General features: G+C 71.4%; 108 protein-coding genes, 2 tRNA genes and 1 riboswitch (1 of these 111 running past the window's edge). Of the genes, 42 read left to right on the top strand and 68 right to left on the bottom strand.

All coding sequences use genetic code 11. The annotated features are described in order from the left end of the window. Together ACWDY5_RS25300 and ACWDY5_RS25295 are read left to right on the top strand one after the other, a co-directional pair. Positions 1 to 625, top strand: partial view of a nucleotidyltransferase domain-containing protein gene (locus ACWDY5_RS25300; protein ID WP_449724642.1) — the 3' portion only. 143 nt of this gene lie to the left of the window's left edge; the window shows 625 of its 768 coding nt (coding positions 144-768); its start codon lies beyond the left edge, outside the window; its stop codon occupies positions 623 to 625. 35 nt (positions 626 to 660) lie between these two features. Then, positions 661 to 870 carry a DUF4287 domain-containing protein gene (locus ACWDY5_RS25295; protein ID WP_449724641.1) on the top strand — a complete coding sequence of 70 codons (210 nt, stop codon included), beginning with the start codon at positions 661 to 663 and terminating at the stop codon, positions 868 to 870. A 22-nt stretch (positions 871 to 892) separates the two neighbouring features. On the opposite strand, the gene ACWDY5_RS25290 is transcribed toward ACWDY5_RS25295, so the two are convergent. Then, positions 893 to 1,249, bottom strand: coding sequence for a hypothetical protein (locus ACWDY5_RS25290; RefSeq protein WP_449724640.1), 357 nt, complete (start codon positions 1,247 to 1,249; stop codon positions 893 to 895). Continuing rightward, positions 1,246 to 2,127 (bottom strand): mycothiol conjugate amidase Mca, encoded by an 882-nt coding sequence (mca, locus tag ACWDY5_RS25285; protein ID WP_449724639.1) that lies wholly within the window; start codon positions 2,125 to 2,127, stop codon positions 1,246 to 1,248. Before mca ends, ACWDY5_RS25290 begins: the two co-directional genes overlap by 4 nt. 127 nt (positions 2,128 to 2,254) lie before the next feature. On the opposite strand from mca, the gene ACWDY5_RS25280 reads away from it, so the two are divergent. Together ACWDY5_RS25280 and greA are read left to right on the top strand one after the other, a co-directional pair. Next, a complete protein-coding gene (locus ACWDY5_RS25280; protein ID WP_449724638.1) occupies positions 2,255 to 2,692 on the top strand; it encodes a DUF4307 domain-containing protein in 438 nt (145 codons plus the stop codon). 178 nt (positions 2,693 to 2,870) lie between these two features. Further along, complete coding sequence (gene greA, locus ACWDY5_RS25275; protein ID WP_374213078.1) at positions 2,871 to 3,356, top strand: transcription elongation factor GreA; 486 nt, start codon at positions 2,871 to 2,873, stop codon at positions 3,354 to 3,356. A 48-nt stretch (positions 3,357 to 3,404) separates the two neighbouring features. Here the strand turns inward: greA and ACWDY5_RS25270 are convergent, their stop codons facing one another. Genes ACWDY5_RS25270 through ACWDY5_RS25260 form a run of 3 tightly spaced genes read right to left on the bottom strand, consistent with a single transcriptional unit; the run spans position 3,405 to position 5,149 of the window. Further along, the gene (locus ACWDY5_RS25270) at positions 3,405 to 4,238 is read right to left on the bottom strand and encodes a CPBP family intramembrane glutamic endopeptidase (protein WP_449724637.1); all 834 of its coding nucleotides are present in this window, start codon (positions 4,236 to 4,238) and stop codon (positions 3,405 to 3,407) included. After that, positions 4,238 to 4,585, bottom strand: a complete 348-nt coding sequence (locus ACWDY5_RS25265; RefSeq protein ID WP_449724636.1) for a hypothetical protein — start codon at positions 4,583 to 4,585, stop codon at positions 4,238 to 4,240. The genes ACWDY5_RS25270 and ACWDY5_RS25265 overlap by 1 nt, the downstream gene beginning before the upstream one ends. 15 nt (positions 4,586 to 4,600) lie before the next feature. Beyond that, positions 4,601 to 5,149, bottom strand: coding sequence for an Lrp/AsnC family transcriptional regulator (locus ACWDY5_RS25260; protein WP_449724635.1), 549 nt, complete (start codon positions 5,147 to 5,149; stop codon positions 4,601 to 4,603). A gap of 136 nt (positions 5,150 to 5,285) precedes the next feature. Here ACWDY5_RS25260 and hppD point away from each other — a divergent pair, with 136 nt between their 5' ends. Both hppD and ACWDY5_RS25250 read left to right on the top strand, forming a co-directional pair. After that, entirely contained in the window at positions 5,286 to 6,446 is a 1,161-nt protein-coding gene (gene hppD, locus ACWDY5_RS25255; protein ID WP_449724647.1) for a 4-hydroxyphenylpyruvate dioxygenase, read from the top strand. A gap of 113 nt (positions 6,447 to 6,559) precedes the next feature. Beyond that, on the top strand, positions 6,560 to 6,802 hold the full coding sequence (locus ACWDY5_RS25250) for a hypothetical protein (protein ID WP_449724634.1): 243 nt from the start codon (positions 6,560 to 6,562) through the stop codon (positions 6,800 to 6,802). Here ACWDY5_RS25250 and ACWDY5_RS25245 read toward each other — a convergent pair whose 3' ends face one another. The 4 genes from ACWDY5_RS25245 to ACWDY5_RS25230 all read right to left on the bottom strand — a co-directional run bounded on the left by ACWDY5_RS25245 (position 6,803) and on the right by ACWDY5_RS25230 (position 12,013). Then, positions 6,803 to 8,110 (bottom strand): erythromycin esterase family protein, encoded by a 1,308-nt coding sequence (locus ACWDY5_RS25245; protein WP_449724633.1) that lies wholly within the window; start codon positions 8,108 to 8,110, stop codon positions 6,803 to 6,805. It lies immediately after the preceding gene. A gap of 103 nt (positions 8,111 to 8,213) precedes the next feature. Continuing rightward, positions 8,214 to 9,353 carry a cystathionine gamma-synthase gene (locus ACWDY5_RS25240; protein ID WP_449724632.1) on the bottom strand — a complete coding sequence of 380 codons (1,140 nt, stop codon included), beginning with the start codon at positions 9,351 to 9,353 and terminating at the stop codon, positions 8,214 to 8,216. Between the two features lie 76 nt (positions 9,354 to 9,429). After that, on the bottom strand, positions 9,430 to 10,551 hold the full coding sequence (locus tag ACWDY5_RS25235) for a hypothetical protein (protein WP_449724631.1): 1,122 nt from the start codon (positions 10,549 to 10,551) through the stop codon (positions 9,430 to 9,432). Positions 10,552 to 10,642: 91 nt separating this feature from the next. Beyond that, on the bottom strand, positions 10,643 to 12,013 hold the full coding sequence (locus ACWDY5_RS25230) for a cystathionine beta-synthase (protein WP_449724630.1): 1,371 nt from the start codon (positions 12,011 to 12,013) through the stop codon (positions 10,643 to 10,645). A 171-nt stretch (positions 12,014 to 12,184) separates the two neighbouring features. Here ACWDY5_RS25230 and ACWDY5_RS25225 point away from each other — a divergent pair, with 171 nt between their 5' ends. The 3 genes from ACWDY5_RS25225 (at position 12,185) to ACWDY5_RS25215 (ending at position 15,001) form a co-directional block, all read left to right on the top strand. Beyond that, positions 12,185 to 12,613 carry a hypothetical protein gene (locus ACWDY5_RS25225; protein WP_449724629.1) on the top strand — a complete coding sequence of 143 codons (429 nt, stop codon included), beginning with the start codon at positions 12,185 to 12,187 and terminating at the stop codon, positions 12,611 to 12,613. Positions 12,614 to 12,793: 180 nt separating this feature from the next. Next, complete coding sequence (locus ACWDY5_RS25220) at positions 12,794 to 13,747, top strand: SGNH/GDSL hydrolase family protein (protein ID WP_449724628.1); 954 nt, start codon at positions 12,794 to 12,796, stop codon at positions 13,745 to 13,747. Positions 13,748 to 13,780: 33 nt separating this feature from the next. Next, positions 13,781 to 15,001, top strand: a complete 1,221-nt coding sequence (locus tag ACWDY5_RS25215; RefSeq protein WP_449724627.1) for an acetyl-CoA C-acetyltransferase — start codon at positions 13,781 to 13,783, stop codon at positions 14,999 to 15,001. Between the two features lie 75 nt (positions 15,002 to 15,076). Here ACWDY5_RS25215 and ACWDY5_RS25210 read toward each other — a convergent pair whose 3' ends face one another. Beyond that, positions 15,077 to 15,868 carry a Bax inhibitor-1/YccA family protein gene (locus ACWDY5_RS25210; RefSeq protein WP_449724626.1) on the bottom strand — a complete coding sequence of 264 codons (792 nt, stop codon included), beginning with the start codon at positions 15,866 to 15,868 and terminating at the stop codon, positions 15,077 to 15,079. Between the two features lie 323 nt (positions 15,869 to 16,191). Here ACWDY5_RS25210 and ACWDY5_RS25205 point away from each other — a divergent pair, with 323 nt between their 5' ends. After that, the gene (locus ACWDY5_RS25205) at positions 16,192 to 17,616 is read left to right on the top strand and encodes an MSCRAMM family protein (protein WP_449724625.1); all 1,425 of its coding nucleotides are present in this window, start codon (positions 16,192 to 16,194) and stop codon (positions 17,614 to 17,616) included. 3 nt (positions 17,617 to 17,619) lie between these two features. Further along, complete coding sequence (locus ACWDY5_RS25200; protein ID WP_449724624.1) at positions 17,620 to 18,381, top strand: class F sortase; 762 nt, start codon at positions 17,620 to 17,622, stop codon at positions 18,379 to 18,381. 6 nt (positions 18,382 to 18,387) lie between these two features. Here the strand turns inward: ACWDY5_RS25200 and ACWDY5_RS25195 are convergent, their stop codons facing one another. Further along, the gene (locus tag ACWDY5_RS25195) at positions 18,388 to 19,593 is read right to left on the bottom strand and encodes a pentapeptide repeat-containing protein (protein ID WP_449724623.1); all 1,206 of its coding nucleotides are present in this window, start codon (positions 19,591 to 19,593) and stop codon (positions 18,388 to 18,390) included. Between the two features lie 66 nt (positions 19,594 to 19,659). Next, on the bottom strand, positions 19,660 to 20,652 hold the full coding sequence (locus ACWDY5_RS25190; protein WP_449724622.1) for a PQQ-dependent sugar dehydrogenase: 993 nt from the start codon (positions 20,650 to 20,652) through the stop codon (positions 19,660 to 19,662). A gap of 272 nt (positions 20,653 to 20,924) precedes the next feature. Between ACWDY5_RS25190 and pqqA the strand changes: the two genes are divergently transcribed. The 5 genes from pqqA to pqqB all read left to right on the top strand — a co-directional run bounded on the left by pqqA (position 20,925) and on the right by pqqB (position 24,093). Next, complete coding sequence (gene pqqA / locus ACWDY5_RS25185; RefSeq protein WP_185000163.1) at positions 20,925 to 21,014, top strand: pyrroloquinoline quinone precursor peptide PqqA; 90 nt, start codon at positions 20,925 to 20,927, stop codon at positions 21,012 to 21,014. A gap of 93 nt (positions 21,015 to 21,107) precedes the next feature. Beyond that, positions 21,108 to 21,809 (top strand): pyrroloquinoline-quinone synthase PqqC, encoded by a 702-nt coding sequence (gene pqqC / locus ACWDY5_RS25180; protein ID WP_449724621.1) that lies wholly within the window; start codon positions 21,108 to 21,110, stop codon positions 21,807 to 21,809. A 4-nt stretch (positions 21,810 to 21,813) separates the two neighbouring features. Beyond that, on the top strand, positions 21,814 to 22,098 hold the full coding sequence (gene pqqD, locus ACWDY5_RS25175) for a pyrroloquinoline quinone biosynthesis peptide chaperone PqqD (RefSeq protein WP_449724620.1): 285 nt from the start codon (positions 21,814 to 21,816) through the stop codon (positions 22,096 to 22,098). Further along, positions 22,091 to 23,200, top strand: a complete 1,110-nt coding sequence (pqqE, locus tag ACWDY5_RS25170; RefSeq protein ID WP_449724619.1) for a pyrroloquinoline quinone biosynthesis protein PqqE — start codon at positions 22,091 to 22,093, stop codon at positions 23,198 to 23,200. Before pqqD ends, pqqE begins: the two co-directional genes overlap by 8 nt. Beyond that, positions 23,197 to 24,093 carry a pyrroloquinoline quinone biosynthesis protein PqqB gene (pqqB, locus tag ACWDY5_RS25165; RefSeq protein WP_449724618.1) on the top strand — a complete coding sequence of 299 codons (897 nt, stop codon included), beginning with the start codon at positions 23,197 to 23,199 and terminating at the stop codon, positions 24,091 to 24,093. The genes pqqE and pqqB overlap by 4 nt, the downstream gene beginning before the upstream one ends. Here pqqB and ACWDY5_RS25160 read toward each other — a convergent pair. After that, positions 24,090 to 25,058, bottom strand: a complete 969-nt coding sequence (locus ACWDY5_RS25160) for a DUF5937 family protein (protein ID WP_449724646.1) — start codon at positions 25,056 to 25,058, stop codon at positions 24,090 to 24,092. The two genes, pqqB and ACWDY5_RS25160, sit on opposite strands and share 4 nt — an antisense overlap. Before the next feature lie 161 nt (positions 25,059 to 25,219). Between ACWDY5_RS25160 and ACWDY5_RS25155 the strand changes: the two genes are divergently transcribed. From ACWDY5_RS25155 to ACWDY5_RS25140, 4 genes are all read left to right on the top strand, one after another. Next, positions 25,220 to 26,179 (top strand): endonuclease/exonuclease/phosphatase family protein, encoded by a 960-nt coding sequence (locus ACWDY5_RS25155; protein ID WP_449724617.1) that lies wholly within the window; start codon positions 25,220 to 25,222, stop codon positions 26,177 to 26,179. 238 nt (positions 26,180 to 26,417) lie between these two features. Beyond that, positions 26,418 to 26,546, top strand: coding sequence for a hypothetical protein (locus ACWDY5_RS25150; protein ID WP_449724616.1), 129 nt, complete (start codon positions 26,418 to 26,420; stop codon positions 26,544 to 26,546). Positions 26,547 to 26,820: 274 nt separating this feature from the next. Continuing rightward, positions 26,821 to 28,020, top strand: coding sequence for a sensor histidine kinase (locus ACWDY5_RS25145; protein ID WP_449724615.1), 1,200 nt, complete (start codon positions 26,821 to 26,823; stop codon positions 28,018 to 28,020). A gap of 5 nt (positions 28,021 to 28,025) precedes the next feature. Next, positions 28,026 to 28,709: a response regulator gene (locus tag ACWDY5_RS25140; protein WP_449724614.1), complete on the top strand. Its 684-nt coding sequence runs from the start codon at positions 28,026 to 28,028 to the stop codon at positions 28,707 to 28,709. A gap of 3 nt (positions 28,710 to 28,712) precedes the next feature. Here ACWDY5_RS25140 and ACWDY5_RS25135 read toward each other — a convergent pair whose 3' ends face one another. The 10 genes from ACWDY5_RS25135 to ACWDY5_RS25090 form a co-directional block, all read right to left on the bottom strand. Next, the gene (locus tag ACWDY5_RS25135; RefSeq protein ID WP_449724613.1) at positions 28,713 to 29,363 is read right to left on the bottom strand and encodes a hypothetical protein; all 651 of its coding nucleotides are present in this window, start codon (positions 29,361 to 29,363) and stop codon (positions 28,713 to 28,715) included. A gap of 40 nt (positions 29,364 to 29,403) precedes the next feature. Further along, the gene (locus tag ACWDY5_RS25130; RefSeq protein WP_449724612.1) at positions 29,404 to 30,240 is read right to left on the bottom strand and encodes an oxygenase MpaB family protein; all 837 of its coding nucleotides are present in this window, start codon (positions 30,238 to 30,240) and stop codon (positions 29,404 to 29,406) included. Positions 30,241 to 30,296: 56 nt separating this feature from the next. Then, positions 30,297 to 31,307: a sensor histidine kinase gene (locus tag ACWDY5_RS25125; RefSeq protein ID WP_449724611.1), complete on the bottom strand. Its 1,011-nt coding sequence runs from the start codon at positions 31,305 to 31,307 to the stop codon at positions 30,297 to 30,299. Next, positions 31,304 to 32,023 (bottom strand): response regulator transcription factor, encoded by a 720-nt coding sequence (locus ACWDY5_RS25120; protein ID WP_449724610.1) that lies wholly within the window; start codon positions 32,021 to 32,023, stop codon positions 31,304 to 31,306. Before ACWDY5_RS25120 ends, ACWDY5_RS25125 begins: the two co-directional genes overlap by 4 nt. A 195-nt stretch (positions 32,024 to 32,218) precedes the next feature. Further along, positions 32,219 to 32,295: transfer RNA gene (locus tag ACWDY5_RS25115), tRNA-Leu, on the bottom strand. Between the two features lie 122 nt (positions 32,296 to 32,417). Then, a complete protein-coding gene (locus ACWDY5_RS25110; protein WP_449724609.1) occupies positions 32,418 to 33,611 on the bottom strand; it encodes an ATP-grasp domain-containing protein in 1,194 nt (397 codons plus the stop codon). Positions 33,612 to 33,916: 305 nt separating this feature from the next. After that, a complete protein-coding gene (locus ACWDY5_RS25105; protein WP_449724608.1) occupies positions 33,917 to 35,242 on the bottom strand; it encodes an NAD(P)/FAD-dependent oxidoreductase in 1,326 nt (441 codons plus the stop codon). A 97-nt stretch (positions 35,243 to 35,339) separates the two neighbouring features. Next, entirely contained in the window at positions 35,340 to 35,516 is a 177-nt protein-coding gene (locus tag ACWDY5_RS25100; RefSeq protein WP_449724607.1) for a hypothetical protein, read from the bottom strand. Positions 35,517 to 35,611: 95 nt separating this feature from the next. Continuing rightward, the gene (locus ACWDY5_RS25095) at positions 35,612 to 36,556 is read right to left on the bottom strand and encodes a hypothetical protein (protein ID WP_449724606.1); all 945 of its coding nucleotides are present in this window, start codon (positions 36,554 to 36,556) and stop codon (positions 35,612 to 35,614) included. 25 nt (positions 36,557 to 36,581) lie between these two features. Beyond that, a complete protein-coding gene (locus ACWDY5_RS25090) occupies positions 36,582 to 36,782 on the bottom strand; it encodes a hypothetical protein (RefSeq protein WP_449724605.1) in 201 nt (66 codons plus the stop codon). Positions 36,783 to 37,085: 303 nt separating this feature from the next. Here ACWDY5_RS25090 and ACWDY5_RS25085 point away from each other — a divergent pair, with 303 nt between their 5' ends. After that, positions 37,086 to 37,262 carry a hypothetical protein gene (locus ACWDY5_RS25085; RefSeq protein WP_449724604.1) on the top strand — a complete coding sequence of 59 codons (177 nt, stop codon included), beginning with the start codon at positions 37,086 to 37,088 and terminating at the stop codon, positions 37,260 to 37,262. Here ACWDY5_RS25085 and ACWDY5_RS25080 read toward each other — a convergent pair whose 3' ends face one another. Further along, entirely contained in the window at positions 37,263 to 37,964 is a 702-nt protein-coding gene (locus ACWDY5_RS25080; protein ID WP_449724603.1) for a uracil-DNA glycosylase, read from the bottom strand. 48 nt (positions 37,965 to 38,012) lie between these two features. Between ACWDY5_RS25080 and ACWDY5_RS25075 the strand changes: the two genes are divergently transcribed. Further along, positions 38,013 to 39,488: a S10 family peptidase gene (locus ACWDY5_RS25075; RefSeq protein ID WP_449724602.1), complete on the top strand. Its 1,476-nt coding sequence runs from the start codon at positions 38,013 to 38,015 to the stop codon at positions 39,486 to 39,488. A 57-nt stretch (positions 39,489 to 39,545) separates the two neighbouring features. Here the strand turns inward: ACWDY5_RS25075 and ACWDY5_RS25070 are convergent, their stop codons facing one another. The 11 genes from ACWDY5_RS25070 to eno all read right to left on the bottom strand — a co-directional run bounded on the left by ACWDY5_RS25070 (position 39,546) and on the right by eno (position 51,032). Further along, positions 39,546 to 40,565 carry an ABC transporter ATP-binding protein gene (locus tag ACWDY5_RS25070; protein ID WP_449724601.1) on the bottom strand — a complete coding sequence of 340 codons (1,020 nt, stop codon included), beginning with the start codon at positions 40,563 to 40,565 and terminating at the stop codon, positions 39,546 to 39,548. Next, positions 40,558 to 41,592: an ABC transporter ATP-binding protein gene (locus ACWDY5_RS25065; protein WP_449724600.1), complete on the bottom strand. Its 1,035-nt coding sequence runs from the start codon at positions 41,590 to 41,592 to the stop codon at positions 40,558 to 40,560. The genes ACWDY5_RS25070 and ACWDY5_RS25065 overlap by 8 nt, the downstream gene beginning before the upstream one ends. Before the next feature lie 13 nt (positions 41,593 to 41,605). Beyond that, a complete protein-coding gene (locus ACWDY5_RS25060) occupies positions 41,606 to 42,562 on the bottom strand; it encodes an ABC transporter permease (RefSeq protein ID WP_449724599.1) in 957 nt (318 codons plus the stop codon). After that, positions 42,555 to 43,481: an ABC transporter permease gene (locus tag ACWDY5_RS25055; protein ID WP_252481233.1), complete on the bottom strand. Its 927-nt coding sequence runs from the start codon at positions 43,479 to 43,481 to the stop codon at positions 42,555 to 42,557. Before ACWDY5_RS25055 ends, ACWDY5_RS25060 begins: the two co-directional genes overlap by 8 nt. 71 nt (positions 43,482 to 43,552) lie before the next feature. Beyond that, positions 43,553 to 45,184, bottom strand: a complete 1,632-nt coding sequence (locus tag ACWDY5_RS25050; protein ID WP_449724598.1) for a peptide ABC transporter substrate-binding protein — start codon at positions 45,182 to 45,184, stop codon at positions 43,553 to 43,555. Between the two features lie 246 nt (positions 45,185 to 45,430). After that, positions 45,431 to 46,384, bottom strand: coding sequence for a Ppx/GppA phosphatase family protein (locus ACWDY5_RS25045; RefSeq protein ID WP_449724597.1), 954 nt, complete (start codon positions 46,382 to 46,384; stop codon positions 45,431 to 45,433). A 36-nt stretch (positions 46,385 to 46,420) separates the two neighbouring features. Next, a complete protein-coding gene (locus tag ACWDY5_RS25040) occupies positions 46,421 to 47,668 on the bottom strand; it encodes a lytic transglycosylase domain-containing protein (protein WP_449724596.1) in 1,248 nt (415 codons plus the stop codon). 216 nt (positions 47,669 to 47,884) lie between these two features. Next, the gene (locus tag ACWDY5_RS25035; RefSeq protein WP_449724595.1) at positions 47,885 to 48,409 is read right to left on the bottom strand and encodes a Uma2 family endonuclease; all 525 of its coding nucleotides are present in this window, start codon (positions 48,407 to 48,409) and stop codon (positions 47,885 to 47,887) included. A gap of 180 nt (positions 48,410 to 48,589) precedes the next feature. Further along, entirely contained in the window at positions 48,590 to 49,114 is a 525-nt protein-coding gene (locus tag ACWDY5_RS25030; RefSeq protein WP_449724594.1) for a DUF501 domain-containing protein, read from the bottom strand. Continuing rightward, positions 49,111 to 49,734 carry an FtsB family cell division protein gene (locus ACWDY5_RS25025; RefSeq protein ID WP_449724593.1) on the bottom strand — a complete coding sequence of 208 codons (624 nt, stop codon included), beginning with the start codon at positions 49,732 to 49,734 and terminating at the stop codon, positions 49,111 to 49,113. The genes ACWDY5_RS25030 and ACWDY5_RS25025 overlap by 4 nt, the downstream gene beginning before the upstream one ends. Positions 49,735 to 49,739: 5 nt before the next feature. Then, entirely contained in the window at positions 49,740 to 51,032 is a 1,293-nt protein-coding gene (gene eno / locus ACWDY5_RS25020; RefSeq protein WP_449724592.1) for a phosphopyruvate hydratase, read from the bottom strand. Between the two features lie 179 nt (positions 51,033 to 51,211). Between eno and ACWDY5_RS25015 the strand changes: the two genes are divergently transcribed. Next, positions 51,212 to 51,598, top strand: coding sequence for a tetratricopeptide repeat protein (locus tag ACWDY5_RS25015; RefSeq protein ID WP_252481241.1), 387 nt, complete (start codon positions 51,212 to 51,214; stop codon positions 51,596 to 51,598). A 1-nt stretch (position 51,599) separates the two neighbouring features. Here the strand turns inward: ACWDY5_RS25015 and ACWDY5_RS25010 are convergent, their stop codons facing one another. The 7 genes from ACWDY5_RS25010 to ACWDY5_RS24980 all read right to left on the bottom strand — a co-directional run bounded on the left by ACWDY5_RS25010 (position 51,600) and on the right by ACWDY5_RS24980 (position 60,262). After that, positions 51,600 to 52,445 (bottom strand): lytic transglycosylase domain-containing protein, encoded by an 846-nt coding sequence (locus ACWDY5_RS25010; RefSeq protein ID WP_449724591.1) that lies wholly within the window; start codon positions 52,443 to 52,445, stop codon positions 51,600 to 51,602. Between the two features lie 69 nt (positions 52,446 to 52,514). After that, positions 52,515 to 53,315 carry a lytic murein transglycosylase gene (locus ACWDY5_RS25005; RefSeq protein WP_449724590.1) on the bottom strand — a complete coding sequence of 267 codons (801 nt, stop codon included), beginning with the start codon at positions 53,313 to 53,315 and terminating at the stop codon, positions 52,515 to 52,517. 106 nt (positions 53,316 to 53,421) lie between these two features. Then, complete coding sequence (locus ACWDY5_RS25000; RefSeq protein WP_449724589.1) at positions 53,422 to 54,429, bottom strand: MazG family protein; 1,008 nt, start codon at positions 54,427 to 54,429, stop codon at positions 53,422 to 53,424. Next, entirely contained in the window at positions 54,426 to 55,421 is a 996-nt protein-coding gene (locus tag ACWDY5_RS24995; RefSeq protein WP_449724588.1) for a hypothetical protein, read from the bottom strand. Before ACWDY5_RS24995 ends, ACWDY5_RS25000 begins: the two co-directional genes overlap by 4 nt. A 65-nt stretch (positions 55,422 to 55,486) precedes the next feature. Further along, on the bottom strand, positions 55,487 to 59,101 hold the full coding sequence (mfd, locus tag ACWDY5_RS24990; RefSeq protein WP_449724587.1) for a transcription-repair coupling factor: 3,615 nt from the start codon (positions 59,099 to 59,101) through the stop codon (positions 55,487 to 55,489). Positions 59,102 to 59,183: 82 nt separating this feature from the next. Continuing rightward, entirely contained in the window at positions 59,184 to 59,417 is a 234-nt protein-coding gene (locus ACWDY5_RS24985; RefSeq protein WP_449724586.1) for a hypothetical protein, read from the bottom strand. Next, the gene (locus tag ACWDY5_RS24980) at positions 59,414 to 60,262 is read right to left on the bottom strand and encodes an alpha/beta hydrolase (protein ID WP_449724585.1); all 849 of its coding nucleotides are present in this window, start codon (positions 60,260 to 60,262) and stop codon (positions 59,414 to 59,416) included. The genes ACWDY5_RS24985 and ACWDY5_RS24980 overlap by 4 nt, the downstream gene beginning before the upstream one ends. Before the next feature lie 111 nt (positions 60,263 to 60,373). Here ACWDY5_RS24980 and ACWDY5_RS24975 point away from each other — a divergent pair, with 111 nt between their 5' ends. Both ACWDY5_RS24975 and ACWDY5_RS24970 read left to right on the top strand, forming a co-directional pair. Then, entirely contained in the window at positions 60,374 to 61,342 is a 969-nt protein-coding gene (locus ACWDY5_RS24975) for a hypothetical protein (RefSeq protein ID WP_449724584.1), read from the top strand. A 52-nt stretch (positions 61,343 to 61,394) separates the two neighbouring features. Further along, positions 61,395 to 62,570, top strand: a complete 1,176-nt coding sequence (locus ACWDY5_RS24970; protein ID WP_449724583.1) for a PQQ-dependent sugar dehydrogenase — start codon at positions 61,395 to 61,397, stop codon at positions 62,568 to 62,570. Here ACWDY5_RS24970 and ACWDY5_RS24965 read toward each other — a convergent pair. The 3 genes from ACWDY5_RS24965 to ACWDY5_RS24955 all read right to left on the bottom strand — a co-directional run bounded on the left by ACWDY5_RS24965 (position 62,557) and on the right by ACWDY5_RS24955 (position 65,660). Continuing rightward, positions 62,557 to 63,774, bottom strand: coding sequence for an MFS transporter (locus tag ACWDY5_RS24965; protein ID WP_449724582.1), 1,218 nt, complete (start codon positions 63,772 to 63,774; stop codon positions 62,557 to 62,559). The two genes, ACWDY5_RS24970 and ACWDY5_RS24965, sit on opposite strands and share 14 nt — an antisense overlap. A gap of 9 nt (positions 63,775 to 63,783) precedes the next feature. Continuing rightward, complete coding sequence (locus tag ACWDY5_RS24960; protein ID WP_252481303.1) at positions 63,784 to 64,383, bottom strand: TetR/AcrR family transcriptional regulator; 600 nt, start codon at positions 64,381 to 64,383, stop codon at positions 63,784 to 63,786. Between the two features lie 317 nt (positions 64,384 to 64,700). Then, the gene (locus ACWDY5_RS24955; RefSeq protein WP_449724581.1) at positions 64,701 to 65,660 is read right to left on the bottom strand and encodes an acyl-CoA desaturase; all 960 of its coding nucleotides are present in this window, start codon (positions 65,658 to 65,660) and stop codon (positions 64,701 to 64,703) included. 219 nt (positions 65,661 to 65,879) lie between these two features. Here ACWDY5_RS24955 and ACWDY5_RS24950 point away from each other — a divergent pair, with 219 nt between their 5' ends. The 7 genes from ACWDY5_RS24950 to pth all read left to right on the top strand — a co-directional run bounded on the left by ACWDY5_RS24950 (position 65,880) and on the right by pth (position 73,216). After that, complete coding sequence (locus ACWDY5_RS24950; protein WP_449724580.1) at positions 65,880 to 67,073, top strand: alpha/beta hydrolase family protein; 1,194 nt, start codon at positions 65,880 to 65,882, stop codon at positions 67,071 to 67,073. Positions 67,074 to 67,212: 139 nt separating this feature from the next. Continuing rightward, positions 67,213 to 67,283 (top strand) — tRNA-Gln (locus tag ACWDY5_RS24945). 154 nt (positions 67,284 to 67,437) lie between these two features. Beyond that, a complete protein-coding gene (locus ACWDY5_RS24940; RefSeq protein ID WP_449724579.1) occupies positions 67,438 to 69,084 on the top strand; it encodes a diguanylate cyclase in 1,647 nt (548 codons plus the stop codon). 80 nt (positions 69,085 to 69,164) lie between these two features. Then, on the top strand, positions 69,165 to 70,652 hold the full coding sequence (gene glmU, locus ACWDY5_RS24935) for a bifunctional UDP-N-acetylglucosamine diphosphorylase/glucosamine-1-phosphate N-acetyltransferase GlmU (RefSeq protein WP_449724578.1): 1,488 nt from the start codon (positions 69,165 to 69,167) through the stop codon (positions 70,650 to 70,652). 16 nt (positions 70,653 to 70,668) lie between these two features. Beyond that, positions 70,669 to 71,640: a ribose-phosphate diphosphokinase gene (locus ACWDY5_RS24930; protein WP_252481256.1), complete on the top strand. Its 972-nt coding sequence runs from the start codon at positions 70,669 to 70,671 to the stop codon at positions 71,638 to 71,640. Between the two features lie 306 nt (positions 71,641 to 71,946). After that, entirely contained in the window at positions 71,947 to 72,555 is a 609-nt protein-coding gene (locus ACWDY5_RS24925; protein WP_449724577.1) for a 50S ribosomal protein L25/general stress protein Ctc, read from the top strand. Positions 72,556 to 72,637: 82 nt separating this feature from the next. Further along, the gene (pth, locus tag ACWDY5_RS24920) at positions 72,638 to 73,216 is read left to right on the top strand and encodes an aminoacyl-tRNA hydrolase (protein WP_252481258.1); all 579 of its coding nucleotides are present in this window, start codon (positions 72,638 to 72,640) and stop codon (positions 73,214 to 73,216) included. A 4-nt stretch (positions 73,217 to 73,220) separates the two neighbouring features. Here pth and ACWDY5_RS24915 read toward each other — a convergent pair whose 3' ends face one another. After that, positions 73,221 to 74,804 (bottom strand): fatty acyl-AMP ligase, encoded by a 1,584-nt coding sequence (locus ACWDY5_RS24915; RefSeq protein ID WP_449724576.1) that lies wholly within the window; start codon positions 74,802 to 74,804, stop codon positions 73,221 to 73,223. 33 nt (positions 74,805 to 74,837) lie between these two features. On the opposite strand from ACWDY5_RS24915, the gene ACWDY5_RS24910 reads away from it, so the two are divergent. Then, a complete protein-coding gene (locus tag ACWDY5_RS24910; RefSeq protein WP_449724575.1) occupies positions 74,838 to 75,254 on the top strand; it encodes a hypothetical protein in 417 nt (138 codons plus the stop codon). On the opposite strand, the gene ACWDY5_RS24905 is transcribed toward ACWDY5_RS24910, so the two are convergent. From ACWDY5_RS24905 to ACWDY5_RS24865, 9 genes are all read right to left on the bottom strand, one after another. Continuing rightward, on the bottom strand, positions 75,220 to 75,672 hold the full coding sequence (locus ACWDY5_RS24905) for a hypothetical protein (RefSeq protein ID WP_449724574.1): 453 nt from the start codon (positions 75,670 to 75,672) through the stop codon (positions 75,220 to 75,222). The genes ACWDY5_RS24910 and ACWDY5_RS24905 overlap by 35 nt on opposite strands. Before the next feature lie 190 nt (positions 75,673 to 75,862). After that, complete coding sequence (locus tag ACWDY5_RS24900) at positions 75,863 to 77,656, bottom strand: ABC-F family ATP-binding cassette domain-containing protein (protein WP_449724573.1); 1,794 nt, start codon at positions 77,654 to 77,656, stop codon at positions 75,863 to 75,865. 47 nt (positions 77,657 to 77,703) lie between these two features. Beyond that, positions 77,704 to 78,669: a 4-(cytidine 5'-diphospho)-2-C-methyl-D-erythritol kinase gene (locus ACWDY5_RS24895; RefSeq protein ID WP_449724572.1), complete on the bottom strand. Its 966-nt coding sequence runs from the start codon at positions 78,667 to 78,669 to the stop codon at positions 77,704 to 77,706. A gap of 80 nt (positions 78,670 to 78,749) precedes the next feature. After that, the gene (locus ACWDY5_RS24890; protein ID WP_449724571.1) at positions 78,750 to 79,562 is read right to left on the bottom strand and encodes a MetQ/NlpA family ABC transporter substrate-binding protein; all 813 of its coding nucleotides are present in this window, start codon (positions 79,560 to 79,562) and stop codon (positions 78,750 to 78,752) included. 14 nt (positions 79,563 to 79,576) lie between these two features. Next, positions 79,577 to 80,260 carry a methionine ABC transporter permease gene (locus ACWDY5_RS24885; RefSeq protein WP_252481267.1) on the bottom strand — a complete coding sequence of 228 codons (684 nt, stop codon included), beginning with the start codon at positions 80,258 to 80,260 and terminating at the stop codon, positions 79,577 to 79,579. After that, positions 80,257 to 81,279 (bottom strand): methionine ABC transporter ATP-binding protein, encoded by a 1,023-nt coding sequence (locus tag ACWDY5_RS24880; RefSeq protein WP_252481268.1) that lies wholly within the window; start codon positions 81,277 to 81,279, stop codon positions 80,257 to 80,259. The genes ACWDY5_RS24885 and ACWDY5_RS24880 overlap by 4 nt, the downstream gene beginning before the upstream one ends. A 207-nt stretch (positions 81,280 to 81,486) precedes the next feature. Next, positions 81,487 to 81,577: riboswitch (SAM riboswitch) on the bottom strand. A 144-nt stretch (positions 81,578 to 81,721) separates the two neighbouring features. Further along, complete coding sequence (gene rsmA / locus ACWDY5_RS24875) at positions 81,722 to 82,612, bottom strand: 16S rRNA (adenine(1518)-N(6)/adenine(1519)-N(6))-dimethyltransferase RsmA (RefSeq protein ID WP_449724570.1); 891 nt, start codon at positions 82,610 to 82,612, stop codon at positions 81,722 to 81,724. A 10-nt stretch (positions 82,613 to 82,622) separates the two neighbouring features. Continuing rightward, entirely contained in the window at positions 82,623 to 83,939 is a 1,317-nt protein-coding gene (locus tag ACWDY5_RS24870; protein WP_449724645.1) for a transglycosylase family protein, read from the bottom strand. A gap of 381 nt (positions 83,940 to 84,320) precedes the next feature. After that, complete coding sequence (locus ACWDY5_RS24865; RefSeq protein WP_449724569.1) at positions 84,321 to 85,166, bottom strand: TatD family hydrolase; 846 nt, start codon at positions 85,164 to 85,166, stop codon at positions 84,321 to 84,323. A gap of 91 nt (positions 85,167 to 85,257) precedes the next feature. Here ACWDY5_RS24865 and ACWDY5_RS24860 point away from each other — a divergent pair, with 91 nt between their 5' ends. Further along, the gene (locus ACWDY5_RS24860; RefSeq protein ID WP_449724568.1) at positions 85,258 to 86,589 is read left to right on the top strand and encodes an aminodeoxychorismate synthase component I; all 1,332 of its coding nucleotides are present in this window, start codon (positions 85,258 to 85,260) and stop codon (positions 86,587 to 86,589) included. Here ACWDY5_RS24860 and ACWDY5_RS24855 read toward each other — a convergent pair. After that, positions 86,570 to 87,418, bottom strand: a complete 849-nt coding sequence (locus ACWDY5_RS24855; RefSeq protein ID WP_449724567.1) for an inositol monophosphatase family protein — start codon at positions 87,416 to 87,418, stop codon at positions 86,570 to 86,572. The genes ACWDY5_RS24860 and ACWDY5_RS24855 overlap by 20 nt on opposite strands. A 119-nt stretch (positions 87,419 to 87,537) precedes the next feature. Between ACWDY5_RS24855 and ACWDY5_RS24850 the strand changes: the two genes are divergently transcribed. Both ACWDY5_RS24850 and ACWDY5_RS24845 read left to right on the top strand, forming a co-directional pair. Beyond that, on the top strand, positions 87,538 to 88,116 hold the full coding sequence (locus tag ACWDY5_RS24850; protein ID WP_449724566.1) for a TetR/AcrR family transcriptional regulator: 579 nt from the start codon (positions 87,538 to 87,540) through the stop codon (positions 88,114 to 88,116). After that, positions 88,113 to 88,922 (top strand): alpha/beta fold hydrolase, encoded by an 810-nt coding sequence (locus ACWDY5_RS24845; RefSeq protein ID WP_449724565.1) that lies wholly within the window; start codon positions 88,113 to 88,115, stop codon positions 88,920 to 88,922. The genes ACWDY5_RS24850 and ACWDY5_RS24845 overlap by 4 nt, the downstream gene beginning before the upstream one ends. Positions 88,923 to 88,932: 10 nt before the next feature. Here ACWDY5_RS24845 and mdh read toward each other — a convergent pair whose 3' ends face one another. The 10 genes from mdh to ACWDY5_RS24795 form a co-directional block, all read right to left on the bottom strand. Further along, the gene (gene mdh, locus ACWDY5_RS24840; RefSeq protein ID WP_449724564.1) at positions 88,933 to 89,889 is read right to left on the bottom strand and encodes a malate dehydrogenase; all 957 of its coding nucleotides are present in this window, start codon (positions 89,887 to 89,889) and stop codon (positions 88,933 to 88,935) included. A gap of 168 nt (positions 89,890 to 90,057) precedes the next feature. Beyond that, positions 90,058 to 90,369, bottom strand: a complete 312-nt coding sequence (locus ACWDY5_RS24835; RefSeq protein WP_449724563.1) for a DUF3017 domain-containing protein — start codon at positions 90,367 to 90,369, stop codon at positions 90,058 to 90,060. Further along, complete coding sequence (locus ACWDY5_RS24830) at positions 90,366 to 91,217, bottom strand: bifunctional methylenetetrahydrofolate dehydrogenase/methenyltetrahydrofolate cyclohydrolase (RefSeq protein WP_252481277.1); 852 nt, start codon at positions 91,215 to 91,217, stop codon at positions 90,366 to 90,368. Before ACWDY5_RS24830 ends, ACWDY5_RS24835 begins: the two co-directional genes overlap by 4 nt. 168 nt (positions 91,218 to 91,385) lie before the next feature. Beyond that, positions 91,386 to 92,381, bottom strand: a complete 996-nt coding sequence (locus tag ACWDY5_RS24825) for a hypothetical protein (RefSeq protein ID WP_449724562.1) — start codon at positions 92,379 to 92,381, stop codon at positions 91,386 to 91,388. 58 nt (positions 92,382 to 92,439) lie between these two features. Continuing rightward, positions 92,440 to 93,414 carry a DMT family transporter gene (locus ACWDY5_RS24820; RefSeq protein ID WP_449724561.1) on the bottom strand — a complete coding sequence of 325 codons (975 nt, stop codon included), beginning with the start codon at positions 93,412 to 93,414 and terminating at the stop codon, positions 92,440 to 92,442. Positions 93,415 to 93,472: 58 nt separating this feature from the next. Next, positions 93,473 to 94,717 (bottom strand): MFS transporter, encoded by a 1,245-nt coding sequence (locus tag ACWDY5_RS24815; protein WP_449724560.1) that lies wholly within the window; start codon positions 94,715 to 94,717, stop codon positions 93,473 to 93,475. A 46-nt stretch (positions 94,718 to 94,763) separates the two neighbouring features. Continuing rightward, on the bottom strand, positions 94,764 to 95,951 hold the full coding sequence (locus tag ACWDY5_RS24810) for an MFS transporter (protein WP_449724559.1): 1,188 nt from the start codon (positions 95,949 to 95,951) through the stop codon (positions 94,764 to 94,766). A 2-nt stretch (positions 95,952 to 95,953) separates the two neighbouring features. After that, entirely contained in the window at positions 95,954 to 96,547 is a 594-nt protein-coding gene (locus ACWDY5_RS24805) for a pentapeptide repeat-containing protein (protein ID WP_449724558.1), read from the bottom strand. Further along, positions 96,544 to 97,773: a reverse transcriptase family protein gene (locus tag ACWDY5_RS24800; protein WP_449724557.1), complete on the bottom strand. Its 1,230-nt coding sequence runs from the start codon at positions 97,771 to 97,773 to the stop codon at positions 96,544 to 96,546. The genes ACWDY5_RS24805 and ACWDY5_RS24800 overlap by 4 nt, the downstream gene beginning before the upstream one ends. Positions 97,774 to 98,043: 270 nt before the next feature. After that, positions 98,044 to 99,078 (bottom strand): LacI family DNA-binding transcriptional regulator, encoded by a 1,035-nt coding sequence (locus tag ACWDY5_RS24795; protein ID WP_449724556.1) that lies wholly within the window; start codon positions 99,076 to 99,078, stop codon positions 98,044 to 98,046. 234 nt (positions 99,079 to 99,312) lie between these two features. Between ACWDY5_RS24795 and ACWDY5_RS24790 the strand changes: the two genes are divergently transcribed. The 6 genes from ACWDY5_RS24790 to ACWDY5_RS24765 are packed head-to-tail and all read left to right on the top strand — an operon-like array spanning position 99,313 to position 107,480. Next, complete coding sequence (locus ACWDY5_RS24790; protein WP_449724555.1) at positions 99,313 to 100,587, top strand: ABC transporter substrate-binding protein; 1,275 nt, start codon at positions 99,313 to 99,315, stop codon at positions 100,585 to 100,587. Continuing rightward, the gene (locus tag ACWDY5_RS24785) at positions 100,580 to 101,479 is read left to right on the top strand and encodes a carbohydrate ABC transporter permease (RefSeq protein ID WP_449724554.1); all 900 of its coding nucleotides are present in this window, start codon (positions 100,580 to 100,582) and stop codon (positions 101,477 to 101,479) included. Before ACWDY5_RS24790 ends, ACWDY5_RS24785 begins: the two co-directional genes overlap by 8 nt. Beyond that, positions 101,476 to 102,288 carry a carbohydrate ABC transporter permease gene (locus tag ACWDY5_RS24780; protein ID WP_449724553.1) on the top strand — a complete coding sequence of 271 codons (813 nt, stop codon included), beginning with the start codon at positions 101,476 to 101,478 and terminating at the stop codon, positions 102,286 to 102,288. The genes ACWDY5_RS24785 and ACWDY5_RS24780 overlap by 4 nt, the downstream gene beginning before the upstream one ends. Positions 102,289 to 102,290: 2 nt before the next feature. Further along, complete coding sequence (locus tag ACWDY5_RS24775) at positions 102,291 to 103,532, top strand: glycoside hydrolase 5 family protein (RefSeq protein WP_449724644.1); 1,242 nt, start codon at positions 102,291 to 102,293, stop codon at positions 103,530 to 103,532. Further along, entirely contained in the window at positions 103,525 to 106,575 is a 3,051-nt protein-coding gene (locus tag ACWDY5_RS24770) for an alpha-mannosidase (RefSeq protein WP_449724552.1), read from the top strand. Before ACWDY5_RS24775 ends, ACWDY5_RS24770 begins: the two co-directional genes overlap by 8 nt. Continuing rightward, positions 106,575 to 107,480 (top strand): glycosyl hydrolase family 18 protein, encoded by a 906-nt coding sequence (locus tag ACWDY5_RS24765; RefSeq protein WP_449724551.1) that lies wholly within the window; start codon positions 106,575 to 106,577, stop codon positions 107,478 to 107,480. Before ACWDY5_RS24770 ends, ACWDY5_RS24765 begins: the two co-directional genes overlap by 1 nt. Before the next feature lie 19 nt (positions 107,481 to 107,499). On the opposite strand, the gene ACWDY5_RS24760 is transcribed toward ACWDY5_RS24765, so the two are convergent. Together ACWDY5_RS24760 and ACWDY5_RS24755 are read right to left on the bottom strand one after the other, a co-directional pair. After that, complete coding sequence (locus ACWDY5_RS24760) at positions 107,500 to 110,793, bottom strand: error-prone DNA polymerase (RefSeq protein WP_449724550.1); 3,294 nt, start codon at positions 110,791 to 110,793, stop codon at positions 107,500 to 107,502. Continuing rightward, positions 110,793 to 112,259, bottom strand: coding sequence for a DNA polymerase Y family protein (locus tag ACWDY5_RS24755; RefSeq protein ID WP_449724549.1), 1,467 nt, complete (start codon positions 112,257 to 112,259; stop codon positions 110,793 to 110,795). Before ACWDY5_RS24755 ends, ACWDY5_RS24760 begins: the two co-directional genes overlap by 1 nt. Positions 112,260 to 112,373: the final 114 nt, after the last annotated feature.

Below are 112,373 nucleotides of genomic sequence, written 5' to 3'. Positions count from 1 at the left end.
CCTGCTGGCCACCAGCGAGCTGGCCGGGCTGCGCTACGGGCCGGAGACGGTGGAGCGGATGTGGCAGCACGAGGGGACCGAGCTGGACCTGGTCACCCACGACATCGCCAAGTTCGCCCGGTTGCTGCTGCGCCCCAACGGCTACGTGGCCGAGCAGCTGCTCTCGCCGCTGGTGGTGCACACCACGCAGGCGCACCAGGAGCTGATCGCGCTCGCGCCGGGCTTCCTGACCAGCAGGCACGCCCACCACTACCGCGGCTTCGCCAAGACCCAGTGGCGGCTGTTCGAGCGCAACGGCGAGCTGAAACCGCTGCTCTACACCTTCCGCGCGCTGCTGACCGGGGTGCACCTGCTGCGCACCGGGTCGGTGCTGGCCCACCTGCCCACGCTGATCGAGGAGCAGGGCGGCCCGGCCTACCTGAAGGAGCTGATCGCGGCCAAGGTCGAGGGCGAGCACCGGCCGCTGGACTCGGTGCCGGGCTCGCCGGACGCGGAGACGCTGGCCGCGGACCTGCTCAGCTGGCTGGAGTGGCTGGACGTGGCGGAGAACGGCTCGGCGCTGCCGCAGGAACCCTCGGTGCACGAGGAGATGCACCAGCTGGTGCTGCGGCTGCGGCCGAACTAGCTTCTCAGAACCGCACGCACCAGGTAGGAGACGTCATGACCGCAGCCAAGGGCCCGGCCAGCTACTTCCCCTCGATCGAGGCCAAGTACGGCCGTCCGATCAGCGAGTGGCAGGAGCTCATCCGGGCCGCCGAGCCGGCCAAGCACGGCGAGCTCGTCAGCTGGCTCAAGCAGGAGCACGGCCTCGGGCACGGGCATGCCAACGCCCTGGTCGCGCACACCCTGGCCGAGGACCGCGGCAAGTGAGCCGCCAGGCCCCGGACACACCCTAGGCCTCCGGCTGGGCCGCCTTGGCCACCGGCTTGCCGACAGGCCCAGCCGCCGCCTTCGCCTCTGGACCGGCCTCCGCCTTGTCTTCGGGCTCGGCGGCGGGCTTGTCCCCGGCCGCCGCCGTGCCCTCGGCCGGAGCGTCCTTGTCGAAGCTCTGCGGCAGCTTGCGCAGGTGCTTGTTCATCGAGCGCACCAGGAAGCCCACCGCGATGAAGAACAGGATCAGCAGGACCAGCCCCACCGGGCTGGACTTGCCGAAGTCCTCGCCGCGGCCGCCGGGCTCTTCCGGCTTCTTCGGCTGGGCCACCACGAGAGCGGTCGTCTCGTGGTGGCCAACCGTGTCGAGCAAAGTCATGTACGCACCTGGGTCAGGACGCCGGCGAACAGGTCGTCCTCCGGCAACGTGGTGTCGACCAGCGAGCGGGCCAACTCGTACTCCTCGGTGGGCCACACCTCCCGCTGAAGGTCCAGCGGAACCGCGAACCACCTGCTGGTCGGGTCGATCTGGGTGGCGTGCGCCTTCAGCGCCTCGTCCCGGACCTCAAAGTACTCCCCGCACTCCACCTGGGTCGTCACCCGCTCCATCACATCGGGCTTGTCGTTGTCCCAGTGCTTGAGCCACTCCTCGTACGGCGACTCCAGCCCGCGCGCGAGCAGGGTGTCGTGGAAGGTCAGCAGCTTCTTCCTGGAGAAGCCGTGCGAGTAGTACAGCTTCAGCGGCTGCCAGGGCTCACCGGCCTCCGGGAAGCGGTCCGGGTCGCCCGCGGCCTCGAACGCGGCCACCGAGACCTCGTGGCAGCGGATGTGGTCCGGGTGCGGGTAGCCGCCGTTCTCGTCGTAGGTGATCATCACGTGCGGCCGGAACTCGCGCACGATCTTGACCAGCTCCGCGGTGGACTCCTCCAGCGGCACCAGGGCGAAGCAGCCCTCGGGCAGCGGCGGCAGCGGGTCGCCCTCCGGCAGGCCGGAGTCGACGTAGGGCAGCCAGCGGTGCTGCACCTTGAGGATCTCCGCGGCCCGCGCCATCTCCTCGCGGCGCACCGCGGCGAGGTTGTTCACCACTTCCGGCCGGTCCATCGCCGGGTTCAGGATGCTGCCACGTTCGCCCCCGGTGCAGGTCACGACCATGACCTCATGCCCGTCGGCCACCAGTTTCGCGGTGGTGGCGGCACCCTTGCTCGACTCGTCGTCGGGGTGGGCGTGCACCGTCATCAGGCGCAGCTTCTCTGCCATGGATGTTCCTGGTCCTCTCGTCAGCCCGGCGCGACCCCCAGTCGGCGCGGTCATGGATACTCAACGCGGGCGTTGCCGCCCATTGTTCCCTGCGAGTACGACAAAGACGGCCGGGAGGTCCGCGTCGATGGGTGAGCGTCCGCTGCCGGAGGGCCGCTACGGCCGGTCCTCCGATCGAAGGACACCCCAACGGGTGCGGATCGCACTGCTGGTGGCCGGCGTGCTGGTGGGCGGGGTACTGGCTTTTGTCGGATACCGCAACCTCGGCACGACGCCGATCGAGGGCAAGCAGACCGCCTATGAGATCCTCGGCGAGGACGCGGTGAAGATCAGCTTCGAGGTGGCCCGCGACCAGCCGGAACGGCCCGCGGTGTGCATCGTGCGGGCCCGGTCCAAGGACGGCGACGAGGTCGGCAGGCGGGAGGTGCTGATCCCACCCAGTGAGAGCACGGTGATCGAGTCCGCCGTGATCAAGACCTCACGTCCGGCGATCACCGGAGTCGTGTTCGGGTGCTCCTACCAGGTGCCGGAGTACTTGTCGAGCACCACGCGGCCAAGCGGGTGAACTGCACCTGCCAGCGGTCCTCGCCAGCCGTAATTTCCACCCGTTGAACACGTAACCGTGTTACCCTCGCCTGACAGCACGGCCCCGGTGTGGGCCGTGTTTTTCCGTTTCCCGGTGCAGGCTGCCAGGAGCGACCAGCCCACAGCCGTGGGCCTGGAGGAGACGAGGAGTGGTGACCGTGGCCGAGACCGTGACCTGGCTGACCCAGGATGCTTTCGACCGGCTCAAGCACGAGTTGGACGATCTCATTGCCAACCGCCCGGTCATCGCCGCGGAGATCAACGCCCGCCGTGAGGAGGGCGACCTCCGGGAGAACGGTGGCTACCACGCCGCCCGCGAGGAACAGGGCAAGCAGGAGGGGCGGATCCGTCAGCTCCAGGAGCTGCTGCGCCAGGCCAAGGTGGGTGAGGCGCCCACTGAGTCGGGCATCGCCCAGCCGGGCATGGTGGTCACCATCCGCTACGACGGCGATGACGAGAAGGAGACCTTCCTGCTCGCCACCCGCGAGGAGGGCTCGCACGGGGACCTCGAGGTCTACTCGCCGAGTTCCCCGCTGGGCGCGGCGCTGCTGGAGGCCAAGGTCGGCGAGACCCGCGAGTACGCCACGCCCAACGGCCGCACCATGAAGGTCACCCTGCTGGACGCGGTGCCGTACCAGAGCTGAGCGCACGCGGAACGGGCCCGGGGCTGGTCCCGGGCCCGTTCCGCTGTGTCAGAGCAGCCACAGCAGGCTGAGGTGGTTCATCCCGGCGTGCAGCGCGATGACCGCCCACAGGTTCCGGAACCGGCTCCACAGGTAGCCCGCGACCAGCCCGAACGCCCCCTGGATGGCGATCACCGCGGCCAGCGCGTAGCCGGGGTCGCCGAGCACCGGCAGCCGGGTGGGCAGGTGCATCAGCGCGAACAGCAGCGCACTGGCCAGGATCGCGGGCCAGCGGCCGAGCAGCAGCTCCAGCCGGGTCTGCAGCAGCCAGCGGTAGAAGACCTCCTCGCCGATGCTCGCGGTGAGGAAGACCAGCAGGACCCCGATCACCAGCCGCAGCGGGTCGCCGCGCTCCAGCGAGTCCTCAGGCACCCCGAACGTGCCGTGGTAGAGCAGCAGGAAGCCGGCCATCGCGGGCAGCGGCCCCAGCCAGCGCCACCGCGCGGGCGGCCGGGGCACCGGGACCCGGATGCCGCCGGTGAGCGCCAGCGCGGTCAGCGGCAGCGCGAAGAACAGCACCAGCTTGGCCATCCAGCCGAGGCTCTGCGCCTGGCCCATCGCGACCAGCACGGCGAAAACCGCCGGAGTGATCAGCGACACACCCAGCAGCAGCCAGCTCTGGCGCGTCAGCCGGGCCCGATCGGGCGGATCGACGCGCTCCAGCGGGATCGGCGAGACCCGGCGGGCCACGATCATCGCCACCGCGGCGGTCAGCGCGGTGCCCAGCACGGACACCCCGATCGCGCCCTCGGCGGCCACCGGCACCACGGCGTGCCCACTCAGGATCAGCCACAGGGCGCAGCCGGCGAAGACCGCCCAGCCCGCCACCACCACGAGGCGCATCAGTCGACCGGGCACAGCCAACTGACCGGCACGGTCACCGACTCCATGGTCGGCCTGCTCACCAGCGCCCCGGTCGCCGCGTCCACCAGCACTCCCTGGACCAGGTACTCCACTCCCGGCGGCAGGCCCATCCGCTGGGCCTGCTCCGGCGGCAGCGGCAGGCTGACGTTGTGCCGGTCGGCCACCCGCACGCCGGTCACCGCGGCCTGTTCACCGAGCACCGCGCCCGTGCCGGTGACGGTCAGCTCGAACTCCTCCGGGCCGCTGAACAGCCAAGCCAGCGTGCCGTGGTTGTGGCGGGGCTGAACGCGGTAGGTCGCCCCGACCTCGACCTCGTGCGCATGCATGGATCAAGGATCCCATTACTCCGTGCCGACCAGCCGTTCCAGCAATGGGCGCACCCTGGGCGGCACCGGGGTGGACAGCGCGATCGAGGTGGAGGTGCGCTGCACGCCCTCCACGTCGACCACCTCGTCGATCACCCGCTGGAGGTCGTCGTTGTCCCTGGCCACCATGCGCACCAGCAGGTCGCCCTGGCCGGTGGTGGCGTGCACCTCGCACACCTCGTCGATCGCGGCCAGGTGCGCGGTCACCTCGCCGCGGTGGCCCTGGGCGATCTCCAGCACGGCGAAGGCGGTCAGGCCGTAGCCCATCGCGGCCAGGTCCAGCGCGGGCGGGAAGCCACCGAGCACACCCCGGCGCACCAGCCGGTCCAGCCGGGCCTGCACGGTGCCGCGGGCCACGCCCAGCCGCCGCGAGCACTCCAGCACGCCCAGCCTCGGCTCGTCGGTGAGCAACAGCAGCAGCTTGGCATCCAGCGCGTCCAGCGCCTCGTCGTCGGTGGGAAGCAGGTCACACCTCCTGGTCAGTCTGCTCAACCTGATCGAGGAATCGGCAGTGGTACTGAGCATTTTGCCCAGTGGATTTCCTGAGTGTTGCACATCTTGTCGCGCGACCTCATGCTGCGGTCACCGAATTGACCTGCGGGGCACTGGAGGAAACGTGACCGAGACGATCAGCCACGGCCCGGACAAGACCATCGACGACGTGAGCTTCGACCAGCTCCGCCAGCTCGTCGGCCTGGTCGACTACGACGAGAGCCGCGACCCGTTCCCGGTGAAGTCGATGGACGCGGTGGTCTTCGTGGTCGGCAACGCGACCCAGACCGCGCTGTTCTACCAGTGGGCGTTCGGCATGGAGCAGATCGCCTACTCCGGCCCGGAGACCGGCAACCGGGACCACAAGTCCTACGTGCTCAAGTCCGGCTCGGCCCGCTTCGTGATCACCGGCGGGGTCCGCCCGGACAGCCCGCTGCTGGACCACCACCGCGCGCACGGCGACGGGGTCACCGACCTCGCGCTGGAGGTCGCCGACGTGGACAAGTGCATCGAGTGGGCGCGGCAGCAGGGCGCGACCGTGCTGACCGAGCCGCACGACGTCTCCGACGAGCACGGCACCGTGCGGATGGCCGCGATCGCCGCCTACGGCCAGACCCGGCACACCCTGATCGACCGCACCCGCTACAACGGCGTCTACCTGCCCGGCTACCAGCCGAAGAAGGGCGCCTACGTCAAGCCCGAGGGCGCGCCCAAGCGGGTCTTCCAGGCGGTGGACCACTGCGTGGGCAACGTCGAGCTGGGCCGGATGGACTACTGGGTCGAGTTCTACAACCGGGTCATGGGCTTCGTGAACATGGCCGAGTTCATCGGCGACGACATCGCCACCGACTACTCCGCGCTGATGAGCAAGGTGGTGGCCAACGGCAACCACCGGGTCAAGTTCCCGCTCAACGAGCCGGCGGTGGCCGCGCGCAAGTCCCAGATCGACGAGTACCTGGAGTTCTACGGCGGCCCCGGCGTGCAGCACATCGCGCTGGCCACCAACGACATCCTGGCCACCGTCGACCACATGCGGGCCGCGGGCGTGGAGTTCCTGGAGACCCCGGACTCCTACTACGACGACCCCGAGCTGCGGGCCAGGATCGGCAACGTGCGGGTGCCGATCGAGGAGCTGAAGAGGCGCAAGATCCTGGTCGACCGGGACGAGGACGGCTACCTGCTGCAGATCTTCACCAAGCCGACCGGCGACCGGCCCACGGTGTTCTTCGAGATGATCGAGCGGCACGGCTCGCTCGGCTTCGGCAAGGGCAACTTCAAGGCGCTGTTCGAGGCCATCGAGCGCGAGCAGGAGCGCCGCGGCAACCTGTGACGGGCTGAACCAACGCGCCGGGCGGGCCGTTCACCGGGTAGTGATCCGGGGAACGGCCCGCCGGTTTCGCGGGGTTCGGTAGGCTGGCAGCAGTCTTGGCCTGGAGGTGGCGGATGGCACGTGTGCGCAGCAGTGGCGCGTTGCCGCTGGCGGTCGCGCTGAGCACCGCCGCGCTGCTGACCGGGGCCGCGGTGTTCACCGTGGTGCGGGTCAGCTGCCACGACCCCGGCCAGTACGTCCAGCACAACGGCATCGTCGAGCTGATCGGCGGCTGTGTGGAGCAGGACGACCTGCCGGTGGGCCCGAAGCAGCCCGAACCGGCCAAGCCGGAGCAGCAGGCCCCTCCGGGCGTCTGATCACTTCCTCGGTTCGGCTGCTCGCACCTGGTGCAGGTGGATGAGCACGTCGTAGGAGCGCGCGAGCGCGACCGTGTGGTTCTCCTGGGGGAAGACGGTGCCGATGCCGCGGGTGGGCCGGGAGTCAGCGAGCCAGGCACGGGCGGCGGGCGGCGCGGTCCGCAGGTCCAGGTAGAAGTCCCGGTGCCGGACCCGGTCCAGGGTGTGCTCGTTCATGCCGGGCTCAGCCGCGCCCACGCTGAACTTCCGCCACGCGTCGCCGAGGGCGCCGTCGGTGGACAGGAACGAGCCCCGGTCGAAGGTGAAGCCGACCGGCAGGTAACCCGAGCCCAGCTCATCGCGCAGGAAGGCCCCCTGCGACTTGGGGTAGGCGGCCGGGTTGTCGGCGACGTAGGCGATGTGGCTGTTGTGCGCCGAGACCAGCACCTTGTGCCCGGTCTGCCGCTGCCACCAGAGCACGTTGCGCGCCATCACCTCGTCCCGGAAGCGCTGGTACTGGGCCATCCCTGCCGGGTCGCCGAGGTCAAGGGTGAGGAAGTGGGCGGTCTCGGCGATGGAGCGGGCGTTCTGCACCGCCAGCTCGAACTCCGGGCCACGGCGGGGCAGCCCGCTGATCCGGTCCAGCGCCTGCCGGGCCCGCTCGGCCTGCCGCTCGCGCTCCTCGACCGGCTTGCGCAGGTAGGCGAAGACGTCGTCCAGCGGACGCAGGCCGCTGTAGTACTCGCCGAGCTCCGGCAGGTACCCGGTCACCCGGTCGAAGAACTCGTCACCGACCCTGGGCGCGTTCAGGTCGTCGCCGACGAAGTGCACGGTGCGGCCGGGGTTGCGGCGGTTGTGCTCGCGCATCCACTCGATGAGGCTGACGAACTCCTCGCGGTCCCACGGTGACCCGCTCAGCGTCTGCTTGACGATGGCTCTGGCCTCGCCCTTGCCGGTCTGCAGGAACTCGTTGATCTTCAGCCCGGCCGACCAGCTCAGTTCCAGCGCGAAAGCCCGGAAGCCCTTCTCCCGCACCAGGTAGCGGAAGACCCGCTCCTTCATGGCGAAGAACTCGTGCGAGCCGTGGGTGGCCTCGCCGAGACCGACCACGGAGGCCTCGCCGATCATCCGGCCCAGCGCGCGCAGGTCGGCGGCGCCGCCACCCGGTTCGGTGGCGCGCAACGGGTGCGCGGCCTGTTCCAGCGCCCGGACCGGGTCCCGCTGGGGCAGGCTCGCCTGGGCCGCGACGGGAGCGAGCAGGGCTCCCGTCGCGACCACGGCGGTGGCGAGCAGGGCCCGCCTGGTGAGGTGCGTTCGCTGACTTGCCATGGCTGTAGATCCTCATCAGCGCGGTGCCGCCGCACACTGGTGCGCGCTGCCGGGATCATCCGGGGGCAGGCCCCACCCCCGGCGGGTCAGCCCAGTCCCTTGGTCAGCCCAGGGCTTGCAGCAGGTCGGCGACCAGGTCCGCGCCGTCCTCGATGCCCACCGACACCCGCACCAGGTCCGAGGGGACCTGCAGCAGCGAGCCCGCGGTGCTGGCGTGCGTCATCTTGCCGGGGTGCTCGATCAGCGACTCCACCCCGCCGAGGGACTCGGCCAGGGTGAACAGCCTGGTCTTGGCGCACACGTCCAGCGCGGCCTGCTCGCCACCGGTGACGGTGAAGGAGACCATGCCGCCGAAGCGGCGCATCTGCTTGGCCGCCACGTGGTGGCCGGGGTGGTCGCTCAGGCCCGGGTAGAGCACCGCGCCGACCTTGGGGTGGTCGAGCAGGGCCTGGGTGACCAGCTCGGCGTTGTCGCTGTGCTTCTCCATCCGGACCGCGAGGGTCTTCAGCCCGCGCAGGGTCAGCCAGGCGTCGAACGGGCCGGGCACCGCGCCCGCGCCGTTCTGGATGAAGGCGAACTTCTCGGCCAGCTCGTCGTCGTCGGTGACCAGCGCGCCGCCGACCACGTCGGAGTGGCCGCCGATGTACTTGGTGGTGGAGTGCAGCACCACGTCCGCGCCGAACTCCAGCGGGTTCTGCAGGTACGGCGAGGCGAAGGTGTTGTCCACCACCAGCTTCGCGCCCGCGGTCTGCGCGAGGCCGGCCAGCGCGGCGATGTCGGCGATGTTGAGCAGCGGGTTGGTGGGCGTCTCCACCCAGATCACCTTGGTGTTGGGCCGGATCGCCGCCCGCACCGCGTCCACATCGGACAGCGGGACGGGGGTGTGCTCGATGCCCCACTGGGAGAGCACCTTGTCCACCAGGCGGAAGGTGCCGCCGTAGGCGTCGTCCGGGATGACCAGGTGGTCGCCGGGGCGCAGCACCGAGCGGAGCACCGCGTCGGTGGCGGACATGCCGGAGGCGAACGCCCGCGCGTGCCTGCCGCCCTCCAGCGAGGCCAGGCAGGTCTCCAGCGCGGTCCGGGTGGGGTTCCCGGTGCGGGAGTACTCATAGCCGCCGCGCAGCCCGCCGACGCCGTCCTGGGCGTAGGTGGAGGTGGCGTGGATCGGCACGATGACCGACCCGGTGGTGGGGTCGGGTTCCTGGCCGGCGTGAATGGCCCTGGTCGCGAAGCCGTCGTTCATGGGGCCGAGCCTACGTGCTCGGTAAACGATCAGCCCCCGGCCTTGTCGGGCCGGGGGCTGAAGTTTCGCTTACCGCTCAGTAGCCGGGGTAGCCGCCGCCACCCTGGCCGTAGGGCTGCTGCGGGTAGCCGCCCTGCTGCGGGCGCTGCGCCTGCTTGAGCTTCATGCCCGCGGTGGTGGACGGCAGCCACCAGAGCACCAGGATGGTGGCCCAGAACAGCAGCGGCAGGATGCCCAGGATCCCGACGATGCCGATGCTGCCGAGCGAGGCGAGACCACCGAGCAAGCCGATACCGGCCAGCACGGTGATGGTGATCCGGGCCCAGTTGGCGCCCTGCGAACCGGCGAGGAAGCCCAGCACACCGACACCGGCGGCAATCAGCATGCCGATGATGACGGGCACGTAGAGCCCGGCGGTGGCGTAGCGCGAGGGGATGTTCGCCAGGTTGATCAGGCTGATGATGTTCAGGATCAGCACCAGACCGGTGATGCCGATCGTGACCCACATGGCCATCGGCAACGTGTTGCTGCCGCTGCCGGACTGGCCGTAGGGCTGCGCGCCGTAGCCCTGCTGCTGGCCACCCCAGCCCTGCTGCTGGCCGTAGCCCTGCTGTGGCTGCTGGCCCCACTGCTGCTGACCGGGCTGCTGCTGGGCCTGCTGGCCCCACTGCTGCTGCGGCTGCGGGCCGGTGCCCGGCTGCTGACCCCACTGCTGCTGGGGCTGGCCGCCGGTCTGCGGGTAACCGGGCTGGGCCTGCGGCTGCTGACCCCACTGCTGCTGGCCCGGCTGCGGCTGCTGGGGCTGCTGGCCCCACTGCTGCTGCGGCTGCGCCTGCGGCCCAGTGGGCTGCTGGCCGCCCTGCTGGGCGAAGGACGGCGGGGCGTACTGCGGTGTCACCGGCGGCTGCTGGCCGGGCGGCACCACCTGGGTGGCATCCGGCGCCGGTGCGGCCGGGGTGGCACCCGGCTGGACCACCTGGGTGGCCTCCGGGTTGGCGGGCGCCGCGGGCTGCTGCCCCGCAGAAGAGCCCAGCGCCGAGGAGATCACCTGGGTGGTGTCGGCGTGCGGCGTGTGCGTGGTCGTCGGCAGACCCTGCGCCGGAGATGGCGTCGGGTCGGCCGCGCCACTCTGCGGATCAGCCTGCGGCTGCCCACCCTGGCCCTGGTACGGCTGCTGGGGCGGCTGCGGAGCGCTCATCGGGTTCCTTACCCCCTTCGGGGTGGCTGGCCGTCGTGTGGTTGCGGCAACGCTATCGGATGCTCCGAACGGGCGTAGTCCCAATGCGGCATTATCTGCCGGCGAGGAAGCCCAACACGTCCTGTCGGGTGACAACACCGGCCGGTTTGCCGTCGATGAGCACCATCGCGCCGTCGGCGTCGGTGAGCGCCTTCATCGCGGTGCTGATCGTCTCGCCGGCGCCGATGGTGGGCAGCGGCGGGGACATGTGCGTCTCCACCCGGTCGGCCAGCGCGGCCTTGCCCGCGAACAGCGCGTCCAGCAGGTCCTTCTCGTTGACCGCGCCCGCGACCTCGGCGGCCATCAGCGGCGGCTCGGCGTTGACCACCGGCATCTGGGACACGCCGAACTCGCGCAGCACCGAGATGGCGTCCGCGACGGTCTCGTTCGGGTGCACGTGCACCAACTCGGGCAGGGTGCCGTCCTTGCGCCGCAGCACATCCCCCACCGAGGCGCTGCTGTGGTCGGCGGTGAGGAAGCCGTAGGAGGCCATCCAGGAGTCGTTGAAGACCTTGGACAGGTAGCCGCGGCCGCTGTCCGGCAGCAGCACGACCACCACGTCGTCCTCGGTCAGGCCCTCGGCGATCTTGAGCGCGGCCGCCGCGGCCATCCCGCAGGAACCGCCGACCAGCAGGCCCTCCTCGCGGGCCAGGCGGCGGGTGATGTCGAAGGAGTCCGCGTCGGAGACCTCGACGATCTCATCGCACACGGTGCGGTCGTAGGTGGTCGGCCAGAAGTCCTCGCCGACGCCCTCGACCAGGTACGGCCGCCCGGTGCCGCCGGAGTACACCGAACCGTGCGGGTCGGCGCCGATGACCTTGACCTTGCCGTCGGAGACGTCCTTGAGGTACCGGCCGGTGCCGGAGATGGTGCCGCCGGTGCCCACGCCCGCCACGAAGTGGGTGATCCGGCCGTCGGTCTGGCGCCACAGCTCGGGGCCGGTGGAGTGGTAGTGCGAGAGCGGGTTGTTCGGGTTGGCGTACTGGTTGGGCTTCCAGGCGCCGGGGATCTCGCTGACCAGGCGGTCGGAGACGTTGTAGTAGGAGTCCGGGTGCTCCGGCGCGACCGCGGTCGGGCAGACCACGACCTCGGCGCCGTAGGCCTTGAGCACGTTGCGCTTGTCCTCGCTGACCTTGTCCGGGCAGACGAACACGCAGCGGTAGCCCTTGCGCTGGGCGACCAGCGCCAGGCCGACGCCGGTGTTGCCCGAGGTCGGCTCCACGATGGTGCCGCCGGGCTTGAGCTCACCGGAGGCCTCAGCCGCCTCGATCATGCGCAGCGCGATGCGGTCCTTCACGCTGCCGCCGGGGTTCAGGTACTCGATCTTGGCCAGGACCAGCGGCTTCAGGCCGTCGGTCAGGGAGTTCAGCCTGACCAGCGGGGTGTTGCCGACCAGGTCCATCACGTGCTCGGCGTACTCCACCGCGCGGTCCTCCCAGTAGTTGAGACGTCCGGGTCAGCGTAGCTCCCCCGCCGTCACCCGATCGCTGTTACTCCGTGGCGCGTGCCACTCTTGGCGGCGGTCGGCCACCGCCCGGTCACGTATTCTTGGCCGGTCGGAAAGATCCGTTCCGGGCTCGCGTCGGGGGTAACCATGAAACTCACGGTGCACCTGTTCACCACCGACGCCCTCGCTTTCGGGGACGTGCTCGCGCTGCCCGGCCAGGACCAGGCCGCCGTGGTCTGCCTGCTCCCCCTCGCTGAGCTGGACTTCTCCTGTGTGCTCGCCGCGCGCGCCGAGCCGGGCGAGCCCGGTCCGGAGGAGCTGGCCGAGCACTTCGCGCTCTCCGGTATCGGGGCCGCCGACTCCGCCCTGCTGGCCGAGGTGGACGGCCGCCTGTTCGCGCTGACCTTCGGGCGCGGCGCCGACCTGCTGGAGTCCGCGCTGCTGGATACGGCGTTCGAGGGCAAGGCCATCCCGTTCCCGCTCACCGGGCTGGGCCACCAGCTCTCCGCGCTGCTCGGGCACTACGACGACCCGCTGCACCGGGCCGAGCTGCCCTTCCCCGCCGACCGCGCCTGAGGCGCGAATCACCCCTCGCGTAGTCCCGCTGGCCCAGGCGCTAAATCGTCGCCTCATCCGAAAGTGGGAAGTAAAAATGTCTGCCTGGCGTTAACCCGTTCGGCCTTACTTACGGAACACTGGGTTAACAGCTGGTGGTGGGGCCATAGGGGGACCACCAGAGCGGAGGGGAGCCGGGCCATGTTCGGATTGCGCGTTCTCCGCGCCGCGGTCTTCACCGCGGGTGCGATCGGCGGGCTCTCCGGCGCCGCGTACGGGTTGCTGACCGAGCAGTCCAAGCGAGCCCGGAAGATCATCGGGGTGCCGGCCGCGCCGCTGCGCGCCGACGGCGTCTACCTGCCGGAGGGCGTCGGGCCGCTGGACCCGGCCGATCCCCGGATCACCGGCGACCCGCTCGTCTTCGCCGTGCTCGGCGACTCCTCCGCGGCCGGAGTCGGCTGCGACACCGACGAGGAGCTGCCCGGAGTGCTGCTGGCCAGGGGGCTGGCCGAGGAGTCCGAGCGGCCGGTGCGGCTGCTCACCCACGCGATCAGCGGGGCCACCAGCCGGGAGCTGGCCGGGCAGACCGACGCCGCACTGCTCACCCCGCCGGACGTGGCCCTGGTGATCATCGGCGGCAACGACGTGACCGCGCGGCTGAGCCCTGGCGCCTGCGCGCTGCTGCTGGGCGCCGCGGTGCGCAGGCTGACCGAGACCGGCACCGCCGTGGTCGTGGGCACCTGCCCCGACCTGGGCGCGATCCGGCCGATCGCGCAGCCGCTGCGCTCGCTGGTGCGGTCCTGGAGCCTCACCCTGGCCAGGGCCCAGCGCAAAGCGGTGCTGATGGCAGGCGGGCAGCCGGTGGCGCTGGCCGACCTGCTCTCGCCGGAGTTCCTGACCAGGCCGGCCGAGCTGTTCAGCAAGGACATGTTCCACCCGTCCGCGGCCGGGTACGCCGCGGCGACCCAGGTGCTGCTGCCCGAGCTGTGCGCGGCCGCGGGCGTGTGGGACGGCGGCCCGCTGCCCACCCAGCCCACCCGTTCGGCCGCGGCCGAGGCGCGGCGGCCCACCGCGAAGCTGGTGGCCAAGCTGAACCAGCGGCTCAAGCAGGTGCCCCCGGCAACGTCACACTCCGCCGCCGTTACCGGACAGTAGGCTGCGCTTCAGGCGAACAAAGGAGTTCTCGACATGCCTGAAGCCGTGATCGTGGCGACGGCCCGCTCCCCCATCGGCCGCGCCAACAAGGGCTCCCTGAAGGACGTCCGCGCCGACGACCTGACCGCGATGATGGTCAAGGCGGCGCTGGCGAAGGTCCCGGAGCTGGACCCGCGCGAGATCGACGACCTGATGCTCGGCTGCGGCCTGCCCGGCGGTGAGCAGGGCTTCAACATGGGCCGCGCGGTCGCCGTGCTGGCCGGGTTCGACCACCTGCCCGGCACCACCATCACCCGCTACTGCGCCTCCAGCCTGCAGACCACCCGGATGGCGCTGCACGCGATCAAGGCAGGCGAGGGTGACGTGTTCATCAGCGCCGGGGTGGAGATGGTCTCCAGCTACGCGCGGGGCAACTCCGACGGCTGGCCGGACACCCAGAACCCGCGCTTCGCCGACGCGCAGGCGCGCACCCAGCACGCCGCCGAGCACGGCGCTGGCGAGTGGGTGGACCCGCGCGAGTCCGGGCTGCTGCCCGACGTCTACATCCCGATGGGCCAGACCGCGGAGAACCTGGCCCTGGCCAAGGGCGTGACCCGCGAGGACATGGACCACTTCGGCGTCCGCTCGCAGAACCTGGCCGAGAAGGCGATCGCGAACGGCTTCTGGGCCCGCGAGATCACCCCGGTCGAACTGCCCGACGGCACCGTGGTCAGCGCCGACGACGGTCCTCGCGCCGGAACCACGTATGAGAAGGTCTCCACGCTGGACCCGGTGTTCCGGCCGGACGGGCGGGTCACCGCGGGCAACTGCTGTCCGCTCAACGACGGCGCGGCGGCCCTGGTGATCATGAGTGACACCAAGGCCAAGCAGCTCGGCATCACCCCGCTGGCGCGGGTGATCTCCACCGGCGTGTCCGCGCTGTCCCCGGAGATCATGGGCCTCGGCCCGGTGCAGGCCTCCCAGCAGGCGCTCAAGCGAGCGGGCATGAGCGTGGACGACGTGGACCTGGTGGAGATCAACGAGGCCTTCGCGGCCCAGGTGATCCCGTCCTACCGCGACCTGGGCGTGCCGCTGGAGAAGGTCAACGTCAACGGCGGGGCGATCGCGGTCGGGCACCCGTTCGGGATGACCGGGGCGCGGATCACCACCACGCTGCTGAACTCGCTGTCCTGGCACGACAAGACCATCGGGCTGGAGACGATGTGCGTTGGCGGCGGGCAGGGCATGGCGATGGTCCTGGAACGCCTGAGCTGAGCTGTCTGGCGGCATAGAAACGAGGAAGGCCCCCGGGAGCACCGGGGGCCTTCTCGTTTGTCGTGCGGTGGAGGGTCAGTCCTGCCGGAAGTAGCTGAGCAGGCGCAGGATCTCCAGGTACAGCATCACGATGGTGGCGGTCAGGCCGAAGGCCGCGTACCAGGCCCACTTCGCGTCCATGCCGGAGCGGATCATCTCGTCGGCCTGGTCGAAGTCGAGCAGCAGCGCGAAGGCCGCCACACCGATGATGACGATGCTGAAGATGATCGCGATGGCGCCACCGTCGCGGAGGCCGAGGCCGCCGGGGACGAAGAAGCCGGCCACGATGTTGGCCAGGATCAGCACCAGCACGCCGACCAGCGCGCCGATCACCCAGCGGGTGAGCTTCGGGGTGACCCGGATCGCACCCGTCTTGTAGACGACCAGCATGCCGGCGAACACACCGGCGGTGCCGATCAGCGCCTGCACCACGATGCCGGGGAAGCGCAGGTCCATCAGGGCGCTGATCGCGCCCAGCGCGACACCCTGGGCCACCGCGTAGGTCAGTGTCAGCGGCGCGGACGGCCGCGGACGGAAGGACAGGAACAGGCCGACCCCGAACCCGACCAGCACGGCCGGCAGGGCCAGGTAGTAGGCCTGGAAGAAGGCGGTCAGGAAGCCGGCGACCAGAGTGACACCGAAAGACGTCGCGGTCTTGAGCACCACGTCGTCCACGGTCATCGGACGCTCGGAAACCCCTGGCCGCGAGTCGTACGGCTGCTGGTAGCCAGCCTGGTGACCGGCGGGCTGGCCGCCGGTGTTGAACGTCGCGTAACCGGAGCCCTGGGTGGGCAAGTTACGGAACGCCGGGTTACTGCTAGTGCGCACCTGGTCCTCCTGGAGCGTGCTCGCGCCGTCACCCGGTACAACGTCCAAAGGCGCGGACCGGTTCCATGACAGGTAAAGCTGACTTTACTCGCATCATCATCGTCTCACGCGCCCCCTGGTCTTCGCTCTGGGTTATGAGGACGAGTCCGTTAGGGATCAAAACGTAGTCCGACAAGATCAGCAGCTTGCGCCGAATGGTCTATACGGCAAGGTGAGGGACACCACAGCGTCACCTGCTTGCGTAGTTCTAAAGGCCGATTGCGGCTCGCCCGGCGACCCCGACAGCATGCGTGGCGACAGGCCGTAGCTAACAAGGAGCTTTCATGCCTGGCCTTAGAAATCTGCTGGTCGGGGCGCTGAGTGTGACACTCGCCGCCGGCGGCCTCGGGCTGGCGATCCCCGGTTCGGCGCTGGCCGCCGGGGAACGCATCGGCGAGCACACGAAACCGCAGGAGTACCAGGGCCGCCCCAAGGGAGACGACTGGATCGGCTCCTACACCTGGCGCGGCAGGCAGGTCTGGTGCGTGCGGTTCGCCCTCGACGAGCCCGGCGACGGGATCGAGTACACCCCCAGCAAGGACGGGCTGACCACCAAGTGGAACACCCCGCTGACCGCCGAGACCAAGGCCAAGATCTCCTACCTGCTGCTGCGCTACCAGGACACCGCCTCGAAACCGGAGGCCGCCGCGCTGGCGCACCTGCTGCACAGCTGGACCTCGGGCACCAAGGACCCGAAGCTGCTGGCCAAGACGAACAACTCCGCCCGCATCGGCTACGACGTCGACTTCCACTTCAACGGCCTCTCGCCGGAGGCCCGGCAGGCGGTCGGCAGGCTGCAGGCCGACGCGGACGCGCACTACGGCCCGTGGACGCTGACCGTGACCGCGCCCAAGGAAGGGCAGCTGATCGGCAAGCCGGGCAACTGGACCGTGGTGGTCAACTCGGCCAAGGGCCAGCCGGTCGCCGGGGTGCCGGTGAAGCTGAAGGCGGTGGACGCCGAACTGGCCGGGGAAGCCGGTGACGGCAACGTCAAGACCCCGGCCAACGGCAAGCCGCTGGTGGTCGCGGTGACCGCGAAGGGCCCCAACCCCAAGCTGGTGGCCACCGTGGAGAGCCCGAACGCCGACCCGGTGCTGCTGCTGCCGAACAAGCCCACCGCCCAGCGCGCGCTGACCACCGGCGGGCAGTCCCCGGTCTCGGCCGAGGCCACCGTGCCCGCGGTGACCCAGCCGGGCATCGTCAAGATCGGCAAGGTGGACGCGGCCAGTGGCGCGGCCATCCCCGGCGTGACGATGCGGATCACCGCCGCGGACAAGGAAGCGCCTGCGGAGAAGCAGGACGGGTCGCCGTTGACCGGGGTGGACGGCAAGCCGCTGGTGGTCAAGACCGGCGACGACGGCCAGGTCTCGGTGGCCGACCTGCGCACCCCGCAGGAGATCTGCCTGATCGAGCTGATCCCGGCCAAGGGCTACGAGGAGGGCTTCGACCCGAAGAAGCCGCCGACGGTCTGCGGCACGGTGGCGCCGGGCAACACCCTGGCGCTGTCGCTGACCAACAAGGCCAACGTGCCGAAGAAACCGGTGGTGCCCAGGGTGATCCCGGCCGGTGACCAGCCGGATCGCCCGGTGGCCCAGGCCGCCACGGTGACCCAGGTGGAACCGGCGGGACTGGTCGGATTCGCCATTTTCACCCTGGTCATGGCTACGCTGGGCGTCATGGCTCTGCGTCGACGCCCGCAGCAGCGGTGACCCATGGGGAGATCGCTGTATCCCGGTGAGACCAAACGCGACAACCGCGCGCGGGTGGCCGGCCTCGGCCTGCTCGGCGTGGCTCTCGCGTGCCTGGCTGCCGGGCTCAGCGCCTCCCAGCTGACCACCACGGTCGTCGGCGAGCCGGTGGCGGTGGAGAACCCTCCGCCGTCACCGCTGCGGGCCCGCCCGCTGACCGACCTGGGCGACGCGCCGTTGATCCGCTGGGGCCAGCCCGGCGGCGGCAACCCCGCGCAGCCCACCACCACGACCACCACCCCGCCCAAACCCGGCCAGCCCAACCAGATCACCCAACCGGCCGGTGGCCAGCGCCCCGGCACCGTCCGCCTGCCCGAGGGCGGCACCGCCACCCTGGTCCGCCGCGAGGTGGCCCCCGACGGCGTGCTCCCGGTCCCCGACGGCGTCCGCGACGCCACCTGGTGGGGCGCGGGCCTGGACGCGGCCAAGGGCGCGACCGTGCTGGCCGGGCACGTGAACTGGAAGGGCGCCACCGGCCCCTTCGCCGAGCTGTGGCGCAGTGACAAGGGCCAGAAGGTCACCGTCAAGGACGCCACCGGCAAGACCTACAACTACCGGATCACCGAGGTGCACACCGTGCACAAGGACCAGCTGCCGCAACGCGCGGAGTCGCTGTTCGCCCAGACCGGCAACCACCGCCTGGTGCTGGTGACCTGTGGCGGGGAGTGGGTCGGCGGGCAGCTGGGCTACGACGACAACCGGATCGTGGTGGCCGAGCGGGCCTGAGCCGGCTCACCGCGGTTCCGGCAGCCGCGCGCCGGTGAACAGGGCGGCCGCGGCGAAGTGCGCCTCGGCGAACCCGGCCGCGCCGTCGAAGCGGGTGCCGGTGAACGCGGCCGTGCCCTCGAACCTGGCCTGGTGGAACGAGACATCGCCGTGGAAGTGGACCTGCCGGATCCACGCGGCACCGGCGAAGCGCACCTCGGCGAACCGGCTGTCACCGTGGAAACGCGCCCCGGTCAGCCGGGCGCACCGGTCGAACCGGGCGCTGGTGAACCAGGCGTCACCGCGGAAGTCAGTGTTGGTGAACCAGGCGTCCTGCTCGAACCGGGCACCGCGGAAACCCGTGTCGCCGTGGAACTTCGCGTTGCGGAAGGACGCCTCACCGGCGAACCGCGCCATCCGGAACACCGCCTTGTCCGCGAAGTCGGCCCTGGCGAACCGCGCGTTGCCGTTGAACACGGCGTGGGTGAACAGGGCGCGGCCGGTGAAGCGGGTCGCACTGAACCGGGCGTCGCCCTCGAAGGTGGTGCCGACGAACACGGCCGCGCCCAGCTCACCGCCGGAGAGGTTGAACTCGACCAGCGTGGCCCCGGACAGGTCGAGCGCGATGCCGGGCCAGAAGTTGTCGTTGGCGATCTGGCCGTCGGCGTCCCGGTCCGGGCGCAGGTGCGCGGCCAGGATGTGCTGCGCGGTCAGCCGGACCTGGCGTTCCTGCCCGGGATCGGGGTCCGCGACCGGCATCCGCAGGTAGGCGCACAGCACGTTGACGATGGTCTGGCGGTGCTCAGGGGCGCCCTGGGCCAGGCGTTCCAGCGCGTGCAGCCCGGCCAGCCGGACCGGCGCCTTGTCCGAGCCGAGTTGTTCGGCCGCCTTGGTGTACAGCTCGGTGACCCGGCGTTCGGTGGCGTCGTGCCGGGTGTCGGTGGCGGCGAGGTCCTGCAGGTCCAGGGCCACCTCGGTGGTGCGCTGGCGGCGCACCGCGAGCAACAGCGCCAGCGCGGCCGCGGTCCCGCCCGCCGAGGTCAGCGCGGTGCGGATCGCTTCCATCGCGGCCCGCTCCCGTTCGGCGTCGGTCAGGCTGGTCGCGCGCGGCCACAACGCGAAGCCGGTGGCGACACCGAGTCCGAGCACCAGTAGGACCGCGCCGCCGATCCACCACCAGCGCAGGGGACGCAGGCGCACGGCATCCCGTGCGGACCGCCGCGTGTTCGGCATGGCTCGATCATGGCCGGAGGGGCCCGGGTCCGGAAGACCACGGGCCCCGATCGCGGTGACGGGCCGTCAGTTGCCGTCGGAGGTGTAGATGCCGCCCGGTGTGACGATCCACAGCGAACCGTCCGGCGCGGCCTGCGCGGCGCGAGTGCGGCCCAGGTTGGTGTAGATCTTGCCGCCGGAGCCGCTCAGGTTGGTCTTGTACGTGCCGCCCTTGAGCGAGGCGATGTAGAGGCTGCCCTTGTAGTGGGCCAGGCCGCTGGGCGTCGCCTGCGAGGTCGACCAGGTCTTGACCGGGTTGGTCATGCCGGGGTTGCTACAGGGGCCCTCACAGGTCTGCCAGCCGTAGTTCTTGCCTGCGTCGATCTTGTTCAGCTCGTCGACCTTGTTCGCGCCGATGTCGGTGGCGTAGAGCTGGGAGCCGACCCAGGTCAGGCCTTGGACGTTGCGGTGCCCGTAGGAGTAGACCCGGCTGTTGAACGGGTTGCCCGGCGCGGCCGCGCCGTCCTTGGTGACCCGGAGGATCTTGCCGCCAAGGGAGTTCTTGTTCTGGCCGTTGGCGCCGTTCTGGCCGTCCCCGGTGCCCGCGTAGAGGAAACCGTCCGGCCCGAAGGCGATCCGGCCGCCGTGGTGGAACTGGGAACCGCGCGGGATCCCGGTCACGATCGGCTGCGGGGCCTGGCCGAGCTTGAGCTTGGCGATCCGGTTGTCGCTGCCGGTGGTGTAGTAGATGAAGACCAGCTGGTCCGCGGCGTAGGTCGGGGACACCGCCAGGCCGAGCAGGCCGGCCTCCTTGGTGACGCTGACCCCCGGGATGGTCTGCACGTCGGAGACCTGGCCGGCCTTGTCGATCTTGCGGATCTTCTTGCTGTCCTTCTCGGTGAACAGGGCGGTGCCATCGGGCAGCCAGTCCACGGCCCACGCCTGGTTGAGCCCGGAGGCGATCTGCTTGATCGCCGTGGGCGAGGCTTCGGACGCGGTGGCCATCGGTGCGGTGAACGCTGCGGTGGCGGTCGCGGCGGCGACCACAGCTCCGATGACTGTTCTCCGTCGAGCGTGCATCGTGCCCCTCCTGATCATGCCGGTGGAGTGCGGGAACGGCGGCGGTGATGGCGGCGGCACAGAGTCGGATGTAACCGTTTGCAGTTTGGCCGACCCTACCCAAGGCAAGCGCTTACCGCTAGGCCTGTCAACGCCGTCTGGAAAGTTCCCTGAAAAATACGAACGGCGTCTGGCGGGATGCCGAAAAACGTGTCTAGCGTGGTGTCGCTCGCCATGAGCGATGGAGAGGGCGGTTCGGCGGCGGACCACCCGTGATCCGAGGAGTGAGCGTTATGGAAACTCGTGAAGTGTGGACCCGTCCGGAATTCACCGAGTACGACACGCCCATGGAGGTCACCGCGTACGCGGCCCGCATGGACTGATGCTCATCCAGGGTGGGAGCCGCGGCCCTGTGGCTCCCACCCGCCTCCGCCGCCGCCAGCACTGTCGGAGCTCCCCCGAAAGGTAGTGCGGAGATGGCTGCCAGCCAGGATGTGTTGTCACGCGAGGACTTCCTCGCCGCGTTGCGGGGCCTGTCCCATCGCTACTGGGGAACCCACCCCTTCCACCAGCGGATGCACGCCGGTGAGCTGAGCGAGCACGAGCTGCGCACCTGGGCGGCCAACCGCTGGTACTACCAGTGCATGCTGCCGCAGAAGGACGCGGCGATCATCAGCAACTGCCCATTGCCTGCGGTCCGGCGGCACTGGCTGGACCGGATCGTCTACCACGACGGCAGGACCGAGGGCGAGGGCGGCGCGGAGAGCTGGCTGCGGCTGTGCCAGGCGGTCGGCCTCACCCGCGAGGAAGTGCTGGACCAGCGGCACGTCGCGCCGGGCACCCGGTTCGCGGTGGACGCCTACGTCACCTTCGCCCGGCAGCAGCCCTGGATCATCGGGGTGGCCTCCGGGCTGACCGAGATGTTCGCCGGACACCTGATGCGCCAACGGGTTTCCGATGTGCTGGCCAACTACGCGTGGATCAGGCGGGCGGACCTCGCCTACTTCACCACCCGCATCGACAAGGTCTCCGGCGAGGGCAAGGAGACCGTCGACCTGGTGCTGGAGCACTGCGTCACCCGCGAGCTGCAGGAGGCCGCGGTGGCCGCGCTGAGCTTCAAGTGCGACGTGCTGTGGTCCATGCTGGACTCGATCGAGCGTGCCGCGGCGAAGGGATAGCCGGATGAGCGAGATCACCGGGACCTCCCGGCCACGGCTGCGCCGGGGCGTGCGGCTGAGCTACGACAAGGTGCGCCAGACGCACGTGCTGCTCTTCCCCGAGGGCGTGCTGGTGCCCAACCCGACCGCGGCCGCGGTGCTCTCGCACTGTGACGGGGTCAACGACGTGGACGCCGTGGTGAAGCTGCTTTCCGAGCGCTACCAAGGGGTCTCCGTCACCGATGTGGCCGAGCTGCTCCTCGCGCTGCGGGAGCGGCGGATCGTGGAGCTGGAGGTGCCGGATGCCTGAGGCCGAGCCGCCGCTGGGCATGCTCGCCGAGCTGACCCACCGCTGTCCGCTGCACTGCCCGTACTGTTCCAACCCGCTGGAGCTGATCGCCAAGAACAACGAGCTGAGCACCGAGCAGTGGCGTTCGGTGCTCACCCAGGCCCGCGAGCTCGGCGTGCTCCAGGTGCACCTGTCCGGCGGCGAACCCCTTGCCCGCCATGACCTCCGCGAGCTGGTCGAGCACGCGAGCGAGCTCGGCTGCTACGTGAACCTGGTGACCAGCGGGCTCGGCCTGACCGAGCCGGTGCTGCGCGAGCTGGCCGACCGGGGACTGGCGCACGTGCAACTGTCCATTCAGGACTCTGACCCAGTGCGGGGCAACCAGGTCGCGGGCGCCCGCGCGCACGACCGGAAGCTGGCCGCGGCCGAGGTGGTGCACCGGGTCGGCCTGCCGCTGACCGGGAACGTGGTGCTCACCCGGCTCAACCACGACCGGATCGGCGAGATCATCGCCATGGCCGAGACCATGGGCGTGGACCGGCTGGAACTGGCCAACACCCAGTACTACGGCTGGGCGCTGAAGAACCGGGCCCAGCTGATGCCCACCAGAGAACAGCTGGCCACCGCGGAGCCGATCGTGCGCGCGGCGACCAAGCGGCTGGCCGAGCGGATGCAGGTGGTCTACGTGGTGGCCGACTACTACGAGGACTACCCGAAACCGTGCATGCACGGCTGGGGCGCGCGCCAGCTGACCGTGGCCCCCAACGGCGATGTGCTGCCCTGCCCCGCGGCGACCGCGATCAGCACGCTGAAGCTGGAGAACGTGAAAGACCGGCCGCTGGCCGAGATCTGGTACCAGGGCGAGTCCTTCAACGCCTACCGCGGCACCGACTGGATGAGCGAGACCTGCCGGGCCTGCCCGCGCAAGGAGACCGACTTCGGCGGCTGCCGCTGCCAGGCGTTCCTGCTCACCGGCGACGCCGCGGCCACCGACCCGGTGTGCTCCCGCTCGCCGGACCGGCCGATCATCGACACCATCCTGGCCCGCCACCACCAGGCCGCCGAACCGCTGGACGCGCCGCTGGCGATGCGGTGGCTCGCCATCGAACGAGGAGCGCGATGAGGGTTCTGCTGCTGGGCACGGCGGCAGGCGGCGGTTTCCCGCAGTGGAACTGCGCCTGCCGGATGTGCGCCGCCGGCCGGGACGGCCTGCTGACCCACCGCAGCCAGGACGGCATCGCGGTCAGCGCCACCGGCGAGCGCTGGTTCCTGGTCAACGCCAGCCCGGACATCCGCACACAGCTGTTGGCGCACAACCAGTTCCGCCCCAAGCCGCCGAGGGACACCCCGCTGCGCGGCGTGCTGCTCACCGACGCGGAGCTGGACCACTCGCTGGGCCTGATGCTGCTGCGCGAGGGCGACGACCTGGACGTCTGGGCCCCTTCAGCGGTGCTGCACGGGCTGACCGAGGACTTCGGGCTGCGCGGAGTGCTCGCGCACTACCGGAGTTGGTCCTGGCACACCGTCGAGCCCGGCACGGCCTTCACCCTTGGCGGCGAGCTGGCGGTGACCGCGTTCCCGGTCAGCGGCAAGCGGCCCCGGTACGCCAAAGAGTCCACAATGGACGGTCCGTGGGTGGTGGCCTACCGGATCACCGACCCGGCCACCGGCGGCGCGCTGGTCTACGCGCCCTGCCTGCGCGAGTGGCCCGAGGGCTTCGACGAGTTCGTCGCCGACGCCGACTGCGTGATCATCGACGGCACCTTCCACTCCGCGGCGGAGATGTCCGGGGCCACCGGGAAGAAGGCGGACGCGGACCAGAAGTCCATGGGGCACATCCCGATCGCCGGTCCGGGCGGCGGACTGGACCTGCTGTCCCGCTATCCCGGCAAGCGCCGGATCCTGACCCACCTGAACAACACCAACCCGGTGCTGGACCCGGACTCGCCGGAACACGCCGAGGTGCTGGCCGCCGGGGTGTCCGCGCCACCGGACGGCACCGAGTTCGAGCTTTAGGAAGCAGCGAGGAGCGCGTCGGCCTGGGCGCTGCGCTGGTAGAGCACGAACCGGCCGTCCCGGCGCGCGGTGACCAGGCCGGTCCGGCGCAGCGCGCCCAGGTGGTAGGACACCGTGGCCGCGGCCAGCTCGTGCCGGCCGGCCAGCTCCGCGGTGGAGCGGGGGGCGTCCAGGTCGGCCAGCAGCGCAGCCCTGGTCGCGCCGACCACCCTGGCCAGCTCGGCCGGGTCCCGCCTGCCGCGCAGGCCGATCCTGGCGGCCGGGTAGTAGAGGGCGACCTGCCGCTTGTCGTCGCACTGGAGCATGAACTTCGGCCAGCTGAGCACCGAGGGGACCAGCACGATCGCCTGCCCGGACAGGTCGAGGTCCACCGAGTAGGGCTTGTCCACGGTCACCGCCGAGCCGGTCCAGTGGCACTTCGGGTCCAGCGTGCTCAGCAGCGTGCCGACCCCTCGGGTGGCCAGCGTCCTGGCCCGGTCGCCGAGGTCGGCCTCGGCCAGCGCCTCGATCCGGGGCCAGCCCTCGGCCAGCGCCAGCCGCCAGAAGGTCTCGATCCCGTCGGCCAGCCGCCCGGCCAGCGTGCCCGCCTCGGCCAGCCGCCGCACCCTGGCCGAGACCGGCCGGCCCCAGTGGCTCTCGGCGAAGCGCAGCTGGGTGCGCACCACCTCCGCCGAGCTGCCCGCCAGGTCGGCCAGCTGGGCCTGGAACACCTCGGCTGGCGCGCCCGGCCGGGGCTGCGGGGTGAGCAGGTCCGGGGTGTAGTGGTTGCCCGCCGGCGCCAGCAGGTCGGTGACCAGGCCGACCGCTGCCGCGCCGAGCGCGTCCCTGGCCAGCGTGCCGGTGTCGCCGAAGACCGGGTGCCTGCCGCCACGCGCGGCCAGGTTCAGCCACCAGACCGCTTCCATGATCGGTGAGTGCGACAGCCGGATGTTCGCCACCGTCGTGGCGTCACAGCGCAGCAGCATCACCGGCCGAACATAGCGCGGATTCGAGCGGGTTCGAATGAGTTCCGCCGACGGCCGGGAGGCGCTTTGCTGGTCGTGGCCGGGGAGTCCAGTTCTGGGGGACGGGACTCCCCGGCCACTGCGCCATCTCCCGTTCACCGGCCGCCGCTAGCCTGCGCCGCATGCGGTGGTCCCGACTGGTCATGTCCGTACTGGCCCTCACCATCGGCCTGACCGGCCCTGCCGAGGCCGCCCCAGCCGATGTCCGGGTGCTGACCTGGAACATCTGGCGCGGCGGCCTCGGCGCGGGCGCGGACAACCTGCCCCGGCTGCTGGACCAGGTCGTGGCGACCCGCCCGGACGTGCTGCTCGCGGTGGAGACCTACGGTGCGGGCGAGAAGATCCGCCAGGCGCTGACCGACCGGGCGGGCAAGGGCCGCTACTCCGGCACCCGGATCACGCCCAGCACCACCGGCGGCGACAACCTGTGGATCTTCACCCGCTACCCGGTGACCAGGACCTATCCGGCCCCGGCCGGCGGCAAGGTCACCGCCTTCAACTTCGGCGGCGTCCAGGTCCGGCTGCCCGGCGGCAGGCACCTCAACCTGTTCGACACCTGGCTGCCCTACACCGACCCGTGGAACGGCTACCTGATCGACGAGAACGCCGCCGCCCTCCGCGCGGGCCTGCCGCCCCGGCACACCCCGGCGGCGGTGGCCGAGGCGGAGACCGCGCAGACCACCTACCTGACCGAGATCATCACCCGCCACCTGCCGGACGGCCCTGCCGTGCTCGGTGGCGACTTCAACACCCCGGCGGCCAGTGACTGGACCGACCGCTGGCAGGACTGCCCGAACCACTTCGGCATGACCTACCCGCTGCGCACCACCGACCTCCTGGCCGAGGCCGGCTTCACCGACACCTTCCGCGCCGCCCACCCGGACGCCTGCACCGCCGAGGGCCGCACCTGGAGCCCGCAGCCGACCGAGCGGATGATCACTCCGCAGCGCATCGACCTGACCTTCGCCAGGGGCGCGACGGTGACCGGCAGCCAGGTCCTGGACACCCGGCTGCCCCGGCACGGGCCGGGGGTCTTCTACTCCGACCACGCGGCGCTGTTGAGCACGGTGCGGGTGCGCTGAGCTCAGGCATATCAGGAAAACGAGCAACCGCACCGCCGTCCGGCGGGTTGACCGTCCACAACAGACGCACCCGGCGGCGCTGGTCAGTCCACAAAGGCCAGTTGACCGGACATCTCCGGGCCGTCCGGCCGCCATGCGGCCTAGTCCCCAGGTCGGACCCCGTGCGGGCGCTACCTCCCCGGCGGGTGCCCAACTCGCCACCGCCAGCGGAGGTGCGCGGGCGGGGTCGGGGTGGACAGTGACGGGGCAGACCTGGCGCGTGCCGGGGAGGGCGGTCGCGGTGTCGCATCCGCCCGTGCCGGACTCCGGCGCCTACTCCGTGGAGCAGTACCGCGCGTTGCTGGCCGGCACCCCGACCTCGCGGTGAACTCCCAGGTCAGCCGGGCGGTGCTGATCGAGTTCGCCCAGCGGGCGGGAGGAGGACACGGGTGGAGGCGGCGAAGGAGGAGGGGCGGGTACGACGGGTGCGGGCGCCGGTTGTGCGGCCGCTGACCACCTCTTCGACCACCCCGCCGTGGCAGCTGGACCCCCGCAACCCACAGAACCGGCAGAACCGGACCCCGTCCGCACCTGACCCCAGCGCGCACACCGGCGGTAGGTTGGGGGGTACTGCCCTGGTCGCGCAGTGGTTCGGAGCGCGCATGTCCACACCACTCGGCTGGCGTCCGCCGCGCCCGCTGCAAAACCTGAGTGCCCGCCAGGCGGACCTGCTGGTCGTCGTCCTCGTGCTGCTCGCGGTGGAACTGCCGCTGGCCTTCGGCATCGGCGGCGTCTCACCCTGGTGGGGCTACCTGGTCGCGGCGCTGACCGCGCTCCCCCTGCTGCTGCGCCGCCAGGCGCCGATGCTGACCATGCTCGCGGTCAGCGTGGCCGACCTGGTCTACATCGGGCTCGACCTGCCGGACGTGTGGAGCATCTACGGCCCGCTGGTCGGCGTCTACACCGTGGCCAGGCACAGCGAACCGCTGATCCGCCGGGTCACCCTGGCGCTGGCGCTGCTCGCGGTGGGGGTGCACAACATGCTCGACCCGATGCAGTTCCAGGAGTTCACCTTCCTGATCACCTGCACGGTCACCGCGTACCTGCTGGGCTGGGCGGTGCGCACCAACGCCGCCTACACCCTCGCGCTGGAGGAGCGCACGCACCGGCTGGAGCAGGAGCAGCAGCTGGAGGCCGAGCGGGCCACCAGCGCCGAACGCGCCCGGATCGCCCGCGACATGCACGACATCCTCTCCCACGCGGTCGCGCTGATCGTGGTGCAGGCCGAGTCGGGGCCGCTGGTGGTGCGCAACGACCCGGCCCGCGCCGAGGCCAGCTTCGACGCCATCGCCACCGCGGGCCGGGACGCGATGGCCCAGCTGCGCAGGCTGCTCGGCATGGTGCCAAGGGATCCGGCCGAGGTGGGCCGGGCCCCGCAGCCGACCATGGACGACGTGCCGCGCATGATCGAGACGGTCCGGGCGACCGGGCTGCGGGTGGAGCACACCGTGGACGGCACGCCCAGCCCGCTGCCGCCGGACACCGAGCTGGCGGTCTACCGGCTGATCCAGGAGGCGCTGACCAACACCGTGCGGCACGCCCGCGCCGGCCGGGCCGAGGTGCGGCTGAGCTGGTCGCGGGCCGAGCTGGCGGTGCGGGTGCTCGACGACGGGATCGGCGCGGACCTCACCGAGCAGCAGGGCAGGGCCGGGCGCGGGCTGGTCGGCATCCGGGAACGGGTCGGCGCCTGTGGCGGGATGGTGCGGATCGGGCCGCGCGATGGTGGCGGATTCGCGGTGACGGCGGAAATCCCGTTGGCGCACAAGGACTTCCCGGTGAACCGGGTGGAGAGGCGGAGTTGAGCGTGGTGACCGAGCAGACCGTGGAGCCGATCCGGGTGGTGATCGCCGACGACCAGGAGCTGGTGCGCGCCGGGTTCCGGCTGATCCTGGACAGCCAGCCCGACATCGAGGTGGTGGCCGAGGCCGAGGACGGCGCGAACGCGGTGTTCGCCACCCGGATGCTGCGGCCGGAGGTGGTGCTGCTGGACATCCGGATGCCCACCATGGACGGCATCGAGGCGGCCAGGGTGATCTGCGCGGAGACCGACGCCAAGGTCGTCATGCTGACCACCTACGACCTGGACGAGTACCTCTACGACGCGCTGCACGCCGGGGTCAGCGGCTTCCTGCTCAAGGACGTGCGCAGGGACGACCTGGTGCACGCGGTGCGCGTGGTGGTCACCGGCGAGGCGATGCTGGCCCCGTCGATGACCCGCCGCCTGGTGCAGGACGTGGTCAGCCGCGCGCTGCGGCCCACCCCGGACAACCCGGACCCGCGCCTGGACACGCTGACCGCGCGCGAGGCGCAGACCCTGGAGCTGGTGGCCCGCGGGCTGTCCAACGCGGAGATCGCCAAGGCCATGGTGCTCTCGGAGCACACGGTGAAGACGCACGTCAGCAGCCTGCTGACCAAGCTGGACCTGCGGGACCGGGTGCAGGCGGTGGTCTTCGCCTACGAGTACGGCGTGGTGGGCGGCAGCCGGGCCTAGCCTTCAGCGCGAGCGCAGCAGGCGTTCCGCGATCCGCATCCGCAGCGCCTGCCAGAGCTGTCCCGGCACCGACGGCCGCCGCGCGGTGCACCGAGCCCGCGCGGGCACGTGCTCGCCCCGCAGCTCCCCGGCTACCTCGGCGACCACCCTCGGGTGCCCCAGCGGCACCGGTTCGCTGCCGCGGTCCAGCACCTTCACCCGCACGCCGTGACCGGTGAGCACCTGCTCGATCGGCACGCTGCGCAGGTTGAGCAGCGCCTGATCCAGCTGGGTCGCGCCGTGCCCGGCCGCTGCCTCGCCGGAGCACGGCTCCGGGTCGACCAGCAGCACCGAGCGGACCTGTTTGGGGTGGTCGGTGGCCAGCAGCATGGCCGGTCCGGCGGCCTGACCCTCGGCCAGCAGGTCGATGGCGCCGCCGCCGTCGGCCAGGCGCTCCAGCACGTCCCTGGCCCTGGGCATGGCGGCCTCGGCAGCGGGCAGGCGCAGCCAGGCGATGTGCGTGGAGCGGGCGAAGTCCCGCCAGGTCGCGGGCAGCTCCCCGTGCTTGCCCAGGCCTGCTGGATCAAGGACGAAGAGCACATCGGCGCCTTCGGGTCCATGTTCCACCAGGTCCGGGCCCGCGGCTCGGGTGACCTGTGGTTTTGGTGCGCTCATGGCCTGCCTTTCCGGGTGACCCCCGCGCGGGGGATACCCACTAGGCGGGCCGGTTACACACCGATGCGATCCGGGCCTGCGCCGCCCGGTAGTGCGGACCCTGACGGAGTGAGCCGGGCAGCGCGAGCAGCACCAGCCGCAGCGAGCGGGCCAGCGCGGTCGCGGTCAGCTCGGTGCCGGGCAGGCCGGTGAGGCCGTAGGCGCGGCGGGCCCAGTCCGGCAGCAGCGAGTAGCTCAGCGCGGCCAGCGCGGCCCAGGCCGGGCGGGCCGGGGTGAGCAGCCGCACCGGCGTCGGCATCGGCGGGAACAGCAGGAACCGGGCGGTGCGCCGGGCTGCCGCGGTGCTGCGGACCACCGGGCGCAGCCGGGCGAAGTAGTCGGCCAGCGCGTCCGCCGAGTCCGGCACCATCGCCTCCGGCACGCCGACCAGCCGGGCCGCGCGAACCTGTTCGGCCAGGTAGGCGTCGGCCTGCGCCGGGGTGAGCCGCATGCCGCTGCGCCGGGCGGTGTCCAGGAAGGAGTCCACCTCGCAGTTGTGCACCCACAGCAGCAGCTCCGGATCGGTGACCCGGTAGGGCTGCCCGGTCTCCGGCTCCACGCCGGTGAGCCCCCGGTGCGCCCGCCGGACCACCGCGCCGGCCTGCTTGGCCTGGCTGAGCGAGCCGTAGGTGACCGTGCCGACGTACTCGGCGGTGCGCAGCAGCCTGCCCCACGGGTCCGACTCGAACTTCGAGTGCTGTGCCACACCCGCCATCGCCAACGGGTGCAGGGCCTGCAGGAACAGCGCCCGCAGGCCGCCGAGGAACAGCACCGGATCCGAGTGCACCCGCCAGGTGACCGAGTCCGGCCCGAAAAGTCCTGTCTCTTCCGCGCCCATCAGCTACCAGTGTCGCACCCCGATGACACGATCGAGTGAACCTGTTGGCCAGCCCTTCAGCGCGCCAGCGGCAGCAGGATCTCGAACCGGCAGCCCGGACCGTGATTGCTGGCGCTGATCCGGCCGTGGTGGGCCTCAACCAGTCCCCTGGCTATGGCGAGGCCCAGACCGGCTCCGGCGGCCTGGTCGGGCTCAGGAGTCCGTGCCGCGCTGCCCCGGTAGGCCACGTCGAAAACTCTGGGCAGCTCGCCGTCCGGGATGCCGCCGCAGGCGTCGTCCACGGCCAGCCAGGCCTGCCCGTCCACCTCGCCCGCGGTGACCGCGACCACGCCGCCGCGGCCGGTGTGCCGGATGGCGTTGCTGAGCAGGTTGCGCAGCACCCGGCCCAGCTCGCGCGCGCTGCCGTGCACCACCGGCCAGTCGCTGGGCGCCTCCCGCAGGGTCACCCCGGCCCGCTGGGCCACCGCGGCCTGCGCGGCGACCTCCTCGCTGACCAGGTCGCGCAGCGGCAGCGCGGTCAGCTCCAGGTTGAGCGCGCCCGCGGTGATCCGGGACAGCTGGAACAGGTCATCGACCATGCCGGAGACCCGTTCGGTCTCCCGGCCGATGCCGAGCAGGTAGCCGCGCACCTCGGCGGGCTCGGTGACCACGCCGTCGGTGAGCGCCTCGGTCATCGCGCGCATGCCGGCCAGCGGGGTGCGCAGGTCGTGGCTGATCCAGGCGACCAGCTCGCGCCGGGCCGCCTCGGCCGCGCGCTCCCTGGCCCGCGCCTCGCGCTCCCACACGCTGCGCCGGGCGATGGCCCGGCCGAAGAGCACCGCGGCCGGCACGGTGACCAGGCCGACCAGCACGCAGATCACCACGGTGGTGGTGAGCTGGCTGGTGAACATGAACCCGCTGACCGCGGTCACCCCGGCCAGGGTGGCCAGCAGCGGGGTGAGCACCGCGACGGTGATCGCCGCGGTGAGCGAGCGGTCCCGGCTCCAGTGCAGGAACACCGCGCCGAGCACGGCGATCGGCACGGAGAAGCTCAGCGCGTAGGCGCAGGCGTCGAGCAGCTCGCTCATGCCGGACCCGGGTCGTACCGGTAGCCGACGCCCCACACGGTGGCGATGCGCACCGGGTTGGCCGGGTCGGGTTCGATCTTCTCCCGCAGCCTGCGCACGTGCACGGTGACCGTGGCCGCGTCGCCGAAGTCCCAGCCCCACACCAGTTCCAGCAGCCTGGCCCTGGTGTAGACCTCGCCGGGGTGGCCGAGGAAGAAGGCCAGCAGGTCGAACTCGCGGGTGGTCAGCGCCAGCTCGGCCGTGCCCCTGGTGGCGCGCCGGGCCACCGGGTCCAGGCGCAGGTCGCCGTCGGCCAGCTGGTCCAGCCGGGGCGGCGGTGCGGGCAGCCGCAGCCGCCGCAGCACCGAGTTGACCCGCAGCACCAGCTCGCGCGGGCTGAACGGCTTGGTCACGTAGTCGTCCGCGCCGAGCTGGAGCCCGGCCACCCGGTCCTCCTCCTCGCCGAGCGCGGTGAGCATGACCACCGGGACCGCGCTGTGCCTGCGCAGCCTGCGGCAGACCTCAAGCCCGTCGATGCCGGGCAGCATCAGGTCGAGCACCACCAGGTCGGCCGCGGCCTGCTCGAACAGGGCCAGCGCCTGCTCGCCGTCCCCGGCCAGCCGGACCTGGTGCCCGGCGCCCTCCAGGTAGCGGCGGACCACGTCGCGCACGGTGAGGTCGTCGTCCACGACCAGCACCCGTCCGCGCACCTCGGCCTGCCCCGGCTTGGCTTCCACCCGGCCAGCCTATGACGGCGGGAAGCGCCCGATCCGGCGACAACCATGACGGTTCTCTTTCGGATGACCGGGTGACCATCCGTCTGATGATCAACTACTAATGGTGATGGTTATCAGCAAAGTCGAAAGCGGCGCCGTTCGCCCAGGTGTCAGCCGAACGGAATCCCGCTGACCTGGGCGGACGACGCCGCTGATTGGTGCCCCCGGACGGATTCGAACCGTCACTCGGACCCTTTTAAGGGGCCTGCCTCTACCGATTGGGCTACGGGGGCAGCGGGCAGCCTAAGCCGTAAAAGGTCGCTTTCGGGTCTCAATCACGACAACTCGCCCGTGCGGCCGAACACATCTGGACCGACCGGCCGCAGGAAAGCCCAGCTCCGGAGGCCCGTGCGGGCTACAGACCGGCACGGGCGTCGAGTAGCTCTGCGAAGCGGCCCGCCACCCAGTCGTGCACCGCGTCGGAGACCTCCGTGCTGCCGGCGCGGTGTTCGAACCAGCGCCAGTCGCAGCTCACGTTGATCTCCAGGAAGACGTGTTCGCCGTCGGCCATCAGCAGGTCGAAGGCGGCGACCTGGACGTTCCAGTGCCTGGCCAGCGCGAGCAGCTTGGGGGCCAGCTCCTCGGGGATGTCGACCCTGGTCACCTTGACCGCGTCCGGGTCCACCCACAGCTGCGCCGGGTCCAGCTTCTCCACCCGGTAGCTGATCAGCTTGTCGTCGACGACGAAGACCCGCAGCTCGCCCTCGGCGTTGAGGAACTGCTGCACGATCACCGGCGCGGACTCCGGGCTGTCGCTGGCCCTGCTGGTGTCCAGCGGTCGCGGGAACAGCCCGTGCAGCGCGCCGGGGCGCGGCTCCAGCAGGTGCTGGCCGGCGGTCTTGACGATGCAGCGGCCGCCGCCGGGCCTGGTGCGGCCGGGCTGGGTGGTGACCGCGGTGCGCGGCACCCGCAGGCCGAAGGCGGTGGCGTCGGAGAGCTGGGTGAGCCGGTCCAGCTGGCAGGTGGCCCGCGTCGGGTTGACGTGTTCCCAGTCGGTGCGCTGGGCCAGCCAGTTGATCACCGAGCGCCACTGGTCGGCGGCGTAGGCCCCGCTGATGGTGCGCTGGTCCACCGGCACCGCGGAGATGTCGAAGTGCCTGCGCCAGACCAGGATCGGCCGCAGCAGCCGCAGGTCCAGCTCGACCAGCGGGGCGTCGGTGTAGATGGTCAGCGGCAGGTTCAGGCAGCGGTCGGCGTCAATGCGCACCATCCGGATGCCGCGCTCGGCCAGCGCCAGGGAGAGCTCGTTCATCTCCATGTCCGCGGCCCGGGCCAGCACCAGCACGCAGGGCAGCGGGTCACCGCCGTCCTCTTCCACCAGGCCCATCTCGTGCACGCGTTCCTGGAAGTCCAGGCAGGTGCTGGGCGAGCGGTAGTAGTAGTCCTGCCCCTGGAGCAGCAGCGGGGTCGTCCTGGACGGACTGGCCGGAGTCGGGACGGCGGCAGGCGCCACCTCGGTGGGCGTCGACTCGGGGTCGATCACCTCGGTGGCGGCAGGCGGACCAGGTGGCCTGGATCCGGCTTCCTGCCCCCGTCCGGCGGCGGTCACGTGTCAGTCGTCCTTCTTGCGGAAGACCTTCCGCGCCTTGGCGTACTCCGCGGCGTAGTCGGCGAGCGCGCTGTCCTTGGCCTTCCCCTCGCGTACCAGGGCGGCCAGCTCCTCGATCGACATGGCGGTCACCTCTCTTCGGTGTGATGCTTCACACGTTCAGGTGCGGCACCGGGCGTAGTCTCAAGTTCCAACTCACAGAATGTCAAGACAACCTCAAGTTACATTCCGTACGCCGTGGTGTCGAGGAACTCCAGATGGAGTAACCCATACGCCCGAAGTATGGAATTTTCACCCTAGGTAGCTCAACTCGCTGTGGCGCGGGCGAACTCGGCCTTGGGGTCGTTGATCTGACCGAGTGACACCACCTCGCGCCGGAAGAGTAGCGCAAGGGTCCAGTCGATCAGGACCCGGAACTTCCGGTTGAAGGTGGGCATCCGGCTCACGTGGTACGTGCGGTGCATGAACCACGCCGGGAAGCCCTTGAGCTTGATCCCGTAGACATCCGCGACGCCCTTGTACAGGCCGAGGCTGGCCACCGAACCGGCGTACTTGTGCCGGTAGGGCTTGAGCTCCTTGCCGCGCAGCGAGGCCAGGATGTTGCCGGCCAGGTGCACGGCCTGCCGCACCGCGTGCTGCGCCGAGGGGCTGCAGGTGGCGGTGGGATCCTCCTCGGTGCGGGACAGGTCCGGCACGGCCGCGTTGTCCCCGGCGGCCCAGGCGTCCGGCATGCCCTCGATCTGCAGGTTGGCCGTGCAGCGCACCCGGCCCCGGGCGTCCCGCGGCAGGTCGGTCTGTTCCAGCACCGGGTTGGCCTTGACGCCCGCGGTCCACACGATGGTCTCGGCGTCGAGCTCGGTGCCGTCGCTGAGCACCACGTGACCGTCCACCATGGACTCGACCCTGGTGTCGAGGTAGCACTTGATGCCGCGCTCCTCCAGAGTCTCCACGGTGTAGACGCCCATCTTCGGACTGACCTCGGGCATCACTCGCCCGGCCGCCTCGACCAGGACCCAGTTCATGTCCTCGGGCTTGACGTTCTTGTAGTAGCGGGTGGCGTACCGGGCCATGTCCTCCAGCTCGGCCAGCGCCTCGATGCCCGCGTAGCCGCCGCCGATGACCACGAAGGTCAGCAGCTTGCGGCGCAGCTCGGGGTCGTCGCTGGTGGAGGCCAGGTCCATCCGGGACAGCACGTGGTTGCGCAGATAGATCGCCTCGCCCACGGTCTTGAACGAGATGCCGCGCTCGGCGAGACCGGGGATCGGGAGGGTGCGGGCGACCGAGCCGAGGGCGACCACGAGCACGTCGTAGTCCACGGACTCCAGGTCGCCGGTCGGCGAGGCGACGATGGCTCGCTTGTCGGCGTGGTTGATCTCGGTCACGCGCCCGGTGAGCACGTGACAGCGTTTCAGGACCCGGCGCAGCGGCACGACGACGTGCCTCGGCTCGATGGAGCCCGCGGCGGCCTCGGGGAGGAAGGGCTGGTAGGTCATGTGCGGCTGGGGATCGACGACCGTCACGGACGCCTCGCTCGCGCGCAGCTTGGCCTGCAGCTTCAGTGCGGTGTACATACCGACATAGCCCCCACCGACGACCAGGATCCGGGTCGGTTGCGACTTCACAGCAGCCATACCTGAATCGTCGCACCCACGGGGTATGGCCGCTTACCAGAACCGGCGCGTTCTGCGCCACAGTGCGGCGTTTTGGGCCGTGTTCTCCGCCACGCGGTCACTGCCGCTGCCCCGCGCTGCTGGTCACCTCGATCTCGATACGCGGGGCGGGGAAGGAGTGCACCCGCACCCGGACGTCCTTCTCGGCCGCCACCGCCCGCGCCAGCAACACCGGCACGAACACGGTCAACCAGCCCAGCAGGAGAAACGCGAACAACAACACGGTCCACGACATGAGACGTCCTCGGCCCGCCCGGGTTACCAACGCCCCCTCGGCGCGGCGGGTCTGCGCGTGCCACCCACGCTACCGAGCGCGGCGGGCCGCGCGCATCACCCGCCCGGCCGCAGTTCCGCCAGCACCGCCTCGACCTCAGCCGGACTGGGCCGCACCAGCCCGTGCGCGGCGGTGGCGGCGCTGACCTCCAGCCGGCGGCCCTGTTCGGCCAGTAGCGCCATCCCGGATCGGAAGCTCGCCACCGGATCGGCGTCCAGACCGCGCCGGAACCGCGCTTCCAGCTCGGTCAGCCCCGCCGCGAGATCCACCGGCGGCAGCCGCACCGCGTGCCCGATCCGCCCGAACTGCTCGGCGAACCGGTCCGCCCAGAACCGCACCCGCCAGCCCGGCCAGCGCGCGGCCAGCTCGTCCACCTCGCCCGGCAGCGTGCCGGTGGTCCACAGGCCCAGCTCCCGGCCGACCAGGTCCAGGTGCAGCCCGCTGCCGGGCAGGTACTCCCCGCTCCGCACCAGCCCCTCCGCCGGCAGCAGGTCCAGCAGTCGCGGTCCCAGCCAGGCGAGCGCGTCGTCCTCCGGGTCCACCGAGTAGGCCCGGATCCCCTCCGCCATCCGCACGCTTACCAGCGAGTCGAAGGCGAACTCCGGGTCCGCGCTGAGCTCCTCCGGCGGCTCCGGCGGCTGCTGCCCCGGGGGCAGCCCGACCCAGCCCCGCAGCTCGGCCATGCCGCGGTAGGCCCAGCGCACCTGCCAGCCCGGCCAGGTGCGCGCCAGCACGGCGAACACGGCCGCCCGCAGCGGCAGCTCGCGCAGGTGCCAGGAGAAGAACAGGACCACCCGCCGCCGGAGGTCCAGCAGCAGCCCGCCCTCACCCCAGCGCTGGTCCAGCCACTCCTCAGTCGGCTGCTGGGCGCGGACCAGGCGCACCGCGTGCTCAGGGCCAGGCAGCAGGTCGGTGTCCAGGGTGTTCGCCGCCCAGTGCGAGTACCGCAGGCTCCAGTCGCCGTCGGGCTCGACCAGCACGAAGTTGGCGCGGTGTCCCATGGCGGGCAGCCTGCCACGCGGTGGATCAGCAGCCGGTGAGCCAGGCTTCCGCGTGCTCGAACTCGGCCGCGGTCAGGCCGGTGCGCGGGTTCACCCTGACCAGCTCGGTCGGGATGCCCTCGCGAGCGGCCAGGAACTCGTCCCTGGCCCAGGCCTGCCCGCTGCTGTGGTTCGACGACGACTTCGACCTCTGCCCGATCACCGGCAGCTCGGGCAGGCCGAGCACCGGGGCGAGGTGGCGGTTGGCGCGGTGCTCCCCGGTGGTGGCCCAGACCAGCTCCGCGCCGGTGCGCTCGGCGAGGGTCGTCAGGCGGGGGCCGTGGGCCGGGTTGAGCCGGAGGACCAGCTGCGAGCGACGGCGCCAGCGGGACAGGCGCCGGCTTGGCGGCGAAGGGGTTGAGCGGGCCGTCGACGTCCAGCAACACCAGCGGAGGCATACCGATCAGCCTGGCGCGCCGGTAGGCTGGTGGCGTTCCAGTCGTTCATTCGGCCAAGCAGAGGGGGTCTGGCCGAACGAGAGGACGGGAACATGCTCAGTTCGTTAGAGGTGGTCCCGGTCCTGGTGATCGTGACCGCGGTGGTGACCGGTGTGTGCCGGTTGATCGCACTCGGCATCGCCCTGCGTGGCGCGGATCCGGCCGACCGGCCCGCGATCATCCGGGCGCTGGCCGAGTTCTTCCGCGCGCTGCCCCGGCGGCGGCGGTGATCACCTCAGGCCGGCCAGCGCTTTCGCCTGGTTCAGGACCTCCTGGAGCATCACCGGGGTCAGCCTGCCGGTGTAGGTGTTGTGCGGGGACACGTGGTAGCAGCCCAGCAGGTGCAGCACCTGGCCGTCCGCCGCCGTCAGGTCCACCCGCGCCCCGTGGCCGAACTTCGGGCGTGGCCTCGGCACCTGCCAGCCCGCCGCGTCCAGCACCGGCAGCAGGGCCTGCCAGCCGAAGCCGCCGAGGACCACCAGGGCGCGCAGGGTCGGGTGCAGCAGGCGTAGCTCCTGGGCGAGCCAGGGGCGGCAGTTGTCGCGTTCGGCCGGGGTTGGCTTGTTGTCCGGGGGCGCGCAGCGGACCGGGGACATCATCCGGACGCCGTGCAGGCGCAGGCCGTCCTCGCGGGCGACCGAGGTCGGCTGGGAGGCCAGGCCGACGGCGTGCAGGGCGGCGTAGAGGAAGTCGCCGGAGGGGTCGCCGGTGAACATTCGGCCGGTGCGGTTGCCGCCATGCGCGGCGGGGGCCAGGCCGACGATGCCGATGGCGGCATCCGGCGGGCCGAAGCCGGGGACCGGGCGGGCCCAGTAGGTCTGGGCGCGGAAGGCGGCGCGTTTGACCGTGGCCACCTCCTCCCGCCAGGCGACCAGCCGGGGGCAGCGGCGGCAATGGGTGACGGCCTCGTCCAGGGCGGTCAGCGGGTGCACCGGGGCTCCTGAGGTTTCGCGCGGGGCTGGCCCGTCTAGTGTGCGCACATGGCAGTCACGGACACGCCGTCAGACGGCGAGTCGGCACGCGGGACCGAAGAGCCGGTCGACGATCTGGTCACCACCCGCCACGAGCTCCTCGCCGACGGGCGGACCCTCTCCTACACGGCCACCGCCGGCCGGATCGTGCTCCGCGAGGAGGTGCACACCGACGGGAAGTTCACCGGGCACACGGCCAAGGCCGAGGTGTTCGTGATCGCCTACACCCTCGACGGCGCGGACCCGGCGACCCGGCCGGTCACCTTCGCCTTCAACGGCGGGCCCGGCTCCTCCAGCGTGTGGCTGCACCTGGGACTGCTGGGGCCCAGGCGGGTGCTCACCGGCGACGCCGGCGCGCTGCTGCCGCCGCCCTACCGGCTGGCCGACAACGCGGAGACCCTGCTGGCGCACAGCGACCTGGTCTTCATCGACCCGGTGTCCACCGGCTACTCGCGGGCCGCGCGCGGGGAGAAGCCCGGCGACTACCACGGCTACACCGGTGACATGGAGTCCGTCGGCGAGCTGATCCGGCTGTGGACCTCGCGCAACGGCCGCTGGGGCTCGCCGAAGTTCCTGGCCGGGGAGTCCTACGGCACGCTGCGCGCGGCCGGGCTGGCCCAGCACCTGCAGGCCAGGCACGGCATGTACCTCAACGGGCTGATGCTGATCTCCGCGGTGCTGGACATGGGCACCATCCGGTTCACCGAGGACAACGACGTCCCGTACCCGCTGTTCCTGCCCACCTACGCGGCCATCGCGCACCACCACGGCAGGCATGGCGACCGCCCGCTGGCCGAGGTGCTCGCCGAGGCCGAGGCCTACGCCGCCCGCGACTACCCCTGGGCGCTGGCCCGCGGCAACCGGCTCACCGCGCAGGAGCGGGCCGAGGCGGTGGCCACGCTGGCCCGGCTGACCGGGCTGAGCGAGGACTACGTGGACCGGGTCCGGCTGCGGATCGAGCACCTGCGCTTCTTCGCCGAGCTGCTGCGGACCGAGCGCAAGGTGACCGGGCGGCTGGACGGCCGCTTCACCGGGCACGACCCGGACGCCGGTGGCGAGCACTTCGCCGAGGACCCGTCCTACTCGGCCATCCTCGGCCCGTACGCCGCCGCGCTCAACCAGTACGTGCGCGCCGAGCTGGGCTACGCCAACGACCTGCCGTACGAGATCCTCACCGGCAACGTGCATCCCTGGTCCTACAAGGAGTTCGAGGGCGCGCACGTGAACGTGGCCGGGCGGCTGGCCGAGGCGATGCGGGCCAACGGGCACCTCAGGGTGCACGTGGCCTGCGGCTACCACGACGGGGCCACGCCCTACTACGCCTCCGAGCACGTGCTGGCACACCTGGCCATCCCGGCGGAGCTGACCGCCAACATCGAGCTCCGCTACTACCCGGCGGGCCACATGATGTACGTGCACGAGCCGAGCCGGATCCAGCAGTCGGCCGACCTGGCACAGTTCATCCGCGAGTCGGCGCAGGCCTGAAAAACGGTGGCGGGGCCCGGAAATCCCCGGGCCCCGCCACTGTCCACAACGGACGAATCACGCCACCACGTGCGGCTTCTCCTCCGCGAAGTGGCAGGCGCTCGGGTGCGCCGCGCCCGGCTCGGGCAGCCGGATCTCCAGCAGCGGCACCTCTTCGGCGCAGATGTCCTGCGCCTTCCAGCAGCGGGTGCGGAACCGGCAGCCCGAAGGCGGGTTCACCGGGCTGGGCACGTCGCCGGTGAGGCGGATGACCTCGCGGCGGCCGCGCAGCGACGGGTCCGGCACCGGCACCGCGGACAGCAGCGCCTGGGTGTACGGGTGCGTCGGGTGCTCGTAGATCTGCTCCTCGGTGCCCAGCTCGACCATCTTGCCCAGGTACATCACGCCGACCCGGTCGGAGAGGTGCCGCACCACGGACAGGTCGTGCGCGATGAACACGTAGGAGAGCCCGAACTCCGTCTGCAGGTCACCCAGCAGGTTCATCACCTGCGCCTGGATGGAGACGTCCAGCGCGGACACCGGCTCGTCGCAGATGATCACCTCGGGGCGCAGGGCGAGCGCGCGGGCGATGCCGATGCGCTGCCGCTGGCCGCCGGAGAACTGGTGCGGGTACCGGTGGATGTGCTCGGGGTTGAGCCCGACCACGTCCAGCAGGTCCTGCACCTTCTTCCGGCGATCGCCCTTGGGGGCGACCTCGGGGTGGATCTCGAACGGCTCGCCGATGATGTCGCCGACCGTCATCCTCGGGTTCAGCGAGGTGTACGGGTCCTGCAACACGATCTGGATGTTCCGCCGCAGCTTGCGCAGCTCGGCGCCCTGCATCTTGAAGATGTCCCGGCCGTTGAACAGCGCGCTGCCGCCGGTCGGCTTCTCCAGCCGCATCAGCACCTGGGCCAGCGTGGACTTGCCGCAGCCCGACTCACCCACGATGCCCAGCGTCTCGCCGCGCTTGAGCTGGAAGGAGACCCCGTCCACCGCCTTGACGTGGCCGATGGTCTTCTTGAACAGGATGCCCTGGGTGACCGGGAAGTACTTGACCAGCTCCTTGACCTCAAGGACGTAGTCCGTCTCAGCCACCGCTGACCACCTCCTCCGCGAAGTGGCAGGCGCTGACCCGGCCGAGGCCGAGCGGCACCTGCGCGGGGACCGACTGCGAACAGATGTCCTGCGCCCGCGGGCAGCGCGGGTGGAACGGGCAGCCAGGCGGCACCCGCATCAGGTTCGGCGGCAGTCCCTTGATGGTGTTGAGCGCGGTGCCCTTCTGGTCCAGCCTGGGCAGCGAGTCCAGCAGGGCCAGCGTGTACGGGTGCCCCGGCTGCTTGTACAGCGAGGGGGCGTCCGACTTCTCCACGATCCGGCCCGCGTACATGACCGCGATCCGGTCCGCGACCTCGGCGACCACGCCCAGGTCGTGGGTGATCAGGATCATGCCCATGTTCCGCTCGCGCTGGATCTCGTGCAGCAGGTCCATGATCTGGGCCTGCACGGTGACGTCCAGCGCGGTGGTCGGCTCGTCCGCGATCAGCACCTCGGGGTCCAGCGCCAGCGACATCGCGATCATCGCGCGCTGCCGCATACCGCCGGAGAACTCGTGCGGGTACTGCTTGACCCGGCCCTGGGGGTTGGGGATCTTGACCAGGTCGAGCAGCTCGATCGCGCGCTTGCGCGCGTCCTTCTTGCTCATCCCGTTGCGGACCCGGAGCTGCTCCTCGATCTGGAACCCGACGGTGAACACCGGGTTCAGCGCGGAGAGCGCGTCCTGGAAGATCATCGCGATCCCGCTGCCCCTGACCTCGCGACGGCGTTCGTCGCTGGCCGTGAGCAGGTCCTCGCCGTGGAAGCGGATGGCGCCCTGGGAGATGTGGCCCGGCGGGATGTCCAGGATGCCCATGATGGTCTGGGCGGTGACGGACTTGCCGGAGCCGGACTCGCCCAGCACGGCGAGGGTCTCACCGGCGTGCAGCTGGTAGCTGACGCCGTTGAGGACCTTGGCGACGCCGTCCCTGGTGCGGAACTCCACGTGCAGGTCCTCGACCACCAGCAGGGGTTCGCCGTCGGCGCTGCCGCCGGCGATCGGGTCCACAGTGGACTCGTTCTGCGACACTGTGAACTGCCTCCTAACGAAGCTTGGGGTCGAGTGCTTCCCGGACCGCGTCGCCGAGCATGACGAACGCGAGCACGGTGATCACCAGGAATCCGGCGGGGAAGTACAGCAGGTGCGGTGCGATGCGGATGTAGTCGCGGGCGTCCGCGATCATCACGCCCCAGGACACCGCGGGCGCCCGCAGGCCGAGGCCGAGGAACGACAGGGTCGCCTCGGCGCCGATGAACGCGCCCAGCGCGATCGTCCCGTAGACCAGGACGGGCGCCAGGCAGTTCGGCAGCAGGTGCTTGAGGATGATCCGGCTGTTGCTCGCGCCGAGGGCGCGCGCGGCCTTCACGAAGTCCTGCTGCTTCACCGTGATCGCGGCCGATCTCATGATCCGCATGGCCACCGGCCAGGACAGCAGCGCGATGGAGAACACCACCAGGCTGACGATGGTGAACGCGTCGGCCGAGACGCCGGAGAGGAACGCGGACAGGATCACGATCGCGCCCAGCACGAACGGCAGGCCGAAGAAGATGTCCGCGATCCGGGACAGCAACGCGTCCACCCAGCCGCCGAAGAAGCCGCTGAGCAGGCCCATGACGCCACCGATGAACACGGTCGCCAGGGTGGACATCACGCCGACCAGGATCGACCACCTGGTGCCGTAGACCACCCTGGCGAAGATGTCCTTGCCCTGGGTGTCGTAGCCGAACCAGGCCTCGGCCGAGGGCGCGACGCGGGAGCGCTGCAGATCGCCCGCGTCCGGGTCCACCGAGGTGAACAGCCACGGGAAGGCGGCCACGATGACCAGGAAGAGGATCACCGCGGCGGAGATGACGAACATGGGCCTGCGGCGCAGGTCCCCCCACGCGTCCGACCAGAGACTGCGGGGCTTGTCCTGTGTGGTGGAAGCGTGCTCGGCGTCCGAGACCATCTGGTGGGCCTCGATGGTGGAGCCGGCAGCGGCAGCAGACGGGTCAGTCATAACGGATCCTCGGGTCGAGCACGGCGTAGAGCAGGTCGACGAACAGGTTCACGATCAAGAAGACGATCACCAGCAGGACGACCACACCGGTGACGGTGATGCCTTCCTTCTGGAGAATCGACTCGTAGACCAGACCGCCGATCCCGCGGATGCCGAAGATGCCTTCGGTGACAATGGCCCCGCCCATCAGCGAACCGAGGTCGGTGCCGAGGAAGGTGATCACCGGAATCACCGAGTTGCGGAGCAGGTGCACCCCGACCACCCGGCTCTGCGGCAGGCCCTTGGCCACCGCGGTCCGGACGTAGTCGGCGCGCTTGTTCTCCGCGATCGAGGTGCGGGTCAACCGGGTCACGTACGCCATGGAGAGACTGCCCAGCACGAAGCCAGGCACCAGTAGCTCGGCGAAGGTCGGATCCTCTGACACCACGGTCGGGATGATCTCCAGCTGGAAGCCCAGCACCTGCTGCAGCACGAAGCCGGTGACGAAGGTGGGCAGGGAGATCAGGAACAGGGTGGAGACCAGGACCAGGTTGTCCAGGAAGCCACGGCCGCGCAGGCCGGTCAGCACACCGGCGATGACGCCGATGACGGCCTCGATGAGCACCGCGACCAGCGCGAGCTTGACCGAGACCGGGTAGCGCAGCGCGATCAGCTCACCGACCGAGGTGCCGGAGAAGGTCTCCCCGAAGTCACCCTGGAACAGGCCGCCGAGGTACTTGAAGTACTGGACGACGATGTTGTCGTTGAGGTTGAACTTCTCCGTCATCTGCACGATGAAGGCGTCCGGACAACGGCGATCGCCGCACATGGCGGCGAACGGGTCACCGGGCAGGGCCCAGACCAACGCGTAGATGAGGAAGGTCGTCCCGAGGAAGACCGGGATCAGTTGAAGCAGGCGCCGAATCACATAGCGGCCCATGTACGAGAACTCCTCTACCGCGATCGGGGCTGGCCCACGACATTGTGGACCAGCCCCGTTCTAGCTAGTGATCAGGCAACCTCGACGGTCGAGAGGTCGAGTTCGCGGTAGGCGTTCATCTGCACGTTCTTCAGCTTGGTGGACCAGCCGAACTGCGAGGTGGTGTTCCACAGCGGGATCGCCGGCATGTCCTGGGCGATCAGCTTCTCCGCCTCGTGGTAGAGCTTGTAGCTCTCCGCCTCGGTCGGGGCGCGGTCGGCCTCGGCCAGCTTGGCGTCCACCGCCGGGCTGGAGTAGCCACCGTCGTTGGAGGAGCCACCGGTCTTGTACAGCGGGTTCAGGAAGCTCTCCACCGACGGGTAGTCGGCGATCCAGCCACCGCGGTAGACCTGGGTCATCTCGTGCGCGTTGATCTTCTTCCGGATCTCACCAAAGGTGGCGACCGGGGCGAAGGTGCACTCCAGGTTCAGCGCGGACTTGATCTGGCCACAGGCGGCCTCGATCCACTCCTTGTGCCCGCCGTCGGCGTTGGAGGTGATCTCCAGCTTGCCCTTGAAGCCGCTCTTGTCGAACAGCTCCTTGGCCTTGGCCGGGTTGTGCTCGCACAGCTCGCCGCAGGCGCCCGGCTGCCAGCCGGTCGTGCCCTCGACCGCGTAACCGCTGGTGGGCTTCCGGTTGCCCTCGAAGATCTTCTCGGTGATCTCCTTGCGGTTGATCGCCATGGAGATCGCCTGGCGGAAGTCCTTGTTCTGGTACTTCGGGTCGTACAGCGGGAAGTTCAGGATCTGGATGATCAGACCCGCCTGGGACTTGGACCGGTCCTTCAGGTCCGTCTTCCACAGGTTCCCGGCCAGGCCCGAGGGCGGGATGGTGTCCAGGAAGTCGAGCTGGTTGCCCTTCACCGCGGCGTAAGCGGCCTCGGTGCCGGTGTACATGGCGACCTTGACCTTCTTGATCTTCGGCTTGTCGTCGCCCTTGTAGTCCTCGTAGCGCTCAAGCTTGATGTCCTGCTTGGGCGTGCGGGAGACGAACTTCCAGGGGCCGTTGCCGATCGGGGCGGCCTCGTAGCCCTTCTGGTCGCTGAAGAACTTGTCCGGCAGCGGCATGTAGGCCGAGTAGCCGAGCTTGACCTTGAAGATCACGTGCGGCTCGGTGAAGTCCACGGTGAAGGTGGTGTCGTCGACGACCTTGAGGCCGGACATCTCCTTCGCCTTGGGCTCAGGAGCCTTCTGCGGACCGTCGGCGCCGTCCGGGTCCACGGTGTTGACGTCGCGGAAGCCCTTGATCTGCTCGAAGAAGCTGGCCGACTGCTGCCCGTTGGGCGAGTAGGCGGTGTAGTTCCAGGCCTTGACGAAGTTCTCGGCCTTGACGGGGGTGCCGTCGTGGAACTTCCAGCCCTGCTTGAGCTTGATCGTGTACTGGTCGGGCTTGGTCAGCTCGATGGACTCCGCCATCGCGTTCTTGACCTCGAAGGTGTTGCTGTACGTCACCAGGCCAGTGAAGATCGACTGAACGACCTTGCCACCACCGGTCTCGGTGGTGTTGCCGGGAACAAGCGGGTTCTCCGGCTCCGTGCCGAAGATGCTGACCTCAGTGGTCTCATTGCTGTTGCCCGACGAGTTGCCGCCGCCGCCACAAGCCGTCAAGACCAACGACGCCGCGACCGGCACCGCGATCAAGGACAGCGCGCGTCCCTTCCGCATGAACGTCCTCCCACCTACACGGCGCGCCGCACGAGAACGTTCGTGAGCGCCACCCGAACGGCCGCGGGAACCCTTCCCGAACCGTGAGAGGGACCGTAATCGGCTCAACCCAACGAACTACACCTGGGGGCGGTCACAAAGCGGTCACGATCGTCAATTTTGTCAACTGAATAACAAGTTACAACTACGGAAAGTAACCGGAATCTTCACGGAAAGATGTCCGTCAATCGATTGACGGACTGTCCCTCAAACGACCGACAACGCGATGCCGTCCAGAATGTCGTGCTCACTGACGACCAGCTCGGTGATTCCAGCCCGTTCGCGCAGTTCTTCGGCGATCTTGGCCACCACTAACGCACCGCCACCGATGACGTCGACCCGGCCCGGGTGCATGACCGGGAGGGCGGCCCGCTCCTCCCGCGAAAGGGTGAGCAGAAGTTCGATGGTCTCGTGCAGCTCGCCCATCTGGAGTCTTGACAGGTGGATGGCCTCCGAGTCGTAGCTCGGCAGGCCCTTGGCGATGCCAGACAGGGTGGTCACCGTGCCCGCCAGACCGATCCAGGTGCGGGCGGAGCTGACGTCCACCGCGGCGAAGGCCTCGGCCAGCGCGGCGCCGATCACCCGCTCGGCCTCGGCGCGCTGGTCAGGGGTGGGCGGGTCGTCCGGCAGGCAGCGCTCGGTCAGCCGCACGCAGCCGATGTCCACCGAACGGGCCGAGGTGACCTTGGCCCGGACGCCGTCCCACTCGCCCAGCACGATCTCGGTGGAGCCACCGCCGAGGTCGACCACCACGAAGGGGCCTTCCTCGGGCTCCAGATCGCCCACAGCGCCGGTGAAGGACAGGGTCGCTTCCTCATCCCCGGTGATAACCTCGGCGTCCACACCGAGCGTCTCACGGACCATCGCGAAGAAGTCCTCGCGGTTGGCCGCGTCCCTGGTGGCGGAAGTGGCCACCATGCGCACCCGTGCCACGCCCTTGCGGCGCAGGATGGCGGTGTAGTCGGCCAGCGCGATCCTGGTGCGCTCCAAGGCTTCCGGTGCCAGCACGCCGGTGGCGTCCACGCCCTGCCCGAGCCGCACGATGCGCATCTCCCGGTGCACGTCGCGCAGCCAGCGGCTGCCGTCCTCGCGCTCGGAGACGTCGGCCACCAGCAGCCGGATCGAGTTCGTCCCGCAGTCGATCGCACCAACCCGCGGCATAGCCCACCCCTGTTTCGCGAACCTTCCGCGGCAACCCTACTTCGGCGGCGCGACCGCGTCCGTCTTGGCCACCGCAGGCGCCTTCTCCGGCTCGCCGGAGGCGACCGGGGTCGGCGAGACGCACGCGCCGGGCGTGGTCGTGGTGGCGCTCGAGGTGGGGGTGCCGGTCGGCGTCGTCGTGGTGGTGGTCGTGGTGCAGGTCGGCGTCTTCGACGTGGTGGTGGTCGTCGTCGTGGTGGTGGTCGTCGTGGTGGTCGTGGTCGTCGTCGTAGTGGTCGTGGTGGTGGTCGTCGTCGTGGTGCCGGAGGAGGACGAGCTGGTCGTCGTCGTGGTGGTCGTGGTGCCGGGGTCCGGCGGCGGGTTGTTCGGCGGCGGGTTCACCCCGGCCTGCGGCGGCGGCTGGGTCAGGCTGGGGTCGGTGGGCACCACCGGGTCGTCCGAGGTCACGTCCACGCCGCTGGCGTAGCGCTCCATCCAGGCCAGCACCTTGGTCACGTAGGCGTTGGAGTGGTTGTAGCGGAAGACCGCGGCGGCCAACTGGGCGGGCACGGCCAGGTCGAGACCGCCGGAGCACAGGTAGTTGCCGGCGCCCAGGGCGGCGTCGTAGACGTTGTTCGGGTCGAACCTGCCGTCGCCGTTGCCGTCGGCGGCGTACCCGCGCCAGGTGCCGGGGATGAACTGCATCGGGCCGACCGCGCGGTCCCATGCGGTGTCGCCGTCCAGCGCGCCGCCATCGGTGTCCCTGATCGCGGCGAAGCCGGGGCCGCCGGAGAGCTGCGGGCCCAGGATGCGCGGGATCGCGTTGCCACTGGCGTCCAGGTGCGCGCCGAAGATCCGGGCGTGGTTGGTCTCGATCTTGCCGATGCCGGCCAGCAGCGACCAGTGCAGGTGACAGCCGGACTTGGTGACCGCCAGGGTCTGCGCGGCCCGCTGGTAGGCCTGCAGCACGGTGCCGGGGATGTCGTTGCCGGTGGTGGCGCTGGTGCCGGGGTCGGAGAGGTCCGAGGGCAGCGGCGCGGCGGGGTCGCGCAGGGCCGCGATCAGCTCGGGGCTGACCGAGTCCGCGCTGGGCAGCGCGCCGTTGACCGCGATGTTGTCGTTGTTCTGCAGCAGCGCCAGGATGTTGCTCGCGCCGGGCGCCTGGATGCCGCTGACGTCGGCGACCGGGAGGAAGCCGAGGCCGCCGCCACCGGCCAGCAGCCCTGGGGTGACCATGGCCGCGCCGACGGTCGCCGCGGCGAGCAGTCTCCGACCCTTGCGCCGTTTCCGTGTCGTCGCCGCCACGAAGCCAGGCCCGTTCGGAGCACCCACGTACAACCTCTCCTCACATCCGCGGCCGGACGACGGCCGTGCCCCCCAGTGTTGCCGCCGCCAGCCTGCCTGATCAGCGAAGCCGTGTCACCCGCTCTCACCGTACTGAGCACAACGACGCGGTACCAGGAATGTCACGTAACACGGCCGGAACCGTCCAACTGAATACGACCGGGTCATCACCCGCGCTTATCGGCGGCGGAGCGAGACGAGATCCGCCGGAGACAGGGTGACGGTGAACGGCTCGCGCAGGGTGACCGTCTCCTCGCAGCGGGCGAATGCGACCTCCGCATAGCGGCCATCACGCAAATGCCAGCAACGCAAGGCCGGTTCGTCCGGATCGACCACCCAATAGTTCGGACATCCGGCCGCCTGCATACGCGCTCGTTTCAGTTCAAGGTCGAATCGCCTGGTGCTCGGCGAGAAAACCTCGACCGCGAGCACCGGCGGGCCGAACAGCCCGCGCTCGGTCCAGTCCTGGACCCGCGCGAGGACCACGTCCGGGATCAGCACCGTGTCCTCGGCCAGCACCACGTCCACCGGCGCGGGCAGGATCTCCAGCCCGTCCGGGCAGTGCGGCTCCAGCGCCATGATCAACCGCAGGATGGCGCGCTGGTGGAGTGGGCGGGGTGACGGGCTCACGGTGAGCACCCCGTCCACCAACTCGTAGCGGTGACCGTCATGAGGCATCGCCTCCAGGTCCAGCCGCGTCAATGGCCTGCTGTGGGGAAGCGCGGGGACACTGCCCATGGTGGCTGCCCTCCCGCCTTCGATCCACCCTCGTTGCAGGGCGGTGACCTGGTCAGACCCACGTGCCGGGCACGGGAGATGCGAGTGTATCGACTCGACCGGGGTAGCCGCGGGCGGCAAGTTCCCCAGAGAGCCGAGCGTGGACTACACGCAGCTACCGGAGCGCCACCAGTCGCCCAGCCGATCGGCCGATTCATCACCGAACGGGTTCACTCCTCGCCCACAGGCAAGTGCATGTGCAACTTGTACGTGCAAGCACTTGACCCGGTCCGGCATGCCGCCCGCGGTGACCTTCGTGCCCAGCGACTCGATCGAGTCGCGCTCGGCGAGATAGCTCTCGTGCGCCTTCAGGTACTGGTCAGCAAGGCCCTGGTCGGCTTCGAGGCGGTCGGTCATCTCCTTCATCAGACCGGATGCCTCCTGGGTGCCCAACATCGAGTTCACCCTGGGGCAGGTCGAGTAGTACATGGTGGGGAACGGGGTGCCGTCGTCCAACCGGGGGTTCGTCTGGAGCACCGCCGGGTTACCACACGGACAGCGGTACGCCACCGCCCGCACACCTCGCGGCGACCGGCCCAGCTGCGCGGTCACCGCCGCGCGGTCGGCCTCGGTCAGCTCCTCCCGCACCGGCGGCACGTCCAGCCCCAGGCGCGGTTTTTCCTCACTCACGAACCACTCCCGGTGATCGATTCCCACAGCTGGTCGTACCACGGTTTGTCGCTCTTGCGCTGCTCCGACTCCTCGGGCGCGGCCGGGGTGGCCGGCTGCGGCAGCTGCACGACGTAAGGCGTCTCGCCGGGCCGCACGTAGCGCAGCCTGCGCCTGGCCTCGGCTTCGATCTGGGTCGGGTCGGAGAGCTGGGTCTTGCGCTCCTCGAGCTGCTTGGCCTGCTCGTTGAGCTGCCTGACCTTCTCGATCTCGGCCTGCATCTCCGACTTCTGGCTCCAGTAGTTGCGCAGCGGCACCGCGATGGACAGTGTCAGCGCGCAGGCGATGATCGCCAGCAGCGCCGCCCGCCGCGTGGAGGACAGCTTGAACGCGCCACCCGGCCCCGCGGTCGGCCTGCGCGACCTGCCGCCGGTGGTGCCGCGGCGGGTGGTCTCGCTGCGCTCCCTGGCTGCCCGGTCCCGGGCCGGGCGGGCCTCCTCGGTGGAGGAGGCCGCCGCGGCGCCGGTCCGGTCCTGTCGTTGCCACTTGCGGCGCGCGCGCTCCGGCCGTCGCGCCGAGGAGGCAGAGGAGTTCTCCGTCCGCCTGCGCCGCCGCTCCCTGTCGTGCTCGCGCCCCGCCACCGGGCTCAGCCCTGGCTGTCCGGGGTGAAGCGCGGGAACGCCAGCTCGCCCGCGTAGCGCGCCGCGTCACCGAGGGTCTCCTCGATCCGCAGCAGCTGGTTGTACTTGGCCACCCGCTCGCTGCGGGCGGGCGCGCCGGTCTTGATCTGACCGCAGTTGGCCGCCACCGCGAGGTCGGCGATGGTGGTGTCCTCGGTCTCGCCGGAGCGGTGGCTCATCATGCTGCGGTAGCCGCAGGAGTGCGCAAGGGTGACCGCGTCCAGGGTCTCGGACAGGGTGCCGATCTGGTTGACCTTCACCAGCAGCGCGTTGGCCGCGCGGCGGGCGATGCCCTCCTCCAGGCGCTCCTGGTTGGTCACGAACAGGTCGTCGCCGACGATCTGCACCCGGTCGCCGATCTCCTTGGTCAGCTGCACCCAGCCGTCCCAGTCGTCCTCGGAGAGCGGGTCCTCGAGGGAGATCAGCGGGTAGTTGTTGAGCAGCTCGGTGTAGTACCCGGTCATCTGCTCGGCGCTGCGCTTGTTCTTCTCGAAGTGGTACGCGCCGTCCTTGTAGAACTCGGTGGCGGCCACGTCCATCGCCAGCCCGAAGTCGCGGCCGAGGCGGAACCCGGCCTTCTCGATCGCCACGCCGATGAGGTCCAGCGCGTCCCGGTTGCTGGGCAGGTTCGGCGCGAAGCCGCCCTCGTCGCCGAGGCCGGTGGCCAGGCCCTTGGCCTTGAGCACCGACTTGAGCGCGTGGTAGACCTCCGCGCCCCAGCGCAGCGCCTCCCGGAAGCTCTCCGCGCCGATCGGCGCGATCATGAACTCCTGCACGTCGACATCGCTGTCGGCGTGCGCGCCACCGTTGATGATGTTCATCATCGGCACCGGCAGCACGTGCGCGTTCGGGCCGCCGACGTAGCGGAACAGCTCCAGCCCGCTGGACTCGGCCGCGGCCTTGGCCACCGCGAGCGAGACGCCGAGGATGGCGTTCGCGCCGAGCCGGGACTTGTCGGGGGTGCCGTCCAGGTCGACCAGCTTCTGGTCCACCACCCGCTGCTCCACGGCCTCGATGCCGACCAGCTCGGGGCTGATCTCGTCGAGCACCGCGGTCACGGCCTTCTCGACGCCCTTGCCGAGGTACCGGTTGCTGTCGCCGTCACGCAGCTCGACCGCCTCGTGCTCGCCCGTGGACGCGCCAGAGGGCACGGCCGCCCGGGCCAGCGTGCCGTCGTCCAGTGCGACCTCGACCTCGACGGTGGGGTTGCCGCGAGAGTCCAGGATCTCGCGGGCGCCTACCTGTTCGATGACCGCCACGTGCGCTCTCCTTAATCACCCAGCCTGGGACTTGACCACCGCCGAGCCTAGCCGGAGCCCGGCAGCACCGTTCGCCGTGCTGGCCGTTGGGCGGTTTCCCGGGTTCGTGGCGTGGGGTGTGGATCATGGCCCGGATGGCGGGCGCGCGATCGGGCGGGAAGACGTACCGTGGGGTGACTATGACCGAGGGCACCTTCGAGGCTTATCGCAGGGCGGAGTCGCTCCTGGCCGCGAACCGGCCGCTGGACGCGCTGCGCCAGCTGGAGCCCGTCCTGGAGTCCGATCCGGAGCTGCCAAGCGTGCACCTGCTGGCCGCCAGGTGTTACCTGCACTCCGCGCAGCTGACCAGGGCCGAGCGGGGTTTCCGCCGGGTGCTGGAGCTGGACCCCACCGACCACTACGCCCGGTTCGCACTGGGCCGGACCCTGCAACGGCAGAGCAGGCTGTCCGAGGCGATCACCCAGCTGCGGATGGCCGCGGCCATGCACCCGACGCCGGACTACCTGGAGGCGGTCAACGAGGTGCGGGCCCGGATCATGCTGCGGGAGAAGGACACCGGCACCTGAGTCAGCGCTGACCGAGGCTGCCCCTGGCGTACCGGTCGGCCAGGCCGAAGACCTTCTGGCCGTACTCCACCGAGTTGTTGTAGGTGAAGGTGGCCGCCCACCAGTCCTTGCCGGTGCCCAGGTCCCGGTTGCTCGCGCACAGGTAGCGCCCGGCGGCCACCGCGGCGTCGTCGATGTCCTGCGGGTCGGCCTTGCCGTCCCCGTCGGCGTCGGCGGCGAAGCGCTTCCAGGTGGCCGGGATGAACTGCATCGGCCCGACCGCCCGGTCCCACTGGGTGTCGCCGTCGAGCTGGCCCTTGTCGGTGTCCGGGATGGCCTTGAAGCCCGGTGAGCCGTCCAGCGGCACGCCGATGATCGGCTTGGACGGACGGCCGTCGTCCTGCAGCGTGGCGCCGCCGTAGCGGTTGTGGTTGGACTCGATCCGGCCGATCGCGGCGATGGTGGCCCAGGTGATCCGGCAGCGCGGCTTCTCCTTGCGCAGGGTCAGGTCGGCCACCGCGTAGGCCCGTAACGCGCGGGCAGGCACCTCGATCGCCTCGCTGACCCGGCCCGCCCAGTCGCCGATCGGGTCCGGGGCCTGACCGCCCTGGGCCGCCGGTGGCGGCTGGCGGTCCGGCAGCACCTCGCCGGGCACCGCGGAACCGGGTTCCACCGGCACCGCCACGATCGGCGGCTCGACCCGGCGCGGGGTCCGGTCCGGTTCCAGGAACTGGGTCAGCGACCAGACACCCGCACCCGCGACCCCGATCACCACACCGGCGATGACCAGCCGGATCGCGAGACCACCACGGCGGGGCGGCGGCTCGGGAGTGGGCGTCGGCGCGGACGGCGGAGCAGGGGTGACCACGACCCCAGGCTACGCACACTCCGTACCGGGCCGGCAAGACCGATATCTCCGCAGGTCAGCGGGCCGCGGTCAGGCCTTGCGGCTGTTACGGCCGTAGTGGTCGGCCCGGTCCAGCACGTCCTGGCCGTAGCGGCGGCTCTCGTTGTAGGTGGTCACCGCGCGCCACCAGCCCTCCGGCGTGCCCAGGTCGCCGCCACTGGCGCACAGGTAGCGGGCGGCGGAGAGGGCGGCGTCGTCCAGGTCGTCGGGATCGGTGCGGCCGTCGGTGTCGGCGTCGGTACCCCAGTCCTTCCAGGTGGTGGGGATGAACTGGAGCGGGCCCATGGCGCGGTCCCACACGGTGTCCCCGTCCAGCTGCCCGCCGTCGGTGTCCTTGATCGCCTTCACCCCTGGCCGCCCGTCCAGCGGGATGCCGCGGATGTCGGTGGTGGGGCGGGCGGAGGCGTCCAGCTTGGCGCCGTTGAACCGGCCGTGATTGGACTCCACCTGCCCGATGCCGGCCAGCGCGGTCCAGGTGATCCGGCAGGCGGGCTGCTCGGCGGCGGTGACCGCGGCGGCGTAGCCGTAGGCCTCCAGCGCGGCCTTGGGCACGTTGAGCTTCATCGAGTGCGCGGCGGCCCACTCGGCCAGCTGCGCCTGCGGCCGCACGCCGGGCGCGGGCGCGGCCAGCGCGGGCAGCTGCACGCCGCCGTCGGGCGGGGCCAGCGCGGACGGCAGCTTGAGCTCGGCCACCGGCGGCTGCTTCGCCACGGGGGCGGCCAGCTCGCCGCGCACCGCGAGCGCGCCGAGCACGGCGAGGGCGGTGCCCGTGGCGCCGAGCAACAGGAAGGCCCAGCGTCGTTCGCTACGGGTGTGGCCGTCGGGGTTCATCGCCACCCAGTGTGCCTGGGAACGCGCCCAAGGTCACCGGCAGCCCCCACTGCGGGTCACGAATTGGGTTTGATTAACCCGATCAGGGGTAGTCCTTCTCGCCCGTTCAGCCGGGCGAGTTGTCTCCGCGTGCCTTGTCGCTGGGCTGTTCGGTGGGCCAGAACCGGTGCCAGCCCGCCGCGTCCAGGGTCGCCGGATCCACCCCGGCGGTGCGGGCGGCGGCCTCGGCGGCGCGCAGGGTGACCGCGAAGCCGCGGGCCACCGCGCGCAGTTCGGACTCCGGGTCGGCCCCGGCCAGCTTGGCCTTGGCGGCCAGCGCGAACAGCCCGGAACCGGTGTCCGCGCCGGCGGGCAGCAGGTCGACGGGGACCCGGGCCCGGCCGGCGCGCTGGGCGAGCTTGGCGGCCAGGGACACCGCGGGCTGGCCGAGGGCGACCCCGTCCACCGCGGACTCCCTGCGCTTCTCGGCCTGCTTGAGCTCCTCCCAGCGCTGCTGCTGGGTGTGGCTGTCCCGCACCGCGGGGTCGCCGTCCTCGGCGAAGACGTGCGGGTGGCGGCCGACCAGCTTGGTCACCAGCTCGGTGGCCACCTCGTCGATGGTGAACGGGTCCGCCGCGTCCTCCTCGGCCACCCTGGCGTGGAAGAGCACCTGGAGCAGCACATCGCCCAGCTCCTCGCGCAGCGCCGCCCGGTCGCCGTCCTCGATCGCCTCCAGCAGCTCGTAGGTCTCCTCGACCAGGTACTGCCGCAGCGAGTCGTGGGTCTGCTCGGCGTCCCACGGGCAGCCGCCGGGCGAGCGCAGCCGGTGCATCACCTGGGCCGCCTCGACCAGCCCGGCGCCGCGCGGCTCCGGGGTGCCGATCAGCTTGGCCCCGGCCCGCACCAGCGCGGCCGCGGCCGGGCCCTCGGCGTCCAGGGTCAGCAGCACCACCGGCCCGCGCTCGGCCTCGGCCAGCAGCTCGGCGATCGCCGGCGGGGCCGGGAAGCCCAGCTCGGCCGGGTCGGCGTAGACCTCGGCCGCGGTGCGCAGCACGGGCACCGCGGCCAGCGGTAAGACCGCGCCGAGCCGCTCGCTGAGCAGGACGACGGCGCAGTCCTGGGCCACGGGGGTCACTGCTGCGAGTCGCCCCTGCTCACGCTGAAGCTGCTGCCGGGCGTGCGCGGGTCGCGGACCCGCTTGTCCACCGCGGTCTCGGTGGGCGCCCAGTCGCCGTAGCGCGGGTTGACCTGCACGCCCAGCTCGTTGGCGTAGTGGGAGACGACGATCTGGCCGACCGCCTCCAGACCGGTCAGGTTGAGCTGCTCGGCCAGGCCGCCCTGGGTGGGCGCGCCCGCGACCGGGCGGTCCGTCCTGGACTTGACCCTGGCCACCAGCCACTGACCGTTGCCGGTCTGCTCGCCGGAGTTCAGCGACAGCGCCACCGCGTCGCCCGGCTTGGCCGTGAACAGCGGCAGCAGCACGGCCGGGTTCTGCTGCTGGAGGATGGTCTGGAAGGTGAACCGCTGGTTCAGCCGGACCGCCTCCGCGCTCTGCCCGGTCTGCGGGTTCGGCGGCTGGCCCGCGGTGTCCTTGCGCACCAGTGCGGCCGCGGCCTCGTCGCTGCGCGCCATCTCCTTGGCCTTGGCCTGCGCCTCGGTGTAGGTGGCGGCGTTGGTGAAGTCCAGCACCACCGCGAGGTGGTCGGCGAACTTGCGCCCGATGCCCACGGCGAGCAGCTGGGCCCGCACGGCCTGGTCGATGTTGTCCATCGTGTCCAGGCTCTTGGCCACCACCTGCTCGCGACCGCCCGCCTGCTCGATCGCCTGTTCCTTCTGGTCCTCGGCGTAGGTCACGCCCTCCTTGGCGGCGACCTGCCTGATCAGCTCGCGGGTGATCGCGATGCTGGCCTGGCGCCTGCCCAGGGTGGCCATCTGGTTGCCCTGCCGCTGCTCCGCGGCCGCGGCCGGGTTGGCCTTGAGCCAGGCGTCGAACCGCTGCTGGACCGCCTCGACCGGGATGGTGGTGTCCCCGATGACGGCCGCGGCGCCGGCCTTCGCGGGACCGCCGCAGCCGGTCAGGATCAGGCCCGCGGTGATCGACACGGCGACCAGGCGGGTGCGAGTCATGGCCTTCGTCACAGCTCCGTACCTTCTCACGATCGGGTGGCGCAGGTTCGTACGAGTCTTGCCCATCAGGCCCTTCCCGCCCCAACGGGGGTACCTGGAGTGACCCCGACGAGGCTGTGCAGGAACTGGGCGCACCAGTCCAGCAGCTCGCGGTCGCGCAGCGGCGGCGCGCCCATCCGGCCACCGGCCGGTCCCTCGGTCGGCCTTGGCACGTTCACCTGGCGGGTGGCCGGCTTGTACAGCGCCTTGGGGTAGAGCCGCTTGAGCCGGATGGTCTGCGAGTCGCGCAGCTCCATCGGCGCGAACCGGATCTGGCTGCCCTGCAACGCGATCTCGGTGACCCCGTGCTCGCGGCAGGTCTGGCGCAGCGTGGAGACCGCCAGCAGGTGCTCCACCGCCTTGGGCAGCGGGCCGTAGCGGTCGGTCAGCTCCTCGCGGACCGCGTCCAGGTCGGCGCCGCTGGCCGCCGCGGCGATCTTGCGGTAGGCCTCCAGCCGCAGTCGCTCGCCGGGCACGTACTCGTGCGGGATGTGCGCGTCCACCGGCAGCTCGATCCGCACGTCGGCCAGCTCGGCTTCCTCGCTCTCGCCCTCACCCGCTCCGGCGTGCTTGCGGAAGGCGTCCACCGCCTCGCCGACCAGCCGCACGTAGAGGTCGAAGCCGACACCGGCGATGTGCCCGGACTGCTCCGCGCCGAGGATGTTGCCCGCGCCGCGGATCTCCAGGTCCTTCATGGCCACCGCCATGCCCGAGCCCAGCTCGGAGTTCTGCGCGATGGTGGCCAGCCGGTCGTGCGCCTGCTCGGTGAGCGGGGCCTCCGGCGGGTAGAGGAAGTAGGCGTAGCCGCGTTCCCTGGCCCGGCCCACCCGGCCGCGCAGCTGGTGCAGCTGGGACAGGCCGAGCAGGTCGCCGCGCTCCACGATGAGGGTGTTGGCGTTGGAGATGTCCAGGCCGGTCTCCACGATCGTGGTGCAGACCAGGACGTCGTACTCCTTCTCCCAGAAGCCCTCGATGATCTTCTCCAGCTTGTCCTCGTTCATCTGCCCGTGCGCGGTGACCACCCTGGCCTCCGGCACCAGCTCGCGGATCTTGCGCGCCGCCTTCTCGATGGTGCTGACCCGGTTGTGCACGTAGAAGACCTGGCCGTCGCGCAGCAGCTCGCGCCGGATGGCCGCGCCGACCTGCTTGTCGTTGTGCCCGCCCACGTAGGTCAGCACCGGGTGCCGCTCCTCCGGCGGGGTGAGGATGGTGGACATCTCGCGGATGCCTGCCAGGCTCATCTCCAGCGTGCGCGGGATCGGGGTGGCGGACATGGTGAGCACGTCCACGTGCGTGCGCAGGGACTTGATGTGCTCCTTGTGCTCGACCCCGAAGCGCTGCTCCTCGTCCACGATGACCAGGCCGAGGTCCTTGTAGCGCACGTTCTTCTGCAGCAGCCGGTGGGTGCCGATGACGATGTCCACGCTGCCGTCGGCCAGCCCGGTCAGCACCTTCTCCGCTTCCATCGTGTCGGTGAAGCGGGACATGCCCTTGACCGTGACCGGGAAGGCGCGCATCCGCTCGGTGAAGGTGTTCAGGTGCTGCTGGCCGAGCAGCGTGGTGGGCACCAGCACCACCACCTGCTTGCCGTCCTGCACCGCCTTGAACGCCGCGCGCACCGCGATCTCGGTCTTGCCGTAGCCGACGTCACCGCAGATCACCCGGTCCATCGGCACCGCGCGGCGCATGTCCGCCTTGACCTCGTCGATGGCCGCCATCTGGTCGGGGGTCTCGGTGAACGGGAAGGCGTCCTCCAGCTCCCGTTGCCATGGGGTGTCCTCGCCGAAGGCGTGGCCGGGCGCGGACTGCCGGGCCGCGTAGAGCTGCACCAGCTCGGCCGCGATCTGCTTGACCGCCTTGCGCGCCTTGGCCTTGGTCGCCTTCCAGTCCGAGCCGCCGAGCTTGTTCAGCGCGGGCAGCTCGCCACCGACGTAGCGGGAGACGTCGTCGAGCTGGTCGGTGGGCACGAACAGCCGGTCGCCGGGCTGGCCGCGCTTGCTGGAGGCGTACTCCAGCACCAGGTACTCGCGGGTGGCGCCCTGCACGGTGCGCCGCACCATCTCCACGTACTTGCCGATGCCGTGCTGCTCGTGCACCACGAAGTCGCCCGCCTTGAGCGCCAGCGGGTCGACGGCGTTGCGGCGGCGGGAGGGCATCCGGCGCATGTCCTTGGTGGAGGTGCCGCCGCGGCCGCCGGTGAGGTCGGTCTCGGTGAGCACCACCAGCGCGGGGTCGGTCAGCACGAAGCCGTCCTCCAGCGCGCCGCGGACCACGGTGACCAGTCCGGGCGGCGGGGCCTCCGGCAGGCCGTGCTCGGCCCAGCGGCAGGGCACCTCGGCCTCGCTGAGCTGTTCGCAGGCGCGCTGGCCGGTGCCGGTGCCGGGCACCACGAGCACCGCGGCTCCCCCGCTGGCGGCGTGCGCGCGCAGGTCGGCGAAGGCCCGCTCCACCTCGCCGCGGTAGGCCTCCACCTGGCGGACGTCCAGCCGGATGGGGCGGCGCTCGCCGTCCACGTCGTCGGTGGTGAGCTGGCTCAGCGACCACCACGGGCGGCCGGTGTCGCGGGCGTGCTCGGCCACCTCGGACAGGCTGCGGTAGGCCGAGGCGCCCAGGTCGATCGGGGCCTTGCCGCCGCTGGCCGCGGCCATCCAGGAGGCCTCCAGGAACTCCTGGCCGGTGCGCACCAGGTCGTGCGCGCGGGTGCGCACCTTCTCCGGGTCGGCCACCAGCACGTGCGTGCCGGCCGGGACCACGTCGGTGAGCAGCTCCAGCTCGCCGGGCAGCAGCGCGGGCAGCAGCGCCTCCATGCCCTCGCACGGGATGCCGTTGGCGATCTTCTCCAGCATCTCGGCCAGCTGCGGGTCGCCGGTGTGCTCCTGGGCCAGATTGGCCGCGCGGGCGCGCACCTGCTCGGTGATCAGCAGCTCCCGGCAGGGCGGGGCGAACAGCTCCGGCACCGCGTCGGACAGCGAGCGCTGGTCGGCCACGGCGAAGGCGCGGATCTCGGTGACCTCATCGCCCCAGAACTCCAGCCGCACCGGGTGTTCGGCGGTGGGCGGGAAGACGTCCAGGATGCCGCCGCGCACGGCGAACTCGCCGCGCTTCTCCACCATGTCCACCCGCACGTAGGCCAGCTGGACGAACCGCTCGACCAGCTCGGCGAAGTCGTGCTCGGAGCCCACCCGCAGCCGCACCGGCTCCAGCTCGCCGAGGCCAGGGGCCATCGGCTGGATCAGGCTGCGCACGGTGGCCACCACCACCCGCAGCGGCCCGAACTCCTCGGGGTGGGCCAGCCTGCGCAGGATGGACAGCCGCCCGCCGACGGTGTCCGCGCGCGGGGAGAGCCGTTCGTGCGGCAGCGTCTCCCAGGACGGGAAGACCGCCACGGTGTCCTCACCGAGCAGGTCGCCGAGCGCGCGGCCCAGCTCCTCGGCCTCGCGGCCGGTGGCGGTGATCACCAGCACCATCCGGCCCGCGCCGACCGGGGCCGGCGCGGCCAGGGTGGCCACCACCAGCGGCCGGGCCGAAGCCGGGCCCTCCAGCTCGAGGTCGTGGGCGCCGACCGAGGTGACGACCCTGCGCATGGCCTCGGAGGTCGTGGCGGCGGTGAGCAGGCCGGCGAGCGGCGCGGACGTGGTCATGGCGGAGTGCGGTCCCCTCGGTGTTCGAACGCGAGACAGACCTCTGCCCGGGATCAGCGCCCCCGGGGAGGGGTCTCGTTGGTCAGCCTACGTCTGCCGCGCGCTTGTCGCTCGCGCGCTCGTCGGTCGCGACCCACCACTCGACCAGCCCCGGCGCCAGCCCGGCAGCGATCAGGTGGCCGGGATTGAATCCTTCGCAGTAGTAATGATTGAGCAGCAAGCTGGTCGCCAGCACGCCGACCAGCACCGGGATCCGCCACCAGTACCGGATGAGCGCCCGCCCCATCCGCTTGAAGTTCCACGCGATGGTCCTCATCGCCGGACCAGCGAGTCCAGGATGCCCACCACCTCGTCCGGGCGGGACAGGAAGCCAATGTGGCTGCCCGCGGCGGTGTGCACGTCGAAGGGGTGCTCCGGGTTGGCCGCGTCCGCGTCCGCGATGAACAGGTCCTGCCAGGCGGGCGGGTGCAGCCGGTCGTCGGCCAGCCGGATGTAGCTGCGTGGCACCCGGCCCCAGGTCGCCGGGTCCAGGCCGGTGTCGCCCTGGGTGATGTGCAGCGACTCGTCCGGGTCCAGGGTGTTCAGCGCGGCCAGGAACTCGGCCTCGGTGCCCTCGGCGAACATGGCCTCGTGCAGCGCGGCTAGCGCCTCGGGGTCGGCGGTTCGCCAGTTCATCCGGATCACCCCGGCCGTCATCGGGTCGGCCGCGAGCACGTGCGCGCCGACCGCGGCGGCCAGGCTGTCCGCGTACTCCGGGGCGCTCAGGTAGTCGGCGACCGGCCGGGTGCAGCACCAGGCGGAGAGGTAGACGATCCGGTCCAGCAGCTCGGGCACCGCGTTGCCCACGCCGCCGAGGGTGAACCCGCCGAGGCTGTGCCCGGCCAGGATCACCGGCCCGTGCTCGGCGGCCCTGCGCACCACCGCGACGGTGTGCTCGACGTAGTCCGCCAGCGTCACCGAGGTCATCGGCGAGGGCGCGGCCGCGAACGCGGCGAGGTCCTGCGGGGCCTGGTACGCCGGGACGAACCCGGCCTGGAAGCCGTGCCCCGGCAGGTCGACGGCGAGCGAACGGTGCCCGCGCAGCGCGAGTTCCCGCTGCACGGCCGACCAGCTGAAGGAGTTCGCGTTGGAGCCGTGCACGAGCACGAACGTGGGTGTCACCAGTGCAGCCTGCCACGCGCCATCCGTTGTGCCCTACCGGTTTGTCGGACCTCGTCGCTAATTTCGAGCGGTCCGGCAGAAGCCGGGGGGAACACTGGGGAAAGGGCACACATGTCTGCCACACCATGGGGCCGGGTCGTGCTGCGCGGAGTCGGGGTGACCGTCGCGGTAGCCGCCGCCGGTCTGCTGACCGCCACCGCCGCGCTGGCCGCCCCGAAGAAGGCCGCCGAGCGCACGGCGGTCAGCTCCTACGAGTTCGTCAGCCAGTCCGGCGACTGGGTCGGCGGCGGCCAGACCCGTTCCTACCAGGCGCCGACTGACAAGTTCCGGTTCACCGGCAACGCCGAGTACCTGACGCTGTCCGTGGACTCCGCCGACGGCCGCGAGTGGTGGTCGGTCACGCTGGCCGCACCGAAGGGCGAACGCCTGCGGCCGGGGGTCTACCGCGACGCCGAACGCGCCCCGTTCCGCACCGGGCGCGCGCCCGGCCTGGACGTGGGCGGCACCGGCCGCGGCTGCAACCAGGTCTGGGGCCAGTTCGCCATCGACCAGATCGAGGCCGACAGCAGCGGCGCGGTCAGCGTGCTGGAGGCCAGCTTCACCCAGAACTGCGAGGGCCCGGACGCGCCCGCGCTCAAGGGCAAGGTGAAATACCAGGCCTTCCCGCTGGGCTACAAGTTCGCCAGCGACCCGGGCGACTGGGTCGGCGGCGGCGCGAGCAAGGCGTACTCCGGCTCCACCACGGTGTTCACCATGAGCGGCACCGTGGCCAACGGCCTGAGCCTGGGCGTCTCCGGGCAGCGCGACGGCTGGCGGGTGGAGCTGGCCGCCCCGCGCGGTGAGTCGCTGAAGGTGGGCAAGTACCTCGACGCGCAGCGGGCCTCCTTCCGCGAGGACGGGCACCCCGGCATCGACATCGGCGGCAACGGGCGCGGCTGCAACAAGATCAGCGGTTCGTTCGAGATCACCGAGCTGGTGACCAACCCGGACGGCACGGTCAAGGCGCTGGCCGCGACCGTGGAGCAGCACTGCGAGGGCGGCACGCCCGCGCTGCGCGCCACGATCAACTACTACGCCTGAGCCGCACCGGCGTTCACGGCGAGGCCACAGCCGATGCCGCACCCTGGGGCGCATGAACTCGCGGCTCGCGGTCATCGGTGTGGCGGTCCTGCTCACGGCGGGCTGCGCGGGCGGGGTGGGCGGCACCGCGCCGTCCACCTCGCCCGCGCCGGGCCTGGCGGTGGAGGTGGTCACCGACAAGCTCACGCACGGCTGGGAGATCGGCTTCCTGCCCGGCGGCCAGGTGCTGGTCAGCCAGCGGCCCGGACGGCTCACCCTGCTGTCCGAGTCCAAGCCGGGGGCCACCGCCACCGAGGTCAGCGCCGACTTCGCCGACGTGCTGGTGCGCGGCGAGGGTGGGCTGATGGGCCTGGTGGTGCACCCGGACTTCGCCACCTCGCGCAAGTTCACCACCTGTCAGACCCACCAGCAGGGCGACCGGGCGGTGGACGTCCGCCTGGTCACCTGGACGCTGGCCGCGGACGGCCGCAGCGCCACCAAGAACCCGGAACCGCTGCTCATCGGACTGCCGGTGATCAGCAGCGGGCGGCACTCCGGCTGCCGCCTCCAGCTGGCCCCCGACGGCGCGCTGCTGGTCGGCACCGGCGACGCGGCACAGCCCGCGGCCGCGCAGGACCGGCAGGGGCTGGGCGGCAAGGTGCTGCGGATCGACCTGAACACCGGCGCGCCCGCGCCGGGCAACCCTTTCGCCGCCTCCGGCAACGCCAGGGAGCGGCTGATCTACAGCTTCGGGCACCGCAACGTGCAGGGCCTGGCGGTGCGGCCGGGCGGGGACCAGGTCTTCGCCGCCGAGCACGGGCCGACCCGCGACGACGAGGTCAACCTGGTCAAGGCGGGCGCGAACTACGGCTGGGACCCGTCCCAGGGCGGCACGGTGACCAGCTATGACGAGAGCGTGCCGATGACCGACACGGAGCGGTTCCCGGACGCGGTGCCCGCGGTGTGGAGCTCGGGCGCGAGCACCGTGGCGGTGTGCGCGGCGGACTTCCTCAGCGGCGCGGACTGGGGCGAGCTGGACGGCGTGCTGGCCATGACCACGCTCAAGGGCAGCAAGCTGCTGCTGCTCAGCCTGGACGAGGCGGGCGCGGTCAAGTCGGTGGCCGCGCCCAAGGAGCTGGACGACACGCACGGCCGGTTGCGCGCGGCCCGGCGCGGCCCCGACGGCGCGCTGTACGTGACCACCAGCAACGGCACCGGGGACAAGCTGCTGCGGATCACCCGGCGCTGAGCGCGGGCGAGGTGTTGCGCAGCCCGCGCACACTGCGGCTGGCCAGCATGAACAGCGTGGCCAGCGCGATCACCCCGGCCGCGGCGAACAGCGTCTCGGTGACCCCGAAGGCGTGCGCGGCCGGTCCGATCGCGATCTCACCTATGGGCACCGCGAGGAAGGAGCCGATCGCGTCGTAGGAGTACACCCTGGCCAGCCGGTCGGCCGGGATGTGCTGCTGCATCGAGGTCTCCCAGGCCACCCCGAACTGCTCCAGCCCGACCCCGGCCAGGAAGGCCATGATCACCAGCGTCCAGGTCTGCGGGCTGATCGCCAGGGTCAGCGGCAGCACCACGTCCAGCAGCATGCAGGCGCAGCCGATGAACAGCAGCCTGCGCACCCGCAGCCGCATCGCGATCACCGCGCCCACCGCCATGCCAGCGGTCTGCGCGGCCAGCACCAGCCCCCAGGCCGAGCGGCCGATGGTGGCGTCGGCCACCGCGGGGCCGAGCACCTGGAGCACGCCGACCACGGCCGCGTTGAGGAACATGAACCCGACCACCACCACCCAGACCCAGCGCCGGGAGACGAACTCCCGCCAGCCCTCGGCCAGCTCCCGGACCATGCTGGTGCGCTCGGTGGCGGGCGCGGCCCTGGGCACCCGGATCAGCAGGAAGCACAGCCCGGCCAGCGCGAAGGTCAGCGCGTCCAGCGCCAGCCCCCAGCCCGGCCCGACCACCGCGACCAGCAGCCCGCCAGCCGAAGCGCCGACGATCTTGCTGCTGCTGACGCCGAGCCGGACCAGCGCGTTGGCCTGCTGCCAGGACTTCGCCGGCGCGGTCTGCGGGGTGATCGCGGCCGAGGCGGGCCAGGAGAAGGCCACCGCCACGCCGTTGATCGCGGCCAGCACCGCCACCAACGGCACCGTGGCCGAGGCGGTGATCACCAGGAAGGCCAGCGCGCCCTGGCTGAGCGCGCTCACCGCGCTGCTGCCCACCAGCACCAAGTGCCGGGGTAGCCGGTCCGCGACCACCCCGCCGAAGAGCAGGGAAAGCACGGACATGAACGAGCGCAGGCCCACGATCAGCCCGAGGGAGACGACCGAGCCGGTGAGGTCGAGCACGGCGAAGGCCAGCGCGATGGTGGCTACCGAGTCACCCAGCTGAGTGATCACCCGTCCCGCGGTCAGCAGCCGGAACGCGGGGTACCGCAGGGGCGCGAACACCCGGTCAAGTTACCGAGAGATGGTCAGCTTGGGCGCCGGGTCCAGGTGTGACAAACCCTTCCAGGACAGGTTGACCAGGTGCGCGGCCACCTCTTCCTTCTTGGGCTTGCGCACCTCCAGCCACCACTGCCCGGTGAGCGCGACCATGCCGACCAGCGCCTGGGCGTAGAGCCCGGCCAGCTTGGGGTCGTAGCCGCGCGCGGAGAAGTGCAGGCCGAGGATGTGCTCGACCTGGCTGGCGATGTCGTTGAGCAGGCTGGAGAAGCTGCCGGTCGCACTGGCCACCGGTGAGTCGCGGACCAGGATGCGGAACCCGTCGGTGGACTCCTCGATGTAGTCCAGCAACGCGGTGGCGGCGTGTTCGAGCAGCTCACGGGGGTGCGTGGCTTGGGAGAGCGCGCCGATGACGCCTTCCAGCAGGAGGTCCATCTCGCGGTCCACGACCACCGCGTAGAGCCCTTCCTTGCCACCGAAGTGCTCGTACACCACCGGCTTGGACACCCCGGCGCGGTGCGCGATCTCCTCGATGCTGGCCGCGTCGTAGCCCTTTTCGGCGAACAACGCCCTACCGACCTCGAGCAGCTGTTGCCGCCGCTCCTTGCCGGTCATACGCACACGCGCTGGCGGGCGCGCTGCGGCGACATCCGTCTGCGCCCGCTCGCGTCGTCGTGCTGCCATCACTCCCACCCTAGATGCTTTCCCGCCCACAAGACGTCGGCGGCCCAGTTCACGCCACTCGTGAACTGGGCCGCCAACCCAAAACTGCCGGTACGACCGCCCCCAAACGGACACCGGCCGCCTTGCTGCGAAACAGGCGTGGCGCGCCAGCGACACGCCGGGCTCTTCACTGGCGGTGGGGTTGATTCTTCGCGTCGCCGACGAGGCGACTCAAGAGCGAAAAATCTCGCGTGCGGAGCACGCCAATGTCACTGCTCGGTCACCGTGATCCGCGCCAGCCGCTGCTCCGTCGGCCACCGCACCGAGTAAGCCCACCCGAGCTTCTCGAAGATCCAGATGATCCGAGCCGAGGTGTCCAGCTGCCACTTCCGCACCCCATGCCGGGCGCAGGTCGGGTCAGCGTGGTGCAGGTTGTGCCAGGACTCGCCGAAGCTCAGGATGGCCAGCGGCCAGAAGTTGGCCGCCTTGTCCTTGGACTTGAACGGCCGGTCGCCGATCAGGTGGCAGATCGAGTTGGTCGACCAGGTCACGTGGTGCAGGAAGCCGACCCGGACGATGCCCGCCCAGAAGAACGCGGTCAGCGCCCCCCACCAGGACCAGGTGATCAAGCCACCCAGCACGCCCGGCAGCACAAAAGTGAGCAGGGTGAACAGGAAGAAGAACCGGTCGACCGAGCGGATGTCCTTGTCCGCGAGCAGATCAGGCGCGAACCGCTCGGCGTTGGTCTTGTCCCGGTTGAGCGTCCAGCCCATGTGCGCGTGCCAGAAGCCCTTGGTCAGGCCCCACGGCGTGGTGCCGTGCAGCCACGGCGAGTGCGGGTCGCCCTCCTTGTCGGAGAAGGCGTGGTGCCGCCGGTGGTCGGCCACCCAGTGCAGGATCGAGCCCTGCACCGCCATCATCCCGGCCACGGCCAGGCCGATCCGCAGTGGGCGTTTGGCCTTGAACGAGCCGTGCGTGAAGTGCCGGTGGAAACCGATCGTCACGCCGAGGCCGGACAGGTAGTAGAAGAACACGGCGAGGCCGATGTCCACCCAGCCGAGTCCCCACCCCCAGGCCAGCGGCACGGCCGCGATCAGCGCCAGGGTCGGCAGGATCACGAAGGCACAGATGGTGATGTGCGCGGTGGTGGAGCGCGGTGCGCCCAGCATCGGCTTGGGGCCGCGCGTGGCGTCCTCGGTGGTGGTGGGAGTCTCGACGGTGGTCGTCATTCGATAGCTACCTCAGCGATGTGGGGGAAGGTCGAGGCGGTTCGGCACCCAACTTACGGAACCGTAACTTACGCCAGCGTAAGTAAGGCCAACCCAACTCGCCAGACCTCGTGGCACAGGTCTCGGTGTGTCTGGTTCCCCGGGCGTGTCGGTTCACGCCGATCTGACCCCAAGCTCACCTGAACGGCGCTAGCTGGACTTGATCAGGACAATGCGCTGGTGGAGAACACCTCGGTCCGCCTGGACCCGCCGGCCGCGCCGCCCCGCCCCCGCCGCACCGGACGGCGGATCGTGGCGGCGGTCCTGGCCACCCTGCTCACGCTCACCGTGGGCGCGGGCGCGGTCGGCTGGTACTACAGCGGGGAACTGCTCGTCCCCTACTCGGGTGAACCGCAGTTCCGGGACACCGTGCTGGCCAGCACCAGCGCGACGGTGACCCTGGCGGACACCGAGAACTCCCGGCAGCCGGGCACGTTCACGCTGGTCTGGCCGGGTGGCGCGGCCAGGGTCGGCGAGATCACCCGGCGCTCCGGCGAGCAGGTGGAGCGGCAGCTCGTCGGCGGCGTGGCGGTGCCGGTCGGCACCAAGGTGCGCTTCGACAACGACGTGTTCAACGGCGATCCCAAGCAGGCCCTCGGGCTGGACTTCAGCACCGTGTCCGTGGCCTCCGAGCTGGGCCCGATGCCGGCCTGGCTGGTGCGGCCGGAGCCCGCCAAGGACACCGGGCTGTGGGTGGTGCAGGTGCACGGGCGGGGCGCCAGCAGGGACGAGACGCTGCGGGTGGTGCCGGCACTCCGGAAACTCGGATTGGCCAGTCTTTCGGTTACTTACCGCAATGACAAAGGCGCGCCAATTTCACCCGATGGGCTGTATCACCTGGGTGACTCAGAATGGCGGGACGCGGAAGAGGCGGTGCGGTTCGCGTTGCGGAACGGGGCCCGCCGGGTGGTGCTGTTCGGTTACTCGATGGGCGGGGCGATCGTCGGCCAGCTGCTGGCCCGCTCCCCGCTGGCCGGGCAGGTGGCCGCGGTCGTGCTGGACGCACCCGTGCTGAGCTGGCGGAAGACCCTGGACTGGCAGGCCGGCGAGCGGGGCCTGCCGCAGTTCCTGACCCCGATCGCGGAGCTGGTCTCCCGCTGGCGCTCCGGCATCGACTTCGACCGGCTGGAGCTGATCGAGCGCCCGCCCGCGACCAAGCCGCCCACCCTGCTCATCCACGGCGCGGCCGACGGCACGGTGCCCGTGCAGGCCAGCCGCGACCTGGCCGAACAGGCCAGGCGGCTGGGCTGGCCGCTGGAGTACCAGGAGGTGCCCGGCGCCGACCACGTGGCCGCGTGGAACCTCGACCCCGCCGCGTACGAGCAGCGGATCAGCGGCTTCCTCAGCCGGACGCTCGCCCTGCCCCCGGCCTGACCTGCGCGGCGACCGCCCCGGGGCCACGGTCCGGAAGTCGCCAACCTGATGTTCATTTGTGGCAAACCCAGCCGGATGTCACAGCGCGCGGGCCGGATATGTAACGATGTCCGGGCGGACGCGCAGCCGGTGTCCGTGATCCGCCGTGGTGTAACGGCAGCACCTCGGATTTTGGTTCCGATGGTCCAGGTTCGAATCCTGGCGGCGGAGCGGTGCGGACTCGGGGGAGGGTCCAACCCGAACGGTGGACAACCGGCGGCTATGCGACACGTCAGTAAGGGGGTGTGCGCCACTGTCCTCGGAAACGGTCGACAGGCGGGACGGCCCCTTGCCCACGCGTTCTGAGCTCTCCGAAGCGTGGTTGGTGGGGCGTGCCCGCGAACTGTCCGCCGTCGCGCAGAACAGCGAGCTGGGCACCCAGCTCAACGCCGCCCAGGAGACCGACGAGCTGCTCACCGAGGCCCAGCGGCGCGGTGAGCCCTGGATGGTCGGCGAGATCCTGCGCTGCGCCGCCGTGGTCCGCCTGGTCACCCCCAGCATCGCCGACGACGCGGAGCCGTTGCTGGAGGAGATGATCGCGCACACCCGCAGGCACGGGCTGCTCGTGCTGGAGGCCGACGCGCACGCGCTGTCCGGCCGCCGCGCGCTGATGGCCGACCGCGAGGACGCCGCGCTCTCCTCCATCGCCAAGGCGCTGGCCATGCTCGACGACGAACCGGCGCCCGACGCGCTGCTGCCGCGCCGCCAATGGGACCGGCTGCTGGTCTCCGCGCTGGTCGACATCGGCCTGGTGCTCACCCAGCTCGGCGTCTACGACATGGCCGACCGGGAGCTGGCCAAGGCCAACCAGCACATCCGGCACTCCGGCGGCCCGCACGACATCGCGGTGCACCTGATCAACCGGGTCCGGCTGCAACTGGGCTGGGGCCTGCGGCTGGAGCGGGTGGACAAGGACGAGGACGCGGTGGACCGCTTCGCCACCGCCTCGGCCATCGCGGTCGCGGTGGAGGGGCCGTGGCGGGAGTCGCTGTTCCCGCGCCGCACCGACCTGCCCGCGGCCGCCCAGGTGCCGGTGCTGGGCGCCGCGCACGCGCTGGCCCGGCCAGGGCTTGAGCACGTGGACCGGCTCAAGGAGCTGCTCGACGTGTCCATGTACCCGCCCGAGCTGATCATGACCTCGATCGCGCTGGCCCGCTCCCTCGCCGAGGGCGACCGGCACGAGGAGGCGCTCTCCGCGCTGACCAAGGTGCGCATGCAGCTGGAGCACGACACCTCGGAGCCCTCGCTGCGGCTGTGCCTGGTGCGCGAGTTCGCCCGGCTGTCCGGGCCGGACTCCAGGGCCACCAACACCGCGCTCTCGGAGTACGCCAACGAGCTGGAGAACGAGCTGTGGGGGCTGGCCCGCACCCGTGAGTCCACCCTGCGCACCCGGCTGGACCACGAGCGGCTGACCCGCAAGCACGGCGCGATGGCCCAGCAGGCGCTGCAGGACCCGCTCACCGGCCTGCCCAACCGGCGCGCGCTGGACGAGCGGATGGACACCCTGTTCAACGCGCCGGGCGCCTACCCGCTGTCCATCGCGCTGATCGACCTGGACGGGTTCAAGGGCGTCAACGACCGGTACTCCCACGCCGAGGGCGACGACGTGCTGCGCGCGGTGGCCAGCACGATCAGGGACGCGCTGCGCGGGGACGACCTGGTGGCCCGCTACGGCGGCGACGAGTTCGTGGTGCTGCTGCCGGGCGCGCCCATCTCGGCCGCCGAGGCCGCGCTGAACCGCGCGGTGGACGCGGTGGACCGGCTGCCGGCGCACCTGTCCAGAGGGGTCACCCTCTCCATCGGCGTTGTCGCCGTGTTCCCGCAGGAAAGCCCAGGTCAGGCTTTGTCCAGGGCGGACTCGGCGATGTACTGCGCCAAGCGCGAGGGCGGCAACCGGGTCTCCGGCGGCCCGGCCGAGGGCCCCCTGGACAGCTACAGCCACCCAGGACTGCTCCCGCCGGTCGCCCCGTAGGATCGTCGGGGCGCGGCCCCCCGTCGCGGGGTGGTCCGCACCTCGACTTCCACACGACGGCAGGCAGGGAGATCCACCCCATGCTCCAGGGCGACGTCGGCCCCATCACCGCGATCGTGCTCGCCGCAGGCGAAGGCACCCGCATGCGCTCGGCCACCCCGAAGGTGCTGCACCGGCTGGCCGGTCGCACCCTCGTCGAACACGCGGTGCGCGCCGCGGCCGAGCTGGGCCCCGACCACCTCGCGGTGGTGGTCGGGCACGGCAGGCAGGCGGTGCGGGACCACCTCGACACCGTCGGCAAGGCGCTGGACCGGGAGATCCGGACCGCGGTGCAGGAACAGCAGAACGGCACCGGGCACGCGGTCAGCTGCGCGCTGGAGGCGCTGCCGGCCGACCTGGCCGGGGTGGTCGTGGTGACCTACGGCGACGTGCCGCTGCTGGACGCGGAGACCCTGCGCGGCCTGCTCGCCGAGCACCGGCACGCGGGCAACGCGGTCACCGTGCTCACCGCGAAGGTGGCCGACCCGACCGGTTACGGCCGGATCGTGCGGGACACCACCGGGGTGGTGACCGCGATCGTGGAGCAGAAGGACGCCGACGAGGCGCAGCGGGCCATCCAGGAGATCAACTCCGGGGTGTACGCCTTCGACGCGGACGTGCTGCGCGGTGCGATCGGCAGGCTGTCCACCGACAACGCCCAGGGCGAGCTGTACCTGACCGACGTGCTCTCCATCGCCCGCGGCGACGGGCTGCGGGTGGGCGCGCTGGTCAGCGGGGACGCCTGGCTGGTGGAGGGCGTCAACGACCGGGTGCAGCTGGCCAGGCTGGGCGCGGAGCTGAACCGGCGGCTGCTGGAGCGCTGGATGCGCGAGGGCGTCACCGTGATCGACCCGGCCTCGGTGTGGCTGGACGCGGACGTGGTGCTGGCCCGCGATGTCACCCTGTACCCCGGCGTGCAGCTGCGCGAGGGCGTGCGGGTGGGTGAGGGCGCGGAGATCGGCCCGGACACCACGCTGGCCGACTCGGTGGTGGAGGCGGGGGCCAAGGTCATCCGCACGCACGGTTCCGGCGCGGTGATCGGCGAGAACGCTGTCGTCGGGCCGTTCGCCTACCTGCGGCCGGGCAGCAGGCTCGGGGTCAAGGGCAAGATCGGCGCCTTCGTGGAGACCAAGAACGCGACCATCGGCGAGGGCTCCAAGGTGCCGCATCTCACGTACGTGGGGGACGCCACGATCGGTGAGTTCTCCAACATCGGCGCCGCTTCAGTTTTCGTGAACTACGACGGCGTCAGCAAGCACCACACGACGATCGGCTCGCACTGCCGCACGGGCTCGGACACCATGTTCATCGCGCCTGTGACCATTGGCGATGGGGCTTACACGGCGGCCGGATCGGTGATCACCAACGACGTGCCGCCGGGGGCCATGGCGGTGGCAAGGGCCAAGCAGCGGAACATCACCGGATGGGTGGAGCGCAAGCGCCCCGGCACCGCCGCGGCTGATGCTGCCGCGCGAGCACTCGCTGTCACCAGCGATGATGGGGGCAAACACCAGCCAAACGGGGAGTGAAATGACCGTGAGCGCGATGTCGGCGACCCCCAAGAAGAGCTTGATGCTCTTCTCCGGGCGCAGCCACCCCGAGTTGGCCGACGAGGTGGCCAAGCACCTGGACGTGACGGTGACCCCGCAGGCGGCCTACGAGTTCGCCAACGGGGAGATCTTCGTCCGGTTCGAGGAGTCGGTGCGCGGGTGCGACGCGTTCGTCATCCAGAGCCACTGCGAGCCGATCAACACCTGGGTGATGGAACAGCTGATCATGGTGGACGCGCTCAAGCGCGCCAGCGCCAAGCGGATCACCGTGATCATGCCGTTCTACCCGTACGCCAGGCAGGACAAGAAGCACCGCGGCCGGGAGCCGATCTCGGCCCGGCTGATCGCCGACCTGTTCAAGGTGGCCGGGGCTGACCGGATCATGACCGTGGACCTGCACACCGCGCAGATCCAGGGTTTCTTCGACGGTCCGGTGGACCACCTGCTGGCGATGCGGCTGCTCGCCGACTACGTGGGCGAGAAGTACTCGGGGCGGGACATCACGGTCGTCTCCCCCGACTCCGGCCGCACCAAGCTCGCGGAGAAGTGGGCGGACACCCTCGGCGGCTGCCCGATCGCGTTCATCCACAAGACCCGCGACCCGCTCAAGCCGAACGAGGTGGTGGCCAACCGGGTGGTCGGCGAGGTGCGCGGGCGGCTGTGCGTGGTGATCGACGACATGGTCGACACCGGCGGCACCATCGCCAAGGCGGCCGACCAGCTGCGGGCCGAGGGCGCGGCGGACGTGATCATCGCGGCCACCCACGGCATCCTCAGCAACAACGCGCCGAAGAAGCTCACCGAGTGCGGCGCCAGCGAGGTCATCTTCACCAACACGCTGCCCATCCCGCCGGAGAAGCAGTTCCCCGGGCTGAAGGTGCTCAGCATCGCCCCGCTGCTGGCCAAGGCCATCCACGCGGTGTTCGAGGACGGCTCGGTGACCAGCCTGTTCGACGGTCACGCCTGAGCCTTCCCGGCTCGTTTCGTCACGCGCCGGGCGCCCCGTTCCAGGGGTGCCCGGCGCGTGTTTCGTAAGGGGTGTCCGGCCGGAGGACCCGGATGGCGGTACCCCCGATTGGGACCTGCGGCCAGCACAGGCATACACTGGTTGGGTTGCCTCGGCGAGGGTGTTCTTCTCGCGGCTCCGTGATCGACGCGGCGGCGTTCAATCGCCGCGCGTTGTCATTTCTTTGCCGCGCTGGGTACGCCGCCGCAGGTCACCACACACGACTGAGATTTATTCTGCCCGACGTCATGCAAGGAGAGCATCGCCGTGTCCGAGGTCCGTCTCGCAGCAGAGCCGCGCACCGAGTTCGGCAAGGGCGCCGCTCGCCGTACCCGCCGCGCTGGAAAAATTCCCGCGGTGCTTTACGGCCACGGTTCCGACCCGAAGCACGTAGCCCTTCCGGCCCTGGAGTTCGCCCGCGTCGTGCGTGAGCACGGCACCAACGCGGTGCTGACCCTGGACCTGGGCGGTGCCGCCAACGAACTGGCGCTCACCAAGACCGTCACCACCCACCCGCTGAAGAACTACATCGAGCACGTCGACCTGCTGCTGGTCAAGCGGGGCGAGAAGGTCACCGTCGAGGTGCTGCTGGTCATCACCGGCGACGCCGTGCCCGGTGCCCTGGTCACCCAGGAGATCTCCCAGCTCCTGGTCGAGGCCGACGCGCTGAACATCCCCGACCAGGTCGAGGTCTCGATCGCGGGCGTCCAGCCGGGCACCCAGATCCACGCCTCGGACGTGGCCCTGCCCGAGGGCGTGACCCTGGGCATCGACCCGGAGGCCCTCGTGGTCAACGTGGTCGCCGCGCCGACCGCCGAGCAGATGGAGGGTGGCGCGGAGGAAACGGCCGCCGCCGCCGAAACCACCGAGAGCTGAGCCCTCGACGTCGGGCATCATGCTGGACGGCGCGCTGCCCCACCGGGGCGGCGCGCCGTTGGCATCTTGAGGAGGGACACCGGTGAGCGAGGACGACCTGTTGCTGGTGGTGGGTCTGGGCAACCCCGGCCCGCAGTACGAGGGCAACCGGCACAACATCGGCTTCCTGGTGCTGGACGAGCTGGCCGGCCGGGCAGGCGGCAAGTTCAAGGCGCACAAGGGCGGCGCGGCCGTCCTGGAGGGCAGGCTGGGCGGCGCCAGGGTGGTGCTGGCCAAGCCACGCTCCTACATGAACCTCTCCGGCGGCGCGGTCGCGGGCACGGCGCGCTTCTACAAGGTCGACCCGGCCCGGATCGTGGTCGTGCACGACGAGCTGGACCTGCCCTTCGGCACCATCCGGCTCAAGCTCGGCGGTGGCGAGAACGGGCACAACGGGCTCCGGTCCATCTCCAAGTCGCTGGCCACCAAGGACTACCTGCGGGCCCGCTTCGGCATCGGCCGCCCGCCCGGCCGCCAGGACCCGGCCGACTTCGTGCTGAAGGACTTCTCCAGCGTGGAGCGCAAGGAGCTGGCGTTCCTGATCGACCAGTGCGCGGACGCGGTCGAGTCGCTGGCCGCCGAGGGCCTGGAAGCCGCGCAGAACCGCTTCCACGCGCTTTAGCCTCTTACAGCCACTCCGCCAGGCGCTCGCGCACCTCGCTGCGGCGCAGCTTGCCCGAGGGCGTCTTGGGCAGCTCTCCCGGCGGCAGCACCACCACCGCGTTCGGCCGCACGCCCAGGGCGTGCACGACCTCGGCGGCCACGTCCTTGCGGATCCGCCGCTCGACCTCGGCCTCGCCCGCCTTGCGCGACTCGACCACCACGGCCAGCCGTTCCCGCCCGTTGCCCGCCCAGCGCACCGCGACCGCGTTGCCCGCGCGCACGTCCTTGGCGGCGCAGGCGGCCCGTTCCACGTCGGTGGGGTAGATGTTGCGGCCGCCCAGGATGATCACGTCCTTGCGCCTGCCGCAGACCACCACCTGGCCGCCTGCCAGGTAGCCCTCGTCGCCGGTGGCCAGCCAGCCCTCGGCGTCCTGGGTGGCCAGCGGGCCGTCCACGGTCAGGTAGCCCGCGGTCACCGCGTCGCCGCGGACCTGGAGCTCGCCGATCTCGTGCTCGGGCAGCACCCGGCCGTCCTCGCCCACCGCGCGCACCTCCAGGCCGGGCAGCGGCGGGCCGAGCAGCGGGAAGCCGCGCACCTCGTCCACGGCCACGCCGGTCTCCAGCGGCGCGAAGGACACCGCGAGGGTGGCCTCGGCCATGCCGTAGGCGCACAGCACGCACTCCGGGCGCATGCCGAAACGGCCGCCCTGCTTGGTGAACTCGTGCATCACGCCGGGATCGATGGGTTCGGCCCCGCTGAGCGCGATCCGCAGCCGGGACAGGTCGAACCGGTCCTGATCGTCCACTTTGGACAGTTGGCGGGCGAAGACCGCGTAGCCGAAGTTGGGCGCGGCGGTAATGGTGCCGCGGTAGGTGGTGATCAGCTCGGGCCAGACCAGCGGCGAGCGCAGGAAGTCCACCGGGGTGATCTTGACCAGCTCCATGCCCACGGTCATCGGCACGGTGAGGAAGCCGACCATGCCCATGTCGTGGAACAGCGGCAGCCAGGACACCATCACGTCGGTCTCCGGCGCCAGCCCGGCCGCGGTGTGCATGGCCCGGATATTGGCGATCAGGTTGGCGTGGCTGATCACCACCGCCTTGGGTTCGGCGGTGGAGCCGCTGGTGAGCTGGAGCAGCGCCGCGTCCTCCTCGGCGACCAGCACCGGCTCGGCAGGCGCGCCGAGGGCCAGCTCGACCACCGGCAGCACCCGGATGCCGTTGTCCCGCAGGGGTTCGGCCAGCGCGGCGAAGGTCTCGTCCAGCACCACCGTGCGGGCGCTGATCATGCCGAGGGTGCGCACCGTGTCCGCGGCCCAGGCCACCAGGTCGGTGCGCGGGGTCGGCTGGTGCAGCATGGTCACACTGGCCCCGCTCAGCCAGATGCCCTGCACCGCCTGGGCGATCAGCGCTGGGTCGGCGGCCAGCACACCCACCGCGTCCCGTGGCGCGACCCCGGCGGCCAGCAGCGCCCCGGCGATCCGGCGGGCTTGCTGGTGGACCTCGGCCCAGGTGCGGCGGATCGGCTCCTGCGGGGCTCCCGTGGTGATCCCGCGCTGGGTCTCCGCCGCCGCGGTGGCCACCATCGTCTCAACGAACCGGCTCACAGCGTCGAAAGTAGCGCGAGTTAGGGTCCTCCGGTGGCGCTGAACCGATCTTCCGCTGAGACGGCCGAACTGGTCGTCGGCACGGCCAAGAAGGTGATCGCGGACCTGAGCGAGTTCGACCCGGACGGCACGCCGAACCTCAAGGTCTACGCGGAGATGATGGCCGACCACCCTGACCTGGCGCTCTACGAGGTCACCTTCTACCCGGAGCGCTGGGAGTCGGTGGTCGGGCGGGACGGTCCGGGCGCCGCCGAGTCGGACGCGGAGTTCGCCGCCAGGGCCGCCGAGGAGCTCCAGCAGCTGGTCCGCGAGCACCGCGGCTTCGACGCGCCGCGCTGCCCCGGCCACGAGCACGCGGTGACGCCGGTGGCCGACGAGACCGCGCGCTGGACCTGCCCGGAGGACCCGGACCACTTCAGCGCGGCGATCGGCGAGTACCACCGGCGCTGAGCTCGGCCTCGAACCGGGAGCCCAGCGCCGCCCGCAGCCGCCGCTCGATCCGGTCCACGTCCTGGCGCTCGGCAGGCGGCAGCGGCGCGCTCGCGCGCAGGGCGGTGGCCTCGCCGAGCAGCCTGGCCCCCTCCGCCGGGTCCTCGGCCGATCCGGCCAGTCCTTCCAGGGCCAGTGCGATCGCGCGCGGCTCGCCGATGTCCTCGGCGATGGCCAGCCCTTCGCGGTGCAGCGCGCGGGCGGTCTCGGCCTCGCCCCGGCATTCGGCGATGAAGCCCAGCTCGGCCAGCAGCAGCGGGGTGCCGTAGTAGGGCTGGGCCAGGCCGCGGTGCCAGGCCAGTGCCGCGCCGAGCCGCGGTGGTCTGGCCGAGGTGCAGGTGCGCCCAGACCAGGAACCAGGTGCCCAACGACTGTCCACTCTGGACTCTTCAGAGCTGGTTGTGCCGATGAGCAAAGCGAAACCGGGCCGCCAGGCGCCGGTGGTGGCCGCCTGTGCCTGGTGGCACTGGCCGCGCAGGAACCAGTGCCAGGCCAGTGCCGCGCTCAGCCGCTCGGCGGTCGGCGGAGCGGCCAGGTCCAGGGCGGCGCACAGGTTGGAGCGGCGGTGGCTACTCGGCGGTGTCGGCCGCCAGCAGCCACTGCTCCTCGACCTCTGCCTTCTCCGCCAGCACCGCGCGCAGCTCCGCGTCCAGCTTCAGCAGCCGGGCCGGGTCGGTGGCCGCCTCGGCCAGTGCCGCGTGCAGCTCGGTCTCCCGCTTGGTCAGCTTCTCCAGCTGGCGTTCCAGGCGGGCGAGCTCCTTGCGGGCGGCGCGCTGGTCCGCGGCGCTGGGGCCGGTGGCGGCCGGGGCAGGCGCGGCGGGTTCCTGGGGCAGGGTGGCGCGGGCGATCAGGCCGGACTGGCCGCTTTCCTCGCGGCGGCGCAGGTACTCCTCGATGCCGCCGATCAGGTGGGTGATCTTGCCGTCGCCGAAGAGGGCCACCACCTGGTCGCAGACGCGTTCCACCAGGTAGCGGTCGTGGCTGACCACCACCAGGGTGCCCGGCCAGGAGTCGAGCAGGTCCTCCAGCTGCTGGAGGGTGTCGATGTCCAGGTCGTTGGTGGGCTCGTCGAGCAGCAGCACGTTCGGCTCGGCCATCAGCAGGCGGCACAGCTGGAGCCTGCGGCGCTCGCCGCCGGAGAGGTCGCCGACCGGGGTCCACTGGCGCTGCGCCGGGAAGCCGAAGAGCTCGGCCAGCTGGGAGGCGGACATCTCGCGTTTGCCCAGCACCACCCGCCGGGCGATCTCCTCCACCGCTTCCAGCACGCGCAGGGCCGGCGGCAGGTCGGCCAGCTCCTGGGACAGGTGCGCCAGCCGGACGGTCTGGCCCTGGATCCGTTTGCCGGCCTCGGGTTCGCGTTCACCGGCGAGCAGCTTGAGCAGGGTGGTCTTGCCGGAGCCGTTCACCCCGACCAGGCCGATCCGGTCGCCGGGCCCGATCCGCCAGGTGACGTCGGTGAGCAGCGGGCGGTCTGGGATGGTCAGGTCGACGTTCTCGACCTCCAGCACGGTCTTGCCGAGGCGGCGCTTGGCGAAGCTGACCAGCTCCACGGTGTCCCTCGGCGGAGGCACGTCGGCGATCAGGGTCTCCGCGGCCTCGATCCGGTACCGGGGCTTGGAGGTGCGGGCCGGCGCGCCGCGGCGCAGCCAGGCCAGCTCCTTGCAGGCCAGGTTCCGCCGCTTCTCCTCCAGGGTGTCGGCCACCCTGGCGCGCTCGGCGCGGGCGAAGATCCAGTCCGCGTAGCCGCCCTCGTACTGCTCCACCTTGCCCTGGACGACCTCCCAGGTCTTGGTGCACACGGTGTCCAGAAACCACCGGTCGTGGGTGACCACCACCAGCGCGCCGCGCCGGGTGAGCAGGTGCTCGGCCAGCCAGCGCACGCCCTCCACGTCCAGGTGGTTGGTCGGCTCGTCCAGCACCACCAGGTCCAGCTCCTGGACCAGCGCGGCGGCCAGCGCGACCCGGCGGCGCTCGCCACCGGACATCTCGGCCAGCGGGCTGTCCAGGCCGAGCGCGGTCACGCCGAGCCCGTCGAGCACGTTGCGCGCCTTGGGGTCGGCCGCCCACTCGTGCTCGGCGGCGAAGCCCAGCGGGTCCAGCACCAGGGACCGCACGGTGGCGCCCTCTGGCAGCTCGCTGCGCTGGGTGACCACGGCCATCCGCAGGTCCCGGCTCCGGCTGACCCGGCCCTCGTCGGGCGGTTCGACCCCGGCGAGCACCTCCAGCAGGGTGGTCTTGCCACCGCCGTTGAGCCCGACCACGCCGATGCGGTCGCCTTGGGACACGCCGAGGGACACCGCGTCCAGCAACGGCCGCACGCCGTAGGACTTGGACACGGACTCCAGGTTGACCAGGTTGACCATCAGAAGTTCGCGTTCTCCACTATGAGTTGCCGTCCGCGCAGCAGGAACTACGCGTGCACCTCGGGCGGAGCGGAGCGAGGGGACTCCTCGACGCTCATCACCCTGGCGCCGTGCACCGGCCCCTGTGCCACTCGCACGGTACGGCACACGCCGACCCCGGCCAGCTCCGCGGCGACCCGGACCGCCGACTCGGCGTCCTGGCAGAGGAACGCGCAGGTCGGGCCGGAGCCGGAGACGATCCCGGCCAGCGCGCCCGCGTCCACGCCCGCGCGCAGCGTGCGGCGCAGGGACGGGCGCAGCGACACCGCGGCGGCCTGCAGGTCGTTGCCCAGCAGCAGGGCCAGCTGCCGGGGGTCGCCGGTGGCCAGCGCCTCCACCACGGGTTCGACCGCGCCGACCCTGGGCGGCTCGCCCTCGGCGCGCAGCCGGTCCAGCTCGTGGAAGACCGAGGGCGTGGACAGGCCCTCGTGGTCCAGCGCGAGCACCCAGTGGAACTGGTGGCGGGCCAGCACCGGGACCAGCCGGTCGCCCCGGCCGGAGCCGAGCGCGGTGCCGCCGTGCAGGCAGAACGGCACGTCCGCGCCGAGCGCGGCGGCCACGTCGGCCAGCTCGTCCTTGCCGATCTCCAGCTTCCACAGCGAGGCCAGGCCGACCAGGGTGGCCGCGGCGTCCGCGCTGCCACCGGCCATGCCGCCGGCCACCGGGATGCCCTTGCGGATGTGCACCCTGACCCTGGGGTCCTTCGGGTCCCGGCCCACGTACTCGGCCAGCGCCGTCACGGCCTTCCAGGCCAGGTTGGAGAAGTCGGCGGGCACCATGTCCGCGCTGTCGCCGACCACCTCGATCCCCGGCTCCTCGGCCACCGAGACCGTGACCTCGTCGTTCAGGGACAAGGCCTGGAAGACGGTCATGAGGTCGTGGTAGCCGTCCTTGCGCACATCACCGACGGCAAGGTGCACATTGACCTTGGCCGGGGCACGGACGATGACCGGGGGCGGAACGACTGCCAGCACCCTGTCAGCGTACGTGCTCGCCCCGGAAAACACGCCCGGCTCCTGCTCCGCGGACGACTTTCTGCCGGTTGCCGCCAACGTCAGGCCGGGATGACCGCGCCGCCGAACTCCTTCTGGATGTAGTCCCTGGTCTGCTGCGAGGTGAGCAGCTCGGCCAGCGCCTTGATCCGCTTGTCCTCGGCCAGCTCGGGCCGGGTGACCAGCCCGTTCGCGTAGGGGTTCTGCTCGGCCTTCTCCACCGCCAGCGAGCCCTTGATCGGGTCCAGCCCGGCGTCGATGGCGTAGTTGCCGTTGACCACCGAGGCGTCGGTGTCGTCCAGGCTGCGGGCCAGCTGCGCGGGCTCCAGCTCGACGAACTTGATGTTCTTCGGGTTCTCCGCGACGTCCTTGAGCGCGGCGCCCTGCTCGCTGCCCGGCTTGAGCTTGAGCACGTTGTTCGCCTGCAGCAGCCGCAGCGCGCGGGTCTGGTTGGCCGCGTCCTGGGACAGCGCCACCTTCGCGTTGTTCGGCAGGTCGGCGATGTTCTTGACCTTCTTGGAGAAGACCGCGAGCGGCTCGATGTGCACCGGCGCGACGAACTTCAGGTCGCCGCCGCGCTCCTTGAGGAACTCGGTCAGGTAGGGCACGTGCTGGAAGTAGTTGGCCTCCAGCTGCTTGTCCACCAGCGAGGTGTTGGGCAGCACGTAGTCCTGGAACTCCACCACCTCGATCTTGAGGTTCTTGCTCGCGGCCAGGTTGTCCTTGACCCAGTTGAGGATCTTTGCGTGCGGCACCGGGCTGACCGCGACCCGCAGCGCGGAGTCCTGGTTGGCGGCGTTGTCCCCGCCGGCACCGCAGGCGGTGAGGACGAGGGCGGCGGTGACGACGGTCGCGATGAGGGCGGGAACCCGCATTGGAGCTGTCCTTTCTAGACGGTGATCTGGCGGCGACGGTCGACCGTGCGCGAAACAAGATCAAAGAGAATCTGCACCAGGAAGGTGAGCGCGGCCAGCACGATCACCGAGCTGTACAGAAGACGGGAGTCGAAGCGCTGGTAGCCGTAGGTGATGGCCAGGTTGCCGAGGCCACCGCCGCCGACCGCGCCCGCCATGGCGGAGTAGCCGATCAGCGCCACCGCGGTGACCCCGACCGCCGCGATCAGCGAGGGACCGGCCTCCTTGACCAGCACGCTGCGGACGATCTTCGGCTTGCTCGCCCCGGTGGTCAGCGCGGCTTCCACCACGCCGGCAGGCACCTCCCGCAGCGCGGACTGCACCAGCCTGGCCAGGAACGGGATCGCGCCGATGGCCAGCGGCACGACCGCGGGGCCGCTGCCGATGTAGCTGCCGGCCAGCGCCCTGGTCACCGGGATCAGCGCGACCAGCAGGATGATGAACGGCAGCGACCTGGTCAGGTCGACCACGAAGCCCAGCGCCCGGTAGACCAGGGGCTGCGGCCGCAGCCCGCCCGGCGCGCTGGCGTGCAGCAGGACGCCGAGCGGGAGACCGCCGAGCACCGCGAACAGGGTGCCGAGTCCGACCATCAGGCCGGTCTCGGCCCCCGCCTGGGCGAGCTTGTCGAAGACTTCCGCCCAGGGTGTTGCCTCTTTCACGCGGCTGCTCCTCCAGCGAGCACAGTCGGCCGGCGGCGGACGACGGCGCCGCGGTCGGCGATCCAGTCGAAGGCGGCGTCGGCGTTGGCTCCGGTCAACGCGACCCGGAACCGGGCCACGGGGGTGTCGGCCAGGCGGGTCATGCCGCCGCCCAGCAGGTTCAGGTCCACCTCGAAGCGGCTGGCCGCCTCGGGCAGCAGCGCGCCGACGGCGGCGAAGCCGACCAGCACCACGTCGGCCACCCGGTCGAAGCGGGCGTCGGTGTCCCCGGCGCGCACGATGTCCTCCACGCCGGGCAGCAGCGCGCCCGAGGTGCGCGAGCCGGCCTGGGTGACCAGGTCGAGCACCTTGCCGTGCTCGACCACCTGGCCGCGGTCCAGCACCGCGACGTCATCGCAGATCCGGCGGACCACGCCCATGTCGTGGGTGACCACCAGCACGGTCACGCCCAGTTCGGCGCGGGCCCGGTCCAGCACGGTGAGCACCGAGGCGGTGGTGTCCGGGTCCAGCGCGGAGGTGGGCTCGTCGGCCAGCAGCACCGAGGGGTTGGCGGCCAGCGCGCGGGCGATGGCCACCCGCTGCCGCTGCCCGCCGGAGAGCTGGTCGGGGTAGCTGCCCGCCTTGTCGGCCAGGCCGACCAGGTCCAGCAGCTCGACCACCCGCTTGCGCCTGGACTCCACCGGCGCGCCGGCGGCCTCCAGCGGCAGCGCGATGTTGCCCGCCGCGGTGCGCTGGCGCAGCAGCGAGTCGTTCTGCGGCACCACGCCGATCTGGCGACGGGCGGCGCGCAGCGCGGAGCCGCGCAGGGTCACCAGGTCGGTGCCGTCGACCAGGATGCCGCCCGAGTCGGGCTGCTCCAGCAGGGCGATGCAGCGGGCCAGCGTGGACTTGCCCGCGCCGCTCTCCCCGACGACGCCGCACACCGTTCCAGCGGGGACCTGGAGCGAGACGCCGTCGAGCGCGACGGTCGTGCCACTGCGGCCCCGGTAGGCCTTGGTCAGGTTCTCAACTGTGATCACGATGTCTCCATGGCAGGGCGGTGCCGCGCTCGGCGGCCCGCGCACACCTGTGTGTCCGGTGCTCCGGACGTAAGCGGGTAGAGCGTGTGGAGGAGGAGAACGCCGTCAGAGCGGCGGAAGTCCGGTCAGGACCGACAACCGGAGACCGTACGACGACCGTGATCGACTACCCGTCGACGCGTCAGCACGCGCATGAGCTTCATGTCTGCTCCATCGCTCCTGGCGGTAGCACCTGCCCATTGCTGGGTGGTTGCTGCGGCGTCACAGATCCAGGTCTCTCGGCCGCTCGGGATGGATTACTCGAACAGTACAACTGAGCCAACAGAGGAAAAGCAAGTGCATCCGCCCGTTCGGCCGTGGTTCGTTCGCCAGATCACAGCTGTAACGGACAACCGAGCGTCGGCGAACGCACCCCTCGGGTTCAACGGGTCACGCGGCGTGGTTATTCCCCGAGCTCGGCCTCGGCCTTGGCGATTTTCACGTAGGCGGCGATGTCCAGCTGCTCGCCCCGGGTGGTCGGCTCGATCCCGGCCGCGGCCAGCACCCGGCCAGCCCGCTCGGCCGAACCGGCCCAGGAGGCCAGTGCGGCGCGCAGGCCCTTGCGGCGCTGGGAAAAGGCGGCCTCGATCACCGCGAACACCGCGGCCTTGTCCGCGCCCTCCGGTTCGGCGCGACGGGTGAAGGCGACCAGCGCGGAGTCCACGTTGGGCACCGGCCAGAACACCGCGCGCGGCACCGCGGAGGCCCGGCGCATCGCGGCGTACCAGGCGGCCTTGACGCTGGGCACGCCGTAGATCCGGCTGCCGGGACCGGCGGCCAGCCGGTCGGCCACCTCGGCCTGCACCATGACCAGACCCCGGCGCAGCGAGGGCAGTTCGGCCAGCAGGTGCAGCACCACCGGCACGGCCACGTTGTAGGGCAGGTTCGCCACCAGCGCGGTGGGCGCGGGCTCGCCGAGGTCGGCGGCGCGCACCCGCATCGCGTCGGCCAGCACCACCCGCAGGTTCGCCGCCAGCTCCGGCGCGCGCTCGGCGGCAGTGGCCGGCAGCAGTCCGGCCAGCACCGGGTCGATCTCCACCGCGACCACGCCCGCGCAGGCGGGCAGCAGGGCCAGGGTCAGCGAGCCGAGGCCGGGGCCGACCTCCAGCACCACGTCGTCGGCGGAGAGCCCGGCCTCCCACACGATGCGGCGCACCGTGTTCGGGTCGTGCACGAAGTTCTGCCCCAGCTTCTTGGTGGGACGCACGTCGAGCTCGGCCGCCAGCCGACGCACATCGGCCGGGCCGAGGAGCGAGACGCCCTGCGGCCCGGCCGGTGCCGGAGTTTCAGTCACCCGCCAGAGACTACTTGGGCAGGTTCAGCTTCGATGAGCAGTGCGGCCAGGCGCCGTAGCCGCCGCGGGCGTCGCGCAGCTTGGTGGCCACCGCGATCTGCTGCTCCCGGCTGGCCTGGTGCGGCAGGGCGGCGTACTGCGCGCCGCCGTAGGCCCGCCAGGTGCCGGCGTTGAACTGCAGGCCGCCGTAGTAGCCGTTGCCGGTGTTGGCCGCCCAGTTGCCGGTGGCCTCGCACTGCGCCAGCCGGTCCCAGACCGCGCCGTCCGGCGGCACCTTGGTGCCGACCCGGATCTTCTTCGGCTTGGCTTCCTTGACGACCTTGGTGCCCAGCTTCTCCCGGGCGGTCTCCTTGCCGTTCTTCATGGTGACCCGGTAGGTGACCATCTGCTCGCCGGGCGTGCCCGGGTCCTCGACCTTCTGCTCACCGCGCATCATGGTCGGGTCGTCGGTCTTCTCGACCGTCGGCTCGATGGCTTCCTTCTTGTTCACCACGGTCACGCCGGTGCGGCTGACGTGGATCTCCGCGCCGTCGCTGATCTTGCCGTCCGCGCCCAGGTTGACCTGGTCGTCGGGGCCAAGGCTGAGCTGGAGCTGCTGGAGCAGTTCGGAGACGGTGAGCGCGGTGGTCTTCATCCGCTGCGGCTCGTTGCCACCGTCGAAGAGCGTGACGTTCTTCGGGGTCTTGATCTCCAGCGCCAGGCCGTCGGTGGGGATGGCCGCGGTGCGGTCCTTGGACAGCCAGGCGCCGTCGTGGTTGATGCCGAGCTGGTTGAGCGCGTCGCCGACGGTGCGGGCGCGCACCCAGGACTCGGTGGTCTGGCCGTCCACGGTCATCTTCAGCTGACGGCCGCGCTCCAGCACGATCTTGCCGCCGTCGGCGATGGAGGCCTGCGGGGACGGGCTGAGCGCGTCGTGCGCCTGGGTGGTCAGGCCCTGGTCGGCCAGCACCTGGGCGACCGTGCTGGCGTAGGTGCGCACGGTCTGCTGGGTGCCGTCGATGTCGACGGTGACCTGCTTGTCCATCGCGACCGCGGCCGCGCCGCCGCCGGTCAGGGTGACCAGCGCGGCGGCCACACCGGCCTTGAGGAAGCGGCGCTTCCAGTCGGTGACGGCCTCGACCAGCACCGGCGGGATCTCGCCGCGGTCCCTGGCGGCGCGGTCCTCATCGTCCTCGGGACGGAGGTCGCGCAGCGCCGGGAGCATGGTGGTCTCGGCGTTGAGCAGGCCGATCAGCTCGTCGATGTCGACGTCCACGCTGTCCAGCAGCGCGTAGGCGTCGGGGCCGAGGACCTGGAGCACGTCATCGGTGGTGACGTTCAGGGACATCGACGGGTGGCTGGGGTGGTCCAGGTTGACGCCCCGGAACGCCGGCCGGTCCAGCACGGCGACGTTGTGCGCGGGGTTCTGCTCAAACCAGGAGTCCGAAGGAGTGGAGTCCTCGAACGTTCCAGTGCCCACGGCAACACCACGGGGTCTGCCGGTTCCGGTCACGGGGTCGATACCTCCAGGAGGCGGTGTTCATGCCAGGCGCGCCACTGCTGGTCGACGAGCCCCGACACACGTCTCCCTGTGGGTGCGAACCATTCCCGGAACCTGATGCCCCGGGAACGATCACGGGACAGTAACGAGTACCGGGGGGCTATGGAAAGGCCCGTTCGGCCGCTTGTGACGTGCACCACAGCAACGGTAAACGGTTACTGCGCGTCCTCACTCCATTGCCGACCGCTCTGCCAGCCGGAACACCCGTTCGGCGGTGGCGGAGGTGTTCGCGGCGAGTTCGGCCACATCCACTCCCCTGAGTGACGCCATGACACGCGCTGTATAGGTAACGGCGTACGGCTCGTTGGGCCTGCCCCGGTACGGATGGGGGGTCAGGAAGGGCGCGTCGGTCTCGATCAGGAACTGGTCGGCGGGCACCAGCCGGGCCGCCTCCTGGAGGTCGGCGGACTTGCGGAAGGTCACCGGCCCGGCGAAGGAGAGCACGTACCCCTTGTCCGCGCACCGCTTGGCGAACTCGGCGTCCCCGGAGAAGCAGTGGAAGACCACGGCCTCGGGCGCGCCCTCCTCGTCCAGGATGCGCAGCACGTCCTCGTGCGCGTCCCGGTCGTGGATCATCAGCGCCTTGTCCAGCCGCTTGGCCAGGTCGATGTGCCAGCGGAAGGCGGGGTCCTGGTCCTGCGGGGTCGAGTAGTCCCAGTAGTAGTCCAGCCCGGTCTCCCCGACCGCGACCACCCTGGGCGCGGCGGCCAGCTTCTCCAGCTCGGCCCGCTCGGCGTCGCCGAACACGCTGGTGCGGGTGGGATGCAGCGCGACCGCGGCGAAGAGCCGGTCGTCCCAGGCGGAGGCTTCCACCACCCAGCGCGCCGAGGGCAGGTCGTCGGCCACCGTCACCACCCGGCCGACCCCGACCGAGTCGGCCCGGTCCAGCGCGGCCCGCACCGAGTCGGGATCGGTGAAGCCGCAGGCGTCGAGATGGGTGTGCGCGTCGACCACCGGCGCCGGAAGCGGTTCCGGCAGCGGCGGCGGGTCGCCCTTGCGTCCGTGGTCAGCCACGGGGACCAAGCCTAGGAGACAGCTGCGACCGCCTGAGTTCACCTGGCCACATTCACTGTTCTGAAACAGCCCCACCGGTCATGATGCGCGCGTGCACGTGCTCACCCGGCCCGTCGGCCGCCGGTCCGCCCCGGAACTGGTGTTCCGGCGGCTGGTCGCGCGTGCCCACGAGCTGGGTCTGCCGCCGCCGGCCGCGCTCAGCGGCGACTGGTTCGGCGCGCGGGCCGTGCTGCTGCCCTCGGTGCAGGTCAACCCGGTGGCGGACGAGGTGGCACACACCGTGCCCTGCCTCCAGCCGACGGTGACCGGGCCGGTGCCGCCGGGCACGGTCGGCGGCGGCTGGTTCGGCTTCCTCGGCTACGGGCTCACCGATCCGGGGGCCTGGACCGCGCCGCGCGGGCTGCCGGACGCGGTCTGGGGCTGGGCCGACCACGTGCTGCGGCTGGACCACGGCGGGCAGTGGTGGTTCGAGGCGCTGGTGCCGGACAACCGCGCGGAACCCGTCGCGCTGGCCGCGGAGCTGGCCGAGCTGGTGGCCGCGAGCACCGAGCCGGCCCGGCGGCCGTGGCGGGCCGGGCCACTGCGCAGGGCCTCGGCCGCCCGGCACCGGGCGGCGGTGGCCGGTTGTGTGGAGCAGATCGCGGCCGGGGAGATCTTCCAGGCCAACGTGTGCGCCCAGTTCACCGCCGAGTTCGACGGCGACCCCGCCGAGCTGTTCGCCGAGGGCGTGGCCCGGCTGGACCCGGCCCGCGCGGCCTACCTGGCCGGGGACTGGGGCGCGGTGGTCTCCTTCTCCCCCGAGCTGTTCCTGGCCAGGCACGGGCGCACCGTGCGGTCCAGTCCGATCAAGGGCACGCTGCCCAGGCGCGGTCCTGAGGACGAGGGCAACGCGGCCCGGCTGCGCCGCTCGGTCAAGGACGTCGCGGAGAACGTGATGATCGTCGACCTGGTGCGCAACGACCTGGGCCGGGTCTGCGTGCCCGGTTCGGTGATCGTGCCCGAGCTGCTGAAGATCCGGCCAGCGCCCGGCGTCTGGCACCTGGTGTCCACTGTGGAGGGTCAGCTGCGGCCGGAGGTGGACGACGCCGGGCTGCTGGCCGCGACCTTCCCGCCCGGCTCGGTCACCGGCGCGCCCAAGGTGCGCGCGCTGGAGCTCATCGCTGGGCTGGAGGACCAGCCCAGGCAGGTCTACTGCGGCGCGGTCGGCCTGGCCTCGCCGGTGGCCGGGTTGGAGCTGAACGTGGCCATCCGCACGCTGGAGATCCAGGACGGCGAGCTGCGGCTCGGCGTCGGTGGCGGCATCACCGCGGACTCCGACCCGCAGGCGGAGTGGCTGGAGTGCCTGGCCAAGGCGGCGCCGCTGGAGCGGTTGCTGACCAGCGGGGCCGCGGTGGCCTGCTCGGTCAACCAGCGGGCGCGCTGAACACCACCGCCGCGATCTCCTCGGCCAGCGCCGGTGTCGCGGCGGCGATGCCGGACCAGCGGCGGGTCAGGTCCACGTCCAGTTCCAGCGGCCGGCCCATCGCGTCGATCACCACGCCGCCCGCGGCCGGCACGGTGACCATGGCGGCGGCCAGGTCCATGATCCGGTGGGTGTCCGAGCCGGGGTCGGCGTAGGCGTCCACCGAGCCCTCGGCGACCAGCGCGCACTCCAGCGCGGTGGTGCCCAGCACGCGCACCCTGGAGGCGCGGGCAGCCAGCCGGGACCAGGTGTCCTGGTTCTGCTTGGGGCGTTGCAGGCACAACTGGGCCCCGTCCAGCGCGGTGCGGCCGGTGGTGCGGTACTCGGTCGGCTCGTCAGCGCGCGCGTACCAGCAGCGGCCGGTGTCGAACCAGCAGGTCAGCGCCTCGATCGGCGTGCCGTCCAGGGCGAGCACCCCGGCGAAGCAGCTCAGCGGCACCCCGGCGGCGGAGTTGCCGGTGCCGTCCACCGGGTCGACCACCAGGGTCAGCGCGGAGCCGTGGTCCAGGAAACCGGCCTCCTCGCTGAGCAGGTTGACCCCGTGCCGGGCGGCGGCCTCGGCGATGGCGTTCTCCACCAGGTCGTCCACCCGCGAGGTCGGGGTGCCGTCCGCGCCCATCCGGACCTGCTCGCCCAGCTCCTCCCGGTCGAAGCGGTGCCGTCCGGCGCGCAGCGCGGTGGCCGCGGCGCGGACCGCGTCGGCCAGCGCGGAGTGGGTGGCCTCCGGCAGTTCGGGCTCGGGCACCGGCCACGCGATGCGCCGCGGGCTGGTCAGCTCGACGTCGGTCACTGCTGGCTCCTCTCCAGGCGGGCTTCTCCTGTTGTTCGTACCCCGGTACTGGTGCGCAGCAAGCGCACCGTGGACAATGAACGAAAGAACGAATCGTTCATTGCCTTATTGGAGGGGTCGTGCCCGCCCATTTCGACGAGCGCGACCGGGCCCGGATCAGGGCGGAGCTGCTGGCCACCGGCCGGGAGCTGTTCGTGGCGCAGGGGCTGCGCAAGACCTCGCTGGCCGAGCTGACCGAACCGGCCGGGATCGCCAAGACCAGCTTCTACGCCTTCTTCGACTCGAAGGAGTCCCTCTACGGCGAGCTGATGCTGGCCGGCGCGCCCGCCATCCAGGCCCGCGTGCTGGCCACCCTGCGCGGCGAGCCCAGGTCGGCGATCCGGGCCTTCCTGCGCGAGGTGCTCGCGGTGCTGGACGAGGCTCCGTTGTACCGCAGGCTGATCACGCATCCGGAGGAGCTGGCCGCGGTCACCGCGCGGCTGTCCCCGGAGCGGGCGGCGGCGCTGCGCGAGCAGGCGGCGCTGCCGATCGGGGAGTTCCTGGCCCGCACCGGACTGAGCGACCGGCGGCCGGAGTTGGTGCTCGGCGTGCTGCGCGCGGTGCTGCTGCTTCCCTTGCACCGCAACGAGTTCGGTGAGGTCTACGACGAGGTGGTGGACCAGGTGGTCGAGTTCGTGGCGAGCGGGCTGAGCCGATGAAGGACGTCGAAGCGGGCACGCTGCCCGGTGGTTTTCCTTGTCTGGCCGTGGGTTCCGGCAAGCCGCTGGTCTACCTGCCCGGGTTCACGCCGGAGCACCTGAACCCGGCCGGACTGGCCGCACGGCTGGCGATCCGGTCGGTGCGGCCGCTGGCCGAGGGCGGCTGGCGGGTGCACCTGGTGAACCGGCGGCCGGGGCTGCGGCCGGGGATGAGCATGGCCGAGATCGCGGGCGAGCACGCCGAGGCGATCCGGTCGCGGTTCGGCGGGCCAGTCGCGCTGGTGGGGCACTCCACCGGCGGCACGGTGGCCTTGCAGCTGACCGCCGACCACCCGGCGGTGGTGTCCCGGGTGGTGCTGGCCTCCACCGCGTACACGCTCGGGCCGGTGGCGCGGCGGGCGCAGTGGGCGATGGCGCACCGGCTGGCCGAGCGGAGGCCCGGCTATCACCTGCTCGCCGACGGTTTCACCAGGAACCCGGTGCTGCGGCGGGTGCTGCGCGGGCTGATGTGGGCCGTGGGCACCTTGGGGCCGTTCCCGAGGGATCCGGCGGACATGCTGGCCGTGATCCAGGCCGAGGACGCGGTGGACCTGCGCGCGCGGCTGCCGGAGATCACCACCCCGGCGCTGGTGGTGGCCGGGGCGCGGGACTACTTCTGGACGCCGGAGCTGTTCACCGAGACCGCGGCCCTGATGCCGGACGCGCGGCTGGCCCTGTACCCGGAGGCTGGGCACGCGGTGAACGTGAGCGCCCGGTTCTACCGGGACGCGCTGGCCTTCCTCGCGGAAACCAGCGCGTCCCGGTAGGCGGAGACGATCAGAGGCTCTGCACGTCGGCCTGCTTGGCGCGCACGGCCTCGGCGGCCTCCTTGAGCGCGGCGAGCTCGGAGTCGGTCAGCTCGGTCTCCACGACCTTCTTGATGCCGCCCTTGCCCAGCTCGGCGGTGACGCCGAGGTAGACGCCCTCGATGCCGAACTCGCCGTCGACCCAGGCGCAGACCGGCATGACCGCGCCGGAGTCCTCGCGCACGGCCTTGGCCATCCTGGCGGCCGCGGCGGACGGCGCGTAGTAGGCGGAACCGGTCTTGAGCAGCGCGACCACCTCGGCACCGCCGTTGCGGGTGCGGGTGACCAGCTCCTCGACCTTGTCCGCGGGCAGCAGGTCGGTCAGCGGCTTGCCGTTGACCGAGCAGGCCGAGGGCACCGGCACCATGGTGTCGCCGTGCGAGCCCAGGGTCAGGGTCTTGACCGAGGAGACCGGCACGGACAGCGTCTCGGCCACGAAGTTGGTGAAGCGCGCGGTGTCGAGCATGCCGGCCTGGCCGATGACCCGGTTCTTCGGGAACTGGGTGGCGATCTGGGCCAGCGCGGTCATCTCGTCCAGCGGGTTGGAGACGACGATCACCACGGCCTCGGGGGCGTGCTTGGCGACGTTCTCCGCGACCTGGCGGACGATCTTGGCGTTGGTCTCGATCAGGTCCATCCGGCTCATGCCGGGCTTGCGCGGCAGACCGGCGGTGATCACCACGATGTCCGAGCCCGCGATGGCCTCGTAGCCACTGCCGTCGCGACCGGTGGTCTGGCCGACGACCTTGGTCTCGAAGCCCTCGACCGGGCGGGACTGGTTCAGGTCCAGCGCGAGGCCCTCGGCCTTGCCGTCGATGATGTCGGTCAGCACGACGGTGTCGAAGATGTCGTACTCGGCCAGCCGCTGCGCCGTGGTGGAACCGTAGAAACCGGCGCCGATTACGGCGACCTTGCCGGAGCGTGCCACTGGTGAAGTCCTTCCGATCCGCATGTTCCGCATGGGGTGGGTCCACGGGCGCGCAGCGGAAAGGCCCGGTCACAACCGCGGGACCGCATCACCGGGCTGTGCGCCCAGCGCAGGCGAGGTTACCAACACCGCCGGTCACCGGAGTTCTCCGGTGAGCAGCGTCTCTCCTCAGGGCCCGATGGTCATGGCCACATAGGTGATCATCAACGCGAACCCGCTGTAGGTGAGCACGTCGATCGGGCGGCTGCGGATGGCGAGCAGGTAGCTGGCCTCCACCGGCAGCGCGGCCCGGAACACCGCGGCCAGGAACAGCGCCCCGGCCAGCGTCACCGAACCGCGCTTCCAGTGGTACATCAGGATCCAGACGAACCCGAAGACCACCATGGCCATCACCACCAGGAACGGCACCACCCGCAGCCACGCGGGCCGCCGTTCCTGCGGCTGTTCCTGGCTGGGCGGCAGGTCGGCGGCCACACTCATCCCGCCGCTCGCTCGGCCGCCTCGACCACGTTGCTGACCAGCAGCGCCCTGGTCATCGGGCCGACGCCGCCGGGGTTGGGCGAGAAGAAGCCCGCGACCTCGCGCACGTCCGGGTGCACGTCACCGGAGACGCCGCTGTCGGTGCGGCTGACGCCCACGTCCAGCACGGCCGCGCCCGGCTTGACCATGTCCGGCTTGATCAGCGCGGGCACGCCGGCGGCGGCGATCACGATGTCCGCGCGGCGCACCTCCGCGGCCAGGTCCTTGGTGCCGGTGTGGCACAGGGTGACCGTGGCGTTCTCCGACTTGCGGGTCAGCAGCAGGCCCATGGAGCGGCCCACGGTGATGCCGCGGCCGACCACGACCACCTGCGCCCCGTTGATCGGCACCTCGTACTGGCGGAGCAGCCGGATGATGCCGTGCGGGGTGCAGGGCAGCGGCGCGGTCTTGCCCAGCACCAGGCGGCCCAGGTTGACCGGGTGCAGGCCGTCGGCGTCCTTGGCCGGGTCGATCCGCTCCAGGATCGCGTTCGCGTCGATGTGCCCGGGCAGCGGCAGCTGGACGATGTAGGCGGTGCAGTCCGGGTCGGCGTTCAGCTCGTCGATCACCTTGACCAGCTCGTCCTGGCTGATGTCGGCGGGCAGGTCCCGGCGGATGGAGTTGATGCCCAGCTGGGCGCAGTCCTTGTGCTTGGACCGCACGTACATCGCCGATCCCGGGTCATCGCCCACCAGCACGGTGCCCAGGCCGGGCACGATGCCGCGCGCCTTGAGCGCGTCCACCCGCGGCCGCAGGTCGTCGAAGATGGCGTTCTTGGTCGCCTTGCCGTCCAGGATCGTTGCCGTCACGACCTCAATAATCCCACGTCATGGCCGATGGTTCGCCGAGGGCCTTGGCACGGAGCCTCGTCTGCGAGAGTCGTGATCGAGGCGGCTGCTGGCGGTGCGGCCGGACCGGCCTCATACCGGGTGTATCCGGGCGGTCCGGCCGTGCCGCCAGCGGCCGCCTCGGCGCGGCTATCGCGGGCGAGGCTCCGTGCCAAGGCCCTCGACCCGCTCCAGCCAGATCTCGCGCCAGAAGGGCACGAACTCGCGTGGGCAGTTGACGTTGAAGCGGCCGAGGCAGACCACGCCCTCCAGCACGATGCACGGGTTGGCCAGGTGCAGCATCCGGCCGGTGCGCTCGTCGATGCAGCGGTCCACTCTGGCCAGCACCCTGGCGGTCTGGCCGCAGAAGTGCGCCATCTCCTCGTCGAAGCTCATGCCCCGGTTGCGCAGGTTGTCGTCCAGGGTGGCCTCGATATCGGACCTGGGTCTGATCCGCACCAGCTCGCCCGGCTGTAAGTTCAACGTGGCGGTCGGGGTCTTGCCCGGTTGGCCGGGGTTGAGGAAGCCCCAGTCGCGGCCGCCGCGGAAGAGCAGCCAGCGGGGCAGGCGCTTGCGGCTCTCCACCTGGACGCGGTTGAACACCCCGACCAGGAAGCCGCGCAGGGCCAGCAGCGGGCCGACGTTGCCGGTGCGCACGTCGGTGACGTACTGGCTCAGGCTGAGCACCGGCATGCAGATCGGCGCGGCGCGCAGGATCTCGGTGGCCTGGCAGGCGTAGCGGGCCTGGCCGTCCGGGTCGGCGCCCCTGGTGGTGGCCGAGACCAGCAGCGGCAGGTTCGGCTTGCTCTCGGCCGGGGTTCGGCGCGGGGCGAGCTGGCCGGGTTCGACCTTGCGGAGCCAGTCCTCCTTCCAGTACAGGGAGCAGGCGGTCTGGCAGCCGCCGTGCGCGGAGCCGTCGCAGCGCGCGCCGGTGAGGTGCACCGCGCGGGCCATCCGGCGCAGGCCGCTGTGGGTGATGGAGTCGCAGAGCTTGTGCGCCACCTTGTGCACGGTCATCCGCTGCCCGCAGTAACGCAGCATCTCCGGCATGAACGGCAGCTCGTCCAGCTCGCCGCGTTCGTCCAAGGTCGACAGAATTTCTTGCGCGCCAAGGACTTCGACCACGTCACCGACCTTCAGGCTCATGGCTCCGTCGTCCCACAGCCGGGGACTGGTCAGCAACTCCCCGTGACCGGGTTGTTACTCAGCGGCGACTCGGCAGCGCGGCCACGCCGACCGCGACCAGGGTCAGCAGGGTGCCGGTGACCGCGACCGCGGACAGGTGCCCGCCCTCGGCGGGAAACAGCAGGTCCAGCGCCAGCGCGCCGAGCAACTGACCGGCCACCGAGCCCAGGCCGAGCAGCAGCACGCCGGTGATCCGGACCAGCGCCGCGGCGCCCGCGATGAAGACCAGTCCGATCGCGCCGCCGAGGTAGAGCAGCGGGTCGGTGGGCAGGGTGGCCGGCCAGCCCTCGGTGGCGAAGTGGAACGCGCCGAAGACCAGCAGCGCGGCGGTCCCGGCCAGGAAGTTGACCAGGGTCGCCGGCAGCACGCCACCGGCGGCTTCCTTGATCCGGCCGTTCATCGCCTGCTGCCAGGACATGCCGATGCCGGCCAGCAGCGGCAGCACGGCCAGCACCAGCGCGCCGGGCGCGCTGAGCCGTTCGGAGACCGCGACCAGCACGGCGGCCACCGCGAGCACCGCGCCCAGCACCCTGGTCACGGTCAGCGGCTGCGGACCAGCTGGGCCGAGACCGGCCCGGTCCACCGCGAGGCTGCTCACCGCCTGCCCGGCCACCACGGCCACGGTGAACACCGCGACGCCGAGGCTGGCCACCGCCACACCCTGGGAGAACACCAGCAGCGCGCCGCACAGCCCGCCCAGGGTCTGCCACCAGCGCACCGAGCCGTCCCGCAGCGCCGCGCCCAGCCGCTTGGTGGCCCGGCGGCTGCCCGGCAGCGCCAGGACCAGCGCGAGCACCAACAGCAGGCCACTGCCGAAGGAGATCAGGGCCGCGCCGACGCCGTCCTGCATCTGCCTGCCCAGCTCGCCGTTGAGGCGGGACTGGAGCACGATCAGCACGCCGATGCCCGCCGCGCCCAGCACGCCGAGCAGGCGGGCGCGCGGGCTGGTCCGGGGGCGGGCATCCGGCCGGGCCGGGGCGTCGGTGGCAGTCATCACCCCCAGCGCAACACAAGTCGGTGGCCGAGTCATCCCACCTCTGGTCACGACTACCTCACACGGTGTCCGAGGACTCGGGTTGGCGCTGGTCAGCAGGGGTGGTTGTGCGCGGGACCACACGCATCGACCAGGCCATCAGCGCGGTGCCGAAGACCATCGCGACGGTGCCGCCGGCGGCCGCGGCGGCCGGGCCGAACCGGTCCAGCAGCCAGCCCGCGACCGGGGCGGCCAGCGCGCCGCCGGTGGTGGTGAAGCTGGCCAGCCAGCCCACCGCCTCGGCGGCCCGGCCCGGCGGGGAGATGTCGCCGATGCGCTGGTTGGATGCGGAGATGGTGGGCGCGATGGCCACGCCGCCGATGGCCAGGATCAGCCCGATCAGCACCGGCGAGGTCGGGTCCAGCACCGGCGGCAGCACCGGCACCAGCGCGGCCATGCCGAGTCCGACCATGGCCAGCCGCAGCGTGGGGCGCGGCTGCCCCGGCAGGCCGCCCGCGACCAGCCCGCCGATCAGCGAGCCGACCGCCCACACCCCGATCAGCGCACCGGCCACGGTGGGCTGGCCGAGCTCGCGGCCCAGGGCCACGATGGCCAGGTCGACCATGGTGAAGGCCATCACCAGGAACAGCGAGGAGAACAGCGTGAGGGCCAGGCCGCGGGCGGCCAGCACCGAACGGCGCCTGGTCCCCTCGGCCAGCCTGGGCAGCGGCTGCGGGGTGTCCATGCCGGCCCTGCGCAGCACCACCGCGAAGACCAGGTTGGCGCCCAGCGAGACCGCGGCGATCAGGCCGAGCGCCCAGCGCGGGCCGAGCATGCCGACCGCGAAGGCGGTGAGCACCGGGCCGAGCATGAAGGTCAGCTCGAACACGGTGGCCTCGGCGCCATAGGCGGCAGTGCGAGCCTGGCTGTCCTTGATCCTGGTGAACGCGGCGCGCACCAGCTGGGTGGCGGGCGGGGTGCTCAGCCCGGTGAAGAAGGCGATCACCGGCGCGGCGTACCAGACCGAGGCGGGCAGCACCACCAGCACGGACAGCCCGGCCACGTAGCAGAGCACGGTGACCGTGATCAGCCGCGGCGCCGAGGTCCGGTCGGCCATCCGGCCCCGCCACGGCCCGGACACCCCGTTGCCCACGGTCAGCGCGCCCATCACCAGCCCGGCCAGCGCGTAGGAGCCGGTCCACTCCACGACCAGGAAGGTCAGCGCGATCGAGGTGCCGGTGCCGTGCAGGCGCGCGAGCACCGACCACACGAGCAGGGAGGCCAGGTGCGGGACCGCGAGGAGTTGCCGGTAGGGACGGAGCACCGGGCCAGTCTGGCGACCGGGTCCGACATTCCGCGCCTGGTTTTTCTCACCGCGCACGCCGGGCCGAGAGCACCGCGAACAGGATCGCCAGCACCGCGGCCGCGGCCGCGCCACCCACCGCCGCGGCCGGTCCGACGGTGTCCAGCAGCCAGCCCGCGGCCGGGGCGGCCAGCGTGCTGCCGGTGGTGGTGAAGGTGACCAGCCAGCCGAAGGCCTCCGCCGCCCTGCCCTCCGGAGCCAGGTCGCCGAGGCGCTGGTTGGAGGCGGCGATCGCGGGAGAGTTGGCCAGTCCGGTCACCGCGAGCAGCGCGCCGATCAGCACCGGCCATGCCTCGGTGACCGGCGGCAGCACCGGCACCAGCACGACCACCCCGGCGGCCAGCAGGGCCACCCGCGGCACGTACCTCGGCGTCCCGGCACGGCCGCCCGCGACCAGCCCGCCCACCAGCGAGCCCATCGCCCACACCGCGACCAGCACCCCGGCCACCACCGGCTGGCCCAGCTCCCGGCCCACCGCGACCACGGCCAGGTTGACGGTGGTGAAGCCCATCGCCAGCAGCATCGCCACCACCAGCGCCGGCGTCAGTCCCGGTTGCGCCAGCACCGATCCGCGCTTGCCGGGATCCCCCTCGGCCACCGGCCTCGGCCCGCCCAGCCCGGCCCTGCGCAGCGCGCTGGCCAGGGACAGCACGCTGGCCAGCGCGAGGGCGGCCATCAGCGCGAGCGCGGCCCTCGGCCCGGCCAGGCTGATCATGGCCGAGGCCAGCACCGGCCCGGTCATCACCGCCAGCTCGAACAGGGTGGCCTCGGCGGCGAACACGCTCGCCTTGGTCGAGTCCCCGGCGAGCCGGGTGTAGGCCGCGCGCGCCACCGGGCCCACCGGCGGCGTGCTGAGCCCGATCAGCAGGGCCAGCACCGGCGCGGCGTACCAGGCCCAGGCGGGCAGCGCCATCAGCAGCAGCAGGCCGGTGGCGTAGAGCAGGCAGCTGACCACCAGCACCCGTGGCGCGGAGCCGCGGTCGGCCAGCCGCCCCCGCCACGGGCCGGAGACGGCGTTGCCCACGGTCAGCGCGGCGATCACCAGCCCGGCCAGCGCGTAGGAGCCGGTCCAGCCGGCCACCAGGAAGGTCAGTGCCAGCGGGGTGCCCAGCGCGTGCACCCGGCCCAGCACGGACAGGAACATGACCAGGCCCAGGTGCGGGACCCTGAGCAGTTCGCGGTAGGGCCGTAACACGATCAGTCGACCACGAGGCCGTGCGCGGCGGCGTAGGCCACCGCGGTGCCCAGGTCCACCCGCGCGCCGGTGAGCTGGGCCTGCACCAGGGCGTTCGCGTCCAGCCGGGCCTCGCGCAGGTCGGCCTCGGCGAGCTTGGTGTGCTGCATCCGGGCGCCCCTCAGGTCGGCCCCGGTCAGGTCGGCGTGCCGCAGGTCGGCCTCGACCAGGTTGGCCTCGCGGAAGCGGATGCCGCGCAACCGCAGCCTGCGCAGGTCCGCGCCGCCGAGCCCGGTCAGCGACAGGTCGGTCTCGCGCAGGGTCCACGGGCGCAGGCGGCAGCGCTCGAAGGTGGAGCCGACCAGCGAGCAGTTGTCCATTGTGGACTCACTGAGCACCGCGCCGCGGAAGGTGCAGCTGCGGAAGGCGGTCGCGGTGTGCCGGGACTCGCCAAGGTCGGTGTTCGCGAACAGGCAGTCGGTGAAGGTGCAGTTCGCGGTGACCAGCCCGCGCAGGTCGGCCTCGGTGAAGTCGCAGGCGGTGAAGTGCCGCCTGGTCCAGGTCTGCCTGCCCAGCACCGCGTCGGCGAAGCTCTCGCCGGTGATCGTCTCGGTCACGACTGCCCCCAGTTGATGTTGTCGAACAGCGCGCGCAGCCGGGCCGCGCGGACCGGGTGGGTGGCCGCCACCCAGCCGATCCGGCCCAGCAGGTGCGCGCGGAAATCCGGGTGCCCGGCGTGGTTCTGCGCGTCCGGGCCGGTGCGGGCGCAGTTGTGCAGCACCGCGCGCAGCTGGTCGTAGTCCGTGCGCGGCACCGCGGGCCGGTGGTTGACCACCAGCCCGGCCAGCCGCTGCCGCTGGTGCGCCGCGGCGATCCGGGTCTTGCCGGGGTGCAGCCGGAACCCCTCGTCGGTGGCGATCCGCCGCACCCCGTCCCGCAACCGGTCCAGCGGAAGATCACCGGAGAAGGCCAGGTCGTCGGCATAGCGGGTGTAGGCCGCGCCGATCCGCTCGGCGAGCCCGGCCAGCCGCCGGTCCAGCCGCGCGGCCAGCGCGTTGGCGATGGCAGGCGAGGAGGGCGCGCCCTGGGGCAGGTGCGGAGTGGCCAGCCGGTGCCGCTCGGCCCCCGGTGGGGCGTCTCGCAGCACCTCGGCCGGCGTGACCGTGGTGAGCAGCCCGGTGAGCGCGGCGGCCACGTTGCCCGGGTAGCCGAGGTGGCAGAAGTAGGCGCGCAACCGGGCCGCGGTGATCGAGGTGAAGAACCCGGCCAGGTCGAACCGCGCCACCAGCGCCGCCCCGGCGTGCGGCGCGGCGAAGGTCGCGGCGGAGCGCCCCGGCCGGAACCCGTGCGCGGCCTCGTGCACTGGAAGCTGGTTGAGCAGCAGGCGGTTCAGGCGGCGCTGGAGCTCGGCCAGGCGGGGTTTGGGCGCTTCCACCGGCCGCGCGCCGAGCCAGCGGTGCCGGTAGTGGCGCAGCGGTTGGGCGGCGCGGCGGTTCCAGGTGCGGACGTCGGCGAACCAGTCCAGCTCGCCGGGGGTGAGGCGGAGGGCGGCGGCGAGCTCGGCCGGGGTCTCCCAGCGCGGCACCTCGGCCCGCCAGCGGGGACGCGGCGGCGTTGCGGGCGGCGGCTGGTGGCGCGGTAACTCGGCGAGCAGGCGGGCCAGGGCTTCCGGCGGGCCGAAGAAGGGGCTCGGGCTGAGGTTGAGCAGGCGGGTGGCCAGGTCCTCGGGATCGCGGTTGGGCGCGGCGTGCAGCGGGACCGCGGCCAGGCGGGTGGCCAGGGCCGCGCGGGTCCAGGGGCCGGCGAGGGCGGCGCGGGCGATGGGGAGGAGGGCGGCGGTCACGCGGCGACCGTCCAGCGACGGGCGAGCGGAGCGCGGCGGGCGGATGCGGCCCGGCGGGTGTGCGCGGGGTGCGGGAGGCGATCCAAGGTGTGTGGCGGGGCGGGGCGACCTCTTCCTTCGTCCGCCGCGTGGGATCCGCACGCGGAGCGTACCGAACCACGCGGGGCGCACTGTCCAGCTGGAGAACCGCTCCCCGGGGTTGCCCCGGAGGGACGGGAAAGCACGCGGCCACCCGTCGTCTCGCTCCCGCCCCGCCACACCGCGACGACGCTACCCACTACCCCCGACAGGCGGTGCGGTGCTCCCCCTCGGTTCCAGTCGCGGCAGCTCGTCCTGCACGTCCTGCGCGGGCAACCCGCCCACCAGTCCGAGCAGCCGCCGGGCCGCGCGGGCGCCGAAGGCCGCGGTGTCCCGGACCAGGGCGGTGAGCTGGGGGTGGGTCAGGCGGCAGAGGGCGGAGTCGTCCCAGGCGACCACGGAGAGCTCCTCGGGCACCCGGATGCCGAGCTTGGCCGCTTCGCTCAGGCCCGCCACGGCCATCACGTCGTTGTCGTAGACCACCGCGCTCGGGCGGGTGGCCGCGGTGAGCAGGGTGCGGGTGGCGTGCGCGCCCGCTTCGACGCTGTAGTCGGTGGCCAGCGAAGGCTCCGCGGCCAGGCCGTGGCGCTGCATGGCCTGCTGGAAGGAGCGGACCCGGCGTTCGGTGTGGATCAGCCTTGGCAGGCCGGCGATGTGCGCGATCCGCCGGTGGCCCAGGCCGACCAGGTGGTCGACGATGGCGCCCATGGCCGCCGCGTCGTCCACCCAGATGCTGGGTGTGCCACCGGGGCACGGGCCTCCTATCACCAGGGCGGGCACGCCGAGCTTGGCCAGCAGCGCCGGGCGTGGGTCGACCAGCCTGGGGTCCACCACGAGCAGGCCGGCCACCCGGCGCTCGGCCCACCAGCGGCGGTACAGCTCGCATTCGGCGGAAAGGTCTTCCACCACCTGGAAGAGCAGTGCGGTGGAACTGCGGGCCAGCGCGGTCTGAATTCCGGAGACCAGTTGCAGGAAGAATGGCTCGACACCCAGGGTGGCGGCCGGTCTGGCGAACACCAGGCCGACCGTGTCGGTCTTGGCCGCGGACAGCGCGCGGGCCGCGCTGTTGGGTCGCCAGTCGAGTTCCTCGGCCACCTGCATGATGCGCCTGCGGGTCTGCTCGGACACGCCGGGCCGGTTGTTCAGCGCGAAGGACACCGCGCTCTCCGAGACCCCCGCGGCGCGGGCGATGTCCCTGATGGTGACCCGTTTGGCGCTTGCCTCCACCGGCGGACACCTCCCGAAGTAAAGCGGTTTATCGATTCCGAGGTAAAGCGCATTAGTTCTGGCACTGTCGCCCGTGTGAACGCGGCCTGTCAAGTACTGGACAAGAAAGTGGACAGGGCTACTCTCCGGTGTTGACGCAGCCGGTCGGACAGCGCATTTTTTGCCCACCTGAATCCCGCCGAAGGAGTTCTCGCCATGCGCCTTGCCAGAGGGTCGACAACGGTGTTGGCCGCGATGACGACAACGGTTCTCACCCTGTCCGCCTGCGGCCTGAGCGGCTCCGGCGAACAGCAGCCGGCCCAGGCGGTCACCGGCGAGGTCAAGGGGCAGGTCAGCTTCCAGACCTGGAACCTCAAGAGCAAGTTCGGCGACTACTTCACCGGCCTGATCGCCGAGTTCGAGAAGCAGCACCCCGGCACCAAGGTCGAGTGGCTGGACCAGCCCGCCGACGGCTACGCGGACAAGCTCAGCGCGGACGCCAGCGCGGGCACGCTGCCGGACATCATGAACCTCTCGCCGGACCTGGCCTACCCGCTGTACCAGAAGAAGCTGTTGCTGGACCTGGACACCGCGGCCCCCGAGGCGAAGAAGGACTACCTGCCCAACGCCTGGCAGGGCTACGTGATGCCCTCGCCGGACCCGGCGCGGCGGCGCAACGCGGCCTTCCCCTGGTACCTCAACACCGGCCCGAACTTCTACAACAAGCAGCTGTTCAGCCAGAACGGCCTGGACCCCGCGAAGCCGCCGAAGACATACGACGAGCTCAAGGAACAGGCGCTGCGGCTGGCCAGCGCGAGCGGCGGCAAGGTCGCCATGCTCGGCCAGACCCCCGGCATCGAGGACTTCGGCCTCTTCGGCGTGTCGCTGATGGACGAGGGCGGCACCAAGTTCACCTTCAATGACGCCAAGGGTGTGCAGCTGGTCGAGCTGTACAAGGCCATGTACGACGCCAAGGCGCTGCTGCCCGAGGCGCTCAGCGCCACCTACACCGGCTCCGGCGCGAAGTTCCTCGCCCAGCAGATCGCGCTCTCCTCCGGCAGCGCCTACGACCTGCAGAAGTTCCGCACCGACGCGCCCGGCCTGTACAACAACATCGGCATCACCGAGCCGATGACCAACACCGGCAAGGCCAACATGTACCTGCAGGGCCTCTCGATCGCCGCGCAGAGCAAGAACAAGCCGACCGCGATCGCCTTCGCCCGCTTCGTCACCAACGCCAAGAACCAGCTCGGCTTCGCCAAGATCGTCACGGTGTTCCCGAGCACCACGGGCACCCTGGACGATCCGTTCTTCACCAGCGAGGACGGCACCGACGTGGGCCGGGTCCGGGTGGCCGCGGCCAAGCAGCTGGCCGGCGCGGTGAACTACACCCCGGTGCAGCTCTCCGATCAGATGAAGACCATCCTGCGCAACGAGATCGCCAACGCCATGCTGGGCAAGCAGTCCGCCAAGCAGGCACTGGACAACGCGGTCGCGCAGTGCGACAAGCTGTTGCGCCCCAATGGCTGAGCTGCTCCGCAAGCCGCTGCGCCGGGAGTGGTGGCTGACCCCGTGGCTGTTCCTGGTGCCCGGCCTGGCGGTCGTGGTCCTGTTCAGCGTCTACCCGTTCCTCAACACGCTGCTGCTGTCCTTCACCGACGCCACCGCGCTCGGCGGCGGGAAGTTCACCGGGCTGGACAACTTCAGCCGGATGCTGGACGACCCGCAGTTCTGGACCGCGATCACCAACAGCGCGCTGTACGTGGTCGGGGTGGTGCCCGCGCTGGTCTTCCTGCCGCTGCTGCTGGCCTTGCTGGTGCAGAAGCAGGTGCCGGGCATCGCCTTCTTCCGCTCCGCCTTCTACACCCCGGTGGTGGCCTCCATCGTGGTGGTCGGGCTGATCTGGACCTGGCTGCTGGACAGCCGCGGCCTGGTGAACAGCCTGTTGCAGGGCCTGCGGATCGTCTCCGAACCGGTGCCCTTCCTGACCGATGCGAACCTGCTGCTGATCAGCGCGATGGTCGTGACGGTGTGGAAGGGCCTGGGTTACTACATGATCATCTACCTGGCGGCGCTGGCGAACGTGCCCAAGGAGCTGCACGAGGCGGCCGAGGTGGACGGGGCGGGGCCGGTCCGGCGCTTCTTCTCCATCACCGTGCCGACCATCCGCTCCACCATGGTGCTGGTGGCCGCGCTGTCCGCGGTGGCCGCGTTCCGGGTGTTCTCCGAGGTCTTCATCCTCTCCGGCAACTCCGGCGGGCCGGGCGGCGCGGACATCACGCTGGTGATGCTGATGCGCCAGGCCGGCACCGGCCTCAACGGCGACATCGGCTACGCCTCGGCGCTGAGCCTGGTGCTGTTCGTGCTCACCCTCGGCCTGATGCTGCTGGTGCTGCGGCTGAACCGGAAGGAGGACGAGTGAGGCTCGTGCTCCGGTACGCGTTGCTGCTGGGCGTGCTGCTGCTGTCCATCGGCCCGTTCCTGTGGCAGCTGTCCACCTCGCTCAAGGGCGTCGGCGAGGACATCTACAGCTATCCGCCCGCGTTCCTGCCCAGCGATCCGACGCTGACCAACTACGGCAAGGTCGCCGACGTGGTCCCGGTGTGGGACTTCGCGCTGAACTCGCTGATGGTGGCCAGCGCCAACGTGGTGCTCAACTGCCTCGGCGCGTCCATGGCCGGATACGCCCTGTCCCGCATGCGTTTCCGTGGCCGCGGCTTCGCCACGCTGGCCTTCCTGCTCGCGCTGCTGGTGCCGGGCGAGGCGATCCTGGTCTCGCTGTTCCTGATGATGCGCAGCTTCGGCCTGGCCGACACGCTGGTCGCGGTGGTGCTGCCCGGCGCGGTCGGCGCGCTCAACGTCTTGTTGATGCGCAACGCCTTCAGCGCGCTGCCGCAGGCGGTGGAGGAGGCCGCGGTGATCGACGGGGCGAACGCCTGGCAGCGGTTCACCAGGGTCGCGCTGCCCTCGGTGAAGGGCTCGGTGGCGGTGGTGGCGATCTTCTCCTTCATGTTCAGCTGGGACGACTTCCTGTGGCCGCTGATCGTGCTGAGCAACCCGGAGAACTACACGCTCACCATCGGCCTCAACTACCTCAAGGGCACCTTCGCCCTTGACCAGCGGCTGGTCGCGGCGGGCACCATCATCGCCGTGGCCCCGCTGATCCTGATGTTCGTGAGCCTCCAGCGGTACTTCTTCCGCGGGGTGGGTGAGGGGGCGGTGAAGGGTTGAGCGTGCGATTCGGCGTCAACTACACACCTGCGCAGGGCTGGTTCTTCCACTGGCTGGACTTCGACCTGGACGCGGTGCGGCGGGACCTGGACTCCATCGCGGGCCTTGGCCTGGACCACATCCGGGTGTTCCCGCTGTGGCCGGTGTTCCAGCCGAACCGGACCCTGGTGCGCGCCAAGGCGGTCGAGGACCTGCTGGCCGTGGTGGACGCGGCGGGCGAACGCGGCCTGGACGTGGCGGTGGACGGCTTGCAGGGCCACCTGTCCAGCTTCGACTTCCGTCCATCGTGGACGGTCAGCTGGCACCGGCGAAACCTGTTCACCGATCCGGATGTCGTTGCCGGGGAAGCCTTCTACCTGCGCACGCTGGCCACCGCGCTGGCCGGGCGGCCCAACTTCCTCGGCCTGACCCTGGGCAACGAGGTCAACCAGTTCTCCGACAAGCCGCACCCGGACCCGGACCCGCTGTCGGTGGCCGAGGCCGGGGACTGGCTCACCCGGTTGCTGGCCGCCTGCGAGGACGGCGCGCCCGGCAAGTTCCACACGCACTGCGCCTACGACGCGGTGTGGTTGCAGGACGGGCACCCGTTCACCCCGGCGCACGCGGCCCGGATCGGCGCGGCCACCAACGTGCACTCCTGGGTGTTCAACGGCACCGCGCAGCGCTACGGCGGCGACTCCGCGGCCACCGCGCACTACGCCGAGTACCAGGTCGAGCTGGCCGCCGCCTGGGGCGAGCCGGGACATCCGGTGTGGCTGCAAGAGGTCGGCGCACCGGCCCCGCACATCCCGGCCGAGCGCGCGGGCGAGTTCGCCGCTCGTACCGTGGCGAACGCGCTGACCTGCCCGGACCTGTGGGGCATCACCTGGTGGTGCTCGCACGACGTCAGCCGGGAACTGGCCGACTTCCCGGAGCTGGAGTACGGCCTCGGCCTGTTCACCAACGACAACCAGCGCAAGCCGGCCGGGCAGGCGGTCGCCGAGGCCATCGCCGCGACTAAACCCGTTGCCGCGCCCCGGAGGACCGCGCTGGTGCTGGATGTCGGCGAGGAGCGCACCGCGCCCGGCCGCTCGACCTGCGGCCCCGGCGGCGAGTTCTTCGAGGCCTGGCTGGAGCTCGCGGTGCGCGGCGCCCGCCCGGCGGTCGTGCTCGCCTCGCGCGCGCGGGACACCGAACACCTGACCACACGGGGCATTTCCGAGGTTGTGCACGTGCCGGACGTCTGGAGTAGCAAGCATGCATGACGACCACAAGCTGATCGAGGGCCGCATCGAGCGGGTGCTGCGGGAGCGGATCCGCCCCGCGATCTACCCCAACTCGGTCGGCGTGGACCTCGCCGTGTGGCACGCCCCCGGTGAGCCGGTGCCGGCGGCCGAGGGTCTCGCCGCCGAGTACCAGCCGACTTCCGTTGGCGCGCAATGGGGTCCGGCCTGGGGCACCAGCTGGTTCCGGCTCACCGGCACGGTGCCGGCGGAGTGGGCGGGGCTGGCCGTGGAGCTGGTCTTCGACCTCGGCTTCGACGACAAGATGACCGGCTTCCAGTGCGAGGGCCTGGCCTACCGCGCCGACGGCAGCCCGGTGAAGGGCCTCAACCCGCGCAACACCTGGCTGCCGGTGGGCGATCCGGCCCAGGGCGGCCAGGAGGTCGTCTACTACCTGGAGGCCGCGGCCAACCCGGTGCTGCTGGACTACGTCCCGTTCCAGCCCACCCAGCAGGGCGACCGGCTGACCTCCAGTGACGAGCCGCTGTACCGGATCGCGCGCGCTGACCTGGCCGTGTTCGACCACCAGGTGTGGCAGCTGGTGCAGGACATCGAGGTGCTCTACCAGCTGATGCTGGAGCTGCCGCTGACCGAGGCCCGCCGCTGGGAGCTGCTGCGCGCGCTGGACCGGGCCATCGACGCGGTGGATCTGCAGGACGTCGGCGGCACCGCGAGCGCGGCCCGCGCCGAGCTGGTGGACATGCTCAGCCGTCCCGCGCACACCAGCGCGCACCAGGTCTCCGCGATCGGGCACGCGCACATCGACTCGGCCTGGCTGTGGCCGCTGCGGGAGACCGTGCGCAAGGTCGCGCGCACCGCCTCCAACGTGACCAACCTGATGGACGAGCACCCCGGCTTCCACTTCGCCATGTCCCAGGCCCAGCAGCTGGCCTGGATCGAGGAGCACCACCCGAAGGTCTTCGCCAGGGTCAAGGAGAAGATCGCCACCGGCCAGTTCGTGCCGGTGGGCGGGATGTGGGTGGAGTCGGACACCAACATGCCCGGTGCGGAGGCGATGGCCCGGCAGTTCACCCACGGCAAGAACTACTTCGCCTCCCGCTTCGGCATCGAGACCAACGAGGTGTGGCTGCCGGACTCCTTCGGCTACACCGCCGCGCTGCCGCAGCTGGTGCGCCTGTCGGCCTCCCGCTGGTTCCTCACCCAGAAGATCAGCTGGAACCAGACCAACAAGTTCCCGCACCACACCTTCTGGTGGGAGGGCCTGGACGGCACCCGGATCTTCACCCACTTCCCGCCCGCGGACACCTACAACTCCGAGCTCAGCGGCAAGGAGCTGGCGCACGCCGCGCGCAACTACCAGGAGAAGGGCAAGGCGACCCGCTCGCTGGTCCCGTTCGGCTGGGGCGACGGCGGTGGCGGCCCCACCAGGGAGATGCTGGCCCGCGCGGCCCGGCTGACCGACCTGGAGGGCTCGACCAGGGTCACCGTGGAGCCGCCCGCGGAGTTCTTCCGCAAGGCCGAACAGGAGTACCCGGACGCGCCGGTGTGGGTGGGCGAGCTGTACCTGGAGTTCCACCGCGGCACCTACACCAGCCAGGCCAAGACCAAGCAGGGCAACCGGCGCAGCGAGCACCTGCTGCGCGAGGCCGAGCTGTGGGCGGCCACCGCGGCGGTGCGGCTGGGCGCGGACTACCCGTACGAGCGGCTGGACCGGCTGTGGAAGCTGGTGCTCACCAACCAGTTCCACGACATCCTGCCCGGCTCCTCGATCGCCTGGGTGCACCGGGAGGCCGAGGAGACCTACGCCGCGGTCGCCGACGAGCTGAACGAGATCATCGGTGTGGCGCAACAGGCCCTGGCCGGCGCCGGGGACGCGCCAATGGTGTTCAACGCGGCCCCGCACGCCCACGCGGAGGTCCCGGCCGCAGGCGCGCTGACCCGCGGCGAGTTCGCCGGGCATCCCGTCTCGATGTCCACTGTGGACGGTGTCACGGTGCTGGGCAACGAGTTCCTGTCGGTGACGGTGGACGCCGACGGCCTGATCAGCTCGATCCACGACCTGGCCGCCGACCGCGAGGTCATCGCCCCCGGCGCGCGGGCGAACCTGTTGCAGCTGCACCCGGACTTCCCGAACATGTGGGACGCCTGGGACGTGGACTCCTTCTACCGCAACAAGGTCACCGACCTGACCGAGGCGGAGCTGGTCAGCGTGGAGACCAACTCGCCGGAGCTGGCCACCCTGCGGATCCAGCGCTCGTTCTCCGCCTCCACGGTGACCCAGCTGCTCACCCTGCGCGCGGGCAGCCGCTGCGTGGAGATCGACACCGAGGTGGACTGGCACGAGACGGAGAAGTTCCTCAAGCTGAGCTTCCCGGTGGACGTGCAGTCCGACCGGGTGGCCGCGGAGACCCAGTTCGGGCACGTGTACCGGCCGACGCACACCAACACCAGCTGGGACGCGGCCAAGTTCGAGATCTGCGCGCACCGCTGGGTGCACCTGGGCGAACCGGACTACGGGGTGGCGCTGGCCAACGACTCCACCTACGGCCACGACATCAGCAGGGCCGCGCGGGAGGGCGGCGGCACGGTCAGCGTGATCAGGGCCTCGCTGCTGCGCGCGCCGCGCTTCCCCGACCCGGAGACCGACCACGGCGTGCACCGGTTCCGGCACGCGCTGGTGCTCGGCGCGGACAAGGCGGACGCGGTGCGCGCCGGGTACCGGATCAACCTGCCGGAGCGGGTGGTTTCCGGTTCCGGGGCTGCCGTCAGCCCGATCGTCACGGTGGACAACCCGGGCGTGGTGGTCGAGTCGGTCAAGCTCGCCGACGACCAGAGCGGCGACCTGGTGCTCCGGCTCTACGAGGCCCTCGGCTGCCGCGCCAGGGCGCGTCTGGCCATCGGCGCGGAGATCACCGCCGCCTACTCCACCGACCTCCTGGAACGCCGCTGGAACGACACCACCGAGTACGAGGTGACCGGCAACGGGTTCGAGCTGAGTCTGCGGCCGTTCGAGATCGTCACCGTTCGGCTCCCGCGAAACCCTGCCAGCCAAGGAGATCACTGATGCGGAAGCTGCTCACCGCGGCCGGGACGCTGGTCCTGCTGCTGTCACTGGCCACTCCGGCGCAGGCCGCGCCGCACAAGCGCACGGTCGTCTACTACCAGACCCAGTACAGCAACGGGGCCACCGGTGACTACGTCTCGCCGCTGCCGCTGCTGACCAACAACACCGGGGTCACCGACGTCATCGTGGCCGCGATCCACCTCAACGCGGACAAGTCGGTGCACCTCAACGACCACCCGCCGGCGCACGAGCGCTACACCCAGATGTGGCAGGACCTCAAGTCCATGCGGGACCGAGGGATCAACGTGATCGGCATGGTCGGCGGTGCGGCCCAGGGCACCTACGCGAACCTGGAACGCGACTTCGCCACCTTCTACCCGCTGCTGAAGAACGTGATCACCACCTACGGGCTCAACGGCGTCGACCTCGACGTCGAGGAGAAGATGTCCCAGGCCGGTATCACCAAGCTGATCGATGCGCTGCGCAAGGACTTCGGCAGCAGCTTCCTGATCACGCTCGCCCCGGTGGCCAGCGCGCTCTACGGCGGCGGCAACATCTCCGGCTTCAACTACGAGACGCTGTACCGGGAACGCGGCAGCCAGATCAACTGGTTCAACGCCCAGTTCTACTGCGGCTGGGGCAGCATGGCCGACACCGCGGGCTACGACCGGATCATCGGCCGCAAGCTCATCCCGCCGGCCAAGGTGGTCGCGGGCGTGATCACCAACCCGGCCTCCTGCGGCGGTTACGTGGAGCTGGACAAGCTGAAGAACACCATCCGGTCGCTGGTGCAGAAGTACCCGACCTTCGGCGGCGTGGACGGCTGGGAGTACTTCAACTCCAACCCCGGCGGCACCGCCCGCCCGTGGGAGTGGGCCAAGGAGATCACCTCGGCCATGCGCTGAACCCCGCGGCCCGGTGCGCTCACTGGAAGTCCCGTGAGCGCACCGGGATCCGCAGGTCCAGCGCGGACAGGTGCTCGGCCCGCAGGCTGATCACCCCCTGCGCCTTCTCCAGCACCCCGCGCACCACCACCGCCGAACTCTGCCGCGCGATCCGCCGGTACCGGGCCCACACGCCCTGCGTGCACACCACGTTCACCATGCCGGTCTCGTCCTCCAGGTTGAGGAAGGTGACCCCGCCCGCGGTGGCCGGGCGCTGCCGGTGGGTCACCGCGCCACCCACCGCCACCCGCCGACCGTTGTCCACAGTGGACAGTTCGGCGGTGGTCAGCACGCCGCGCGCGGTCAGCTTCTCGCGCAGGAACTGGATCGGGTAGCTGTCCGGGGAGATGCCGGTGGCCCACACGTCGGCGACCGCCTGCTCCAGCGCGTCCATGCCGGGCAGCGGCGGCGCGGTCACCCCGACCGTGGTGCCCGGCAGGCTGCCCGGTCCCTCCCTGGCCACCGCGCCCGCGGCCCACAGCGCGGCCCTGCGGTTGAGCCCGAAGCAGCTGAACGCGCCCGAGGTGGCCAGCGCCTCCAGCTGCGGCAGGGTCAGCTTGCAGCGGCGGGCCAGGTCCACCATGTCGGCATACGGTCCCTCGGCGCGCGCGGCCACGATCCGCTCGGCCAGCGGCATGCCCACCGTGCGCACCGAGCCCAAACCCAGTCGCACCACCGGTTTCCCCGCTTCACCAGGCTCCAGCCCGGCGTGCGGCAGGCTGGCGTTGATGTCCGGGCCGAGCACGGTCACGCCGTGCCGCCTGGCGTCGGCGACCAGGGACTGCGGCGAGTAGAAGCCCATCGGCTGCGCGCGCAGCAGGGCGGCGCAGAACGCGGCCGGGTAGTACAGCTTGAACCAGCTGCTCGCGTAGACCAGCAGCGCGAAGCTGAGCGCGTGGCTCTCCGGGAAGCCGAAGTTGGCGAAGGCCACCAGCTTGTCGTAGATCCGCTGCGCGGTGTCCCCGGTGATCCCGTTGCGGGCCATACCGCTGAAGAACCGGTCCTTCAGCCGGGCCATCCGCTCCCCGGAACGCTTGGCCCCCATGGCCCGGCGCAGCTCGTCCGCCTCGGCCGCGGAGAAACCGGCCACCTCCACCGCGATCTGCATCAGCTGCTCCTGGAACAGCGGCACGCCAAGGGTTTTCGCCAGCGCTTTCTTCAGCAGCGGATGCTCGTAGGTGATCTCCTCCTTGCCGTTGCGGCGGCGGATGTAGGGGTGCACCGAACCGCCCTGGATCGGGCCGGGCCGGATCAGCGCGACCTCCACCACCAGGTCGTAGAACTTCTCCGGCCGCATCCGGGGCAGGGTGGCCAGCTGGGCCCTGCTCTCCACCTGGAACACGCCGATCGCGTCCGCCCTGCGCAGCATCTCGTACACCGCCGGATCGGCCAGGTCCTGGCCGAGCTGGTGCAGGGTGACCGTCCGGCCGTGGTGCTCGGCGACCAGGTCGATCATGTAGTGCAGCGCGGAGAGCATGCCGAGGCCGAGCAGGTCGAACTTGACCAGTCCCATGGCCGCGCAGTCGTCCTTGTCCCACTGCAGCACGCTGCGGTTGGCCATCCGCGCCCACTCCACCGGGCAGGTCTCGCCGATCGGCTGCTCGGAGATGACCATGCCGCCGGAGTGGATGCCCAGGTGCCGGGGCGCGCCTTCCAGCTCGGCGGCCAGCTCCAGCACCGGCAGCGGGATCTCGGTGTCGTCCACAGTGGACTCCATCGGGCCCCAGCGCTCGATCTGCTTGCTCCAGGCGTCCTGCTGCCCGGTGGAGAAGCCCAGCGCCTTGGCGGTGTCCCGCACGGCGGAGCGGCCGCGGTAGGTGATCACGTTGGCCACCTGCGCCGCGTGGCTGCGGCCGTAGCGTTCGTAGGCGTACTGGATCACCTCTTCCCGCCGGTCGGACTCGATGTCCAGGTCGATGTCCGGCGGCCCGTCCCGCTCCGGCGCCAGGAACCGCTCGAACAGCAGCTTGTACTCCACCGGGTCGGCGTGCGTGATGCCCAGTGCGAAGCACACCGCCGAGTTGGCCGCCGAGCCCCGGCCCTGGCAGAGGATGTCCGCGCGGGCGCAGAACTCCACCAGGTCCCACACCACCAGGAAGTACCCGGCGAACCCCAGCTCCTTGATCACCGCCAGCTCGTGCTCGACCTGCCGCCGCTGCTCGTCGAACTTCGCGCCTTCCGCGACCCGCTTGTGCAGCCCCAGGTAGACCTGCCTGCGCAGGAAGCTGTCCTCGTCGTGCCCGGGATCCACCGGGTAGGGCGGCAGCCGCGGCTTGACGCTCTTGAGGTTGAAGGACAGCCGGATGCCCAGCTCGGCGGCGGTAGGCACGGCGGTCGGGTAGCGCCGGAACCGCTCGGCCATCTCCGCGCCGGAGCGCAGGTGCGCGGCCCCGGAGGGCGGCAGCCAGCCGTCCATCTCGTCCAGGCTGCGCCGGGCCCGCACCGCGGCCATCGCGGTGGCCAGCCGGTGCCGGGAGGGCGCGGAGTAGTGCACCGCGTTGGTGGCCGCCACCCGCAGCCCGTGCCGCTCGGCCAGGCCCGCCAGCTGGTCGTTGCGGGTGGTGTCGCCGGGCAGCCCGTGGTCGGTCAGCTCCACCACCACGTGGTCGCGCCCGAACAGCGCCACCAGCCGGTCCAGCTCCCGCGCCGCCGCCTCCGGCCCGCCGGTGGCCAGCGCCTGGCGCACCATGCCCTTGCGGCACCCGGTGAGCACCAGCCAGTCCTGGTCTGCTTGCGCGGCAACGTCTTCCAGCTCGTAGACCGGCTTGCCCTTCTCCTTGCCAGCCAGCTGCGCCTTGGTGATCGCCCGGCACAGCGACCCGTAGCCGACCGGGTTGCGCGCGAGCACCAGCAGGTGGCTGCCCTCCGGATCCGGGATCCCGTTCTGCGGCATGGTCAGCCCCAGGCTCAGCTCGGCCCCGAACACGGTGCCCAGCCCGTGCGCCCCGGCCGCCTCGGCGAAGCGCACCACCCCGTACATGCCATCGTGGTCGGTGATCGCCAGCGCGCTCAGCCCCAGCCGCGCCGCCTCGGCCGCCAGCTCCTCCGGATGGCTGGCCCCGTCCAGGAAGCTGAAGTTGGAGTGGCAGTGCAGCTCCGCGTAGGGCACCCGGGGCGGCAGCTGGCTCGGCGGCAGGTCCGGCTCGTACGCCGCCCGCCGCCGGCTCCAGGCCGGGCTGTCCCCGCCGTCGCCGGGGTGCTCCTCATCGCGCGGCCTGCCGGAGAGCGCCTGCTCGAACTCCCGCCAGCTCACCGGCGGGTTGTTCCACCCCATCAGTCGTACACCCCTTCCACCTGCCAGGACCCGTTGGCACAGGCCAGCAGCAACGCCTGCCCGTCCGCCAGCAGCACCTGCAACCGGGCCACCCGGTTCGCGCCCAGCTCCGGCGGCAGCCACCAGCGCTCCTCCACCGTCCACGGCCCGGCCCACGCGGTAACCAGCCGCGACCGTCCACTTTCGACAGTCACCTCGTGCGGCGGCCCGCTGATCCGCTGCCGCGCGCTGACGCTAACCAGGTTGCCCCGCCGGTCCTTCACGATCGCGGCCACCGGCTCGGCAGGCACCAGCGTCGGCGAGGGCGCGGGCAGCCGCCCCGGCCACGGCGGCTCCGGATCGTGCCGGGGCCGCGCCTCGTCACCCCAGGGCACCCAGCGGACCCGCTCCCCAGGACCGCGTCCGCCACCGAGCACCCCGGTGCACACCGCCTCCGGCCCCAGCAGCCCCTGCACCCGGACGAAGGCCCGCCCGGCCCGCTCGGCCAGCTGCGCCGCGCCCTCGCCCTTCCACAGGTCGAGCTGGAGCACCCCGGCGTCCACCACCTCCTCCGGCTCCACCCGCAACAGGTTGATCCCCGCGGTCGGCCCGCCCGCCCGCAGCCAGCCGTCCAGCTGCCAGCGCACCCGGTCGGCGATCCCGTTGGCGGTCAACGGTTCCGCGCACCGCCACACCCGGCTCAGCTCCTCGCCGTGCTCGGTGCGGGCCTGGATGGCCAGCCGGGTGCAGGCCAGCCCGCGCGCGGCCAGCACGGTGTGCAGCCGCTCGGCCAGCGCCCGCGCCGCGAACGCGGCCGCGTCCACCCGCTCCACCGGCGGGTCAAGTTGTTGTGCCACCGCCAGTTCCGCCGGTGGCAGCCGCCGGTCGGCAGGCCGCTCCTCCAGTCCGCGCGCCAGCCGGTGCGCCCGCACCGCCGCCGCGCCGAACCGGGAGGCCACCTCCCGCTCCGGCAACGCCCCGAACTCCCCCAGCGACCGCAACCCCAACCGCCGCAACAGGTCCACCAGCTCACCCCGCCCGGCCAACCGCTCCGCGGGCTGGTCCAGCTCACCGATCCCCAGTGGCGCCAAGAACTCCGGACTGCCCCCGGGCGGCACCAGCACCCCGCGGTGTGCGGCCAGTGTGGCGGCGAACAACCCGTCCGCCACCCCGACCTGGCACTCCACCCCGGCCAGCGCCCCGACCTGGTCGACCAGCCGCTCGGCCGCCTCCTCCGCGCCGAAGTACCCCACCGGCCCCTGCGCGGGCAGCGCGACCAGCCCCGGCCGCACGATCTCGATCCCCGGCGCGAGCTGCTCGATCCCCAGCGCCACCGGCTCGAACAACCGCGCGTCCCTGGTCTGGTCGTCCTCGAACACCACCAGCTCGGGACAGCGCCCCTCGGCCTCCCGGCGGCGCAGCCCACGCCGGATACCCTCCACCCGCGCGGTCGCCGAACAGGCGAGCACCTTGCCCCCGGCGAGCACCGCGCACGGGGTGCGCGGGCCGGCCGCCTGGGTGCAGCCGCTGCCGGAGCTGCTGCCCGCCGACCAGCAGGCCGTGCGGCAGCGGGTCAACCAGACCGACGGCCCGGAACCGGA

The organism is Crossiella sp. NPDC003009 (assembly GCF_053591555.1).
This window is presented reverse-complemented; position numbering and strand designations above follow the sequence as displayed.

Bases quoted from the DNA above. Each gene is read 5' to 3' on its own strand.
- ACWDY5_RS25295 (WP_449724641.1), top strand. From the start codon at position 661: ATGACCGCAGCCAAGGGCCCGGCCAGCTACTTCCCCTCGATCGAGGCC.
- ACWDY5_RS25290 (WP_449724640.1), bottom strand. From the start codon at position 1,249: ATGACTTTGCTCGACACGGTTGGCCACCACGAGACGACCGCTCTCGTG.
- mca (WP_449724639.1), bottom strand. From the start codon at position 2,127: ATGGCAGAGAAGCTGCGCCTGATGACGGTGCACGCCCACCCCGACGAC.
- ACWDY5_RS25280 (WP_449724638.1), top strand. From the start codon at position 2,255: ATGGGTGAGCGTCCGCTGCCGGAGGGCCGCTACGGCCGGTCCTCCGAT.
- ACWDY5_RS25270 (WP_449724637.1), bottom strand. From the start codon at position 4,238: ATGCGCCTCGTGGTGGTGGCGGGCTGGGCGGTCTTCGCCGGCTGCGCC.
- ACWDY5_RS25265 (WP_449724636.1), bottom strand. From the start codon at position 4,585: ATGCATGCGCACGAGGTCGAGGTCGGGGCGACCTACCGCGTTCAGCCC.
- ACWDY5_RS25260 (WP_449724635.1), bottom strand. From the start codon at position 5,149: ATGCTCAGTACCACTGCCGATTCCTCGATCAGGTTGAGCAGACTGACC.
- ACWDY5_RS25250 (WP_449724634.1), top strand. From the start codon at position 6,560: ATGGCACGTGTGCGCAGCAGTGGCGCGTTGCCGCTGGCGGTCGCGCTG.
- ACWDY5_RS25245 (WP_449724633.1), bottom strand. From the start codon at position 8,110: ATGGCAAGTCAGCGAACGCACCTCACCAGGCGGGCCCTGCTCGCCACC.
- ACWDY5_RS25240 (WP_449724632.1), bottom strand. From the start codon at position 9,353: ATGAACGACGGCTTCGCGACCAGGGCCATTCACGCCGGCCAGGAACCC.
- ACWDY5_RS25235 (WP_449724631.1), bottom strand. From the start codon at position 10,551: ATGAGCGCTCCGCAGCCGCCCCAGCAGCCGTACCAGGGCCAGGGTGGG.
- ACWDY5_RS25225 (WP_449724629.1), top strand. From the start codon at position 12,185: ATGAAACTCACGGTGCACCTGTTCACCACCGACGCCCTCGCTTTCGGG.
- ACWDY5_RS25220 (WP_449724628.1), top strand. From the start codon at position 12,794: ATGTTCGGATTGCGCGTTCTCCGCGCCGCGGTCTTCACCGCGGGTGCG.
- ACWDY5_RS25215 (WP_449724627.1), top strand. From the start codon at position 13,781: ATGCCTGAAGCCGTGATCGTGGCGACGGCCCGCTCCCCCATCGGCCGC.
- ACWDY5_RS25205 (WP_449724625.1), top strand. From the start codon at position 16,192: ATGCCTGGCCTTAGAAATCTGCTGGTCGGGGCGCTGAGTGTGACACTC.
- ACWDY5_RS25200 (WP_449724624.1), top strand. From the start codon at position 17,620: ATGGGGAGATCGCTGTATCCCGGTGAGACCAAACGCGACAACCGCGCG.
- ACWDY5_RS25195 (WP_449724623.1), bottom strand. From the start codon at position 19,593: ATGCCGAACACGCGGCGGTCCGCACGGGATGCCGTGCGCCTGCGTCCC.
- ACWDY5_RS25190 (WP_449724622.1), bottom strand. From the start codon at position 20,652: ATGCACGCTCGACGGAGAACAGTCATCGGAGCTGTGGTCGCCGCCGCG.
- pqqA (WP_185000163.1), top strand. From the start codon at position 20,925: ATGGAAACTCGTGAAGTGTGGACCCGTCCGGAATTCACCGAGTACGAC.
- pqqC (WP_449724621.1), top strand. From the start codon at position 21,108: ATGGCTGCCAGCCAGGATGTGTTGTCACGCGAGGACTTCCTCGCCGCG.
- pqqD (WP_449724620.1), top strand. From the start codon at position 21,814: ATGAGCGAGATCACCGGGACCTCCCGGCCACGGCTGCGCCGGGGCGTG.
- pqqE (WP_449724619.1), top strand. From the start codon at position 22,091: ATGCCTGAGGCCGAGCCGCCGCTGGGCATGCTCGCCGAGCTGACCCAC.
- pqqB (WP_449724618.1), top strand. From the start codon at position 23,197: ATGAGGGTTCTGCTGCTGGGCACGGCGGCAGGCGGCGGTTTCCCGCAG.
- ACWDY5_RS25160 (WP_449724646.1), bottom strand. From the start codon at position 25,058: ATGCTGCTGCGCTGTGACGCCACGACGGTGGCGAACATCCGGCTGTCG.
- ACWDY5_RS25155 (WP_449724617.1), top strand. From the start codon at position 25,220: ATGCGGTGGTCCCGACTGGTCATGTCCGTACTGGCCCTCACCATCGGC.
- ACWDY5_RS25145 (WP_449724615.1), top strand. From the start codon at position 26,821: ATGTCCACACCACTCGGCTGGCGTCCGCCGCGCCCGCTGCAAAACCTG.
- ACWDY5_RS25135 (WP_449724613.1), bottom strand. From the start codon at position 29,363: ATGAGCGCACCAAAACCACAGGTCACCCGAGCCGCGGGCCCGGACCTG.
- ACWDY5_RS25130 (WP_449724612.1), bottom strand. From the start codon at position 30,240: ATGGGCGCGGAAGAGACAGGACTTTTCGGGCCGGACTCGGTCACCTGG.
- ACWDY5_RS25125 (WP_449724611.1), bottom strand. From the start codon at position 31,307: ATGAGCGAGCTGCTCGACGCCTGCGCCTACGCGCTGAGCTTCTCCGTG.
- ACWDY5_RS25105 (WP_449724608.1), bottom strand. From the start codon at position 35,242: ATGGCTGCTGTGAAGTCGCAACCGACCCGGATCCTGGTCGTCGGTGGG.
- ACWDY5_RS25100 (WP_449724607.1), bottom strand. From the start codon at position 35,516: ATGTCGTGGACCGTGTTGTTGTTCGCGTTTCTCCTGCTGGGCTGGTTG.
- ACWDY5_RS25095 (WP_449724606.1), bottom strand. From the start codon at position 36,556: ATGGGACACCGCGCCAACTTCGTGCTGGTCGAGCCCGACGGCGACTGG.
- ACWDY5_RS25085 (WP_449724604.1), top strand. From the start codon at position 37,086: ATGCTCAGTTCGTTAGAGGTGGTCCCGGTCCTGGTGATCGTGACCGCG.
- ACWDY5_RS25075 (WP_449724602.1), top strand. From the start codon at position 38,013: ATGGCAGTCACGGACACGCCGTCAGACGGCGAGTCGGCACGCGGGACC.
- ACWDY5_RS25060 (WP_449724599.1), bottom strand. From the start codon at position 42,562: ATGACTGACCCGTCTGCTGCCGCTGCCGGCTCCACCATCGAGGCCCAC.
- ACWDY5_RS25055 (WP_252481233.1), bottom strand. From the start codon at position 43,481: ATGGGCCGCTATGTGATTCGGCGCCTGCTTCAACTGATCCCGGTCTTC.
- ACWDY5_RS25050 (WP_449724598.1), bottom strand. From the start codon at position 45,184: ATGCGGAAGGGACGCGCGCTGTCCTTGATCGCGGTGCCGGTCGCGGCG.
- ACWDY5_RS25045 (WP_449724597.1), bottom strand. From the start codon at position 46,384: ATGCCGCGGGTTGGTGCGATCGACTGCGGGACGAACTCGATCCGGCTG.
- ACWDY5_RS25015 (WP_252481241.1), top strand. From the start codon at position 51,212: ATGACCGAGGGCACCTTCGAGGCTTATCGCAGGGCGGAGTCGCTCCTG.
- ACWDY5_RS25005 (WP_449724590.1), bottom strand. From the start codon at position 53,315: ATGAACCCCGACGGCCACACCCGTAGCGAACGACGCTGGGCCTTCCTG.
- ACWDY5_RS24995 (WP_449724588.1), bottom strand. From the start codon at position 55,421: ATGACTCGCACCCGCCTGGTCGCCGTGTCGATCACCGCGGGCCTGATC.
- mfd (WP_449724587.1), bottom strand. From the start codon at position 59,101: ATGACCACGTCCGCGCCGCTCGCCGGCCTGCTCACCGCCGCCACGACC.
- ACWDY5_RS24985 (WP_449724586.1), bottom strand. From the start codon at position 59,417: ATGAGGACCATCGCGTGGAACTTCAAGCGGATGGGGCGGGCGCTCATC.
- ACWDY5_RS24975 (WP_449724584.1), top strand. From the start codon at position 60,374: ATGTCTGCCACACCATGGGGCCGGGTCGTGCTGCGCGGAGTCGGGGTG.
- ACWDY5_RS24970 (WP_449724583.1), top strand. From the start codon at position 61,395: ATGAACTCGCGGCTCGCGGTCATCGGTGTGGCGGTCCTGCTCACGGCG.
- ACWDY5_RS24960 (WP_252481303.1), bottom strand. From the start codon at position 64,383: ATGACCGGCAAGGAGCGGCGGCAACAGCTGCTCGAGGTCGGTAGGGCG.
- ACWDY5_RS24955 (WP_449724581.1), bottom strand. From the start codon at position 65,660: ATGACGACCACCGTCGAGACTCCCACCACCACCGAGGACGCCACGCGC.
- glmU (WP_449724578.1), top strand. From the start codon at position 69,165: ATGCTCCAGGGCGACGTCGGCCCCATCACCGCGATCGTGCTCGCCGCA.
- ACWDY5_RS24930 (WP_252481256.1), top strand. From the start codon at position 70,669: ATGTCGGCGACCCCCAAGAAGAGCTTGATGCTCTTCTCCGGGCGCAGC.
- ACWDY5_RS24900 (WP_449724573.1), bottom strand. From the start codon at position 77,656: ATGGTCAACCTGGTCAACCTGGAGTCCGTGTCCAAGTCCTACGGCGTG.
- ACWDY5_RS24890 (WP_449724571.1), bottom strand. From the start codon at position 79,562: ATGCGGGTTCCCGCCCTCATCGCGACCGTCGTCACCGCCGCCCTCGTC.
- ACWDY5_RS24870 (WP_449724645.1), bottom strand. From the start codon at position 83,939: ATGTCCCTGAACGTCACCACCGATGACGTGCTCCAGGTCCTCGGCCCC.
- ACWDY5_RS24845 (WP_449724565.1), top strand. From the start codon at position 88,113: ATGAAGGACGTCGAAGCGGGCACGCTGCCCGGTGGTTTTCCTTGTCTG.
- ACWDY5_RS24835 (WP_449724563.1), bottom strand. From the start codon at position 90,369: ATGAGTGTGGCCGCCGACCTGCCGCCCAGCCAGGAACAGCCGCAGGAA.
- ACWDY5_RS24825 (WP_449724562.1), bottom strand. From the start codon at position 92,381: ATGAGCCTGAAGGTCGGTGACGTGGTCGAAGTCCTTGGCGCGCAAGAA.
- ACWDY5_RS24820 (WP_449724561.1), bottom strand. From the start codon at position 93,414: ATGACTGCCACCGACGCCCCGGCCCGGCCGGATGCCCGCCCCCGGACC.
- ACWDY5_RS24790 (WP_449724555.1), top strand. From the start codon at position 99,313: ATGACGACAACGGTTCTCACCCTGTCCGCCTGCGGCCTGAGCGGCTCC.
- ACWDY5_RS24785 (WP_449724554.1), top strand. From the start codon at position 100,580: ATGGCTGAGCTGCTCCGCAAGCCGCTGCGCCGGGAGTGGTGGCTGACC.
- ACWDY5_RS24770 (WP_449724552.1), top strand. From the start codon at position 103,525: ATGCATGACGACCACAAGCTGATCGAGGGCCGCATCGAGCGGGTGCTG.
- ACWDY5_RS24765 (WP_449724551.1), top strand. From the start codon at position 106,575: ATGCGGAAGCTGCTCACCGCGGCCGGGACGCTGGTCCTGCTGCTGTCA.
- ACWDY5_RS24760 (WP_449724550.1), bottom strand. From the start codon at position 110,793: ATGGGGTGGAACAACCCGCCGGTGAGCTGGCGGGAGTTCGAGCAGGCG.